This is a genomic window from Streptomyces sulfonofaciens (assembly GCF_014656295.1).
GTDB lineage: Bacteria > Actinomycetota > Actinomycetes > Streptomycetales > Streptomycetaceae > Streptomyces > Streptomyces sulfonofaciens.
This window is the reverse complement of sequence record NZ_BNCD01000013.1, coordinates 1-115,343: the sequence shown is the minus strand read 5'-3', so window position 1 is coordinate 115,343 and position 115,343 is coordinate 1. Positions and strand designations below refer to the sequence as shown.

79 protein-coding genes and 2 pseudogenes (1 of these 81 running past the window's edge) are annotated in these 115,343 nt (G+C 71.2%); 32 read left to right on the top strand and 49 right to left on the bottom strand.

What is annotated here, in order from left to right; genetic code table 11:
- On the bottom strand, window positions 1-3,730 hold the 5' portion of the coding sequence (locus IE313_RS21340; protein ID WP_229924831.1) for an RHS repeat-associated core domain-containing protein. Its footprint begins 2,903 nt before the window's first position; only the first 3,730 of its 6,633 coding nucleotides appear in the window; its start codon is at window positions 3,728-3,730; its stop codon lies off the left edge, out of view.
- A gap of 867 nt (window positions 3,731-4,597) precedes the next feature.
- Between IE313_RS21340 and IE313_RS21335 the strand changes: the two genes are divergently transcribed.
- Complete coding sequence (locus tag IE313_RS21335; RefSeq protein ID WP_229924830.1) at window positions 4,598-8,683, top strand: beta-sandwich domain-containing protein; 4,086 nt, start codon at window positions 4,598-4,600, stop codon at window positions 8,681-8,683.
- Between the two features lie 1,456 nt (window positions 8,684-10,139).
- Here the strand turns inward: IE313_RS21335 and IE313_RS21330 are convergent.
- Genes IE313_RS21330 through IE313_RS21310 form a run of 5 tightly spaced genes read right to left on the bottom strand, consistent with a single transcriptional unit; the run spans window position 10,140 to window position 15,529 of the window.
- Window positions 10,140-11,399, bottom strand: coding sequence for an ATP-grasp domain-containing protein (locus IE313_RS21330; protein ID WP_189934642.1), 1,260 nt, complete (start codon window positions 11,397-11,399; stop codon window positions 10,140-10,142).
- Window positions 11,400-11,428: 29 nt separating this feature from the next.
- Window positions 11,429-12,574 (bottom strand): GNAT family N-acetyltransferase, encoded by a 1,146-nt coding sequence (locus IE313_RS21325; protein WP_189934640.1) that lies wholly within the window; start codon window positions 12,572-12,574, stop codon window positions 11,429-11,431.
- Window positions 12,574-13,242, bottom strand: a complete 669-nt coding sequence (locus tag IE313_RS21320) for a cysteine peptidase family C39 domain-containing protein (RefSeq protein ID WP_189934638.1) — start codon at window positions 13,240-13,242, stop codon at window positions 12,574-12,576. Before IE313_RS21320 ends, IE313_RS21325 begins: the two co-directional genes overlap by 1 nt.
- Window positions 13,239-14,519 (bottom strand): MFS transporter, encoded by a 1,281-nt coding sequence (locus IE313_RS21315; RefSeq protein WP_189934636.1) that lies wholly within the window; start codon window positions 14,517-14,519, stop codon window positions 13,239-13,241. Before IE313_RS21315 ends, IE313_RS21320 begins: the two co-directional genes overlap by 4 nt.
- Entirely contained in the window at window positions 14,516-15,529 is a 1,014-nt protein-coding gene (locus tag IE313_RS21310) for a D-alanine--D-alanine ligase family protein (RefSeq protein WP_189934634.1), read from the bottom strand. Before IE313_RS21310 ends, IE313_RS21315 begins: the two co-directional genes overlap by 4 nt.
- A 2,216-nt stretch (window positions 15,530-17,745) precedes the next feature.
- Here IE313_RS21310 and IE313_RS21305 point away from each other — a divergent pair.
- Window positions 17,746-20,139 carry an SdrD B-like domain-containing protein gene (locus IE313_RS21305; protein WP_229924829.1) on the top strand — a complete coding sequence of 798 codons (2,394 nt, stop codon included), beginning with the start codon at window positions 17,746-17,748 and terminating at the stop codon, window positions 20,137-20,139.
- A gap of 319 nt (window positions 20,140-20,458) precedes the next feature.
- Window positions 20,459-21,139: a hypothetical protein gene (locus IE313_RS21300; RefSeq protein WP_189934850.1), complete on the top strand. Its 681-nt coding sequence runs from the start codon at window positions 20,459-20,461 to the stop codon at window positions 21,137-21,139.
- Window positions 21,140-21,146: 7 nt separating this feature from the next.
- Here IE313_RS21300 and IE313_RS21295 read toward each other — a convergent pair whose 3' ends face one another.
- Complete coding sequence (locus IE313_RS21295) at window positions 21,147-22,358, bottom strand: right-handed parallel beta-helix repeat-containing protein (protein ID WP_229924841.1); 1,212 nt, start codon at window positions 22,356-22,358, stop codon at window positions 21,147-21,149.
- Window positions 22,359-22,583: 225 nt separating this feature from the next.
- On the opposite strand from IE313_RS21295, the gene IE313_RS21290 reads away from it, so the two are divergent.
- Window positions 22,584-23,741: a Dyp-type peroxidase gene (locus tag IE313_RS21290; protein WP_189934628.1), complete on the top strand. Its 1,158-nt coding sequence runs from the start codon at window positions 22,584-22,586 to the stop codon at window positions 23,739-23,741.
- 435 nt (window positions 23,742-24,176) lie between these two features.
- Here the strand turns inward: IE313_RS21290 and IE313_RS21285 are convergent, their stop codons facing one another.
- The gene (locus IE313_RS21285; RefSeq protein ID WP_189934626.1) at window positions 24,177-24,707 is read right to left on the bottom strand and encodes a MarR family winged helix-turn-helix transcriptional regulator; all 531 of its coding nucleotides are present in this window, start codon (window positions 24,705-24,707) and stop codon (window positions 24,177-24,179) included.
- A 189-nt stretch (window positions 24,708-24,896) separates the two neighbouring features.
- On the opposite strand from IE313_RS21285, the gene IE313_RS21280 reads away from it, so the two are divergent.
- Both IE313_RS21280 and IE313_RS21275 read left to right on the top strand, forming a co-directional pair.
- The gene (locus tag IE313_RS21280) at window positions 24,897-25,481 is read left to right on the top strand and encodes a flavin reductase family protein (RefSeq protein ID WP_189934624.1); all 585 of its coding nucleotides are present in this window, start codon (window positions 24,897-24,899) and stop codon (window positions 25,479-25,481) included.
- Window positions 25,478-26,947 carry a 4-hydroxyphenylacetate 3-hydroxylase family protein gene (locus IE313_RS21275; RefSeq protein ID WP_229924828.1) on the top strand — a complete coding sequence of 490 codons (1,470 nt, stop codon included), beginning with the start codon at window positions 25,478-25,480 and terminating at the stop codon, window positions 26,945-26,947. The genes IE313_RS21280 and IE313_RS21275 overlap by 4 nt, the downstream gene beginning before the upstream one ends.
- Before the next feature lie 198 nt (window positions 26,948-27,145).
- On the opposite strand, the gene IE313_RS21270 is transcribed toward IE313_RS21275, so the two are convergent.
- From IE313_RS21270 to IE313_RS21240, 7 genes are all read right to left on the bottom strand, one after another.
- On the bottom strand, window positions 27,146-27,490 hold the full coding sequence (locus IE313_RS21270) for a cupin domain-containing protein (protein WP_189934622.1): 345 nt from the start codon (window positions 27,488-27,490) through the stop codon (window positions 27,146-27,148).
- A 42-nt stretch (window positions 27,491-27,532) separates the two neighbouring features.
- A complete protein-coding gene (locus IE313_RS21265; protein WP_189934620.1) occupies window positions 27,533-28,210 on the bottom strand; it encodes a DUF2848 family protein in 678 nt (225 codons plus the stop codon).
- Window positions 28,211-28,212: 2 nt separating this feature from the next.
- Window positions 28,213-29,037, bottom strand: coding sequence for a carbon-nitrogen family hydrolase (locus IE313_RS21260; RefSeq protein ID WP_189934618.1), 825 nt, complete (start codon window positions 29,035-29,037; stop codon window positions 28,213-28,215).
- A 37-nt stretch (window positions 29,038-29,074) separates the two neighbouring features.
- A complete protein-coding gene (locus IE313_RS21255; RefSeq protein ID WP_189934615.1) occupies window positions 29,075-29,998 on the bottom strand; it encodes an ABC transporter substrate-binding protein in 924 nt (307 codons plus the stop codon).
- 84 nt (window positions 29,999-30,082) lie between these two features.
- Window positions 30,083-30,838, bottom strand: coding sequence for an isochorismatase family protein (locus IE313_RS21250; RefSeq protein WP_189934613.1), 756 nt, complete (start codon window positions 30,836-30,838; stop codon window positions 30,083-30,085).
- Window positions 30,839-30,974: 136 nt separating this feature from the next.
- Entirely contained in the window at window positions 30,975-31,586 is a 612-nt protein-coding gene (locus IE313_RS21245; RefSeq protein ID WP_189934611.1) for a UbiX family flavin prenyltransferase, read from the bottom strand.
- Between the two features lie 194 nt (window positions 31,587-31,780).
- Window positions 31,781-33,328, bottom strand: coding sequence for a UbiD family decarboxylase (locus IE313_RS21240; RefSeq protein WP_189934609.1), 1,548 nt, complete (start codon window positions 33,326-33,328; stop codon window positions 31,781-31,783).
- A gap of 236 nt (window positions 33,329-33,564) precedes the next feature.
- Between IE313_RS21240 and IE313_RS21235 the strand changes: the two genes are divergently transcribed.
- Together IE313_RS21235 and IE313_RS21230 are read left to right on the top strand one after the other, a co-directional pair.
- Window positions 33,565-34,920, top strand: coding sequence for an MFS transporter (locus IE313_RS21235; RefSeq protein WP_189934607.1), 1,356 nt, complete (start codon window positions 33,565-33,567; stop codon window positions 34,918-34,920).
- Between the two features lie 315 nt (window positions 34,921-35,235).
- Window positions 35,236-35,499: a hypothetical protein gene (locus IE313_RS21230; RefSeq protein ID WP_189934605.1), complete on the top strand. Its 264-nt coding sequence runs from the start codon at window positions 35,236-35,238 to the stop codon at window positions 35,497-35,499.
- 148 nt (window positions 35,500-35,647) lie between these two features.
- Here the strand turns inward: IE313_RS21230 and IE313_RS21225 are convergent, their stop codons facing one another.
- The 3 genes from IE313_RS21225 to IE313_RS21215 all read right to left on the bottom strand — a co-directional run bounded on the left by IE313_RS21225 (window position 35,648) and on the right by IE313_RS21215 (window position 40,408).
- Window positions 35,648-37,717: a glycoside hydrolase family 36 protein gene (locus IE313_RS21225; protein ID WP_189934603.1), complete on the bottom strand. Its 2,070-nt coding sequence runs from the start codon at window positions 37,715-37,717 to the stop codon at window positions 35,648-35,650.
- Between the two features lie 748 nt (window positions 37,718-38,465).
- On the bottom strand, window positions 38,466-39,362 hold the full coding sequence (locus IE313_RS21220) for an alpha/beta fold hydrolase (protein WP_189934601.1): 897 nt from the start codon (window positions 39,360-39,362) through the stop codon (window positions 38,466-38,468).
- A gap of 83 nt (window positions 39,363-39,445) precedes the next feature.
- Window positions 39,446-40,408: an RNA polymerase sigma factor gene (locus IE313_RS21215; protein WP_229924827.1), complete on the bottom strand. Its 963-nt coding sequence runs from the start codon at window positions 40,406-40,408 to the stop codon at window positions 39,446-39,448.
- A gap of 350 nt (window positions 40,409-40,758) precedes the next feature.
- Here IE313_RS21215 and IE313_RS21210 point away from each other — a divergent pair, with 350 nt between their 5' ends.
- Window positions 40,759-40,896 carry a hypothetical protein gene (locus IE313_RS21210; RefSeq protein ID WP_189934599.1) on the top strand — a complete coding sequence of 46 codons (138 nt, stop codon included), beginning with the start codon at window positions 40,759-40,761 and terminating at the stop codon, window positions 40,894-40,896.
- Between the two features lie 48 nt (window positions 40,897-40,944).
- Here IE313_RS21210 and IE313_RS21205 read toward each other — a convergent pair whose 3' ends face one another.
- Window positions 40,945-41,835, bottom strand: coding sequence for an AraC family transcriptional regulator (locus tag IE313_RS21205; RefSeq protein ID WP_373317033.1), 891 nt, complete (start codon window positions 41,833-41,835; stop codon window positions 40,945-40,947).
- Window positions 41,836-42,015: 180 nt separating this feature from the next.
- On the opposite strand from IE313_RS21205, the gene IE313_RS21200 reads away from it, so the two are divergent.
- From IE313_RS21200 to IE313_RS21185, 4 genes are all read left to right on the top strand, one after another.
- Window positions 42,016-43,098 (top strand): aldo/keto reductase, encoded by a 1,083-nt coding sequence (locus tag IE313_RS21200; RefSeq protein WP_189934597.1) that lies wholly within the window; start codon window positions 42,016-42,018, stop codon window positions 43,096-43,098.
- Window positions 43,099-43,119: 21 nt separating this feature from the next.
- Window positions 43,120-43,560, top strand: coding sequence for a nitroreductase family deazaflavin-dependent oxidoreductase (locus IE313_RS21195; protein ID WP_189934595.1), 441 nt, complete (start codon window positions 43,120-43,122; stop codon window positions 43,558-43,560).
- A 612-nt stretch (window positions 43,561-44,172) separates the two neighbouring features.
- Complete coding sequence (locus IE313_RS21190) at window positions 44,173-46,203, top strand: ABC transporter ATP-binding protein (RefSeq protein ID WP_189934842.1); 2,031 nt, start codon at window positions 44,173-44,175, stop codon at window positions 46,201-46,203.
- Window positions 46,204-46,600: 397 nt separating this feature from the next.
- Entirely contained in the window at window positions 46,601-47,125 is a 525-nt protein-coding gene (locus tag IE313_RS21185) for a DUF2231 domain-containing protein (RefSeq protein WP_189934593.1), read from the top strand.
- A gap of 20 nt (window positions 47,126-47,145) precedes the next feature.
- Here IE313_RS21185 and IE313_RS21180 read toward each other — a convergent pair whose 3' ends face one another.
- From IE313_RS21180 to IE313_RS21145, 8 genes are all read right to left on the bottom strand, one after another.
- Window positions 47,146-48,612: a sensor histidine kinase gene (locus IE313_RS21180; RefSeq protein ID WP_189934591.1), complete on the bottom strand. Its 1,467-nt coding sequence runs from the start codon at window positions 48,610-48,612 to the stop codon at window positions 47,146-47,148.
- Complete coding sequence (locus IE313_RS21175; protein WP_189934588.1) at window positions 48,609-49,367, bottom strand: response regulator transcription factor; 759 nt, start codon at window positions 49,365-49,367, stop codon at window positions 48,609-48,611. Before IE313_RS21175 ends, IE313_RS21180 begins: the two co-directional genes overlap by 4 nt.
- Window positions 49,368-49,747: 380 nt before the next feature.
- Window positions 49,748-49,900, bottom strand: coding sequence for a hypothetical protein (locus tag IE313_RS21170; RefSeq protein ID WP_189934586.1), 153 nt, complete (start codon window positions 49,898-49,900; stop codon window positions 49,748-49,750).
- 101 nt (window positions 49,901-50,001) lie between these two features.
- The gene (locus IE313_RS21165) at window positions 50,002-51,369 is read right to left on the bottom strand and encodes a Ni/Fe hydrogenase subunit alpha (RefSeq protein WP_189934585.1); all 1,368 of its coding nucleotides are present in this window, start codon (window positions 51,367-51,369) and stop codon (window positions 50,002-50,004) included.
- Entirely contained in the window at window positions 51,366-52,178 is an 813-nt protein-coding gene (locus IE313_RS21160) for an NADH-quinone oxidoreductase subunit B family protein (RefSeq protein ID WP_189934583.1), read from the bottom strand. The genes IE313_RS21165 and IE313_RS21160 overlap by 4 nt, the downstream gene beginning before the upstream one ends.
- A gap of 1 nt (window position 52,179) precedes the next feature.
- The gene (locus IE313_RS21155) at window positions 52,180-53,028 is read right to left on the bottom strand and encodes an FAD/NAD(P)-binding protein (protein ID WP_189934581.1); all 849 of its coding nucleotides are present in this window, start codon (window positions 53,026-53,028) and stop codon (window positions 52,180-52,182) included.
- On the bottom strand, window positions 53,025-53,504 hold the full coding sequence (locus IE313_RS21150) for a Crp/Fnr family transcriptional regulator (RefSeq protein WP_189934579.1): 480 nt from the start codon (window positions 53,502-53,504) through the stop codon (window positions 53,025-53,027). The genes IE313_RS21155 and IE313_RS21150 overlap by 4 nt, the downstream gene beginning before the upstream one ends.
- A complete protein-coding gene (locus IE313_RS21145; protein ID WP_189934577.1) occupies window positions 53,501-54,649 on the bottom strand; it encodes a 4Fe-4S dicluster domain-containing protein in 1,149 nt (382 codons plus the stop codon). Before IE313_RS21145 ends, IE313_RS21150 begins: the two co-directional genes overlap by 4 nt.
- A 195-nt stretch (window positions 54,650-54,844) precedes the next feature.
- On the opposite strand from IE313_RS21145, the gene IE313_RS21140 reads away from it, so the two are divergent.
- Entirely contained in the window at window positions 54,845-55,354 is a 510-nt protein-coding gene (locus tag IE313_RS21140) for a hydrogenase maturation protease (RefSeq protein ID WP_189934575.1), read from the top strand.
- A gap of 74 nt (window positions 55,355-55,428) precedes the next feature.
- Here the strand turns inward: IE313_RS21140 and IE313_RS21135 are convergent, their stop codons facing one another.
- Window positions 55,429-56,295 carry a universal stress protein gene (locus IE313_RS21135; RefSeq protein ID WP_189934573.1) on the bottom strand — a complete coding sequence of 289 codons (867 nt, stop codon included), beginning with the start codon at window positions 56,293-56,295 and terminating at the stop codon, window positions 55,429-55,431.
- A gap of 328 nt (window positions 56,296-56,623) precedes the next feature.
- On the opposite strand from IE313_RS21135, the gene IE313_RS21130 reads away from it, so the two are divergent.
- Window positions 56,624-57,334, top strand: a complete 711-nt coding sequence (locus IE313_RS21130) for a CBS domain-containing protein (RefSeq protein ID WP_189934571.1) — start codon at window positions 56,624-56,626, stop codon at window positions 57,332-57,334.
- A gap of 8 nt (window positions 57,335-57,342) precedes the next feature.
- Here the strand turns inward: IE313_RS21130 and ppk2 are convergent, their stop codons facing one another.
- Window positions 57,343-58,179 (bottom strand): polyphosphate kinase 2, encoded by an 837-nt coding sequence (ppk2, locus tag IE313_RS21125; RefSeq protein ID WP_189934569.1) that lies wholly within the window; start codon window positions 58,177-58,179, stop codon window positions 57,343-57,345.
- Between the two features lie 281 nt (window positions 58,180-58,460).
- Between ppk2 and IE313_RS21120 the strand changes: the two genes are divergently transcribed.
- Window positions 58,461-59,978, top strand: coding sequence for a bifunctional aminoglycoside phosphotransferase/ATP-binding protein (locus tag IE313_RS21120; protein WP_229924826.1), 1,518 nt, complete (start codon window positions 58,461-58,463; stop codon window positions 59,976-59,978).
- Window positions 59,979-60,031: 53 nt separating this feature from the next.
- Window positions 60,032-61,108, top strand: coding sequence for an alcohol dehydrogenase catalytic domain-containing protein (locus tag IE313_RS21115; protein WP_189934567.1), 1,077 nt, complete (start codon window positions 60,032-60,034; stop codon window positions 61,106-61,108).
- Between the two features lie 49 nt (window positions 61,109-61,157).
- Here IE313_RS21115 and IE313_RS21110 read toward each other — a convergent pair whose 3' ends face one another.
- From IE313_RS21110 to IE313_RS21095, 4 genes are all read right to left on the bottom strand, one after another.
- On the bottom strand, window positions 61,158-62,129 hold the full coding sequence (locus IE313_RS21110) for an Acg family FMN-binding oxidoreductase (RefSeq protein WP_373317032.1): 972 nt from the start codon (window positions 62,127-62,129) through the stop codon (window positions 61,158-61,160).
- Window positions 62,130-62,316: 187 nt separating this feature from the next.
- Window positions 62,317-62,472 (bottom strand): hypothetical protein, encoded by a 156-nt coding sequence (locus tag IE313_RS21105; RefSeq protein ID WP_189934565.1) that lies wholly within the window; start codon window positions 62,470-62,472, stop codon window positions 62,317-62,319.
- Window positions 62,473-63,307: 835 nt separating this feature from the next.
- Window positions 63,308-64,771 (bottom strand): amidase family protein, encoded by a 1,464-nt coding sequence (locus tag IE313_RS21100; RefSeq protein WP_229924825.1) that lies wholly within the window; start codon window positions 64,769-64,771, stop codon window positions 63,308-63,310.
- A 233-nt stretch (window positions 64,772-65,004) separates the two neighbouring features.
- Entirely contained in the window at window positions 65,005-65,550 is a 546-nt protein-coding gene (locus IE313_RS21095) for a DUF302 domain-containing protein (protein WP_189934563.1), read from the bottom strand.
- A gap of 357 nt (window positions 65,551-65,907) precedes the next feature.
- Between IE313_RS21095 and IE313_RS21090 the strand changes: the two genes are divergently transcribed.
- Window positions 65,908-66,522, top strand: coding sequence for a TetR/AcrR family transcriptional regulator (locus IE313_RS21090; protein ID WP_189934561.1), 615 nt, complete (start codon window positions 65,908-65,910; stop codon window positions 66,520-66,522).
- A 58-nt stretch (window positions 66,523-66,580) separates the two neighbouring features.
- Here the strand turns inward: IE313_RS21090 and IE313_RS21085 are convergent, their stop codons facing one another.
- Window positions 66,581-67,585 carry an ArsR/SmtB family transcription factor gene (locus IE313_RS21085; protein ID WP_189934559.1) on the bottom strand — a complete coding sequence of 335 codons (1,005 nt, stop codon included), beginning with the start codon at window positions 67,583-67,585 and terminating at the stop codon, window positions 66,581-66,583.
- A 156-nt stretch (window positions 67,586-67,741) separates the two neighbouring features.
- Between IE313_RS21085 and IE313_RS21080 the strand changes: the two are divergent.
- Window positions 67,742-68,726 (top strand): annotated as a pseudogene (locus IE313_RS21080) (aldo/keto reductase).
- Window positions 68,727-68,987: 261 nt separating this feature from the next.
- Here IE313_RS21080 and IE313_RS21075 read toward each other — a convergent pair.
- Window positions 68,988-69,584, bottom strand: coding sequence for a TetR family transcriptional regulator (locus tag IE313_RS21075; protein WP_189934557.1), 597 nt, complete (start codon window positions 69,582-69,584; stop codon window positions 68,988-68,990).
- Between the two features lie 778 nt (window positions 69,585-70,362).
- On the opposite strand from IE313_RS21075, the gene IE313_RS21070 reads away from it, so the two are divergent.
- Together IE313_RS21070 and IE313_RS21065 are read left to right on the top strand one after the other, a co-directional pair.
- Window positions 70,363-71,244, top strand: coding sequence for an alpha/beta fold hydrolase (locus IE313_RS21070; RefSeq protein WP_189934555.1), 882 nt, complete (start codon window positions 70,363-70,365; stop codon window positions 71,242-71,244).
- Between the two features lie 175 nt (window positions 71,245-71,419).
- On the top strand, window positions 71,420-72,139 hold the full coding sequence (locus tag IE313_RS21065; RefSeq protein ID WP_189934553.1) for an SDR family oxidoreductase: 720 nt from the start codon (window positions 71,420-71,422) through the stop codon (window positions 72,137-72,139).
- 593 nt (window positions 72,140-72,732) lie between these two features.
- On the opposite strand, the gene IE313_RS21060 is transcribed toward IE313_RS21065, so the two are convergent.
- A complete protein-coding gene (locus IE313_RS21060; protein WP_189934550.1) occupies window positions 72,733-73,599 on the bottom strand; it encodes an alpha/beta fold hydrolase in 867 nt (288 codons plus the stop codon).
- 267 nt (window positions 73,600-73,866) lie between these two features.
- Between IE313_RS21060 and IE313_RS21055 the strand changes: the two genes are divergently transcribed.
- Window positions 73,867-74,451, top strand: a complete 585-nt coding sequence (locus tag IE313_RS21055; RefSeq protein ID WP_189934548.1) for a CGNR zinc finger domain-containing protein — start codon at window positions 73,867-73,869, stop codon at window positions 74,449-74,451.
- A 48-nt stretch (window positions 74,452-74,499) separates the two neighbouring features.
- On the opposite strand, the gene IE313_RS21050 is transcribed toward IE313_RS21055, so the two are convergent.
- The 3 genes from IE313_RS21050 to IE313_RS21040 form a co-directional block, all read right to left on the bottom strand.
- Window positions 74,500-74,958, bottom strand: a complete 459-nt coding sequence (locus tag IE313_RS21050; protein ID WP_189934546.1) for a zinc-binding dehydrogenase — start codon at window positions 74,956-74,958, stop codon at window positions 74,500-74,502.
- A gap of 44 nt (window positions 74,959-75,002) precedes the next feature.
- Window positions 75,003-76,004: a zinc-binding dehydrogenase gene (locus IE313_RS21045; protein ID WP_189934544.1), complete on the bottom strand. Its 1,002-nt coding sequence runs from the start codon at window positions 76,002-76,004 to the stop codon at window positions 75,003-75,005.
- A 1,046-nt stretch (window positions 76,005-77,050) separates the two neighbouring features.
- On the bottom strand, window positions 77,051-78,271 hold the full coding sequence (locus IE313_RS21040) for an ROK family transcriptional regulator (RefSeq protein ID WP_189934542.1): 1,221 nt from the start codon (window positions 78,269-78,271) through the stop codon (window positions 77,051-77,053).
- An 871-nt stretch (window positions 78,272-79,142) separates the two neighbouring features.
- Between IE313_RS21040 and IE313_RS21035 the strand changes: the two genes are divergently transcribed.
- On the top strand, window positions 79,143-80,378 hold the full coding sequence (locus IE313_RS21035) for a sialidase family protein (protein ID WP_229924824.1): 1,236 nt from the start codon (window positions 79,143-79,145) through the stop codon (window positions 80,376-80,378).
- A 248-nt stretch (window positions 80,379-80,626) separates the two neighbouring features.
- Here IE313_RS21035 and IE313_RS21030 read toward each other — a convergent pair whose 3' ends face one another.
- On the bottom strand, window positions 80,627-81,016 hold the full coding sequence (locus IE313_RS21030) for an alpha/beta fold hydrolase (protein WP_189934540.1): 390 nt from the start codon (window positions 81,014-81,016) through the stop codon (window positions 80,627-80,629).
- Between the two features lie 695 nt (window positions 81,017-81,711).
- Here IE313_RS21030 and IE313_RS21025 point away from each other — a divergent pair.
- On the top strand, window positions 81,712-82,650 hold the full coding sequence (locus IE313_RS21025; protein WP_189934538.1) for an oxidoreductase: 939 nt from the start codon (window positions 81,712-81,714) through the stop codon (window positions 82,648-82,650).
- Window positions 82,651-82,684: 34 nt separating this feature from the next.
- Complete coding sequence (locus IE313_RS21020) at window positions 82,685-82,861, top strand: hypothetical protein (protein WP_189934536.1); 177 nt, start codon at window positions 82,685-82,687, stop codon at window positions 82,859-82,861.
- Between the two features lie 157 nt (window positions 82,862-83,018).
- Here the strand turns inward: IE313_RS21020 and IE313_RS21015 are convergent, their stop codons facing one another.
- The 6 genes from IE313_RS21015 to IE313_RS20990 all read right to left on the bottom strand — a co-directional run bounded on the left by IE313_RS21015 (window position 83,019) and on the right by IE313_RS20990 (window position 105,632).
- Window positions 83,019-84,215: a Kelch repeat-containing protein gene (locus tag IE313_RS21015; protein ID WP_189934534.1), complete on the bottom strand. Its 1,197-nt coding sequence runs from the start codon at window positions 84,213-84,215 to the stop codon at window positions 83,019-83,021.
- A gap of 81 nt (window positions 84,216-84,296) precedes the next feature.
- Window positions 84,297-85,520 (bottom strand): Kelch repeat-containing protein, encoded by a 1,224-nt coding sequence (locus tag IE313_RS21010; RefSeq protein WP_189934533.1) that lies wholly within the window; start codon window positions 85,518-85,520, stop codon window positions 84,297-84,299.
- A 90-nt stretch (window positions 85,521-85,610) separates the two neighbouring features.
- Window positions 85,611-95,045: a Tc toxin subunit A-related protein gene (locus tag IE313_RS21005; protein WP_189934530.1), complete on the bottom strand. Its 9,435-nt coding sequence runs from the start codon at window positions 95,043-95,045 to the stop codon at window positions 85,611-85,613.
- Window positions 95,046-95,205: 160 nt separating this feature from the next.
- The gene (locus IE313_RS21000; protein WP_229924823.1) at window positions 95,206-102,294 is read right to left on the bottom strand and encodes a SpvB/TcaC N-terminal domain-containing protein; all 7,089 of its coding nucleotides are present in this window, start codon (window positions 102,292-102,294) and stop codon (window positions 95,206-95,208) included.
- 559 nt (window positions 102,295-102,853) lie between these two features.
- Entirely contained in the window at window positions 102,854-105,118 is a 2,265-nt protein-coding gene (locus tag IE313_RS20995; RefSeq protein ID WP_189934529.1) for a xanthine dehydrogenase family protein molybdopterin-binding subunit, read from the bottom strand.
- A 10-nt stretch (window positions 105,119-105,128) separates the two neighbouring features.
- Entirely contained in the window at window positions 105,129-105,632 is a 504-nt protein-coding gene (locus tag IE313_RS20990) for a (2Fe-2S)-binding protein (RefSeq protein ID WP_189934527.1), read from the bottom strand.
- A 1,507-nt stretch (window positions 105,633-107,139) separates the two neighbouring features.
- Here IE313_RS20990 and IE313_RS20985 point away from each other — a divergent pair.
- The 3 genes from IE313_RS20985 to IE313_RS20975 all read left to right on the top strand — a co-directional run bounded on the left by IE313_RS20985 (window position 107,140) and on the right by IE313_RS20975 (window position 110,198).
- Window positions 107,140-107,601 carry a hypothetical protein gene (locus IE313_RS20985; RefSeq protein WP_189934525.1) on the top strand — a complete coding sequence of 154 codons (462 nt, stop codon included), beginning with the start codon at window positions 107,140-107,142 and terminating at the stop codon, window positions 107,599-107,601.
- A 372-nt stretch (window positions 107,602-107,973) separates the two neighbouring features.
- On the top strand, window positions 107,974-108,960 hold the full coding sequence (locus IE313_RS20980; protein ID WP_189934523.1) for a hypothetical protein: 987 nt from the start codon (window positions 107,974-107,976) through the stop codon (window positions 108,958-108,960).
- Complete coding sequence (locus IE313_RS20975) at window positions 108,957-110,198, top strand: hypothetical protein (protein ID WP_189934521.1); 1,242 nt, start codon at window positions 108,957-108,959, stop codon at window positions 110,196-110,198. The genes IE313_RS20980 and IE313_RS20975 overlap by 4 nt, the downstream gene beginning before the upstream one ends.
- Before the next feature lie 282 nt (window positions 110,199-110,480).
- Here the strand turns inward: IE313_RS20975 and IE313_RS20970 are convergent, their stop codons facing one another.
- The gene (locus IE313_RS20970; RefSeq protein ID WP_189934519.1) at window positions 110,481-111,023 is read right to left on the bottom strand and encodes a PadR family transcriptional regulator; all 543 of its coding nucleotides are present in this window, start codon (window positions 111,021-111,023) and stop codon (window positions 110,481-110,483) included.
- Between the two features lie 99 nt (window positions 111,024-111,122).
- Here IE313_RS20970 and IE313_RS20965 point away from each other — a divergent pair, with 99 nt between their 5' ends.
- Window positions 111,123-111,296 (top strand): hypothetical protein, encoded by a 174-nt coding sequence (locus tag IE313_RS20965; RefSeq protein WP_189934517.1) that lies wholly within the window; start codon window positions 111,123-111,125, stop codon window positions 111,294-111,296.
- Window positions 111,297-111,450: 154 nt separating this feature from the next.
- Here IE313_RS20965 and IE313_RS20960 read toward each other — a convergent pair whose 3' ends face one another.
- Window positions 111,451-112,371, bottom strand: coding sequence for an NADP-dependent oxidoreductase (locus IE313_RS20960; protein WP_189934514.1), 921 nt, complete (start codon window positions 112,369-112,371; stop codon window positions 111,451-111,453).
- A gap of 233 nt (window positions 112,372-112,604) precedes the next feature.
- Entirely contained in the window at window positions 112,605-113,243 is a 639-nt protein-coding gene (locus IE313_RS20955) for an HD domain-containing protein (RefSeq protein WP_189934512.1), read from the bottom strand.
- Between the two features lie 133 nt (window positions 113,244-113,376).
- Here IE313_RS20955 and IE313_RS20950 point away from each other — a divergent pair, with 133 nt between their 5' ends.
- From IE313_RS20950 to IE313_RS20940, 3 genes and pseudogenes are all read left to right on the top strand, one after another.
- Window positions 113,377-114,336: a GlxA family transcriptional regulator gene (locus tag IE313_RS20950; RefSeq protein WP_189934510.1), complete on the top strand. Its 960-nt coding sequence runs from the start codon at window positions 113,377-113,379 to the stop codon at window positions 114,334-114,336.
- 197 nt (window positions 114,337-114,533) lie between these two features.
- Window positions 114,534-114,857: a putative quinol monooxygenase gene (locus tag IE313_RS20945; protein ID WP_189934508.1), complete on the top strand. Its 324-nt coding sequence runs from the start codon at window positions 114,534-114,536 to the stop codon at window positions 114,855-114,857.
- Between the two features lie 321 nt (window positions 114,858-115,178).
- Window positions 115,179-115,343, top strand: a pseudogene (locus IE313_RS20940) (clavaminate synthase Cs1); the annotation flags it as partial.

Below are 115,343 nucleotides of genomic sequence, written 5' to 3'. Positions count from 1 at the left end.
TCGGCGAGGGGTCGACACCGCCTGTGGTGTCGTACTCGGCGGTCTTGCGCCCCATCTCGTCGTAGGCGTAGCTGATGGTCTTGTTGCGTGCGTCGGTGGTGCTCAGCACCTGGCCGGCGTTGTCATAGGTGGAGGAGGAGGTGCCGGTGTCCGGGTCACTCTGGGAAGTCCGGCGGCCCAGCAGGTCGTAGTGGCTGGTCCAGGTGTGGCCCTGTCCGTCGTCCTGACCTATCTGGTGACCGGCCGGGTCGTAGTTGTAGGTGGCCGTGTCGGCGTCGCCGGTGGGTGTACTGCCGTGGTAGCGCAGCAGCTTGACCATCTGGCCGCGGGCGTCGGTGTACGTGCTGGTGGGGGTGGCACCACCAGGCTGCGCACCGACAAACGGAGTGACATCGACTCGGTCGGAGCCGGGATAGGCCGTGGTGGTGCGCCAGGTCTCCGAGGCGAAGTGGTAGGCGATCTGGGCGGTCACCCTCCCCGCGCCGTCGTAGACCGTGCCGGTCTGCGAGGGAGTCTCGTTGTCCGCCGCGTCCACCAGCGTCCCCGAGGGCGTGCCGCCGCTGCTGTAGGGATCGGAGGTGCTGACCACCCAGCCGTGGCTGTCGTAGTGGCTGTCGGTGATGACCCGGTTGCCGTTCGCGGTTACTGTCTGCGTCTCCCGCGGGCGCAGCATCGCGTCGTAGATGGCGATGGAGGTGCGGTAGCTCATGTCGTGGTTGAGGGTCTTGGTGGTGACCGTCGACGGCACGCTGCGACTGAGGTTGTAGGTGTAGGTGGTATTGGCCGGGGCGCTCGTGGAGAAGCCCGGGTTCCACACGGCGGTGAGACGTCCCAGCGGGTCGTAGCTGCTGTTGGTGGAGTACCCGGCCGCGTCGGTGGTCTTCACGTCCAGGCCGCGGGCGGGGTCGAGTGTGGTCGTGGTGGCGAAGCCGACCGTCTGGCCGGTGACCTTCGGCTGGATCACCTTGATGGATGTCGGGGCCGCGCCGGTCGCCGGGGTGTAGGCGGTGGTCGTGGTCCGGTTGTCGGCGTCGGTCTCGGTGAGTTCGCGACCGTAGGAGTCGTAGGTGTTCTGCAACGCCGTGATGTAGTGGACGGTGCCGTCGCCGCTGACCGAGTCGGCCTTCTGCACCATCGTGACATCGCCCTTGGTGGGCGTGGCGGTGTTGTCGGTGGAGGAGTCGAAGAAACTCAGGTCGTCGCTGACGAGGTCCTGCGGGTAGGTGGGCGTGGCGGAGCAGGAGACGGCGACCGACTGGACCCGGCGCGGGGTGGGAAGAAGATGGCCGGCGGCGTCCTGGGCGTACCAGGTGCGGGTGCACTGGTCGTCGTCCGCGGTCGAGGTGTCGCCCTTGTCGTCGACCGCGGTGGGCAGGCCGGTGGCATCGTCGAGGGCGTAGTCGGTCTCGGTGGTCTGCTTGGTGCCGTCGGCCTTGGTGGTGGTGGTGCGCGTCCGCTTGGTATTGGTGCGGTGCGCGAGAAGCGCGTCCAGGCCGGCCTTCGTGCGGGATTGGGTGGCGCTGGCCGCCGAACTCCACGGGTCGGTGACGGTGTCGGAGAGCAGGGCACCGCCGTCGCCGTTGAAGGTCTGTGATTCGTAGACCTGTCCGGCGAGCCAGTCGGAGTCCTTCTGCGTGTCCCCGCCTGTGCTGTCCTTCAGCTCGATACCGCGCGTGCCGGAGGAGGTCTTGTCGCCGTCCATGCCGCGGAAGTAGGTCTGCCTGGTGAGGGTGACCTTGTCGGGGGAGGTGCCCGTGCGAGTGTCGACCTGGCCGTAGCCGCGCCACTGGTTCCAGGTGCGGTATTTGGCCTGGGTCAGCGGGTCGTCGTTGAAGTGCCAGGCAGGATCGTCGTAGTCGTATGAGGTCTGGATCGGGAGGGCCTTGGTGGTGGGGTCCTCTGCCGTGACCGAGTTGACGATGTACTTGTTGAACCAGTCCAGTTGCGGCGACGTCTGTCCCGGCGGCGTCCAGTACTGCGGATAGCAGCGGTGGGTGTTGTCGTCCTGGCTGGCGGGCAGTTCAGTGGTACCGGCGCGGTGGCAGTCGGGACCCTTGTAATTGGCCGTGATCGATTCGCCGGACTCGGTGATGATCTTGGTCAGCCGACGGCGAGTGATCGGCTGGTACCCGTCCAGGCCGTCGACACGGTTCGCCAGCGCCTGCCCGTCGAACGTCACCGGCGGTAGGGACGCGCTGCCGCCGTCCTTGCCGGTGCGGGTGATCTGGCTCAGCCAAAGGGCCGGGGTGGTGGTGTCCCCTGTTGCCGGAAAGGCGTGGTCCAGCGACCAGGCGTCCACATCCTTGTAACCGGCGCCAACCAGGATCTGCGTACGGATACCCGTCAGACGCTGGGTGGTGAAGAACGACGGACCATGGTTGTTGCACGCGCCCGACGAAGCACAGATCTGGTCAACGGGGATGTCCGGAAAGTGCGAGGCGTTCGAGGCCGTCGGCTTCGACTGGCAGTCGAAACTGGAATCGGGCAGGCAACGCTCTTCGGTGTCGAAGAACACCTGACCCGCCGCGGGCGCCGCGGTGTCGTAGACCTTCTCCGCCAGTTGCCCGTACTGGATCTTCGAGAGGTAGCCACCACTCGTATATGAGGTCGGGGTGGTGGAGTTGTCCTTGCCGTAGTAGTTGGTCTCCGGCGTGTACCAGTAGCTGATCGCGTTGCCATGGGGGTCGACGGTGTAGTCGAGGTTCCACCGGTAGGCCCGCAGGCAGGAGGAGTCGGCGAACGTCGCGGCATGGCACGGCTCGTCCGCATCATTGCCGTACACCGGCGTGGAGAGCACCGAGTCGGTGGTCGCGTCACCCGACGACCAACCCGGCAGCCGGTTCAGCCCGAAGTAGTACTTCGTGCCGTCGGCGGTCGTGACGACAACGTACTCGTGGAACGTGTCGTCGTTGACCGTGTCGGTCTTGATCTCGACCTTCTCGCCGTTGTCGCCCTGCGGGTGCCAGGTGTCGGTCGCGTCGTCATGGACGAGCGTGTTCGACGAGCCGTTCAGCGACAGCGTCATCGTGTCGACCGCGTCCGACCAGCACTCGTCCGACGTCTTCGGTGTGCCGCCCGCGGCATCATCCGCACAGGAGGGGTAGCTGCGCTCCACGAAGCCGGGCGAGTAGTCCCAGCCGTCGCCGATCCACGAGGACTGCGCGTTCGTCGAGGAGGTGCGCCCGTCCACACTCTGCGAGTTGTAGTCCAACGACACGTTCGGGACCAGGCTGCCGGGCACATCGGGCACCGAGATGGGATACGAGTACGTGAAGGCACCGCTGGACCCACCCGCCGACCACTGGCCTGAGGCGGACAGCGACGTGGCAGCGTAGGTGCCGCCGCCGCCCGACGCGTCGGCCACCGCCGCCAACACCATCGCGGAGGTCGCCGGGGGTGAAGTCGTCTTCGCATCCGCCGCGGGTGAGCCTGACGTCGCTTCCGACGCGTGCGGCACCTGGACGGTGGCGCTCACCCGCTGCGCCTTGGCATCGTTGGTGGAGACGAGCGGCGTCTGCCGGTGGCAGCGAGCGGCATGCGGGGTGGTCAGGGCGCAGGGCGGTAGTTGGACCAGGCGCAGGCGGGAGGCCCAGTCACCGCCGTAGGCGTCACGGAACCCGGCGTAATCCAGGCCGACTTGGGCACCGCCACCTGGCGTGGCACCTTCCGGCCGCACCGTGAAGACGACCCCGTGTATGCCGAGTTTCTCGGCGGCCGTCTGCCCCGGCATGGAGACGTGCAGCTTCGTTCCGGCTGAGGCACCGTGCCGGCTCTTTGTCGCAGTGGCGACGGTGACGGGCAGGTTTCCAGCTCGCGCAGATCGGCTCCGCACCGCGTTGGGCTTCTTGGAGTCGACGGCCGGCAGGGCCACGTCTGCATCGCCTGTTTTGGGCCACGTTTTCTTGGCGTCCTTGGGATTCCAGGACTTCATGTGCAGGCGTTCGGCGGGATGGCCCTGGACCCGAGTGACGAGGACCAGGTGTTCCTTCTGGGGTTTGACTAGGAAATCAGGCGCGGCCGTGCCGTCCGCGAGCGCGGGATCCGTGAAGGAAAGAGGCGCAAGAACCGCTAGAAGAGTAGCGAGAATCAGCCATATTCGCGCGGAGGATCTCCCCCGTCGAAACCTTTCGAACCCTCGCATGGATCTTGCCCATTCACCCACTGAAATCCCCATCCCCTAGTGAAGGCATCGGGGAACTTAGCAGTCACCGCGAGCGGGGTGATATGGGCCAAGTAAAGCTCGCGTATATAAATATTAAAGACGGCAAACTTCCACCCAAAGCAGCTCTGCATCGAATTACATCCGCTAAGCGAAACCCGTGACTGCCAGGCGGCCCGCAATACCCACTTGCTGAAGACTCGAAACGAGAATTACCTTACTGGCGATCTGCACCAAGCCGCTCTCAGAGGAAGCAATTACTTGTCCACCCGTGGATGCACGGGTAACGTCCTTCCGCTCTGGTCGCTACAGCCAGGACTCGTTCCTCTGGGGGGAAATCGCATGCCCGAACAGTTCCGACGCCATAGAATGCTCAGAACGCGAAGAGACCGGCGAATACGTCCACGGCTTCCCACTGCCGCCATCGCCCTCGCGCTCTTGCTTCCACCGGCTGCTGTCGGCCTGGCCACAGCGGCATCCGCCGCGGCGGTCGGCGACGGAACTCCACCGGTCTCCAAACCGGCACCTGCCCTGCCTGAATCCCAACCGGACGGGCCGCTGGGCACCACACGTCCGGCCGACGACTCAGGTCTTACGAAGGAGCAACAGGAGGCCCTCGCCGCAGCCCAGAACAGAGCAGTCACCACCGGCAGCGCGGTCCAGGTCGACGCGCTGACGACTGAGACTGCCACGGCCCAGGCCAACCCGTCCGGCACCGTCACATGGACCACCAGTCTGCTGCCCCAACGGATCCACAGGGACGGCGCCTGGGTGCCCGTCGACACCACACTCGCGCAGAACACTGACGGCACCTACAGCCCCAAGGCCTCGGCCGAACCCCTGGCCTTCTCCGGCGGCGGCACCACACCCCTGGCGTCCATGACCAGCGGCAAGGCTGAACTCTCGTTCTCCTGGCCCTCAGCGCTGCCCACGCCCACCGTGTCAGGCGCCACCATCACCTACCCTGACGTGCTCAAGGACGTCGACCTGCGGCTGACCGCCAATACCCTCGGCGGCTTCTCGGAGATCATCGTCGTCAAGACTGCGGACGCTGCCACCGATCCCGCACTGTCCGTTCTGAAGCTGACCACCCACACCACCGGTGTAACGGTCTCCGACGACGGCCACGACAACCTTCAGGCGACCACGCCGGCGGGTCAGGTGATGTTCAGCGCGCCGCAGACGCTGATGTGGGACTCCTCCACCAGCAGCACCGCCACCGAGGCGCTCAGCGCCGAAGCCACGACCGCGGACTCGGAGACCGCCGGCCCCGGCACGGGCGCACAGACAGCCAGGGTCAGCGGCGATGTCAGCGGCTCCACCCTCACCTTGACGCCGGACCACGAGCTGCTCACCGGCTCCGCCACCCACTACCCGGTCTACATCGACCCCACCTGGAACCCCCACTACGCCACCGGCAGCAAGCAGCACTACGTCGAGGTTCAGCAGGGCTGCCCGTCCGCGAAGAACTACGACTCCACCCAGTACGGCGACCCCGGCGTCGGCTACAACAGCTTCTCCGGATGCATCGGCCAAGAGCGCGCCTACTACCAGCTCGGCATCCCCTCCAGTGTGTGGGGCACACACATCGTCTCCGCGACGGTCAACGTCAGAGAGAACTACTCGGCCAGTTGCAGCCTCTCCTCCGACGTCAACCTCTACCTCTCCGGGTCCATCAGCTCCTCCACCACCTGGAACAACAGACCCTCGCTCCCCAGCCATCTGGCCACCAAGGGCTTCGGCCCCGCCTGCGACAGCTTGCCCTCCGGCGGCTTCTCGGTGACCTCCACCATCGCCAAGAAAGCCGCTTCGAAGAGCTCGAGCTGGACCTTCGCGCTGGTCAACAGCCACACCGGCAGTGGCGACGGAAACTATTTCAAGCGCTTCGCCAACAACCCCTCGATGTCGATCGAGTACAACCACGTGCCCAGCAAACCCAGCAGTCTGGCCGCCAAGTTCGGCACTCACTCGGCCGGCTGTGGCACCTCGACGCCGTACCCGGTCATTGGCAAGACCCTGTCCACCACGCCGCCCACGCTCAACGCCACGATCAGCGACGGCGACAAGGACGCCCTGGCAGCCACCTACAAGTACTGGGTCAACGGCGGCACCTCCACCACGACCACCAGCGCCACGGTCGCCAGCGGCAACAACGCCCCGAAGTCGCTGTCCTCGACGTTCATGAGCGGCCTCAAGACCGGTGACGTGGTCGGATGGAACGTCGTCTCCAAAGACGGCAAGGACACCAGCCCCACATCGTCCACCTGCCACTTCACCGTCGACCTCACCGCGCCGGACGCACCGACCGTCAAGAACACCGACGGCCTCTACCCCGAGGACACCCCCGGCACCACCGTCGCAGGCACCCCGGGCAAGTTCACCCTCACCACCGACAGCGCCACCAAGTTCCTCTACAACCTGGACGCCAGCCCACCCACGTCCAACACACCCAGCTCGCAAGTCGCCACGGCCTCCGCCAACACCGCCACGATCACCCTCGCTCCCACCGCCCCAGGAACACACACCCTGTACGTGTACGCCGTGGACACCGCCGGCAACATCTCAGTACAGCAGCAGTACCAGTTCACGGCGGTTGGCCACACCGGCAAGACCTATGCCAGTCTGAAGGACGCCTTCAACAACACCGCCGTCACCGACGACAACAACAAGGACGCTGCCGACGCGGACGGAGTCGGCGCCACCATCTCCCTGCAGGACCTCAAGGCCGCCGGCTGGCAGCCCGGCAGCAAGATCACGGTCGACGGCGCCGCCTTCACTCTGCCCGCCTTCGGCTCCTCCTCGGGTGACAACGTGATGGCCGCCAACCAGACCATCCAGATGAACGACGCACGCGGCCAGGCCCTGGTCTTCCTCGGCTTCTCCGCCTACGGCCTCGTCAGCTCCCAGCGTGCCGACGACGACACCTCCAGTCCGGTCATCCCCGACGGCACCTCCGTCAGCGGCACTCAGTGCACTCTCGGCAACGGCGAGTACGAGGACTGCCTGGCAGGCGGCCCCCAAGGCTCCATCACCTACAGCGATGACACAACCGCACAGGGCTATCATCTGACGGTCCCGGACTGGGTCTACGGCTCCAACGCCCTGGCCGCCGTCACCCTGCCCCACCGCAACCTCGCCAAGGGCACCCAGGAGACCCGCAGCACCAACATCTACGCCTTCGCCGTGCCCCTCAAACGCGGAGCTCCTATCGGTTCCGTCACCCTGCCGGACCTGACCGACGCCGCCCGCCAGTACGTACCCGGACTGCACATCTTCGGCATGGCCATCCGCGACACCACCACGGCACCCGACGGTGCCCGGTGGACCGGTGCATGGAGCTCCCCCAACGAGGCGGCCTTCAACTTCGAAGGAACCGACTACCGGGACCAGACCTTCCGCATCGCCGCCAACCCGAGCACCGCCGGATCCAGCGTCCGCATCCGCCTGTCCAACGCGCTCGGCCGCACCCCACTGACCATCGACCACACCACCATCGCCACTCAGTCCTCCGGAGCCGCTCCCACCGGCACCCCCACCGACATGACATTCAACTCGGGCAGCAGAACCGTCAGCATCCCAGCCGGAGGCGAGGTCTACAGCGACCCGATCAGCTATGCCGCGGTACCCGGCAAACACGTCATGATCAGCCTGCATCTCGCCAACGACGTGCCCTATCTCGTCCAACATAGCTGGACCAGCGCCACCACCACCCAGTACGTCAGCCCTGTCGGCTCCGGCGACCACACCACCGACACCGGCACCACCGCCTTCACCGGCACCGGCGTCTACTGGGGCTGGTTCACCGACATCCTCACCGGCATCGACGTCACCGCCAACACCAACCAACCCACCGTCGCCGTACTCGGCGACAACCTCGTCAACCCGACAGCCAGCGACACCCTGGTCCCCACGGTCAACCGCATCTCGGACGACCTCGCCACCGCACTCCAGAACAACAGCCAGAGCATCCCGAACTACGGCATCGTCGCCGTCGGCGTCGAGAACAACCGCCTCGCCACCAATCAGGTCACCGGCGGTCCAGCCGTGCTCACCCGACTGGACCGCGACGTCCTCGACCTGCCCGGGATCAGCACAGTCATTGTCGACGAAGGGCTACAGGACATCGTGGCCGGCACCGACGAGACAACCGTGGAGCAGGCATACGACGTCCTCATGAGACAACTCAAGAGATGGGGTATCAGGGTGGTCTTCACCACGCTCACGCCTTGCCACGGCTATTCTCCCTGCACCAACGAAGTCGACGCCGTCCGCATGGGTACCAACACCTGGATCAGCGACCAAGTCGACGTCACGGCCCCCACCGTCAGCTATGTCGACGCCGAAAGCACCGTCGCCGTACAAGATCCGACAAGCACCACCGACCCGCCTCAACTGCAACTCAGCAACGCCGCGGCACCCGACGATTACGACACCGGCGACCACGTCAACCTCACCTCCGACGGCTACGCAGCCATCACGGCGCAGTTCGACCTGACGCGACTCGGGCCTGACCCCGTTCCATAGGAAGGACGAGGTCAGGTAAAGGGCGTACGGCCTGCGCAGCCCCCACCTCACGGATTCATGACCACACGCCTATGGGTCCGTGACGGGGGGCGGGACGCCAAGTAACACGTAGGCACACCGCGACACCGTCGGGATGCGCCACCTGGCCACAACCTGTACGTTGCGACGGAGTCCGATATCCGTCACCACTCCCTGGCACTCCCCGAACCAGGCACCAGCCGACTCTTGATCAGCGGGTCCGAGAGCTCGAGTCCCTGGCGGCGCACGATGCAGTAGGTCGCTGACCCGGTCTCGGCGCTCATGGTGTGAGGACCGCCCGTTCACTCGGCACAAGCGCCCCCGCCGCACATATCTCCCGAACGCGGAAGGCATGTGCGGCGGGGCACGGCGCCCAGTTGAGAGGGCGTGGGTGGCGGCGCCGTGGCATAGGTCATGCAGCCGGATCGGTGGCAGCTCAGACTGCGCGGACGAGTTGCTTGAACTGTCCGGTTACCCGGCCCGGGTGCATCGGGGTTCCATCGTCACTGGTGAAGACGAGGCCGGTCTCCACCCACCGCGGCCTGTGAGCCCCTTTGCCGCCGACGGTGCACGGTCAGGACAGTGACGGTCAGCGTGCCGAGGGCGATGATCCGTTCACCTGCATCTGATCGCTCAGGTACGAGCCGTACCGGGGCCGGTGCCCGGGGCGGTCGGCCGCGTTCCCGAACCGATGGGCGAGACAGTCACACTCAGGAGTGGACGGACTGCACGGGACCCGGCGGCCGTGACCCCGCGACACTTCGGCTACAGGGCCTCTTGCTCCCTGCTGGACTCGGCATCCGCGAGCTACCAAGAGACCCTTCTTCCGTCCATCCGCACCACCAGATTCACCCAGACCATGCCCCTGCCCGAACCGCACGGTCCACCCGAACAAATAGAGAACAGCCAGGTACGCCTCCTCAGCAACGCCCTCCGCGAGCCCGCCCAACCCACCATCCGAGCCCACGACGGCGATGAACCACCACTTGGTGCAGCACCCATCCGATGAAGTTACCCGACACGGAGACCGAACTACTCCGCATCAAGGCCATATACATTCAGCCGCTTCATGACACCTGCATCGCAATGCTGTCAATAGCGACGACCAGCGGTCCTGACCCATGCGTTGGACAGTCATGTTCCGGTAAATAGTCCGTGAAGGTGGTCGCCTTGATCCGCTTCCAAAGCGAAGCCTTAGATGTTCTCGACAAGGAGAGTAAGGAATTACTTTCGCAGGTCGAGTGCGGTCTGCTGATCCGGTGACGTGCGGAAACCGCGAGGGCTGCACCCCACGGGGCGCCCCCAGCCCCCGCGTCGACGGGCTCGCCGCCACGTTGGTGAGCCCGGCCGGTGCCGTGGACCCCGCCGCCGTCGTTCAGGCCCTCTCGACGCGGACCGGTCCGTCACCGGTAGGGCGCAGGCGCCGTGCCGTGATGCCTCATCGGATCTCGTAGGAGATGCGCGACGCCGCCTCCAGCGCGATCTCGTGCGACTCCGCGCGGGTGTCTCCCACGGCGTGTACGTAGCCGATGTACTGGCTGTTGGACTCGATCTCGCTGCTGACCTCGTCCCCCAGGGCGACATAGAGCCCGGCGGCACGGCAGCCCTCCACGGCCACGGCTTCTTCGAGGCCCCGCGTACCCTGAAGTCGGCCGGAGGACGGAGCCGTCAGATACAGCTCTGTGACCGCTCCCTCATGGGGGAACGCGGGCACCGGGCTGCCCGTGAGCTTCGCCATCAGCAGTTCGGCAGGTGTCACACCGGTCAGCTCGCCGATGGCGTGTTGCACACCGGCGCCGACGAATCGCGGATTGAGTTCGACCAGCCGGGGCCCTTCCGACGTCAGGATGAACTCCAGGTGGAAGGCGCCGAAGTCGTAATCCAGGGCCTTCAGGGTCTCGGCCACGTAGTCGTCCGCGCCGTCGAAGGGGCGCTCGGCCGCGAAGCGGACGGCGAGCTCCACGAATCGCGGAGGGGCGGACAGCACACGGTCCGAGTAGCCGATGATGCGCACCTCGTCGGAGTCGACGAAGCCCTCCGCGCTCAGCAGCGGGCCGACGAGCACCTCCTCGAACAGGAGCCTGCGCTGCGGGCGCACACGTCTGCCGTACGCGCGCGTCAGGTGCCGGGCCGCCACGTCGCGTACCGCCTGGACGTCGTCCGCGAGCACCACGTCCCAACTGGACGCGCCGTCGACGGGCTTGACGATGCAGGGGTAGCCGATGGGTGAGTCCAGGTCGTCGGCGTACGCGGACTTGACGCCCCATCGGATGTCGGGGACGCCGGCGGATGCCAGGGCCGCGCGGGCGACGGCCTTGTCCCGTGCGATACCGGCCCCCAGCGGCTGGGGTCCGGCGAGGCCGAGCTTGGCGGCGACCGCGGCCGCGACCCTGACAAAGCTGTCCACGGCGCTGAACACGGCGACGACCTCGCCGTTCAGCACCTTCACGACATGCGCGAGGCCGGCGGCATCCGTCGTGTTCGTGAGCAGCCACGTGTCGACGACGTCGTCGAACCGGTCGCCGTAGGTGGCGCGATCGGACACGGCCACCGCCGTCCGGAACCCCAGGCGCCTGGCGGCCTCCAACTGGGCACGACAAGGTGCCGCCAGGGCCCTGCCGGCAGACAACCGACCGCGGCCGCCGCCGGGCAGTGTGTGCAACTCCACGAAGACGACCCAACCGTTCTGCCCAGGCATGCTTTCCCCATGTTCGTGATCGTCGGAAGTCATAGTGCGGCTGCGAGGAGTCGCGATTCGGTCCTCTTCGCCGCTGCGCCCATTTCGTCGGCGAACTGCCGCCAGCGGGCGCTGTTGTAGGTGCGTGCCGCGTGGGCATCGTCACCGCCGGCCGTTCCGGTGAGTACGCCCCACAGGAGGCAGACGTCCGCACCGCGCCGGATCTTCGGTTGGACGGTGCCGATTCCCAGGTGGAGGCGAGAGGCGCCGGCTCGGTAGGCCGCTTCCATGGGGCGGTAGTAGAGGAGCTCGAAGTACTCCGCCGCGACCGCGGGACGGCTGTGGTCGAATCCATAGGCCCTGGAGGTGACTTCGCTGTGCGTCGCGTAGGTGAGCGTGCAGCCCACCATCCGGCCGTCCTTGTGGCACGCGTGCACGACCCCGACGTCTCCGGTCGTCTCGGCCTGGTCCCGCAGGAGGGCACGGATGTACTCGGGATCGGAGGGTTCGCCGTGGTGCCCCTGGTGCGAGGCGATCAGCGAGCTGACGTCGTCCCAGCAGGCGGTCAGAGGCTCCTCGGAGCAGGTGTACCCAGCGGCACGGAACGAGTCGCGATCCTTGCGGATCTGCCGTCTCATGTTGCTCGAACCGGACTGGAGGTAGTCCTCGAAACCCGTGCCGGGCAGCGCGATGGCGCAGTCCGCGGCAAGCAGCCTGGGCACCGATCCCGTTCCGAACGGCAACAGGGACTCCGCGTCCGACTCTCCCAGATAGAGCCACCACGCGCGGCCGTCGGCCTCTTCCGCCGCGATGTGGTTGACGGTGTCGACGACCAGCCCGATGAGTCGCCGGCGCTGCTCGGGGTCGGTGTCGGGGGCCATCGGCATACGATTCGCGTAACCGCGCCGGTTTCCCGCCAGTACCGTGCGTCCCATGGACCGGCCCTGCCGCGGTATGTCCGGAAAGAGCCTCTCCGGGTCGTACATACCGCTTGTTTCGGTGTCCACGAGATACACCGGAAGCCCTGCGACGAGCCTCCCCTCGGCATCGCGGACCAGAACGTAGCGTACCGACGATCCCGGGTCCCGCTCCTGGTACCTCATCCAGGCATGACTCGCGTAGAACGAGCCGCCTGCCAGCGTCTGCCAGGCATCGCTGTCGACACCGTCGATGCTCTTCACCACGTCGACGTGCATCAAGGCTCCCTCACCGCCACGGCGTCGGGCCCGGGTGGGACCCCGAGCAGACTCGCGACATCGGGCCCGACGCCTTCCTCGATGCGTGCGACGGGCCAGTCGCTCGGCCACAGGGCCACGGCACGGCCAGGCCAGCTCGCCCAGAACCGTTCGGCCGGCAGCTCAGCGTGGTGGGCTCCCCACCGGGAGGGATCCGCGAACGCGGCGTACCGCTCGCCGTCCTTCACGACCTCGCCGCGGAACACCACGAGGTGTCCGCCCTTGCGACCGTCCTCGGGGAAGCGGAAGGTGCACGACACGATGCACGGAACGCCGGCCCTGGCGAAGCTCTGCAACTGGGTGGGGGAGCCGAAGGGCGCTGCCGCTCCGGAGAGCCCGTGCCCGGCGGCGATGTCGACCAGGCCCTGGTGGCGCCACCCGCTGGGGCTGTAGGCGCCCTGTTCCAGTCCTTGCCTCAGGAGCTGACGCTGAGAGGGGACCGGCAGTCCGTAGTGATCAAGGATCATGCGGAGGCAGGCCAGCCCGCAGCACTTCTCACCCCAGGCTTCAGGACCGCCGGCGGGCCAGGTGAAGCCGCTGTCGGACCGCTCCTCCGCGGTGAAGTGCTGGGCGTAGCGGCGCATGGCGATGGGCGTGGTCAGCTCGGTACTCGACTTCCGGGACTTCATGAGGACGCTGCACTCCGCTCCGCAGACGGCACCGTGAAGGTCTCGGCGGGCCGCCGGAACGTGCCCCGGTCACGGTTGGCCGACCGGGCCGCCGCGGACACCAGCAGCCCGGACACCAGGAAGAAACCCGCGAGCGCGAGCCATCCCGTGCTTCCGTTTCCGAGGACCAGTGTGGCGAGCAGGGTCGGGGCGAGGGCGCGCATCACGCCCGGCCCCAGTGCGAAGACGCTCTGGTAGGCGCCCTGTGCGTGGTCGGGCGCCAGCTCGAAGCCGAGGCAGAACTCGGCGGACGTCTGTGCCAGTTCGCCGGCGGTGTAGATCACGGCCCACAGCAGGAGGACGCCGACGCTGAGAGCCGGTCCCAGTGACCGGGTGGCCGCCATCGTCAGGCAGGCCATGGCGAAGACGACTCCGGTCAGCCGGGCCATCCGCGCGGCTTGGGGGACCGTACCCGTCCGGCGGCTGACCCGGACCTGCAGCAGGACGACGAGTACCGTATTCACGATCATGACCATGGCGATGGACCACTTGGGCGCTTCGGTGTGGCCGGCCACCCAGAGCGGCAGGGCGAAACTCAGCACACTCGCGTGCAGCGCCAGCAACCCGTTCGCGGCGGTCACGGCCAGATAGCGACGGTCGCGCAAGGGAGCCGCGGTGCGGGCCGTCGCCGCCCCGGCGGTGCCCGGCGCCCTGCGGTGCCCGGCGTCCACGCCGAGCAGCATCGCCGCGGCGGTACCGAAGAGGACGGCATTGCCGGCCACGACGCAGGTGTACGCGGCGGCGGTGTCCACCAGCAGCGAGGTCCCGGCGATCAGAGTCCCGAGGCCCAGACCCACATTGGTGGAGGTCCTGAGCTGAGCTCTGGCGGTGATCCGATTCTCTGCGTCGCTCATGGCGTGGATCAGGGCACCGGCCGTGCCGGCGATCCCGCGATCGGCGATGCCGCTGACGACGGCCACCACGAGGAACCAGGAGAAGCTTCGCACCTGGGTGAAGGCCGCCATCATCAGCGCCTGGGCGACCAGCAGCGAGACATAGACCGGTTTGGGCCCGAACCGGTCGGAGAGCCGGCCGAACACCATCATCAGCGCGAGCCCGACCCCGGTTCCCACGGTCATGCCCAGGGCTGTCTCCTCGACCGTCAGACCGACGGCTCTCGTGAAGAACAACGTTCCGCTCGTGATGTACAAACCGCTACCGACGGTGTTGATGAGGTTGGCGACGGCGAACCGGCGCAGACCACCGGGCGGCGGGAGCAGGTGGAGCTTGGCAGTCATCGGACCGCCCAAGGAGCGGGTTCGGCGGATTCGATGGCATCGAGCAGCAGAGTGGCTATCAGTTCCTGATAGGTGATCCCCTCGAACCCGCAGGAGACAGGGAGATTGCTGTGCTCCTGAAGGCCCGGGATGGTGTTCACCTCCAGGGCGTAGCCAGTGCCGTTCTCATCGATCATGTAGTCGACTCGAACGGCGCCACGGCAGCCCAGGAACTCGTAGACGGATGCGGTCCTGTCGGACAGTTCCTTGAACACGTGCGGGAGCAGGTCGTCCGGTACGCGGTACTCGACGCGTGGCGCCCCGGAGCCACCGAGCTTCGTGGACTCGTCGTAGTAGTCGGACTCGGTGATGAACTCAAGAGGAGGAAGTACGGTGAGGCCCTCTGCTGATTCGAAGGCGCTGACGGTGACGGAGCGGCCGCGGATGAACTCCTCAAGGAAAAGCCTTCTGAACCCCCGCTCCCGCAGGGCGCGGATCTCATGCGCCAGATCCGCTGGGTCGTTGATCAGCGCCATACCAACGCTGCTGCCGCCGTCCACGGCTTTGAGCATCGCCGGATACGAGAAGTCCGCAGGGATTTGGGCAGCCCCAGGGCGTATGATGGGAACCCCGCGTGGCACAGGTATCCCCAGGTAGGCGAACACCGCCTTGCTTGCGAGTTTGTCCATGCCGATGCTGCTGGCCAGGACCCCGGACGACGTGTACGGGACCGAGAGGTAATCGAGAAGACCCTGGATCCTGCCATCCTCGCCGTACGGCCCGTGCACGTTGAGGAACGCCACGTCGAAGAGTTGGATGCGCTCGGTGAAATCGCCGCGCGTGGGGTCCACATGCTCCGCGTGCAGACCCAGGCCAGAAAGGGCGTCCAGGATTGCGACGAGGGACCATTCCTCGCGCGGTACATGGCGAATATATAAACCATCCTCCTCGGATACGGCGCCGTACACCACGGCAATCTTCTTCTGGCGAAGTCTTTCGACCCGCGCCCCGTCGAGTCCTGTCGGTCTCACTTCACTCCGTCCTGGTTCTTTCGCATCGAGAATGCCCAGCCGGACAACTGGAACCCGCGCCCATGCCTCTTCAGTGCCGCAGTCAGCCGCCCGGCTCCCAGGCCGGCGGCTGTCGCCCCAGGACAGTTTCCGTCCGGCGAAAGGGAAATGGTTCACACCCGGCAGGCGGCGCAGCAAAAGGACCAGCCGCTGACCGAGATGTCGCCCTACGCAACCGCGTTCGAGCCACGTCACAGCCGGTCGGCTGATCCGAACGAGACGCTAAATTCATCAACCTCAGCCTGTCAAGCACCCCCCTGGGCGCCCAACATTGCCTACGTGTTGACGTGAATCAGATCGGTCATCTCCAGTGGCTTGAGTGCTGGTGACAGAAGCGCAGGAAGACAGTGCGACACAGGTGTCCACGGGAAAGTTCCGGGCACATGGTAGCCGAAAATCCCCATAGATAAGTGGAGGGACTCCCTGGGCCGCCCCGGGTTCGGCAGAGATCTGAGACTGCGGTTGTGACCTGGGGTTTCATGGATTCCATGCAGTGCTTTACCTCGTACTCGACCGGCGGAACGTGGCCTATCTCACTGCGAAGGCGCCGGTGGTTGCACCAGTCAACCCACTCGGTGTGGCCAACTCGGCCTGGAAGGACCTCTCCGGGAGCGCCGGATTTGATCAAATCGGTCCTGTACAGGAAGTGCCGCGGAGTTAACGGCCCCCCGACCAGGCCGAGTCGATCCCGGTGGGGTCCAGCCCTCCGGCCATTCGGTTGGAGATCTTGAGCGTACTCATGAAACTCCCTTCTGAACTGGGAGAACGAGGTTTGTCCGACGAGCTGGTACACGGTTTGGCGGGAGACGTCGTGAACTCTCCCCTCCCGTATCCGTGTCGAGCACGGCACCGCATGGGCCGACGGTGTGGTGGTCTCCACCCGGCCGCCGGTGTGGGCGCCCGGTTCCCGGTGGCCGGCGTCGGCGAGGATCCCGGCTGCGGGCCCGTGGGCCAGGAGCTCGACCAGTCCTGACCGGCGGGCACGGCTGATGCCCGCGCGGCCTGCGGGGCGGGCCGGGCCGCACCGCGGCACGCCGCCTCCGCCGCCCAAGGCCGCCGTGGAGTCGACGGCGTTCGGCTCGTTTTCGCCGCAGAGGAACCCGTCCCGGCCCTCGCGGCCACCGTGCCACCGGGCCGCCGTGCCGCGCCGCCGCGCCGCCGTGCCGCCGTGCCCGGATCTCAGTGCCGTCGATGATGCCGGTCGCCCCGCTCGCGCCAGGACGGTCGGCGACCTCGGCCGGGCCCCCGCCGCCCGGCCGTGATCACCCGTCAAGAGCCCGACGTCTTGGCGCCGACCGTGCACCCGTGTGCGGAGGGCGCGTCGGTGACGGCACCCGTCGGTCGAAAGTGCCTGGCACCCCAGCGCCGGGCGAGTGCCGATCCGCCCGTTCTGCTCTGCACGTCGGCGCGGAAAGGCGCGGATCTCCCGGGACGGGTACGCCCGGTCGGCCGGGACGCGGGCGGGCCGGTGCGCGGGCGCTGTCCACATCCGCATACCAGGTGTCACGCCACGTCAACCGTGCAGCAGGCGAACCGGACCGATCCCGGCTGCGCAACGCCCCGGGGTGGGAGGCAGTCCCGGACGCGTCATCCGGACGGCACTCGCACGACGGGACCAGATTCGGCCATCACTTCACTCTCGCACATTCTTCCGGTCGCCATTCTCCGAGCGTCCGGCGAGGGGCGCGCATCCCCGTGGATGCGACGGGTTCTGCTGTGACGGCAAGACTCCAGGGGATAAGATATCGCGCGCTGCCCGCGCTGGCGGTCGGTGAGGTCGGGGGGTGGGGGCGAAGGCACCGTGATTGAGCTGCAAACACACGCAACCCAGGGCAGTCCTGCCCGAGGTGGTGAACGTGCGTTTGCTTTTTCCTGGCCTGCGGCGCTTACAACTCACCCACAACATCCTCAGTGATCAACACAAAGCGGTCCACGCAACAGCAGTGGACCCTTTTTTTCTTCCGTGACGTTCGCGACCGGCGTCCGCGCCCGGGGTCACGAAGTGGACGTGCAGCGAGAAGCGAGTGCTTCGTTTTCACGACAAGAGACACGACAAGAGAAGTGTGGAGTGTGATGCCATGAACCGACTCGGCAGAGACTCGCGCCGGTTAGCCCGGAGGCTCGCGGAGCCGCCGGCGCGCATCGCGTTGTCCGTTCTCCTGCTGGCAGGCGGCGCCGTGGGGGTGACGGCTGGAGCGGCCACCGCTTCGACCGCCGACGGCACACTGACGGTTGAGGTGCTGCGCGACTTCTTCGGCACCGGCGTGATCAACACGACGATGGACGTGCCGCAGCGGGGCATGAAGGTGGAGGTCTCCGACCCGGCCGGGCACGTGGCCACCGGCGTCACGGATGCCACCGGAAAGGTCGTGGTGTCGCAGTCGACCCTGCTGAGCGGCGGCCAGTACCGCGTCGACGTCAGCATCCCGGCGCCGTACAACGGCTATCTGCGGGCGGCGCCCGCCTCGACGGAGGAGAACCACTTCGACAGCTTCACGTCGTTCGTGGACGTGTCGGGCGGAGAGAACGCCTCCGTGGTGACGGGAGTGTGGGATCCGGCCGACTACGCACTGCCGGACTCGCGGTACTTCGTGCCGGTGCACAACGGCGCCAACGGGACCGACAAGCGGGCCTTGGTGGCGTTCGGGACGAAGTCCCGGGGCACGTGCCCCACCGATGTGGCGTGCCCGACCACGCTGGCCACGCAGGACCAGGTCGGCACGACGTTCGGGTTGGCGTACGACCAGTACCGGACCCGGCTGTTCCAGAGCGCGTTCGCCCGCCGGTACACCGCGTACGGGCCGCAGGGCGGAGGCGCGATCTACACGACGCCGGTCAACGGCTCGGGTGCGCCGGAGCTGTTCGCACAGGTGCCGGACGCCGCGGTGACGGAGCACGACAGCGCCAACATGATCAAGGACTCCGGGTTCACCGACGCGCCGGGCAAGGAGAGCATCGGCGGCCTGGCCCTGTCGGAGGACGGCTCCACGCTGTACGCGGTGAACCTGCGGACCCGCAGCCTCGTGAGCTTCGACGCGACGGGGACCACCGCCAAGGCACCCAAGTCGACGGTCGCGATCCCGGACCCGGGGTGCGCGAGCGCCGACGACTGGCGGCCGTTCGGTCTCCAGGTGCACAACAACACGCTGTACGTCGGCGGTGTGTGCAGCGCGGAGAGCACGCAGCAGCGCGCGGACCTGAAGGCCTTCGTCTCCACCTACGACGGCAAGCGGTTCACCACGGTGCTGAGCCACCCGCTCACGGACAAACGCGGCACCGTCTACGGCGCCGGCGACAAGGCCACCCACTGGAACCCGTGGAACACCCGCCTGGACACGTGGGACGACCGGACCTCGGGCAGCGTCTTCATCGATCCGCAGCCGGAGCTGGCCTCCCTCGCCTTCGCCCGCGACGGCTCGATGATCCTGGGCTTCCGCGACCGGTTCATGGACGTGCTCAGTTGGGGAGGGCTGGACCCCCGGCCGGGGAACAACACGGCGGAGAACGGCATGTCCGGTGGTGACATCACCATGGTCTGCGCCACTCCCACCGGGGAGTACCAGTGGGAGGGCACCGGAAGCTGCTCCAACCACGCCACCCCCGCCAACAACGGCGGCCAGCCCGCCGACGTGGTCGAGTACTTCCCGGGCGACTTCTACGCCAACGCGCACCAGGAGACCGCGCTGGGGTCGGTGGCCTACATCCCGCAGCAGCAGTGGGTCGTCAGCACGGAGTTCGACCCGGTCGTCAACGTCGCGACCTCGGGAACCGGCTACCACGACATCACGACCGGTCAGGGCCCGGGCAACAACCCGACCGCCAACGGGTTCCAGTTCGTCAGCGCGGACCAGGGCGGGTTCGGCAAGGCCGGCGGGCTCGGCGACATCGCGTACGCCGCGGCGAACGCGCCGATCCAGATCGGCAACGTCGTGTGGTTCGACGGCGACCACAACGGGATCCAGGACCCGGGGCACGTGCTGCTGCCGGGGGCGACGATCAACCTGCTGGACGCGGACGGCAAACAGGTCGCCACAACGACGACCAATGCCGCCGGCGAGTACTACTTCGGTGGCGTCGGCGCCCGGTACGAGCTCACGCCGGGCGCGAAGTACACGGTGCAGTTCGACGTGTGCACCGCGGACACCAGCCAGGTGCCCGAGCAGCCCCCGGCGAGCGAGCTGAGGTTCACGCTCCCGCGGGCCGGTGCCGACCGTGCGCACGACTCCAATGTGACCCCGCCGACCACCGGACCGCTGTGCAACGGCTACGCGCCCGTCACAGCGCCGGACAAGCCGGGCGGCGTCGATCACACGATCGACGCCGGGGTGTACATCCCGAAGGAGACGCCGACCCCGACTCCGACTCCGACCCCGACGCCGCCCGCGGCCTCCACGCCGCCCTCGCCCGCGCCGCCTGCCAACCACCCGGCCCCGGCCGGTGGAGGCGGGGGTGCGCTGGCCAGCACCGGTACGCCCGGGCTGGCGGAGATGATCGGCATCGTCGGTCTGCTGTTGGGCTCGGGCCTGGTCATCGTGTTCGTGACCCGGAATCGTCACGCCCGGCAGCACTGAACCATCCGCACAACGGTGATCTGCCCGTCAGCGGTCCGTATCGGCGCTGACGGGCAGCGCACGTCTCGGCCGGTCCACGAGGGCCGGCCTTTGCGTCGTCTGCCACCGGACCGCCAGTGCCGCCGCGAGCCCGCGGCGGCCGGACGGTGTGGTGATCGAAAGGATGAATCGGAGAGTGTCAGCGTCGAACCGCGTGCGGAGCGCGAGACTCCGGCAGGCCCCACCAGGTCGTCCGGCCGGCCGGCGCCGATGGCCGCGGTCGCGGCGGACCGCGGCCGTCATCGTCGTCGCGGCCCTCGCGGTGGCCGCGGTGGCCGCGGTGGCCGCGTTCCTGGCCGCCGACGGCGGCTCGGACACCGGTGGTCCGCGCCCGCTGACGACGGATGAGGCGAGCCGGCTGGCGATCACGCGGTTCCGCAACTACCAGGCGCGGGGCCGGGCGGTGACGATCACCGTGCCGGGCGCTGCCGGCGGACTGACCGTCACCGGGTCCGTCGACTACCGGCGCAAGGTCGGCTACGGCGTGGTGCACGGCACCGGGCGCGACAGGTCCAGCGACGGGCTGATCCAGTGGACGCCCACCGCGGTGCACGTCCGCCCGATGGCGGACGCCCCGGCGCACGCACCCGCGGCACCGCCCGGCTCGGGCTGGTACGACCGTCCGCTGCTGTCGTCCGGCAGTGCGCTGGACACCTCCCTGTCCATCGCGCTCGGTCTCGGCGGCGACCGGCCGGACAACGCCGAACTGCTGCCCCAGAACGGCGCCGCCTGGTGGGGGCGGGAGCAGGTGGCCGGGCACCGGGTGGACGTCATGACGGGACCGTCCTCCCCCGACCACTCCGGTACGGCGGGCAGGGTGCGCTACTGGATCGGATCCGACGGCACCATGTACCGGGTCCGCGTCAGCGTGGGTTCGCAGCCGGAGCCGGTGGTCATCGATTTCGACACCCACGAGTACGTTCCGGTCAGGCCGCTACCGGGAACCACCCCGGCCAGGTAGCCGCTGTTCAGGAGGTCCGCACCCGTGCGTGCGCGGCGAGCAGCGACGCCGGCGGCACCCGGACGTCCTTTGTCCTCGGCAGGGCCGGGACGGGCGGGACGGCGGTGGCTCCCGCGGTGGCGGCGTCGGGGAACTGCGGCTGCGGGGCAGGCGGGGCGACCTCGGTGAACGGGATGCCGCCGGGTGCCGTCGGCGCCGCCCACGTGCCGGCCGGCGAGGACGACCCGGCCGCAAGGGGGCAGGCCGCGGTCGTCGCGAGCCGGGCGGGCACGGTGGTGCGCAGATCGTTGCCCCGCAGGCAGTTGCCCCGTCCCCGCGTGGCGGTCGGGAAGGTCCAGCCGACGTCGACACCGTTGCCGGTGAACGTGTTGTCCACGATCTGGTTGCCGACCGGAGGGATGTCGGCGGTCGCGGTGATCACCAGCCCGGCGTTGCGGTTGCCGGCGATGCGGTTGCGGACGAACCGGTTGTCGTTGCCGCCGTCGATGCCGGCGCCGATGCCCCACCCGCCGTCGGCCTGCTCCGGGGTGGCCGTCTGCTGGTTGGCGGCGATCAGGTTGCCCGCGATGACGGCGCCGCGCTGCGGGAGCAGTTTCTCCTGGTGGTCGGAGTTGGTGGTCAGGCCGACCCGGTTGCCGACCAGGCGGTTTCCGACCACGTACATGTCCTCGCTGGCGTTGGTGCCTTCGTAACCGACCGCGTTGAGCTCGGCGACGTTGTCGCGCACCACGATGTTGCAGGGCTTGCACTGGCCGACGTAGATCCCCGAGTCGGCGCCGCCCGACGCGTACGAGTGCTCGATGGCACCGTTGCGGGCGGAGAACGCGTAGATGCCGTACAGACCGTTGCGGGTCGCGGTCACGTGGGAGACCAGGAACGACTTCAGGAAGGTGGCGGGCTCGTCGCCGGTGTCGTAGCCGCCGTCTCCCCCCGGCAGGCCGGCGGCCGCCTTCGCGGAACCGGTGACCAGGACCCCGTTCTGCGTGTTGTTCCGCACCGTCAGGTTCTCCACGGCCACGCCGGGCGCCGAGACGACGACGCCGTTCGGCTGCCGCAACCGCCCGTCGATGACGACCTTGTCCCGGGACGAGCCACGGAGGGTGACGCCCGCCGTGTCGATGCGCACCGACTCGTGGTAGACGCCCGGCGCGACCAGCACCAGGTCACCGGGCCGGGCCAGGGACACCGCAGCCGAGATCGTCGGGGCATCGGCAGGCACTCCGATCGTCACATGCGCACCGGACGGACGCCGGCCCTTGCCCGATCCGCCATCGCCGCCATCGCCGCCGCCGCAGCCTGCCACCAGTGTCAGCGTGCCCACTACCGCCGCCAACACGCGAAGAGCTAATCGAGGCATGATCCCAGTCTGGCATGCCGCCCAATTCCACGCCAGAATCGTCGGGTTGACCGGCACGCGCCTTTCGGGTGTGGCACTCTGCACCCCATGCGCCGAGCCGATCACCACCCGTCACGCCGCACGTTCCTCGATGTCACCGGCGCCATGGCGGCCGCCGGTCTGACCGCCGGGTGCACATCGGACTCCGCCCAGCCAGGCCGGCACGCCCCTGCCGCAGCGGCCACGCCCAGGCCGGTGCCGGCGACGGGCCGCCATCAGAGGGGCATCACGCTCCCCCAGCCGGCCCAGCCCAACCTGCTCGCCGTGGTGGCCGACCTCGGTGCCACCGTGGCTCCGGGCCCGTTGCTGGCCGAACTCGGCCAGGCCATCCGGGCACTCACGGCGGGGACCGACACCCGGCTGCTGGGCCTGCCGCCGGGCGACCTCACCGTGACCGTCGGCGTGGGCCCCCGGCTGGTGCGCACGGCCGGTGCCTCGCTGCCCGGCGCGGCCGACCTCCCGCGGTTCTCCCGCGAGCGGATCGCCCCGCGAGCACGCGGCGGTGATCTGCTGATACAGATCTGCGCCAGCGACGCGCTGCTCCTGCCGGTGGTCGCCGCCGCGCTTCTGGACCAGGCCGGTGACCGCGTCCGCGAACGCTGGCGCCAGTCCGCACGCCGCGGTGCGAACGTGTCAGTCGGCGAGGGCCTCACCGCGCCGCGCAACCCGCTCGGTTTCATCGATGGCATCGTGGGCCCGCACACGACCGCCGAACAGCAACGCGACCTGTGGCTGGCGGGGCCCCCCGCGGTCGCCGGCGGCACCCTTGCCGTACTGCGGCGCATGGAACTCGACCTGCCGCGGTTCGCCGCCCTGTCCGTAGCCGAACAGGAAGCCGTCTTCGGGCGGCACCGGGCCAGCGGCGTGCCCCTCTCCGGCGGTACCGCCGCCTCGGGCCCGGAGCTCGGAGCCAAGACACCGGACGGGCGCTATCTCGTCCCCGCGGACTCCCACGCCCGCAGAGCGCACGCCACCGTGGTCGGGGTCGGGCTCATGCTCCGCCGCTCCTACAGCACCGACCAGCCCGCCCCCGGCCTGCTCTTCATCAGCTTCCAGAACGATCTGCGGACCTTCACCGCCACCCTCACCCACATGGACACCTCGGACGCACTGCTGCGGTTCACCACCACAACCGCCAGCGCGACATTCCTGATCCTCCCCGGCTTCGACCGGCGACACCCGCTCGGCTCCAAGCTGTTCGGCTGATCACGATCGGCTTGGGGGCGGGGAGGATCGCGATGGCCCCGCCCCGCCTGTCGATCCGCGTACGCCGGTGCACGGCTCCGTCCTGGCGATCGCCGGTCACGGGGCCCGCCCGCCGGCAGGACCTATGCGCGGCCCTGGTGGCCAGGACCGCGGGCCCATTCCCGTGTCGAACCCCGCCCCGGACACCGCGCGCCAGGTAGCGCGCACCGCACCCGCGGACACCGTGGTGATCGGCAGCCGCGAAGTGGACCCGAGTCCCCGCTCGGCTGACGGCCCGGACCGCCCCGCCCGGCCCCGCGTCCGCCGTCCGCCGCACCGCGCCCGCACTCTCGGCCGCATGGCGTGCGCTCTCGTGCGGTCCGGTGTCAGGCCCGCGGCCCGGGCCCCTTGTGTGGGGCCCCCTCTCGTCGGACGTCAGCCTCGGCCGGAAGTGTCTCAGCGATCGATTCCGGCGCGGATGAGGCGCGCGGCCGGGCTGTTGGCTTCGAGGCCCACGTAGAAGGCGAAGATCAAGAGGGCCATGTGTTTCTCGTCGGCGCTGAGTTCATGCTGGAGTAAGGCGATGTGGCGGTGGACGTCGTCGTCGATGGCCGAAAGCTTCTCGATACCGTCCTTGGTCGCGGTCACGATGATCACGCGTTTGTCGATCTCGGACGGCGTGCGAGTGACGAAGCCCGACTCCTCCAGGCGCCGCACGAGGCGTGAGGCGAAGGCGGCCGCGATGTCGAGGCGTGCGGCCAGGCGGCTGACGGTTATGCCACCGTCGGCTCCGTAGACCTGGAGCAGCGCTTGGTGGCTGAGGGGTTCCAGGTCGTGTTCCTTGGCGCGGTCCTCGACGATGCGCAGGACCCGGCGCATGACGTAGCGGGCTTCGGCGACGTTGCGTACGTACGACTGGAACTCGCGCTTGCGCTGCCCCTCACCGGGGTCGGCCCATTCCAGGTAGGCGCGCATGGCGTCGCTCATCGGTGCACCCTGCTCTCATCGGTGTTCCTCACGGAAACACGCACAAAAATAACATACCTGAAACAAGCACTTCCCTCCGGTGCAGGACCCCTCGCTTCCAGCGGCCGGGCACACGCACGCCATATTTCCTCTACTCAAGTACTTGACCTAAGTACCGCATTGCTCTTCACTGATGGCGAGGAGGTTTCCATGAGTCTTCAACCAGCCACCACGGACGCCGGCGGCTTCCGAGCCGCTCTCGGCTCCTTCGCGGCCGGCGTCAACGTCATCACGCTCCGGGAGGCTGACGGCACGCCCCTGGGGATGACCGCCACGGCTTTCTCGTCGGTCTCCGCCGATCCGCTGCTCGTTCTGATCTGTGTCAACCGCGCCAACCGCAGCTACGCACGCATCGTGGAGACCGGCCGGTTCGGGGTGAACATCCTGGGCACCGCGGCTCGCGAGATCTCCGACCACTGCGCACGCCCCGGCTCGGACAAGACCCTCGCCGACGAGTGGCTGGTCGACCGGCCCGAGTGGCATGCGCCTGCCCTCGCGAAGGCCCTCGCCTTCCTCGACTGCGAGGTCGACCAGGACGTGGAGGCCGGCACCCACGCCGTGCTGATCGCCCGGGTCAGCAGCATCGGGATCCCCGCCGACGACTGCCCCGGCCACGACCCCCTGATCCACTTCCGCGGCGCCTACCGAGAGCTCGTGGACGCCGCGCCCCCCGCATCCGGGCCGCGCACCGCTGACCGGAGTTCGTCGTCCCACGTTGTGAAGGAGTACGCGTGACCCGCTCGGGCAAGGAGTACATGGATGGACTGCGCGACGGGCGCCGCGTGTTCATCAACGGCGAGTTCGTCGACGACATCACGTCCCACCCCGCCTTCCGCGGTGCCGTCCGGTCCATCGCCGGTGTCTACGACCACGCCGACGACCCGGCCAACGCCGAGGTGATGACGTATCCGTCGCCCGCCACCGGTGAACGGGTCAACAAGTCCTTCCTCATCCCCCGCAGCGAGGAGGACCTGCGCTCACGCCGCGTCGCCCTGCGCAAGCAGGCCGAGATGACCCTGGGCCTGATGGGGCGCGGCCCCGAGCACGTCGCCGGATTCCTCGCCGGCTGGGCCGCCCGCCCCGATGTCTTCGCCGAGGGTGGCCAGCGGTACGCGGACAACATCGTGCGCTTCTACGAGTACGTCCGGGACAACGACCTGTACTGCTCGTACGCGATCGTCCCGCCCCAGATCGACCGCTCCAAGCCCGCCCACCAGCAGGCGGACCCGCACCTGTACGCGGGAGTGAAGGAGGAGCGCGAGGACGGCATCGTCCTGGCCGGCGCGCAGATGCTCGGCACCGGTGCCGCCATCTCCGACTACCTCATCCTCAGTTGCATCGTCCCGCTGCGGCCCGGTGACGAGGACCAGGCCGTCAACGTCGCCATCCCGATCGGCGCCGAGGGGCTGAAGGTCTACTCGCGGCGCGGCTACGCCGAGGCCGCCTCCAGCCTCTACGACTACCCGCTCGCCTCCCGCTTCGACGAGACCGACGCGCTGATCGTCCTCGACGACGTGTTCGTGCCCTGGGAGCACGTCTTCGTCTACCGCGACCTGGACATCACCCGGGACCAGTGGAGCCGTACGCCGGCGCACCTGCTCGGCAACAACCAGGCCCAGACGCGCTTCTCCGTCAAGCTCGATCTGCTGGCGGGGATGGCCAAGCGGGTCGCGGAGATGAACGGCTCGGCCTCCTTCCCGCCGGTCCGCGGCACCCTGGGGGAGATCGCCGCCCACGCCGCCATGGTGGGCGGCCTGGTGGCGGCCCAGGAGCAGAACTGCGAGATCGACGAGCACGGCGTCGCCTGGCCCGGCAAGGCCGAGGCGTACGCGGTGATGACGCTCCAGTCGGATTTCTACCCCAAGCTGCTGAACATCGTCCGCGATCTGTGCGGTGGTGGCGTCATTCAGCTTCCCTCCTCCGCCGCCGACTACGCTCACCCGGAGGCGCGCGCCGACCTGGAGCGGTACGTCCAGTCGCCGGGCTTCCCGAGCGAGGAGCGCGTCAAGCTGCTCAAGCTGGTGTGGGACCTGGTCGGCTCCGAGTTCGCGAGCCGGCACCAGCAGTACGAGATGTTCTACGCGGGCGCACCGTTCCTGGTCCGCACCCGCATGAGCGAGATGTACGACTTCGACCGCGCCACCGCCCTGGTGGACAGGGCCCTTGCGGGGTACGGGGTCGAGGGGCCGCAGGCTTCCTGACCCCACCCGCCTCGCCGTCGAACGGCCGGTCCCCCCTTCGGGGACCGGCCGTTCGGCATGCCGGGAGGGCCCTGGCCCGGGCGTGCGCCCCCGCCCTCCGCGCGGATGACGCACTCGCGCACGGCGAGCACGCACGCGCGCACGGCAAAGGGGTGGGGAACCCCGCTGGGCTCCCCACCCCGGTGGCGCAGCCCGGCCTCAGGCCGGGTAGCGGACCTCGAAGGTCGTGACCCCCTCCTCGGTGGTCCAGGGGCCGTGCTCCATGCCCGGCGGGCGGCAGGCGAAGTCGCCGGCGGAGAAGGTCCTGCCGAGGCGGGTGTCGGTGAAGGACCCCTCGATGATGTAGACCTCCTCCCAGAAGTCGTGGACCTGCACGCCGTTGGGTGTGGTGTCGGTGCCCGGCGGCATGTGGAGGATGCGGGTGGCGACCCCCGTCCCGGGGTCGCGGGCCAGGATGCGCTCGACCAGGCTGTCGACCGTCCCTTCGCAGCGGGTGAACTCGACGGTCCTGGCGGGGAAGAACTCGTGCTCGGGCTTGGCCACGGCACAGCTCCTTTCCGGATCGGGTGGTGGGGTTGGGGCGGGTCAGGCCGCGACGCGCGTCCCGGCCGTGTACGCGTGGCGGAGCTCGGTGCCGTCGGGCGTCCGCAGGGTGAGGCTCCAGGAGGTGCCGGCGACAAAGGTGCCGTCGAGCAGGGGAAGTGTCCCGCAGAGCATCACCAGGCTCCGCTCGGCCGGCACGGCGGCGTCACGCAGGGCGAGGACCTCGGTGGGGACGCGGAGGGCCTCAAGGGTGCCGCGCTGGTAGACGACGCCGTCCACCGTGCACTCGAGGCGCACCGTGTCCCAGTCGAAGCCGGAACCGTCGTCGGGGAGTTCGACGACCGCGGCGGAGACCGGCTTGGGGCAGACCTCCTTGGACCTGGCGACACTGTCGCGTTCCAGGTCGCGGTCGGTGTGGTCCGAGCCGACACCGAGGAAGAGCCGGCCGCCGTGCCGGACGAGGACGGGCTCGACCTCGCCGGAAGTGTAGGTGCCCGACACGGTGATCTCGCCGCTCTGGGTGGCGAGTTCCGGGCCCATCGGGTAGAAGGCGGGCACCGACTCCGGCTCGGGGACCCCGATGGCCGCGAGCTCTTCGATGTGTGCGCGCACCGAGGCTTCGTCGCGGCCCGTGTAGCCGGCGACCACCAGGTCGAAGTCGTCGATGCGCAGTTCCTCACCGGTGCCGGTGACGGTAAAGGCGAGCGTCGTGGCGGTCATGCTCAACTCCTCGTGGGATCGGGGTTCTCGCGCGCGAGGTGCGCGTAGGACGGGAGCCGGTCGCGGAGCACCGGGAACTCCCTGCGCACGGTGGTGACGACCTCGGGGGCCACGTCGCAGTACGTGATGCCCTCGTCCTGGTCCGCTTCGGCGAGGACCTCGCCCCACGGGTCGACGACGCGGCTGTGGCCGCCCAGTCGGACGCCGTCCTGCTCGCCGACCGCGTTGCAGGCGATCAGCAGCACCTGCTCCTCGACGGCGCGTACGGAGGTGAACAGCCGCCAGTGGGCGAGCCGTGCGGCGGGCCAGGCGGCCGGGACGATCACGATGCGGGCGCCGATGTCGACCAGGCCGCGCCAGAGCTCGGGGAAGCGCAGGTCGTAGCAGGTGGTCGAGGCAATGGGCCCGAACGGGGTCTCGGCCGTGGAGATCCGGTCGCCGGGGCTCAGCAGTCGGGCCTCCTTCGACCGGTAGCCGAAGACGTGCACCTTGCTGTACCGGTGCAGGACTTCGCCGTCCGGGCCGAGGAGCACCGCGGTGTTGCGCAGCCCGCCGTCGGCCACCCGCTCCACATGGCTTCCCGCGTGCAGGTACAAGCCCAGTTCCCTGGCGAGTGCGCCGAGTTCGGTCACCGTGGCACCGTCCGCGTCCTCCGCCTCGGCCTCGTAGGCATCGAAGGCGAAGTAGCCCGCGGCCCACAGTTCGGGCAGCACCACGAGATCACTCCCGCCGTGTGCCGCCTTGCGGATCAGCGACTCGGCACGCGCGCGCCGATCGGTGGACGACTCGGCGGCCGGGCTGGCGATCTGGATCAGGGCGACTCTCATTCGTGCTCCAGTCTCCGGGTGGCTCCGCAGCGCCGGTTCAGCCCTGCTGCCAGGCGGTGCGGGCTGCCTCCGGTACCACTGCCGCCAGATCGACCGCGCCGGTGCTCAGTCCCGACCGGCGGGCGAATTCCGCGAGCCCTTCCAGCACCTCGGTGTCGAGTTCGGGCCGGTAGTAGGGAAGGTCGTGCTCGATCAGTTCGGCGATGAGTTCGGCTTCCATGGCGGGGAAGAGGGCACGGCCGACAGCCGTGGCGCGCCCGGTGTCCGCACGCAGCGCCTCCTGGGCCCGCATGATGGCCCGGGTGGCGGCCGCGGCGTCCTCGGGCCGCTCTTCTGCCAGGCGGCGAGAGGTCATGAGGGCCGGGAAGGTGAACCCGGCGGGCCTGCCACCGTCGCGGCGCGCGTCGACGACGACCCTGCCGACGCCTTCCCGCACGGCCACCTTGGTGCCCATGCCGTTGGCCCAGAACGCGTCGATCCTGCCCTCGGCCAGCGCCCGGGCAGCGGTGACACCGAACGAGACGTCGCCCGCGGCGCCGGGCACGGGCGCGATCTCGATGCCGGCGGCCTCAGGGGCGACCCCCGCGTCGGCGAGCAGCCCCCGCAGTCCGAGATCGGGACCGGGCGCCGCGCCGATGCGCAGTCCCTTCAGCAGGTCGAGCCGGTCCTTGGCGGGGAACGGATCGAGATCGGCGCGCACCACGAGGAACCAGTACATGTTGCGCGCGAGCGCCGCGAGCAGCCGGGTCTTTCGCCACTCGGGATCGACGTGGAAAGGGGCGTGGGCCGCACCCGCCAGAAAGTCGAGTTCCCCGTCACGCAGCGCGGCGGCCGCGTCGGTGACGGGGAACTTCAGTTCAAGGTCGACATCGAGGCCCTCGTCGCGGAAGTACCCGAGCTCCGCGGCCGCGATCGCGGGGAAGTACGAGTTGGACACGAGGTCGGGCACAGCCAGGCGCATAGCGGACTCCCTACGGAGGACCTTGGGAACCTGATTAAAGTAACATACGTAAGTCAATTACTTAAGGGTATATTCGGCGCCTGCCTATGAGACTCGGCAGGTCAGACCGCCGAGGTGGGCGACCGCCTCGTCGATGCCGATCACATCGCCGTATTTCATGTCGATGTCGAGGAGACTTGCCCAGTGCGGGGTCTCGACGCGGTCGAAACAGGCGTCGCGGACAACGGTGACCTTGAGGTTGTGCGAGAAGCCGTCGACGGCACTCGCGTACACGCAGCCGCTGCTGGTGCCGCCGCAGATGATCAGGGAGTCGACGCCGCGGGCGATGAGGTGGTCGAGGAGGTTCGTGCCGTGGAAGATGCTCGGCTTGCCCTTCGCCACCACCAGATCGCCCGGCGCGGGTCGGATGTCGTCGACGACGTCGTTGTCCCGCCGGGGCCCGGCAGCCGGGGCAGGGCTGTCCTCCTTGCCGCGCGCGTTCTTCGCCCCCCACAGGCCGGGCTCGTAAGCAGCGTCGCCCGGGTCGAGCATCGTGCTGTACACGACCGGCAGTTGCGCCGTGCGGGCCGCATCGATGAGCCGGCGCATGGAGCCGACCGCTTCCCAGGCCCAGGCCCCGCAGGAGCGGCGGTTCGCACGGACGGCGTCGAGGACCGGCATGGGCGAGGTGCCGCAGAAGCTGTAGGTGACATCGACGACGAGCAGGGCGGGGCGCTCACCGAAGCCCATGCGGGCGCCGTAGCCGGCGGCGGCGAGGACTTCCAGTTCGGCCGCGGGGAAGTGCGCGCCCCACTTGTCGGCGAGCTTCTCCGTGTGCTGCGTCATTGCCCTTGCGGTCATCTGCGACTCCTTCTCTTGAGGTGGCCGAAAAGAGGCACCGGCTCGGGACATCCGCTCCGCACTCCCACGGGTTTCGGCCGCGCGGTACCCCCGGCACCCGGCGCCGTGGGCTTCACGGCAGGCCGTCCCGGCCGCATCACCAGGTGCCGGTCCCTGTGTCGGCGCGGGGAGGCTCGGCCGGGGGGCCGGCCGGGTCCTCCCCCCAGCGCCGGAAGCCGGGAAACTCAAGACCGAACTGGTCGAGGACACGGGCGACGATGTGGTCGACGATGTCACCGACCGTCTCGGGCCGGTGGTAGAAGGCGGGCATGGGCGGCACGAGTTGTACGCCCATGCGGGCCAGGGCGAGCATGTTCTCCAGATGGATCTCGCTGAGCGGTGTCTCGCGGGGGACGAGGACGAGGCGGCGGCGTTCCTTGAGGACGACGTCGGCGGCCCGGCCGATGAGGCCCTCGCTGTAACCGGTGCGGATGCCCGCGACCGTCTTCATGCTGCACGGAGCGACGACCATGCCGTCGGTACGGAAGGAGCCGCTGGAGATCGGGGCCGCCTGGTCGCGGGGGCCGTGCACACGGGTGGCGAGCGCGCGTACGTCGGCGATGGCCCAGTCGGTCTCGGTCTCGATGGTGACGCGGGTCCAATGGCTGAGGATCAGATGGGTCTCGACGCCGAGTTCGGCGAGGATTTCGAGGAGGCGGATGCCGATGGGTGCGCCGGTGGCGCCTGTCATGCCGACGATCAGCCGCATGTCGTGTCCTTACGGGCTTGTGGTGGCCTGGCCGGAAGTCGGGCGCCGAGGACCCCGCAGTGCCACGGCGGGAGGCACGGTGTTCGAGGAGGGGAAGGGGGAGGGGCGTTTCGGCGGGGCGCGCGGCTGCCCACCGCGGGTGGGCGCGGGGCGCGCCCGGGCCCCCGTTCGCCGCCGGTGCCCGACCGCCGGTCCTACTCCCGTCGTCCGCCCCGGGCCGCGGCGTCGGCGTTACGGCGGTCCTCCTCGCTCCAGTCCCCCAGCTCATAGCCGTGCCAGGGTTCGGTGAGCTGCAGTTCCGGCAGGCCGAGGTCGTCCCAGAGGGCGCGAGCGCGCTCCATGTAGGGACGCGCCGGCAGGGAGGTCGGCGGATACGGCATCTTGCGGGTGGCGTCGATGAGGAGGGCCGACGAGGAGGCTTCGGAGCCGTCCGTCGCCGCGGACGGGTCGAGGCGGGGAAGCTTGCCCGGCAGGACGGTGACATCGCGGGCGGGCTGCATGCGGAAGCTCATGGCCCAGATGACGGCGTCCATGTCCTCGGGGTCGATGTCGTCGTCGACGGCGATGATGGTCTTGCCCATGGATGCCTCGTATCCGGACGCGGCGTAGAGGGCCTGGCGTGCCTGGCCTGCCGTGGGATTGCTGAGCTGGATGACGAAGAACATGTTGCAGGTGCCGCTCTCGTAGGTGACGACACGGCGCACGGCCCCGATGTTGCACCCCTGCTTGAGGAAGCGCAGGTAGACGTTCTCGAAGGCGATCTTCCGCATCAGCGTGGACTCGCTGGGCGGGAATTCGCTGATGAATGCCTGGACGACGGGCTTCGTGCGGTGGGTGATGGCCGTGACCTCCAGGACCGGTGACATGGTGCGCGGTCCCATGTACCCGGAGGCTTCGCCGAAGGGGCCCTCGGATTCCAGGTGTTCGGGGTCGATCTCCCCCTCGATGACGATCTCGGCGTGTGCGGGCACCACGAGATCGACCGTTTCGCACGCGACGACGTCGAGGGGGCGGCCCATGAGACCGCCGGCAACGGCGTACTCGCTGACGCCGTAGGGAATCTTCTGGACGCTGGCGAAGCCGACCGCGGGCACGGCACCGAGCACGACCGCCACCTGGAGTTTCCGCCCTGCGCGGCGCGCCTTCGCGAGGTGGATGGCGATGTGCTGGGTGGGCGTGTCCATCTGGAGGCCGATGCGGTCGGGGCCCTTGATCATGCCTCGATAGGTCCCGACGTTGTACGTGCCGTCCTCGGGGTCCCTGGTGATCCAGTAGGGGGCGGTGAGGAAGGGCGCCGGGTCGAAGCCGGGGGTGGAGACGGGGTGGGGGAACGCTTCGACACCGGCGGCGTCGAGGAGGTCCTGGCCGGTGAGGACGTTCTCCTTGCAGGGCCCCGTGGCGAGGAGTTCGGGTTCGACGGGGTGGTCGAGGGCGGCGGCCCAGCGGGCGGCGACCTCTGCGGGTGCGGCGCCGAGAGCGGTGGCGTAGACCTCACGTGATGCGGCGAAGCCGCCGATGAGGACGGAGCCCTCATAGGTGCGCCCGCGTGCGTCCTTGACACGGGTGAAGTGGAAGGCGCGACGGCGGCTCTCCGGCAGTCCGCGGAACTGGAGGCGGACGAGGGGCACCAGCTCGGCGTCCTTGTCGACGGGTTCGTCGATGCTGTGGAGCAGCCCCTCGCTGTCGAGCGTGTGCAGGTAGTCGCGGAGGTCTCGATAAGGGTATGCACCTGCGTCGGCCACGTGTGGGCTCCTCGTCGGACGGGCCGGTGGCGGCCTGCGGAAGGGGGTGCGGGGGCGACTGCGGTGTACCGGCGCCCGAAGCGATCTGTTGACAGCGTGGTTCTGGCCACTTAGCCTCACCCCACCATTTCGCGTTGTCAAGTCAGGTACTTGAGTGCTTTACGCAGTTCGAGGGTCACTCAACGGCGATCCCTCTCGGCTGCCGCCCGCGTCAGGCTTCTGCCCTGGAGTTGCGCATGGAAGCAACAACCTTCGATCAGGCCCTCTCACAGACCTCCGTACCGCGACGCGTCTACGCGATCGCCGCGATTGCCGGGGTGGCCGTCGTCTTCGACGGCTTTGACCTGCAGGCTCTCTCCTACACCCTGCCCAAACTCGTTGCCGAGTGGCACATCTCCTCGGTGGAGGCAGGGCTGCTCGCCTCCTATACGTTCATCGGACTGTTCGCCGGCGCGGTCGGGCTCGGCGCGATGGGCGACCGGCTGGGTCGCAAACGCATACTGGTCAGCGGAATCGTTATTTTTGCCCTTTTTATGGGTTCAGCAGGATTCGCCCAGAGTTATGAGCAGTTTGTGGTCTTGCGGTTCTGTGCCGCACTCGGTATGGGCGGTGTGCTGCCCGGTGCGATCACGATGCTGGGCGAGTACACGCCCTCGAAGTTCCGTGGCCGGATCGTGGCCCTCGGCGGCGGCTGCTTCACACTCGGGTTCTCGGCGGCCGCGGTGCTGGCCATGGTCATCGTGCCGGATCACGGGTGGCGTCCGATGTTCCATGTGTCGTACTTTGCGCTGATCGCGGCGGCGCTGGTGGCGTGGATCATTCCGGAGACGCCCCAGTACCTGGCCTCCAGAGGCCGTTACGACGAGGCGTTCGCCACCGTGCGGCGCGTCTTCCCGGCCCTGGGCGCCGCGCCCGCCACGGTGGCTCCGGGTGCCTATTTCGCCGTCGAGGACGAGGCGGCGGGGCACAAGGCGTTCCGTACGCTGTGGACGCCGCGGTATCTGCAGTCGACGGTGCTGCTCACGCTGCTGTACCTGTTCCTCCAGTTCGTGGTGTACGCGCTGGACTTCTGGATGGTCAGCCTGCTGGTCAAGCACGGCATGTCGCTGGTGGGCAGCTACTCGTACGCGATCGAGCAGGCGCTTGCGGCGACCGCGGGCGGTTTCGCGATCGGCTGGGTCCTGGACCGCGTGGACAAGCGCGTGGCGCTGGCGATCGCCTTCGCGGCCGGCGGGGTGTGCCTGTTCCTGTTCGGGCTGACGGACTCGGTCTGGGCGCTCTATGTGCTCAATGCGCTGGCGGGCGCACTGATCATCGGTGGCCAGAACGTGGTGCACTCCCTGGTGATGGGCACGTACGCGACCGAGGTACGGGCGACGGGGCTCGGCTGGGCACTCGGCGTGGGGCGGCTGGGCGGCGTGCTGGGCCCGCTGGTGGGTGGGTTCCTGCTCGATCTGGACCTGCCGTACCCGGTCTACTTCATCGTGTTCGCGGTTCCTGCGCTGCTGACCTCCGTGACGACGCTGGCGCTGTGGGCGACGCAGGTCCGCCAGGTGCGCGAGGGGCACGTGTTGCTGCCGGTCGAGTCCTGACCCTGGACCGGTCCGGTGCCGCCGCAGCACCGGACGAGCCCCCGCAGCCGCATGGGCAGCATCCCTGGGAAGGCGTCGTACCGGGGACCCGGCCAAGAGCGCACGTCAGGAAGCGCCCTCCCGCGGTCAGGCCGGCCCGGGCGGAGGCCGTAGCGGCCGCCGCAGATGCCGCGCCAGTCTTTATCGGACCGGTCGGGGCCCGGTCCGCCCCTCCCCTTCCTCCTGTCCCTCCCGTGTGCCCGGCCATGCATGCATGGCACAGGAGCGAGCATCAGGAGAACACGCAGGGACAGGCCCGGACACACGGAGGCGAACATGAGCGGCAGCACGAGGCACGAATGGGGACGCCCCGCGGAGGGACCGTGGTGGCGCTTCGTACCGCGCAACCGGGCGTCCGGTGTGCTGTCCCTGGTAGCCGGTGTCCTGCTGGTGGGCCAGAGCGTTCTCTACCTGGCCCTCGGCGGCGACTCGGCCGGCCGGACCGTGCTGGAAGTCGTCGTGGGCGTTCTCGGTGTGCTCCTGGTCCTCCGGTCCGTCGACGGCCTGAGGGTGCTGGACCGGGGCCCCGGTCCCGAATGACATGAGCTGAGCTCGTGCGCGCCGGCCCGAACCCCGCCCAGGGTGTCCGGGCCGGCGGGGCGTTCCCGGGGCCGACCGCGTCGGTCCCCCGGAGGTGTCGCGGTCGGCACGGCGGGAGCACTCTTCACGTCCGCCGCGCCGGACCGGCTCAGCCGATGGGCTCGGCCACGATGAGCTGGAACCGCTCGAAGCCCAGCTTCACGGTGTTGTGCTGGGCGTCGGCAGTTCCGAGGGATGCGCCGGTGAACGGGTCGGTCAAGCGGTACCTGCCGCCGCTCAGACCGCGCAACTCGACCGTCCCTTCCCACCGAGGGGCGTAGAAGGCGTAGTGCAGGGTCGGCCCCTTGGCCACGACGTGCGTCTCGGGCTTGTCGAAACCGATGTCGTACAGCTCACCCCGGTACTCACCGGTGGACAGCATGTTCTCCTCGTACAGGTTCACCCACTTGCGCCAGAGCGCTTCCCTCTCGGGGGTGAGCACGATCGAGTCGTCCGGGCCCCCCGGGTTGGTGAACTTGGTCGACAGGACGGCGCCGACGCCGTAGCTGGAGGCGAAGTCGTCGCCGTTGTCGCTCAGTTCCACGTGGTCGCCGGCGTAGCTGCTGCCCACGCCCATCAGTGCCTTCATCGTCTTGCCCTTGCTGCGGACCTGGTAGGACGACTCCGGGTCCGAGCCGGGGTACTGGTCGACGTAGGGCAGGTTGTGGAAGGCGAAGGCGGTGCCGCACGGGCAGAGCTCGACGAGAGCGCCCCGTCGCGCCTCGGTCGCGGCCCCGTGCACCGCCTTCCAGAACTGCGCCAGGCCCTCGGTCGACTCCTCGGGGCGGGTGTGCCCGTGCGCCGGGTTGTAGCAGGGCGCGACGGCGTTGAGGTGCTGGCCGTCGGTCTTGAGCCCCTCGTAGCCCCAGTCTCCGATGAACTTCTTCACCAGATTGACGAAGTAGTCCACCGTCGGCTGGTAGGCCGGGCACAGGGTCCAGGAGTCCCACCAGGTCACCTGCTGCTTGTTGCCGTCCTGGTCCAGCAGGACCATGTCGGGGTGGTCCCTGAACAGGTTGCTGTCGGGATCCGCCGCCAGCGGAGCCCACCACAGGCGCGGCAGCATACCGGCGTCCCGGATCTTGCGGGTGAGGGCGCGCATGTCCGCGTCGCCCTGCGGGAACTTTCGCGGGTTGAGGTCCCAGTCGCCCTCGTTGGTCTGCCAGCCGTCGTCGAGCCCGGCCCATCTGAGACCGACGGAACGCGCCTTGGGCAGCGTTCCGACGACCTGGTCGACGGTGAAGTCGCGCTCGTAACCCCAGGCACACCAGATGGGGTCGAAGGCGGACTTCGGGGCCTTGGAGGCGCTCAGTCCGATGTCGCCCATGTAGTCCCGATAGCGCTGGAGCGGCACGAAGTGGTCGCCGGGCAGGGCCGTCAGGAACGTGGTCCGCGTGGTCAGCTTCCGGCCCGGCCCGAGGGTGACCCGGGTGTCGCCCTGGACGGCGAGGCTCGCTCCGCCGGATGTCCTGCGCACCGGCAGGCTCAGTATCGTCGCCACGGGTTCGACGTGCCCGACGGAAAGGCCCGCGCCCGGCCGCCACACGGACGCCATCGGGGTGCCACCGCCGTAGTCGGAGGAGTCCATCCCCAGCGAGTTCTCCTGGTAGTACCCGTCCGTCACCGGCTGCACCCAGTCGCGACGGTCCGTGTACGTGGTGCCCGAGAACGTGTAGAAGCCGGCGGGGTTCTCCAGCAGCTCATGCGCTCCGTTGCGCCACCCGGTGACCCTCAGCTCACCACCGGACATGTTGGTGTAGGTCACCTTCATCACGAGCATCCCGGTCAGCCGCCGGAAGGAGGTGAGCTCCACCGTCTTGCGCACACCGGTCGCGGAGTCGCCCCAGACGGTCACCCGGACGCCTGCGCCGTGCCGGGAATCCGCGATGCTGCGGCTCTCCCGTCCGCGGTAGGCGAACTCGTCGATCGTCGCACCGTCCAGCAGCAGGACCTCGCTGGCGTCGAAGCGCGTCACGTCGACGCCCTTCAGGGCCACCCGGCTGCGCAGTCCGTCGTCGAACTCCAGGGTCACGGAGGTGTCACCGACCCCGACGGTGTCGGGCTCGCGGTTCGGTGCGGCGGATGCGGGTGTGGCGCCCATGACCACGGCGGGGAGGGCGGCCAGGCCGGCGCCCCCCAGCGCGACCCTCAGTACGGTGCGCCGGTTCATTTCGCCCATGTCAACTCCCTTACGCCCACGTCGAACTGTCTTCGGGCTCGCCGTGCGTGCCTGCCGACGAGGTCGCGCCTTTCCGTGCGCCGGCCCCCTCCTGCCGTTGCCCGGGCGCCGATCGCCCGCGGCGGCTCAGCGCAGCCAGGGGTGGTGACGCCGTGCGTAACACGATCGGCCTCCTGCGGGGGAAGGAGTCGCCAGTTGATGTCATGGACCTGACAGATACGGATGAGGGGAAGCGCGCAGTGAATTCGTCTGCGCGAAGAGGTCGGGACGGGGCCGCCGGCCGTGCCCCGTCGAATCCGTCGAGTCCGGGAGGACGCCGAAGTTCCGCCGCCGTCCCGCCGCCGTGGGCGGACACCGCGGGGGCCGCCCGCCGGCGTGACGGGCCGGCACAGTCCCTTCAACGGATCGTGGTCATGGCGCCGGGTGTACTCGTCGTCGGACAGGTGGACGACCCATGGATCACTCCTTAAGCACCCGCGCAGCCTGCGTCGAGAACGTAGGTGGTATGCGAGTGGCATGTCAATGGCCCCCACGCGGCATTACGGTTCGTCAGCTCCCTTGTCCGGGTTGCCGCCACGACGGCCCGATCGGCCTTGGGAGCCCCTTCGGGGCGGGGTGGAGCACGGCGATCTCCTGGGCCGGGGCCCCGTCGGCGTCCGTGCGGGCGGTCCCGGTCCGTGCCGCGCTCCCCCGTCCTGCCCGGGTCCTCCCCGCCCCTTGGCGTGGAGGACCCGGGCAGGGAAGACTTCTACTCGGACAGCGATTCGGCAAAGGCGCGCACGGCGCCCGCGAAGGCCCCGGGTTCCTCGACGTGGCCCAGGTGCCCGCTGTCCTCCAGCACGACCAGCCGGGACCGGGGGATCAGGGCGTGGAGTTCCTCCGCCCATCGCGGTCCGCAGATCACGTCGTGCCGGCCGACCACGACCAGGGTGGGCACGGTGAGCTTCGGGAGGGCCGCCCGGTCGTCGATGATCTCGGGTTCGCCGTTCTCGTCGAGGGACGAGACATAGGTGCAGGTGATCGTCTCGCGAAGCCCGCGGAACTCGTCCTCGCGGTCCCAGTAGTGCGCGACGTAGATCGGCAGCAGACCGCGCAGTGCCTCCGTGATCTTCTCGTCATCGGTGATGGCCCCGACACTCTGGAGCGCGGCGAGCGCCGCAGGCAGCTCAGGTCGGCCCTGGTTGCGGTGGACGAACTCCTCGACCCTGGTGGCGGCCTCGGCCATGTGCTCGGGGCCGGTGACCGGAGCGCTTTCGTACAGCACAAGGCCGCGGAGCCGGTCGGGGTGGTGCAGCGCGACGTACTGGGCCACGAAACCGCCGTGCGAGTGCCCCAGGAGGAACACGCGGGGCAGCGACAGCCGGTCGAGCAGACCTGTCAGGCTTCGTGTGTGGCGCTCACGGGTGTAGCCGTCGGGGTGCGAGGGCAGACGCCGTGAGCCGCCGGTGCCCAGCGGCTCGACGTACACCATGGTCAGGAACTCTTCCAGGGCCGGTGCCCGCAGGGACTCCCAGCTCACGCCGGGACCGCCGGGCACGGCCAGGCACACCGGCCCCGAACCGTGGACGTGGTACCGCTGCTCCAGGCCGTCCACCGCGACCTCGTGGGCTCCGTGGGACAGGAGGTCGGGCGTTTCGTTCTGCATCGGTTCTCCGTGTGGGTGGTTTGTGGAACACCCACAAGACGCAGCGCGCCCCAAGAAGTTCGATCACAGAAATGTTGCACAGCTCACATTTTTGCGTGTGGTGTCCCTCCACCCCGGACACCGGCGGCGTGGAAGAGCCGTAGCTGGTTCATCCTGCCGTCCTCCATGGTCATCAGCCAGGCGACGGCCGGCGGGCAGTGGTGCGGCGCGTCCGGTGGATTGATCATGTCCATTTCCCAGATGGTCGTGTCCCGGCTGGTGACAGCGCTCACGAAGCGCTGGCGCACCCCCGCTTCAAGATCACCAGCCATGCCGCGGACCAGGAAGTCCCGGTCGCCCACCCGCTGCCGTCCCGCGTAGTAGGCGGCATCCGGCGTCCAGCGCTGCGCCGTCAGCTCCGCGAAACGCCCCTGCTCGGCCGCGGCCAGCGTCTCCACCGCGTCCCGGGCGCTTTCCCGAGCCGCGGCGACGGAGTCGGCGTGCACCGAGTCCGCAGTCACGGCCATCGCCCCGACGAGCTTCCTCCTGGCCTCGGCGAGCCTGCTGCGCACCGTGCCGACAGGTACGCCGCACAGTGCGGCCATCTGGTCGTAGGAAGGGGTCCGCGGGCTGAAGTGCCGCAACATCACGGCCATGCGCAGCGTGGGGGAGAGTTCGTTGACCGACTGCCAGATCCAGTCGCGCATGGCGTGCCGGTCGACGACCTTCTCGGGGTCGGTCTCCGCCGCGAGCAGGGACAGGTCCGGGACAGGCGTCGCGGGGGGCGTCGAGCGCAGTCGGGAGCGGCAGACGTTGCGCACGATCATGCGCAGCCACGCGCTCACGGATTCCGGTTGCCGCACGTCACCGACGTGCCGGAAGGCGATCAGCGACGCGTCCTGCACGGCGTCCTCCGCGTCGGGCAGGTTGCCCAGCAGGCTCAGCGCCACGGCCCGCATACCGGCCCCGTGCCGTTCGAGCAGCGCGCCGACCGCGGCCACGTCACCGTCGCGCGCGCTGCGCAGCAGTTCCGCATCCGACGGATCGTCGTACAGGGCACGTCCCACGCGCCCCAGGGTACGCACAGCGGCATCGGATCCATCGATGCCGGTGGTGCACGGCGGCGGCCGCGTACCGGATGCCGGGAAAGAGCACCGAAAAGGGCTGAGCCGCAGGCACAGACCGAGGCACAGCCCCGGATCAGCCCCAGACCCGGCCCCGGAGCTCCGGCGCCCCGGCCTGGTCCTCCGCGCCTTCCCCGCGGCACTGGTACAGCTCTCCGCGCCGTTCGAGACACGCCACCTGCAACCGCGGAGCCGCGACCCAGGGCAGTGGAGGGTCCGACGCCGGCGACGACCGGGCCTGCACCATCGTCGACCAGCGTGTCTCCGACGGGCTGGGAGCCGCGACGCTCGACGTGACCTTGCAGGCCAACGGCTGCTACGACGTCCAGTCGCCACCGGGCGCGGTCGGCGCGCTCCGGGTGACCGACGAGTCAGGGCGGCTCTTCACCAGTCCGCTGTACGCCTTCGACGGCTGTCTGGGCACTCCATGAGATCGGGCGGCGACCCGGACGGGAGGGACCGGGGCGCCGCCCGGACCGCTACTCCCGGACGATCGCCGCGGTCTGGAGGCGTACCGCGTCCCGGCCCGGCGGGACTCCGAACATACGCCGGTACTCGCGGCTGAACTGCGAGGGACTGTCGTACCCGACGGCATGTCCGATCCCGGCCACGTCGTGCGGTGCGGCGATGAGCCGCAGACGGGCCCTTTGGAGCCGGAGCTGCTTCTGGTACTGGAGCGGGCTCATGGCGGTCACCGCACGGAAGTGCCGGTTGAGTGAGGAGACGCTCATGCCGACTTCGCCGGCGAGGTCGTCGACGCGCATCACCTGGTCGTAATGTGCCTTGATCCACTCGATCGCGCGTGCGACGAGTGTGATGCGGCTGTCGGCCATACCGATCTGCCGGACCAGGGCCGCCTGGGGGCCGTTCAGCAGTCGCCAGTGGATCTCGCGCCGGACGCCGGGCGCCAGTACCGGGAAGTCACGCGGCTCGTCCAGCAGGCGCAGCAGCCTGAGGACGGCGTCGAGCAGCTTGTCATCGGCGTCGCTGGTCGCGATACCTGGTCCGTCGTGCGGGCGGACGGCGGTGGGGCCGGATTCCGCCAGCAACTGCGCGATGATCGCGGGTTGCAGCGGAAGCCCGAACGCCAGAAACGGCTCGGTGGGCGTGGCCCGGGTGATCTGCGAGGTCAGGGGGAGGTCGACCGTCGCGACGAGGTACTGGCCCGCGTGGTAGTCGAAGATCCGGTCATTGAGGACCGTGCGCTTCGCCCCCTGGACCGTGAGGGCGATCATGGGCTCGGTGGCCGTGCCCAGGGGTTCGCTCACACGCTCGGTCGAGAACACCGACATGCCCTCGACCCACACCGGGCGCGCACTGCCGGCCGCCAGCCGCGCGATCCGGTGACGCAGTTCGTCGAGCTGATCCATCCCGCCAGTGGACCACGCAATCGTGTGCCGGGCAAGCATGATCCGGGCAGCGTTGAGCGGATCATGCAACGATCCGCGCGCATCGGTCTAGGAGGCCGGCGCGCGCCGGGGTCGAATGGAGGAGCACGGGGGGACGCCGCCACGGCGCCCCGCACCACCTCCAGCCGGGAGCTGCCCACCATGTCGCTCGATTCCTATGTCACGCTCGGCCGCTCGGGTCTGCGAGTCAGCCCGTTCACGCTGGGCACCATGACCTTCGGTGAGGACCACGGTTGGGGGTGCAGCCCAGCGGAGTCCAGGGACATTCTCGCGGCCTACCTGGACCGGGGCGGCAACTCGATCGACACGGCCAACATCTACACCAACGGCCACTCCGAGAAGATCATCGGCGACTACTTCGCCGGCAGGTCCGAGCTGCGTGATCGGGTCGTGCTCGGCACGAAGTTCTTCGGCAACCTGTACGAGAACGACCCCAACGGCGGCGGACCCAGCCGGAAGGCGATCGTGCAACAGCTAGAGAACTCGCTGCGACGTCTGCGGACCGACTACGTCGACATCTACTGGCTGCACAACTTCGACCCGTCCACGCCGGCCGAGGAGACCCTGCGCGCCCTGGACGACCTGGTCGGCGACGGCAAGATCCGCTACATCGGGTTCTCCGACGTGCCGGCGTGGGCGACGGCCGAGGCGGCCACCATCGCGCGCCTGCGCGGATGGTCCCCGATCATCGCGCTGCAGTTGGAGTACTCCCTGCTCGAACGCACCTCGGAAGGGGAACTGATCCCGATGGCCCAGGCCCTGGGCATGGGGGTGATGCCCTGGGGGCCGCTGAGGAGCGGATTCCTGTCGGGCAAGTACTCCAGCGCCGCCACCGGCCCCGTCGACACCGCACGCACGCAACTGGTCGGCGCCCCGAGCGAGGCCGACTACGTGGTGATCGACACGCTCAACGCCGTCGCCGGCGACGTGGGCGCCAGCCCCGCCTCGGTCGCCCTGGCCTGGGTGCACGGTCGTCCGGGGATCACCTCCACCCTGATCGGCGCGCGCCGCATGGACCAGTTCGAGGCCAACCTGCGTGCCCTGGACGTGACCCTCACCGAGGCCCAGCGCGGTGTGCTGGACGACGTGTCCGCACCCAGGTTGAACTTCCCGGCCGACAACAACAGGACCCTGGCGCCGATGCTCCAGTTCGGCGGAGCCACCGTGGACGGACGCCCGTCGGCGGTGTCCCCGCTGCTGTCGGCCAACAGCACCCGCTACTGACCACGGGCACGGGGAGACCACATGCCGCTGAACGGCGCATACGAACCCAGTGCCCTGGACGTGGCACGGGAGCAGGTCGCGCTCTACGAGAGCAGCAACGGTAGCGAGGGACGCACGATAGCCGGCCGTCCCGTGGTCGTACTGACGATGCGGGGAAAGAGGACCGGGAAGATACGCAAGACCCCGGTGATGCGCGTGGAGAACGCGGGGCGCTATGCCCTCGTCGCCTCCCAGGGCGGCTCACCCCGGCATCCTGCCTGGTACCACAACGTCATGGGCGACCCGCGGGTGGAGCTCCAGGACGGGCCGGAGCGGCGGGAGTACCTCGCCCACGAGGCCGCGGGACGGGAACGGGAGGAGTGGTGGAAGCGCGCGGTCGAGGCATTTCCCGACTACGCGGAGTACCAGCGCGGCACGGAACGGGTGATACCGGTGCTCGTTCTCGAACCGGTGGCGACCTGATCGCCAAGGGCCTGCCGCCCACCGGGGCGCAAGGCGACCTCGTGGGCCTGCGCTGCACCGTCACGCACTACGGGCCCGACCGGCTCCTCGCCCTGCGGGACGCCCGGCCCCGGGACCTGTACGGCGCCGTGTCGGTCCTCGGCGCCGTCGGCACGCAGGCCGCCCGGCAGCACGGCGACGGATGGCGGAAGGACCTTTCTTCGCCGCCCGGTCCGTGTCCGATGGCGCCGCCCGGTCCGCAGCTCATGGCCGCGCGCCTGACGGGTTTCACCGTCGGGCACGCACACACTCACCTTCGCAACGGCCCCGAACGCCCCTGACGACCTCCTCAGGGGCGTCGTCAGGGCCCTGAGCACGGCTCCGGCCCAGTGACCGGCGTGCGCCGAAGGGTTGCTCGCGCACGCACCGGTAGGACGCACGCCGGTGCATGCCGGGGCGTGCGGAGCACGCCTTCGGTGCAGACGCCGGCCGGCGGCACCGTGCGCACGGTGCCGCCGGCCGGGCCCGTCCACGCTCCGGTTGCACGGCGACCGGGCCCTCGCCGCGGGCCGGTTCACCCGACGGGGCATTGACCTCAAGGCCACTTCACGTTCTACGGTCTGCTGCATGAACATGGAGACCACGGCCTGGACACAACTGCACAGCGTCATGACCGCCCAGCAGAAGCGCCGTCCCCTGAACCGCACGACACTGCGCCGCATCGGCGCCTTCGCCCGTCCGCACCGCCGCCGCATCGCGCTCTACGTCGTGCTCGGGGTGGTCACCGCACTGCTCGCCGTCGCGACCCCCGTACTGTCCGGACGCGTCGTCGACGCGATCGTGTCGGGCGGCGACGCGGGCACGGTCGTACGCCTGGCCCTGCTCATCGCCCTCATCGCGGTGGTGGAGGCGGCGCTGGGCATCCTGGGGAGGCGGCTGTCGGCGACGCTCGGCGAAGGGCTCATCTTCGATCTGCGGACGACCGTGTTCGACCACGTGCAGCGGATGCCTGTCGCGTTCTTCACCCGCACCCGAACGGGAGCGCTCGTCTCCCGTCTCAACAACGACGTCATCGGCGCCCAGCGCGCCTTCAGCAACACCCTGTCAGGACTGGTGACCAACCTGGTCACACTGGTGCTGACCTTCGCTGTGATGCTCACCCTGTCCTGGCAGATCACCCTGCTCGCGCTGGCGCTGCTCCCGCTGTTCGTGGTCCCGGCCCGCCGCATGGGGAGCCGCATGGCCCGCATGCAGCGGGAGGCGGCCCACCTCAACGCCGCCATGAGCACCCGTATGACCGAGCGGTTCTCCGCGCCCGGCGCCACCCTGGTCAAGCTGTTCGGACGCCCCCGGGAGGAGTCGGCGCAGTTCGCGGTCCGCGCCGGTCAGGTACGGGACATCGGCGTGCGCACGGCGACCATGCAGTCGGCGTTCATCACCTTCCTGACCCTCGTCTCCGCGCTGGCCCTCGCCCTCGTCTACGGCCTCGGTGGCTGGTTCGCGCTGCGCGGCACACTGGAGCCGGGCTCCGTCGTGGCGCTTGCCCTGCTCCTGACCCGCCTCTACGCCCCGCTGACCGCGCTCGCCGGGGCGCGCGTGGAGGTGATGAGCGCACTGGTCAGCTTCGAGCGGGTCTTCGAAGTGCTCGATCTCAAGCCCCTCATCGAGCAGAGACCGGACGCGCGCCCCGTCCCCGACGGCCCTGTCTCCGTCGAGTTCGCCGACGTCCGCTTCGGCTACCCGTCCGCCGACAAGGTCTCCCTCGCCTCCCTGGAGGAGGTGGCGTCCCTGGACGACCGGGGTGACGCCCAGGTGCTGCACGGCGTCTCCTTCCGCATCGAACCCGGGCAGACGGTCGCCCTCGTCGGCTCCTCCGGTGCCGGAAAGTCGACCATCGCGCAACTGCTGCCGCGCCTGTACGACGTCGACGAGGGCGCCGTGCGCATCGGCGGCGTCGACGTCCGGGACCTCGGTGCCGACAGCCTGCGCGCCACCGTCGGCATGGTCACCCAGGACGGCCACCTCTTCCACGACACCGTCCGCGCCAACCTGCTCCTCGCCGTCCCCGACCCCCGGCTCCGCCCGAGCGGAGGGGCACCCGCCGACGCGACCGAGGACGACCTGTGGGACGCCCTGCGCCGCGCCCGCCTCGACCACCTCGTACGCGCGCTGCCCGACGGCCTCGACACCGTGGTGGGCGAGCGCGGCTACCGCCTCTCCGGAGGCGAGCGCCAGCGCCTGACCATCGCCCGGCTGCTGCTGGCCCGCCAACGCGTCGTGATCCTCGACGAGGCCACCGCCCACCTCGACAACACCTCCGAGGCGGCCGTCCAGGACGCGCTCACCGAGGCGCTCCAGGGGCGCACCGCGGTCGTCATCGCCCACCGGCTGTCCACCGTGCGGGCGGCGGACCTGATCCTGGTGGTCGAGAGCGGACGGATCGTGGAGCGCGGCACGCACGAGGAACTGCTGGCGGCGGGAGGCCGGTACGCGGAGCTGTACCGCACGCAGTTCGACATGCGGGACGCGGCAGCCGCCGAGCCGGTCGGGCAGACCACGCGTCCCCGGGCGGCCGCCCCGGACCCCGCGGACGCGCCGCCGGCCGGGAAGGCGTCCGTCTCCGGCCCCGTCACGGAGCCACCGGCGCAGGTCGTGGGCCCGTGACGGGGCCGGACGCGAAGAGCCGGACCGGGCCTTCGCCCTCGGCGGGGGCGCCAACGACCGTCCGGTGAAGCCCGTCGGACTCGCGCCGCCGCGCTGTTCGGCACACGGGGCGGCTCCCGGGGAGCCACCCCGCACTTCCCTCGGTGGCCGAGCCGGTGGGCCGCGGCCGCCGGGCCCACGGCGACCGCCGAAGACCGACCCGGCGATGCGGCACGGGCGCCGCCCGCCCCGCCTTGGTACGCCGGGCGGTGGGCGCGTGGGCGCTGGAACGGCCCCCGCCGTGATTCAGAAGGTTCTAAGAGGTTGCTGTGCCAGGCTGGCCGCGCTGCCACGGCGGACGATCACCGCCGCCCGGCCCCGTGCGCGTCGCACGGCACACCCCCTGGAGACACGTCCCATGAGCCTGACCGTGTTCAACGGCCTCCCCGCCCACGTCCTGTTCGTGCACTTCGTGATCGTGCTGGTGCCGCTGAGCGCGCTCGCGCTCGTGGTGTGCGCCCTGTGGCCCGAGGGAGCCCGCAGGCTCGGCGTGGTCCTGCCGGTGCTGGCCCTGCTGACGCTGCTGAGCGTGCCGGTCACCACGCATGCCGGGGAGTGGCTGGAGGACCACGTCGGCAGCGATCCCCTGATACGCAGGCACGCGGAGCTCGGCGACGGCTTGCTGCCGTGGGCCGGCGGTCTGTTCGTGCTCGCACTCGCCGTCTGGTGGACGGCGGGACGCCGGGGTTCCGGCCGGATGCGTCCCTCCGGCTCCGCGGCGTGGACGGCCTCGGTGCCGGTGCGGGTGGTCGCCGCGGTCCTCGCGCTGGTGGTGGCGGCGGGCTCCGTCGTGGAGGTCTACCGCATAGGGGACTCGGGCGCGAAGGCCGCCTGGCACGACGGCTTCTCCAGGACCGCCGTGCACCACGGGGACGACGACTGACCGTCCGACGGCCCCGCTGTTCAGAGAGCCGGCCGGCGCCCCGGGCCGGGGATCACCACCCGGAACTCCGTCGCCCCCGGGCTGCTGTCCAGCGCGACACTGCCGCCGTGCCCGGCGACCACCGCCCGCACGATGGAGAGTCCCAGGCCGCTGCCGCCACCGGACGCACGGGAGCGGCTGTGGTCGGCTCGGGCGAAGCGTTCGAACACATCGTCCCGCAGCTCCGCCGGCACTCCCGGGCCGTTGTCCGAAACGGTCAGCTCCGCGCCTCCGTCGGCAGCTCCCGTCAGCCGGACGACGACCTCGGTGCCGGGTGGGGTGTGGACACGGGCGTTGGCGAGCAGGTTGCCGATCACCTGGTGCAGCCGGTGGGCGTCACCCGTGACCGTGACCGGCTCCTCGGGCAGGTCCAGCATCCAGCGGTGACCGGGCGCCGCAGCCCGGGCGTCGTCGCCGGCATCCAGCACCAGCCGGGTGAGGTCGACGCTCCGGTGTTCCAGGGGCCGGCCGGCATCGAGCCGGGCCAGCAGCAACAGGTCGTCGACCAGGGTGCTCATCCGCTCCGATTCGGCCTGGATGCGCTCCAGCGCGCGCCGCACGCCCGCGGGGACGGGGCCCGGGTGGCGCAGCGCCAGTTCCGCGTGCCCGCGCACGGTGGCAACCGGTGTGCGCAGCTCGTGACTGGCGTCGGCAGCGAAGTGCCGCAGCCGCTCCTCGCCGGCCTGCCGCCGGCTCAACGCGTCGCCGACATGGCCGAGCATCCGGTTGAGGGCGGCGCCGACCCGGCCCACCTCGGTGCGCGGGTCGATGTCCGGCACGGGGGCGGGCATGGCCACCTCGCCGCTGGCGAGCGGCAGCTCGGCCACGCTCGCGGCGGTCGCAGTGACCCGGTGCAGGGGTCGCAGCGACAACCGCACCCACAGGGCGCCGGCCACACCGGTGACGGTGAGCGCCGAGCCGAACACCACGGCCTCCACCGTCTCCAGACGGTGCACGGTCTCCGCCACCGGGCGCAGCGGCAGCCCCGTGATCAGAACGTCCCCGTCGTCGCCCCGGGCGGCGACGACGCGGTAGTCACCGAGCGAGGAGAGCGTGACGCTGCGGCCCCGCCCCGTCAGCGGCAGATGCGCCAGCAGGTGCCGGTCGGCGCCGTCCAGCGGCACGGCACGGTCGGTCTCGTCGTCCACGACCGAGGCACGGGTGGGCTCGCCGGGCACCAACCTCGCGCCGAAGGTGTGATCGGCCTGGCCCCGGGTGTCGGGCGCGTTGTCGGCGTCCGGGGGCTCACCCTGTTCGAGGCTCGCGGGAAACCGCCCGTCGGTGGCGACCAACTGCTGGTCCAGGCGGTGCTCAAGGAAGCTCCGCAGGGCGAGGACCGTGGTCAGGCCCACGGCCAGGCTCGCCGCGGCGAGGAGTACCACGAGTCCGGTGGTGAGCCTCGCCCGCAGGGTGCGGGGCAGCCTGGGCCGGGGCGGCAGGACCCTCATCGTGGCTCCGCCCTGAGCACGTACCCCACGCCGCGCACGGTGTGGATCATCGGAGTCCGGCCCGCGTCGATCTTCTTCCGCAGATAGCTGACGTACAGCTCGACGACATGGGCCCGGCCGCCGAAGTCGTAGGACCACACCGAGTCCAGGATCTGCGCCTTGGACAGCACCCGGCGGGGGTTGCGCATCAGGAACCTGAGGAGTTCGAACTCGGTCCTGGAGAGCTCCACCACCTGGCCGCCGCGGGTGACCTCGCGGGCCTCCTCGTGCATCACCAGATCGCCCACGACGATCGGCTCCCCGTCGTCGGGCTGCCGCGCCATCCCGGCCCTGCGCAGCAGACCGCGCAGCCGGGCCAGCACCTCCTGGAGGCTGAACGGCTTCGTCACGTAGTCGTCCGCGCCCGCGGTGATGCCCGCGATGCGGTCCTCGACGGCGTCGCGTGCCGTGAGGAAGAGCACACAGACCGCCGCACGCTCGGCACGCAGCCCGCGCAGCACCTGAAGGCCGTCGGCGTCCGGCAGCATCCAGTCGAGCACCACCGCGTCGGGGCGGAACTCCCGCGCGAGGGCCAGCGCCGTCGCGGCGTCGCCCGCGGTGCGGACCTGAAAGCCCTCGTAGCGCAGGGCGCCGGACAGCACCTCCGCCAGGTCGGGCTCGTCCTCGACCACGAGCACCCTGACAGGGCGGACGGGGCAGGAGGCGGGGGCGGACCCGGACCGGTCCCGGGGGTGGTCCGTGCTGTGCGTATCCATGATGCGTCCAGCATCCCTCCCACTCGCGGAGTTTCCTCGGCCCCTTCCTGTGAGTTCCCTCTGAATCCGAACGCTCGTCCTGTCGTTCAGAAGGTGCTCAGAGGGTGGTTCGTGAGGCTTGCCGGGCCGCCACCGAGAGGAACACGCCGTGACCACGCCGACGGCGGAGCCCGTCACGCCCCGCGCCCGAAGGCCGGCCGGGCGCCTGCCGGACTGGTCCCGGCGCTGGCCCGGTTGCTGATCGCAGTGGGCGCCGGGGCGGTCCTCGCACGGTGGTGCGGCACACCCCCTCGGTGGCCGGGGCAGTGGACTGGCTGACCGGGAAGCCGGCCGTGTCACCGGGTTGCCGACCGGTTACGCCTGCGCGCTTGTCCTCCTGCTCATGGCGCGCGTACCGCTGCCGGACGCAGGAACACGTATTCGCCACCGTGCCGGGGGAAGTCGGCGGTCAGAACGGCGACGTCGTCATCTGAGCCTCGGGCCACGATGACGGAGGCGTCGCGCCGCGGGCCCCGGTCGGTTGCGTCGGTCATGGCCCCAGAGCGTAGTCGCCTACCGTGACAACAGGCCGCGTCCGGCAGACCACGGGGTTCCCCGGCCGCCCTGGGGGGGCATGAGGCCGGGCCCGGTCTTCTCACATCCGTTCGACGGCCAGCTCCAGGAAGTGGGCCGAGCAGGAGATGCAGGGGTCGTGGTTGCGGATGGCCCTCTCGCACAAGGCGGCCAGTTCGGCGTCGCCGACGGTGCCGCGGTCGAGGCGGTCCTGGACCTGGCGGCTCAGGTCCTCCTCGATCGCCCCCTGGTTCTGCGACGTCGGCGGGACGAGACCCGCCTCGGTGATCGTGCCGTCGGCGGTGAGTGCGTAGCGGTGGTACAGCAGGCCGCGCGGTGCCTCCGTGGCACCGTGGCCGGTGCCCGCCCGGGGCGGCACCTCGACGTGCGGCCGCGGTGGTGGCCGGTAGCCGTCGATGAGGCGCAGTGCCTCCTCGACGGCGTGGAGGACCTCCACCGCCCGGACGATGATGCTGCGGTACGGGTTGCGGCAGACGACGCCCTCGCCGGGGTCGCCGAGCCCGGCCTCCCGGGCGGCGGCGCGGGCCGGAGGGGAGAGCCAGCGGCCGCTGACGGCGTACCGTGCGAGCGGTCCCGTGAGGTGGCGACCGCCGTCGAGCAGGGCGTGCAGGGCGGTGGAGTGCGGCTCCTGCCTCTCCACCACGTGGTCGTCGAACTCGCTCACGGGGAAGGTGCGTGTGGGCAGCGCGCGGTCGCAGTCGTCGGGAAGTCCCACGGCACCGGGCGCGGTCATGACGGTCGGGGTGCCCGACTCGATGGCGTAGCTGCCGGGTTGGGCCAGGGCGAGCAGTTCGTTGCCGCAGCCGGCCTCGGGGAAGTCGAAGCCGGCCACCCAGCGCACGGTCTCGTGGGCGTCCTCGCGCGCCCCGTGCAGCCGCTCGGCGAGCGGCCGGAGTTCCGCTGCCGTCGGCACGCGGTGGAAGCCGCCGAGGCGGACGTTGACGGGGTGGATGGCACGTCCGCCGAGGAGTTCCACGATGGCGTTGCCGACCTGTTTGAGGCGCAGGCCGCGCTCGACGTCGGCGCGGCGGGTGCGGGCCACGTCGATCACGTTGTCGCCGCCGAGGAAGTCCGGCGCGTGCAGCAGATAGATGTGCAGGGTCTGGCTCTCGATCCACTCGCCGCAGTACAGCAGGCGGCGCAGGGCGGCGAGTTGCCCGTCGACGGCGACGCCGCAGGCGTCCTCCACCGCGCGGCAGGCGGTGAGCTGGTAGGCGACCGGGCAGATTCCGCACACCCGTGAGGTGATGTCGGGTGGTTCGGTGTGGGCGCGGCCGCGCAGGAACGCCTCGAAGAAGCGCGGCGGCTCGTAGATCCGCAGCCGGGTGTGCTCGACCCGGCCGTCCCGCAGGCTCAGGTGCAGTGCGCCCTCGCCTTCGACGCGGGCGAGGGCTGCGACGCGCACCACCCTTGAGCTGCGATCGGTCATCCCCGATCCTCCCGTCCGGCTTCCTGGAGCCCGACGGCCTCCTCGAACTCGGGGGCGGCGGTGTTGAAGGTCCGCAGCTCCCGCACGATGTCGAGGGTGTCCATGCCGTCACGGCGCAGCAGCGGCAGGAAGGTGGGGAACCTCGTGGAGTTCGACGGGCCGAAGCAGCCGTAGCAGCCGCGGCCGTAGGCGGGGCACAGCGCGCCGCACCCCGCGTGGGTGACGGGGCCGAGGCAGGGGGTGCCGCGGGCGACGACGACACACGTGGTGCCCCGCCGCTTGCACTCGAAGCACACACTGTGGCCGGGCAGGTCGGGTTTCCGGCCGGTCAGGTGTGCGGCGATGACCTCCAGGAGCTGGCCGCGGTCGATGGGGCAGCCGCGCAGTTCGAGGTCGACGGGGACGTGCGCGCTGATCGGGGTGGAGGTGGCCAGGGTCTCGATGTACTCGGGCCGGGCGTAGACGGCCGCCCGGAACTCGGCCGCATCGGCGTAGTTGCGCAGTGCCTGGATGCCGCCGGCGGTCGCGCAGGCGCCGATGGCCACCACGTGCCGGGACACCTCGCGGATGTGCCGCACACGCGCCTCGTCCTCGGGCGTGGTGACGGAGCCGTCGACGAGCGACAGGTCGTAGGGGCCCGTTCCCAGGGCACTGGACGCCTCCAGGAAGTAGCTGACCTCCACCTGTTCGGCGAGGGTGAGCAGGTCGTCCTCGCAGTCGAGCAGGGTGAGCTGGCAGCCGTCGCAGGAGGCGAACTTCCAGACCGCGAGCCGCGGACGATCGGTGCGCTCAGCGGCGCGGGCCGTCATGTCACAGCTCCGGTACCGACACGAGGCGTTCGGCGCGGGCCCAGTCGAGGACGGGGCCGTCCCGGCAGAGCAGTACGGGCCCGAGCTGGCAGTGGCCGCAGTGGCCGGTGCCGCAGTGCATGGTGCGCTCCAGGGAGACCTCGATCCGGTCGGGGCCGAGTCCGCGGTGGGTCAGCTCCCTGGCGGCGGCGCGGATCATCACCTCGGGTCCGCAGACGAAGGCCGTCGTGTGCGGTGGGTCGAAGACGGCACGATCCAGCAGGGTGGTGACGACGCCCACGTCGCCGGTCCATCCGCCGTCCGGCCGGTCGACGGTGGTCAGCACACGGGCGCCGGCCTCCCGCCAGTTGTTCGTCTCATGGGCGTAGAGGCGGTCGCCGGGCGTGCGGGCACCGATGAGCACGTTCAGGCGGCCGTACCGACCGGGTGCGGCCAGGGCGCCCCGCACCACCGGCCGCAGCGGCGCGAGACCGATGCCGCCCGCCACCACGAGAAGGTCCCGCCCGACGGACGCACCCAGGCCCCAGCCGGTGCCGAACGGTCCGCGCACGCCTACGGTCCGGCCGGTCCGCGTGCCGTGCAACGCACGGGAGATCGCACCCACCGCACGGACCGTGTGCGTCAGGCGATCCCCTTCGATCGAGCTGACCGACAGCGGGATGTCCCCGGCACCGAAGGCGTACACCATCGCGAACTGGCCCGGCGCGAAGCGCGGCAGCGCCTCGCCCGCCGGCTCCAGCACGATCGTCGCCACGTCCGGCGCGTCCACCGTGCGCGCCTCCACCCGGTACGGCAGGGGCGGCCCCGCCGGACGTGCGGACGGGCCGGCGGCCACCGCGGGGGCGTTCATCTTGGACCACCTCCCGGTGCGGCACGCGCGCCCGGCGGCCCGTACAGGTCCAGCAGCCTCATACGGGACGCCTTCAGCCGCCGCCCGATCGCCACCGACGCCACGCAGCGGGTGACCGCGAGGCCGAACGCCGGGTCCTCCTCGATGGCGGCACGCACCTCGTGCGCGTCGAACTCGTAGGCTCGCGTGGCATGCAGGACCTGCGCGCCCAGATGCCAGCGGTACGGCTCGAACAGCCAGGACCAGCCGAGGAGTTCGCCAGAACCGAGGGTTTCCACGACGTCCGTGCCACGGCCCGGGGTGTGGACGTCGAGGGCGACGCGGCCGGTGCGCAGGATCCAGAACCGGTGTGCTTCTCCGTCCTCCTCGAAGATGCGGGTTCCGGCCGGGAGGGCGGTCTCGTGGGAGAAGGTGAGCAGCCGCGTGCGGTGATCGGGCGCCAGTGCGCCGAGGAAGCCGTGGCACTCGTCCGTCACGATGCCGCCTGCCGTGCCTCCGCGCGTTCCTGGTTCAGGGCGTGGGCCTCCTCGGTGATGTCGATACCGGTGGGGCACCACACGATGCACCGTCCGCAGCCGACGCATCCTGAGCTGCCGAACTGGTCGTACCAGGTGCCGAGCTTGTGGGTGGCCCACTGGCGGTAGCGGCTCAGCGCGGAGGCCCGGACGGGTCCGTTCTGCAGGTGGGTGAACTCCAGGTCGTAGCAGGACTCCCAGCGCCGCCACCGCTCGGTGTGCTCGCCGGTGAGGTCCGTGACGTCCTCGGCCGTGGTACAGAAGCAGGTGGGGCAGACCATGGTGCAGTTGCCGCAGGTCAGGCAGCGTGCCGTGACGTCGTTCCAGCGGTCGGCGGTCAGGGTCTCGTGCATCAGCACCCGCAGGTCGACGTCCGGCATGGCGCGGCCCATGCGACCGGCGGCCTGTGCCACCCCCTCGCGCGCCGCGGCCCGCAGGCCGTCGTCGGCGGGACGGGTCGGCAGCTCGGCCAGCACGGCGGAGCCCTCGTCGCTTGCGGAGCGGGCCAGGAAGCGGTGCCCCCCGTCGTCGACCACCTCGGTCAGGGCCAGGTCGTAACCCCGGTCCGCGGCGGGTCCGGTGCCCATGGAGACGCAGAAGCAGGTGGCTCCCGGCTCCGTGCACTCCACGACGACCAGGAAGGCCCGTTCGCGCCGCCGGCGGTAGCGCGGGTCGGTGTGCGGGCCGTCGGTGAGCACGCGGTCCTGGACCTGGATGGCCCGCAGATCGCAGGGGCGCACGCCGAGGAACGCGTAGCTGGGCGGCGGGGTGTCGTCCTCGGTCACCAGGGGCACGCCGTCGGGGCCGGTCCGCGCGGTCCACTGGCGCTCGCGCTGCGGGTGCAGGAAGGTCTTCCACGACTGGGGGCCGGCGCTGTGCGCGAACGCGGCGCCGTCGGTGCGCGGCCGCAGACGGTAGCGTCCCGCTTCCAGGTCGACGCCCCAGCCGTACGGCAGGTCCCCGCCGGCGGAGATCTCCGCCAGCACGATGGCGCCGTCGCGCACGGTCGGCCCGATCACGGTGCGGCCGCGCGCGGCCAGCAGGACGATCAGTCCGTCCAGGCCGTCCCTGTCGAGTACCACGGCGTCACGCCCGCCGGTCCGCACCGTGAGCCACCTCCAAAGGCGCCGGCCAGCGCGCCCGCCCGTCCCGTTCCACCGCGGCCAGTATGTGTGCCTGCCGGGCGCCCGGCCCGCCGCGCCACCCGCGCCGTGGGCCAGGCGGCTGGACGGGATGGCCCGGGTGGCGCAATCCGGCGGGGCCGGCCGGGGTCAGGGCGCCGCAGGGGGAAGGCACCGGAGGTGGAAGCGTCCGCCCGGCCACCGCGCATCGTCGTCATCGGCGTCGGCAACGCCTTCAGGCGCGATGACGGCGTCGGCCCGGTGGTGGTGGACGCCCTGGCGCGTCACGGCGAGCACAGCCCGCTGCCGCCGGGCACCGGGCTGTTCGTCTGCGACGGCGAACCGGTGCGGCTGCTCACCCTGTGGCAGGGTGCGGACCTCGCCGTCGTCGTCGACGCGGCCCTGGCGCGTCCGCCACGACCGGGCAGGATCCACCGCATCGGTACCGAGCGCGTCCTACGGGCCGCGGCACACGCCACCGCCGGCTCACACGGGCTGGGCCTGCGCACCGCCGTCGAACTGGCCCGGGCGCTGGGTCGTCTGCCGGCCCACCTGATCGTCTACGCGGTGGAGGCGGCCGACACCCGCGCCGGTCCCGGCATGACGTCCCCGGTGCGCGCCGCGGTGGCGCCCCTGGTCCGCCGGATCGCTGCGGACGTCGCCCGCCACGCGCGGCCCGCCGCTCCGTAGCGCCCGGGCGCCGCCACCCGGCCCTGTCCGCCCACCCGGCAGCGGCAGCGCACACGCCCGCCGGGCGTACGCGGTCAGAGTGGCTGCGGCACCACCGCCACGGGGCACAGGGAGTGGTGCAGGAGGCGGTGCGCCACCCTGCCGATCTGCATGCCGAACTGGCTCTGCCGCCGCCGCGCGCCCACCACCAGCAGGTCCGCGGCGGCGCTGCGGGCCACAAGCACCTCGGACGGCGGACCCTCGATCACGGCTCGCCGCAGCCGGACGCCCGGGTGGTCCCGCGATGCCGCCCCGATGCTCTCCTCCAACAGGGCGGACGCCTGCTCCTCGTGCGTCCGTGCGGGCTCGCCCGCCCCGCCGTGCCCCTCGAAGGCGGGCGTGCGCCACGTGCGGACGACGTCGAGCGTGCAGTCACGCACCGACGCCTCCTGGAAGGCGAACCGGACGGCCGGAGAATCGGCGTCCGCGTCCCCGACACCCAGCAGGATGCGGCCGTGCGCGCCCTCGATGCCCGGCTCGTCGCCGCGGACGACGACGACGGGCGACTGCGCCCGCGCGGCCACCGACAGGCTGACGGAGCCCAGCAGCAGGCCGGCGAGTTCGCCGCGGCCCCGCGCCCCCGTCACCACCGCCGAGGCGTTCCGGCTCTCACTGAGCAGCGCCACCACCGTGTCCTTGGGCACCACATCGGTGATCACCTTGACGTCGGGTGCCCGGGACGCGACCCGTTGCGCCGCGGCACCCACGATGTTCTCGGCGAAGACCTGCCCCGGTGGCCGGTCCGTGCTGAACGCGCGGCTCATGCCGTCGTAGTACTGCCACATGGAGGCGTACACCAGCCGCAGGGAGTGCCCGTGGCGCGCCGCCTCGTCCGCGGCCCAGTCCGTGGCACGGAGGCTGGACTCCGACCCGTCGACGCCCACGATCAGGGGAAGCTCCATGACGTCCACCGCCTTCCGGAGCGGTTGCGCCTTCATGGCTGATCCACGTCCACCGTCACGCCTCCCGACCCCGGTCGGATAGGGCCCACCGGCCCCGCTCGGGCATGCCGTGCGCCCCGGCGACCGTCCCAAGGCGCGCGGCGGGACGGGGGCGGGGCGGGCGGGGATTTCGGGCCACCGGGCAGGCTCGGCGACCGTTCGCCGGAGCCCGGGCCGTTCGGCCCGCGAAGCGGGACGAACGTACCCGTCGGGGCCCGGCCGGGCACGGGAAGCACATCAGTGGTGGACGACCGTTCCCCGCCCCGCCCACGAGGGGAGAGACGGACACATGCAGCAGCGACTGGTCAGCGACCTGATGACCCACGACGCCGTGGACGTCGGTCCGGACGCCGCCTTCAAGGACATCGTCAAGCTCCTCGCCGACCACGACATCACGGCGGTGCCCGTCGTCGACGACGACGGGCACCCCCTCGGTGTGGTCTCCGAAGCCGACCTCATGCGCTCCGAGGCGCGCCAGCCCGATCCGTCGGGACGCATGCCGGAGGTCCTCCAGCTCTACGCACCGCCACCGGACGCCGGCGGCGAGCCCGTCTCCGGGCCGCTGACGGCCAGGACGCTCATGACCTCACCGGCGCTCGTCGCACACCCGGAGTGGTCGGTCGTGGAGGCGGCCCGGCTCATGGACCGGTGCAAGGTCAAACGACTGCCCGTGGTCGACAGGACCGACCACCTCGTCGGCATCCTCAGCCGGTCCGACCTGCTGCGCGTCTTCCTGCGCCAGGACCGGGCCATCCGCGAGGAGATCACCTCCGATGTGCTCTCCCGGACCTTCCGCCTTTCGCCGGCCGAGATCGCCGTGCACGTGGTGGACGGAGTGGTGACGCTCAAGGGCACCGTGCAGCGCTCCAGCACCGTCCCGGTGCTGGAGCGGCTGTGCCGGGCCGTCGACGGTGTGGTCGGGGTCTCCTGCGAGATCACCGCCGAGGTCGACGACACCGCCGGGGACGCAACGCGGGGGGCCGGCGCGGCCGGGGCGTGACAGGGGCCCTACCCCGTCGCGCGCCTCAGCCCGGCGGCGTGGTCGGGTACGTACGTCTGGGTGTCACGCGGTGGCCGACGGTACCCGGTGGGGGGCGGCCGGGACGGCACCGCGAGGTCCGGCGGTGCGACCTCGTGGTACGGGACGGTCGAGAGCAGGTGCGCGATCATGTTGAGGCGCGCCGCCCGCTTGTCGTCGCTCTCCACCACGTACCACGGGGCGTCGGCGATGTCGGTGTGCGCGAACATGACGTCCTTGGCCCGGGAGTACGCCTCCCAGCGCGTGATGGACTCCAGGTCCATCGAGGACAGCTTCCAGCGCCGCACGGGATCCTCCAGACGGCTGCGCAGCCGCTGCTCCTGGACCGCGTCACTGACCGAGAACCAGTACTTGCGCAGCAGGATGCCGTCCTCGACGAGCATCCGCTCGAACACCGGGCACTGCCGCAGGAACCGCTCGTACTCCTGAGGGGTGCAGAAGCCCATCACGTGCTCCACACCGGCCCGGTTGTACCAGCTCCGATCGAACAGCACGATCTCCCCGGCAGTGGGCAACTGCGCCGCGTACCGCTGGAAGTACCACTGGCCCCGCTCCCGCTCGGTCGGCTTGGGCAGGGCCACGATCCGGGCGAGGCGGGGGTTGAGGCGCTCGGTGACCCTCTTGATCACGCTCCCCTTGCCCGCGGCGTCCCGGCCCTCGAAGACGACCACGAGCCGTGCGCCCTCCGCCCGCACCCACTCCTGCATCCGCACCAGCTCCACCTGGAGCCGCCGCAGCTCCGCCTCGTAGTCGGCACGGCGCACCCGCCGACCGCGCCGCTCCCCGTCCGGGCCCCTCACCGGCATGATCGTCCGCCTTCCGACGCCCGCCCGCGTGTCGACCCGGCCACCGCCGGGCACCCGGCCGGTGCCGTGGCCCGCGGCGTGCGACACCACCATCGAACGGGCCGCTGCGGGGCGCATCCCGGAGCGGGTGTCCGGCTGACGGCGGCGGCCCGGCGAACCGGGCGCGCACGCCATGCGCGGTTCGGGCACGACGGGCGCGACGAACGCGACGGGCGTGACGGGCGTGACGGGCGTGACGGGCGTGACGGGCGTGAACCGCAGGCGACGCGAAACGAGGCACCGTGAGCAGGAACCCCCCGGACGGCCGGCGGCTCCGGGCGGACGTGGCCGAGACGCACACGGCCGTCGTCTTCTTCACCGCCGACCGCGCCTACAAGGTGAAGAAGCCCCTCGACCTGGCCTTCGTCGACTACACGACCCGAGCGGCCCGGCGAACGGCGTGCGAGCGCGAACTGGAACTCAACCGGCGCTTCGCACCCGACGCCTACCTGGGCCTCGCCGAGCTGCACGGCCCCGGCGACGAGGGCCCCGAGCCGGTCGTCGTCATGCGCAGGATGCCGCCGGAACGGCGACTGAGCCACCTCGTCACCGTCGGCACACCCGTGGACGACGCCGTGCGCCAGGTCGCCCGCCTGCTCGCCGCCTGCCACGCCGGTGCACGGCACGACGCCGAGGTGGCGGCCGAGGGCACCCGGGACGCGCTGCTGGGCCGCTGGGAAGCCGGCTTCACGGAACTGGAGCGGCTCGACGAGCGCACCGGCCTCCACGCTCCCGTCCGCACGGAGGTCCAGCACGCCGTCCACCGCTACCTGGCGGGACGAAAGCCGCTCTTCGACTCCCGGATCGAGGACGGCCGCATCGTCGACGGACACGGAGACCTGCTCGCACAGGACATCTTCTGCCTGGACGACGGGCCGCGCGTACTGGACTGCCTGGAGTTCGACGACCGCCTGAGGTACGTCGACGGCCTCGACGACGCCGCCTTCCTCGCCATGGACCTCGAACAGCTCGGCGCCCGCGAGACGGCCGGCGCGTTCCTGGCCGGCTACCGCGAGTACTCCGGCGACCCCGCACCGCCCTCGCTGTGGCACCACTACGTGGCCTACCGCGCCTTCGTCCGTGCCAAGGTCTCCCTCATCCAGGCCGCGCAGGGAGCACACGGCGCGGCCGGCGCCGCGGGCAAGCTGGCCGGGCTCGCCCTGCGCCACCTGCGCGAGTCCGCCGTCCGTCTCGTCCTGGTGGGCGGGCTGCCGGGGAGCGGCAAGACCACCGTCTCCGGGGCGCTGGCAGACCGCCTCGGCGCCACCCTGCTCAGCACCGACCGGCTCCGCAAGGAACTCGCCGGCATCCCGCCCGACCGGTCCGCCCGCGCCGCCTACGGCACCGGTCTCTACACCGCGGAGGCACGCCACCGCACCTACGAGGAACTGCTCGCACACGCGGAGACCCTGCTGGCCAGGGGCGAATCGGTCGTACTTGACGCCAGTTGGACCTCGGCCGCGGAACGGGCCGCGGCGGCCGGGGCCGCCGAACGAACCACCTCCGACCTGGTCGCGCTGTGCTGCCGTGCCCCGCGGGGCGTGGCGCGGACGCGACTGGCCCACCGCCCGGCCGGGCCCTCCGACGCCGACCAGGCGACAGCGGACGCCATGGCCGAGCGCATGGACCCGTGGCCGGGAGCCGTCGTCCTGGACACCACGGGTCCGGTCCGCTCCGCCGTGGACCAGGCCGTCCACGCCGTACGCCCGGACACGCAGACCGCCCGTGTGTACCGGCGCCCCTACATGGAACCCGGCTGACCAGCGCCCTGCCCCGTACACCGTCGACACTCCAGAGCTGCCGGGAGCCGCACATGCATGCGCTCGTCTACCACGAACCCGGCCGGATCTCCTGGGACACCGTGCCCGATCCGGCGATCGAGGCCCCCACCGACGCGATCGTGCGCATCGACACCGCCACCGTCTGCGGCAGCGACCTGCACATCCTGAACGGGGAGGTACCCGAGGTGAGACCCGGCACCGTCCTCGGCCACGAGGCCGTCGGCGTGGTCACCGACATCGGCCCCGAGGTGCACAGGACGCAGCCGGGCGACCACGTCGTCGTCTCCTGCGTGTCGGCCTGCGGCAACTGCGTCTACTGCCGTGAGCGGATGTACGGCCAGTGCCGCGGCGGCGGCGGCTGGATCCTCGGCAACCAGATCCACGGCACCCAGGCCGAGTACGTCCGCGTCCCCTTCAGCGACCACTCCACCCACCGGATCCACGACGGCATGCACCACGAGGACGCCGTCCTCCTCTCGGAGGTGCTGCCGACCGCCTACGAGGTGGGCGTGCGCAACGGCCACGTCAGCCCGGGCGACCACGTGGTCGTCGTCGGAGCCGGCCCCGTGGGCCTCGCCACGGTCATCACCGCGCAGATCTACTCACCCCGTCGCACCGTCGCCGTGGACCTGTCCTCCGCACGTCTTGAGAGGGCGGCGCGCCTGGGAGCGGACGCCGCCCAGCTCCCCGGAGAGCTGCTGGCCGAACTGGCGGAGGGACGGGGCGCCGACGTCGCCGTCGAGGCCGCGGGAAACCCGGACAGCTTCGTCCTGTGCACCCGGGCCGTCCGGCCCGGCGGGCAGATCGCCAACATCGGCATGCACGGCAGGCCCGCCGTCCTACACCTGGAAGCGATGTGGCGCAAGAACCTGACCATCAGCACCGGCCAGGTCGACACCTTCTCCACACCACTGCTGATGAACCTGCTGACCGCGGGCCGCCTGCACGTGACGGACCTCGTCACCCACCAGCTCGCGCTCGACCAGGCGGAAGAGGCCTACGACATGTTCGCCCACGGCCCGGAGACCGGCACGCTCAAGGTCGTCCTGCGCGCCGAGCGGAACGGCACGCACGGCACCGGCGGCGACGCGCGCGCCACGCTCGGGTGAGCCGCACGGTCCGGTCCCGTTTCCGGGGGGACGGCTCCCACCGGAGTCCTCACACGATCGTCAGGACCTCGTCCACGGGCCTGCGCGGGGTGGCCGGTGCCTCAGGCCCGTAACCCAACCGGAGCAGCATCTGGACGTGGCCCATCGCGCTCTGCGGATCACGCAGCGCCCACCGCAGCTCCGGCCACTCCAGCGCCTGCGAATCGAGGGAGACGGCCAGCCCGTCAAGCGTGGCGCGCAGCAGGACGCGCTCAAGCCCCTGACCCGCGCGGAGCCAGTCGACGGGACGATCCTCGCGGGTGCCGAGCAGTGCCAGGCACGGCGCCTTTTCGAAGGCGGCCGTGGAGCCGCTCGGCGACCGCGGCCCGGCGAAGTCGCGCACCGCCGCCCGACCGTCCCGGGGCCGCGGCCCGTACGCGGAGACCGGCACCCCTTCTCCCCGCCCGGCCCCGGACGTCCAGCGGGCGACCTCCGCCAGCACCTCGTCCGAGGCCGCCTCCAACGTGCCGGCGTCCCGCAGGAGGTCCAGCAGCGTCTCTACGTGCCAGCGGTCCGGAAAGACCAGCCGGACCCCCTCGGCCACAGCCGCACCGGACAGTTCGTCCAGGACCTCCGCGGGTATCCGCTCCCCCGTGAACGGGTGACGACTGCTGTGGCGCCTGTGCAGCGCCGGATAGAGCCCGGCGAGGTCGCCTGCGGCCGGCCCGCCCGCCGCCAGGACCACCGATGCGAGCAGTTCGGGCTCCCCGGGTTCCGGCAGCAGCGTTACGCTCGGCTCCCAGCCGCGGCGCTCGGCGGCGACGCGCAGGTTCAGCAGCGCCGCACCGCATCCCAGGCGCAGCTCGCGGCCGGACGGATCCTCGACGGGCAGTGCCCGCGCCGGGTCCGCGTACAGCAGCAGCTCCCCGCTGTCCCGCAGGTACCGGAACCGCCACGGCTGGGCGTTGTGCACGCTGGGCGCGGCCACGGCATCGTCCACCAGCGCCTTCACATCCCTGGTGTCGGGCATCGCTGCGGGCACGACGGCCTCCTTCCGCTCGGGGCTCGTCGCCGCGCCCGGCCAGGCCCGGGACCGCCCTCACCGCCGGTTGCGAACGGCCTGCGCGCGGCCCGCACCGACTTCTGTGCCACAGGCGCGCCACCACGCGCCCGCGACCCGGCGAGCCGCACGTCTCCATGTGCAGTGTCCGTGACGGGGGGCGGGGCCGTCAGGGCCAAGCGGCCCAGACACCTGGCCGTACGCCTGCCGGGTCGGGCATCTGGGCGATCGGGATCGCGGTCTCGTCGCGCCGTGCGGCCGCTGCCGCCGAGCGCTTCTCGACCTCCACCCTGACGTCGCCGAGGTCGATTGTTGCGACGTCCACCGTCGAAGCGCCTGCTTCCGTGCGGTGCACCAGTTCCACGCGGGCGGGAAGCGCAGCGCAGACGCCCGGCGAGCCCGACCGGCTCCCCGGTCGCATCGGCGTCACCTCAGGGCGTGGCAGGGCGCTGACCGATGCGTTTCCATGGAAGCGATCAGCCAGGACGCCTTACCGCTTGGGCGGCTGAGGAGTGCGCCGGGGATCCGCGTCGCCGCTCGCCCCTCCCCCGGCTGCCGCGGTGCCGGTGGCCCGCACCACCCCTCTTGCGGGCCGGCCGACGAGCGACCGGCGGCCCCCCTGCTGTGCCGAGCCGTCACCGGCGCGGTGCGGGTCCGCCGGGACACGCCCGAGGCCACGGCCGGGGTGCTCGCCGCCGGAGGTCCCGGAGGCCACCGACGGCAGGCCGGATGGTCCGCCTGCTCCCCGCCTGCCCGGCGCACACCGCCCGGATCTCCTTCAGCAGCTCCGGGTAGTGCTCGCCGTACGTGCACACCGCTGCCCACACCGCGTCCAGCGCCGCCTTCAGCGGGTCGGGCTCGGCGGCGGCGAGCACGGCGGGAAGAGCGAAGTGCGGCTGCGAGATCCGCTCGGGGCAGCGCGGAACGCCGGTGGTGTACTGCCCCGCTGCGGCGCCCCGCCCCACCTCCGTGGTCGGCGTCGGGCTCCCGCCGGGCCGCACCGCCGGTGGCGCCGCGCCCCGTGCAGGGCCGACGAGCACGGTGCCCGGACGCGGGGTGCGGGCACGCCGGGGCCATGGCCGCCCGCGCCCTTCCCGGCGGCCTCGCAGCGGCCGTGTGCGCCGCCGGCGCCCCGTCCGCCCCACCGCACAGGACACCCTCTACGCGGGCGCGGGCAGCGTGCCGAAGACGGACTCCACCCGGCGGGCCAGGTCGAGCAGCTTCCTGTCCTGACCGTGCGCGGCGTCGATCTCCAGTCCGATGGGCAGGCCGTGTCCGGTCAGGCCGATGGGGATGCTGATGCCCGGAATTCCTGCTCCGCTGGTGGGAACGGTGTTCTTCGCGAGAGACCGTTCACCGACCTCTTCGCCCGCGATCGTGAACCTCGACTGGTGTTCGATCAACGGTGCGGCGCGGGGCGTCGTCGGAAAGACCAGCGCATCGAACCCGCTGTGCGTGAAAACCTCTGCCAGCCGGCGCTGGAGTTCAGGGCGGTCGACGGACAGTGTCGCCTCGTAGGCCTCCTGGGAGACATAGCCCTGCCCGCCCGGCAGGACGACCTTGCCCCAGGTTTCCCTGAGCTCGGGCTTCAGCTCGTTGTAGATGTCGTGGAATGAGACCGGGAAGTTGTTCCGGCGCAGGAATTCAGAGACCCCTTCCATCGTCTCGCGGAAGAAGAGGTTCCACGTCAACCGATCCGCCAGCCGGGAAAAGTCGTCACCGAGGTCGATTTCAACGACTTCGGCGCCGGCGTCCCGTAGGCGACGCAGCGCGTTCCTGAAATGCGCTTCGGTCTCGGGATCGATCAGCTCCATGTACTGCCTGGGGGCATGGGCGAACTTCGTCCCGTGCAGATCGGTGCGATCGGAAGGGGGAGCGGCTGCGTCCTTCGTGACGATACGGTCGATCAGCGCGCAGTCCTCGACGCTGCGCGCCAGGACGCCTGTCGTGTCGAGCGTGTGGGAGACCGGGGCGACGCCGCCCTTCGGCCACCGCCCCGTGGTCGGCTTGAAGCCCACCACTCCGCACAGCGACGCGGGCACCCTGATCGATCCGACCGAGTCGCCGCCCAATGCCGCGGGAACGAGCCGAGCCGCCACGGCTGCCGCGGAGCCACTCGAGGATCCGCCCGTCACGTGGTCGTGGCCATAGGGGTTCTTCACCTGTCCATAGCGGCTGTTGTTCCCGGTCAGCCCGAAGGACATCTCAACGAGATTGGTCTTGCCGAAGACGATGCCACCGGCATCCTTGATCGCGCCGACGACATCGGAGTCTTCTGCCGGCACGAAACTCCCCAGGACTTCCACGCCGAGGGTCGTACGAAGACCACGCGTTGCATAGCTGTCCTTCACCCCGATCGGGACGCCGAGGAAAGGAGCGCCGGAACCGGCAGCGCGCGCCTTGTCCGCATCCCCGGCCGCGGCCAGCACGGCTGATTCGTCCACCGTGATGAAGGAATGCAGATCGGAATACGTACGCGCGCGCCGCAGAAGTGCGGCAGAGTACGACTCGGACGTGATGTCGCCGTTGCGGATCGCGGCGGCGGCGGCCGCCACACCGAGTTCGGCCAGCTCACCGTCCCCCGACACCGGCACCGCATCGACGGGGATTTTCCTGTCCATCATGAATACCTCTCCTGAATAGGAAGCGGCGGTCGGCAAGTGACCGGCAGGCCGTTCCGGGAGCCGACTGAAATCCGCTTCACATGACGATCACGGTATGGAATTGCCTGACCCGGCACCCGCTGCGCAACACCGTGGCCCTCGCGATCCGCCGTCCGTCCCCAGACGGTCGGAACAGTGCCTCCGGGCCGATGTACGCCGACCTCCACCGGGCCCCGATCAGCCCTCGCCCGCCCTTACCGGCCGTCCGCCGCGCCTGCGGAGAACGCGGACGGCACGGGAACGTCCAGAACCCTCAGGAGGTCGGCGACCTTGCGGTCCAGTTCCAGCCCGACGGAGGCGATGTCCGGGATGTCGAAGCTGGCGAACCGGGTGCTGGGCTGGTCGATGGAGAACCGTGTGACGCCCTGCCGGTCCTGGTGGATCGTCGTGCGCAGCGGGGCGTAGAGCATCACGGCCGGGTCGTGCCGGTACATGCGTTCGGCGATCGTGTGATTTCCCATCAGGTAGGCAACACAGGATCCCGCGCCACCGGCGAGCTGCATGAGAGCCCCGACGTCCGTGCCCCAGAACCGCATGAACCCGTGCGGTGCGTTCTCCGCCGCAACGGCGAGCACGGTGTCCCAGCTCGCCCGCTCGGCGCGGAGCCGCGCCATTCGGTCAGTGTCCAGTACCGGGACAGCCGCCTCGTAACGAGCCCGGAAATCGTCAAAGGACGTCCTGGTGTCGATCGACCACCGGACCACCTCATGGGGAACCGCGACGTATTTCTGAGTGGACATCTCCTGCCGTTCCTTTCTTGTTCGCATATGTGCACAGGCGCTTACTCCCCGGCCACAGGCCGGCGACGATCAGGCGGAAAGCGATGCCAGGGCCACCGGACAGGGCCTGCCCCGTGGCCACGGCATCGGGGAGGCGGCCGACGGAACCCGGCCGGCCCCGCACCACCCGCCACCGGCCTTGTTCCACCCGCCGGCAGGGGGCCCCACCGCGACGCGGATGCTGTGCCGCCATGCGATGCGCCGGGCGGGCCGACGACGTGCGGGTAGGGCATGGAGCCCCCACGAAGTAAAGCGATCGTTGTACTTGAACGTAGCGGACGCCTCCCGGGAAAGTAAACCGATCGCTATACTTCCGGTATGGAGACGAGCGAGACGACGGCCGGTGCACGCAGAGGCGGGCGCGGGGCGCGGGAGCGGATCCTGCGCGCCGCTGTCGAGTTGTTCGCGCGCGACGGCATACACGCCACCGGTATCGCAAAGCTGACGGAAGTGGCGCACGTGTCGACTCGCACGCTCTACCAGCACTTCCCGAGCAAGGAGGCACTGGTCAGCGCCTATCTGCAACAGGTCGAGTCGGACCTGCAAGGGCCCGTGGCCGTCGAGACCGCCCTGGAGCGCGGCGACCTGAGCGCACGCGAGCGTCTGCTGGAACTGTTCGCCGAAGACCCCGCCGGCTCACCACGGGCAGAGGTCGTGCGCGGCTGCCCCTTCCACAACGCCGCCGTCGAAACGGCCGGGACGATGCCAGAAGCCGCGGCACTGGTCGAGCGTCACAAGAAGGAGCTCACCGCGCGCCTGATCAGCACCAGCGCCGAGGCGGGCGCGCACGAGCCCGAAACCCTCGGGCGGCAGCTCGCCGTGCTCTTCGAGGGCGCCCGCGCGCTGTCCACCTCGCTCAACGACGCGCGACCGTTCAGGGACGCCCGGGAGCTGGCCAGAACGCTGATCAACCAGGCGACGGGACCAACCTGACGGCACCACGCACCCGCCACCGCCGACCCACCGCACAGGCCGGCAGGCACGGCCGACCTCAGAACACCGGTGGTCCGGCGGAAGGCGCTTCGCTGCCGGCGGTGAGCTGCTCGCCCAGCGGTGTCCGCAGGTAGCGCAGCCGTCGGCCGATCCGCTCGGCGGCGACCAGGCCGGCGTTGCGCAGGATGGTCAGGTGGTGCGAGGCGGTCGCGGGGGCCAGTTCGAGTGCGGCGGCGACCTCCCCGGTGGTGCCGGGCGCGGCCAGCAGGGTGAGCACCGCCGCCCGGGTGGGGCCGAGCAGGGCGGCCAGGGCGGACCCGGGTTCGCCCTGCCTGCCCGGGCCCAAGAGGCGGCCGTATCCGCGCGGCGGGTACCAGAGCGCCCGGCCTGTCGGTGCTTCGGTCATGGTGTGCACCAGCGGGCCGGCGAACCCGGCCGGCAGCAGGGCGAGCGGATGCCCGTCCAGTTCCCAGTCCCGGCTCTTGGCATGCGCCAACCGCAGCGCCGCACCGTCCCAGTCCAGTTGCGGATGCAGGTCCTCCAGCAGGGCGCGCGGGCCCAGCTCGGCAGCGGTCCGGGCGCGCTGTGCGATCTCCGCCTCGGCCACCGCGCGCACCCGGGGCCAGATGGGGGCGATCGCCAGCCGGAAGTACCGGCGGATCTGCTGGATCAGCTCGGCCAGCCCGCCGGCCGGGTCGGTGGCGAACCGAGCGATCTGCGGGGGTGCCGGGTGGCCGGCCCACGCGGTGGCGACTTCCGCGGCGACCTGATCCAGCGGGGTGGCGGCCAGTACCCGCACCTCCTCCTCCAGGCTCGGCCGTGCGGTGGCCGGGACCGGGGTGAGGAAGTCCGGCACGTAGCAGGCCGGGCCGCAGACCACCGCCAGCATCGTCTCCAGGCCGGCCCGGGCCACCAGCGGTCGCACCCTGGTCCGCCAGGAGCCGTACATCCGGAACCTGTCCGGCTGGTTCAGCGCGAAACTGCTGGTCACCACCTCGACCATGGGCGAGTGGGCGAGCCTGACCCTGGTCAGGTCGGCCGCGGTGAAGGCGATCCGGAGCACGGTGGTATTCGAGCACAGTCGAATGGTTGGCCGACAGCGGGCCGTCGACCCTACGGTCGGCACCCGGCCGGGCCCGGAGCGGCGTTTCCGCGCTCGACCGCATCCAGCACTCAGGCTCTGGTCCGGGCCCGCACCGGGCAGACAGAACGGATTCCCATGAAATACCGCACCATCGGCACCAGCTCGCACACGCGCCGCGATGTCAGCGTCCTGAGTCTGGGGGCCATGCTCTTCGGCACCGCGACCGACGAGGCCACCTCGTTCGCGATTCTCGACCGTTACGTCGAGGCCGGCGGCACGTTCATCGACACCGCGAACAACTACGCGTTCTGGGTCGACGGGACCCAGGGCGGTGAGAGCGAGGCGCTGGTCGGACGGTGGCGTCGCAGCCGCGGCATCGGCCGGGAGGTGGTGATCGCCAGCAAGGTCGGCGCCAGGCCGCTGCACCCGGCCACCACGTTCACCGACGACCTGGAGGGCCTGTCGGCGGAGGTGATCAAGGAGCAGGCGGAGCGGAGCAGAGAACGACTCGGCGTGGAGAGCATCGACCTCTACTACGCGCACCTGGAGGACCCGAGGACGCCTGTACGAGACCGTGGAGGCGTTCGCCGAACTGGTCGCGGAGGGCACCGTGGGCATCGTCGGCGCCAGCAACCACTGGATATGGCGCGTCGAACGGGCCAGGAGGCTGGCCACGGCGGCCGGGCTCCCCGGCTACGAGGTCCTCCAGTACCACCACAGTTACCTGCGGATGCGCACCGACATGCCCAGCCTGCGCTCGGTCGACGGCAACCTCGGCGTCGTGTCCGGCGATCACCTCAGCTATCTGCGGGAGACCCCGGACCTCGCACTCGTGGCGTACTCACCACTGCTCGGCGGCGCCTACGTGCGGTCCGACAAGCCGCTCGACCCCGAGCACGACCACCCCGGTACCCCGGCCAGGCTCGCGGCGCTGCGCGAGGTGGCCGCGGACACGGGAGCGACCCTCAACCAGGTCGTGCTCGCGTGGCTGATCGGCGCCGAGGTACCGGTGATACCGCTTGTCGGTGCCTCGTCGGTGGCGCAGCTCAACGAGAGCCTGGCAGCCGTCGACCTGGAACTCACCGTCGAGCAGCGGACGAAACTGGACGCGGCGACCTGACCGACCGGGGCCCGTGACCGCGGCGGGCGCGGGCACCGGGAAGCGCCCGCACGGTCGGCCGGTTTCGAGTCGGCTCACGAACCGCGCCGTCCCCGGTCTCCGGCTCACGAACCGCACCGTCCCCGGGGTCCGCGGGCGGTTCGGGGGGAGGGTCCGGCCGGGTCCAGCGCACGGAGGCCGGCCGCGCGGACCGGGTGGGGTCGAGCTGTTCCGACCACCGGCAGGACTGCGCCCCGGGCGGCTGCCCAGGCGCCGGCGCCGCTATGCGCGCAGGTCGTCGTGGACGACCTGGAGAATCATGTCCGACAGCTTGCTGCCACCCGTCGCCCGCGCCAAGGTGAGCGCTCCGACCATGGCGGTCAGATCGAGGATGGCCCCCCGAAGGGCCTCGTCCGTCTCCTCCCCCTCCCCCTGCGCGGCACCGGTGCGCAGGGAGGCAAGGGCCCGGAGCGTCTCCGCGGCTCCCCTCTCGTACTCCTTGCGCAGTGGGCTCGCGTCACCGGCCCGGGCGGCGTCACTGGCCAGCGCCGTGTTCGCGCATCCGGTGCCCGGTGAGTCGCGGTGCTCCACCGACAGGTACTCCCTCAGCAGGGCGTCGCGCGCCTGCGCGGCCTCGGGGAATTCCTCCGCCAGTCGGCGCATGCGCTCCAGCAGCTCGCCGAACGCGACCCCGGCGGCGATGCCGAGTAGTTCGTCCTTCGACGCGAAGTGTTTGTAGAACCCGCCCGGCGTGAGTCCGACGGTGGACATGATGTCGCTGAGGCTTGCCCCCGAGCCACGCTCGCGCAGCAGCCTGGCCGTGGCGTGCACCACTTCCTCGCGGTGTCGCGCGGCGTCGGCCCGTGACGCTCTGCTCATAGGTGCTCCGTTTGCCGTTTCCACTGACACGAGTGTAAAGATTATTCTAGTACTCTAACGCGGACGCCGACCCCCGGCGCCGGGGATGCCGACCCGGCACCATGGTGCCCACCCCGCACCTCGCCACCGTGATCGCCGAGGGTGTGGGTCGGATCACCCGCGACAGCGACTCGGGTCCGCCACCTCTGCTTGACACATGCCCCTCCTGCGCATACGCACCATGCGCCCCCGCCTGACGCGCGGCGCCCCGGGGCCCGTGCCGTACCGCCGACGGACGTTCCCGCAGGCCGGGCACACGGCGATCCGCTCCGGGCCCGCCCGAGTCCGGCCCACCGAGTGGCGCCAGGTCGTTCCGTTCCTCCGTCGCATCCACCCGCGGCCGTTCTTCCGTCCCGCCCGCCTGCAACCACCCTTCCACCGCGCTCTCCTGCGGCCGCCCCGGTACAGGCGAAAGGCAGGAGGAAGGAGCCAGGGGCACCACTCTTCCCGATCACCCGTCGACACCCACGCCCCTGGGCTGGTCGAGGTCAGCGCGGGTTGCGGGTCGGCACATCGGGCCGCAGAAGCTTCGCAGCCATACCCGTTTAGAGTATCGGTATCATATAGAGTATGGTTGCCTTCTAATCGGGACCGCCGACCGCACTCCCGCGTCGGGTCAGGCCCGTGGTCGCGAAGGCGCGCCCGCGCGCCACTCCCACCCGGCGTCCACCGACCGCCGCCCCAAGGACAGCGCGTGCCGGCGCACCCGCCCAGCACTCGAAACGGACGGATCCTCTCCATGCCCTCAACAGAGACCGGTGACGGCCAGCACACAGCCGTGACGGCACCCACACTGCACCTGGAGGTCGAAGGCATCAGCTACGCCTACCGGAAACTCGGTCCCGCGACACCCGAAGACGCCACCCCTCTCGTTTTCCTCCAGCGGTTCCGCGGCACTCTGGACGACTGGGATCCGGCGTTCGTCGACGCGATGGCCTCGACGCGGACCGTCGTCCTCTTCAGCGACGCCGCCGTCGGGTCGTCGGGAGGCAGGCCCGCACGGACCGTGGACGAGAAGTCGGACAACGCGGCGGCCTTTATCCGGGCTCTCGGGTTCTCCCGGGCCGATGTCCTGGGATTCTCCATGGGCGGGTTCGTCGCGCAGGCAATCGCGATACGCGAGCCCGACCTGGTGCGGAAGGTCGTTCTTGTCGGTACCGGACCCGGGGGAAACCCGGAGACGGAACCGCACACCGACATCGTCTTCGAGATCGCCGCCCATCAGGTCTACGACTTCGAAGACACCCGATACCTGTTCTTCTCCGAGGGACGAGACGTGGAGACCCGGGAATCCATGGAGCGTATTGCTTCCCGCGTCTCCCGTGAGCCGGCCGTGCGCGCGGAGTCCGACGTCACGCAGGCGATGGTGGATCTGATCTTCGCTTTCATGTCAGGTGAGAGCGGCCACCACAAGCTGCTCGGGCGACTGCGACAGCCCACGCTGATCATCTCCGGCGACAACGACCCTTTCTTCCCGGTCAAGAACCAGTGGCTGCTCCACCGCGAGATCAGTGACGCACGGCTGGCCGTCTACCCCCTCGCCGGCCACGCACCGCACCACCAGCATCCACAGGCGGTAGCCGAGCAGGTCAGGAGCTTCCTGGACGCGGCACACGGTTAGCACCCGGAACGCGCCCGCCCGACCGCCGGCTTTCCGCACACTCGCCGCGGGGACGCCGCATCGCGAACCCCGGCGAGAACCGGATCCCCCTTCCTCCCCTCGTCGACCTGATGTGCACCCCACCCCTCGTCGACCTCACGTGCATTCCGCCCCTTCTCATCAAGGTTGAAGAATCATGGAAATCAAGAACGCAGTCGCCGTAGTAACAGGAGCAAATCGCGGGCTCGGCCGCCATCTTGCCGCCCAGCTTGTCGAGAGGGGGGCCGCCAAGGTCTATGCCGCTGTCCGCAATCCGGCCTCCGTTGACCTGCCGGGCGTCGAGGCACTCCGTATGGACATCACGGACCCGGACTCGGTGGCGCACGCGGCGGCCATCGCGGCCGACGCCAACCTCCTCATCAACAACGCGGGCATCAGCACCCATGTCGACCTCGTGCAGTCGGACATCGGAGACATTCGACACGAGATCGAAACGAACTTCTACGGTTCCCTGCACGTCACAAGGGCGTTCGCGCCCGTACTTCAGGCCCGGGGCGGCGGCGCCATACTGAACGTGCTGTCCATCCTTTCCTGGGCGCATTATCCCGGTTACGGCTCGTACAGCGTCGCCAAGGCCGCCGCATGGGCCATGACCAATGTGGTGCGCCAGGAACTCGCACCGGCCGGTATCGACGTCACTGCGCTGCACGTGGGCTACATGGACACCGACATGGCCGACTACGTCGACCCGTCGAGCAAGACGGACCCCGCCGCGGTCGCACGGCTGGCCCTCGACGGTATCGAGGCCCGGGCCCTGGAGGTCGTCGCCGATGACCGGACCCGAACCGTGAAGTCGGCTCTCGGGGGTGACCCGAGCCTGCTGTACCCGGGGCTGCCGGCGGAAAAGGGAGAGTGACGGCCCGCCCGGAACGTGCGGACGACGGGTCGGCACCGGATTCGATCACGGCCCGCTCGCCACGTCCGCGGATCCGGTCGACCAGTGCGTCGCCGATCGCCACGACCGCGGAGACGGCCGTGCAGCGCTCTCCCGCCGAACCGTGGGCAGTGGGGACGGCGGCAGTTCGCCGCATCGTCAAGGGCGGCTTCGGGACACCAGCGTGCGGCCCCGACGCCGCCCAGCGCCTGCACCCGCGCTCCTTGTGCGGACGGCCAACGACGAGACGCTCCACGAGCCGGGCACGGCCGACGGCGGCCGAGCCCGAGCCCGCGGCCGTGGCCTCGGGGTCGGGCTCGGGCTCGGCCGCCGTCGGACCCGCAGTGATCGGAGGCGCCGGGCCGGTGGCCACGGCGGACGCCCCGCCCTCGCCGATGCCGGCGCCCGCCGCTCCCGGAGCCGCCGGTAGGACCGCTCCCGGAATCGCAGGTGGTGCCGGCGGCTCCGCCGTGCCCACCGGCATGCCGGCGCTCGCACGAACGCGTGCATGCGTCCGCGCGAGTGGCAGCGGGGCCGGATCAACCGAATGAGCCGGACCAGCCGGACCAGCCGGATCAGCCAAGGAAGGCGTTGACCTCGGCAGCGAACTCCGTCGGGTACTGACTGATGAAAGCGTGGCCCGCATTGGCATAGACCGAGACCCGCGCATGGGGAATGTGCTCCCCCAGCAGGTACGTGTTCTTGGTGGGAACCATCCGGTCGTTGTCCCCGCCCGCGACCAGGGTGGGCTGCTTGATGCCGGCGAGGCGGTTGAGCAGGGTGGCGTTGGGGATGCCCCACTCGATGATGGCGTCCAGTTGGGCGGTTCGGCAGGCCACACTGATCGGCTCGTCATGGTTCTCAGTGCGGGAGAAGATCCGCTGGAGTGCTTCCCAGCCCTTGGCGACGCTGGTCGGGGTCTTCTCGAAGAACAGCTCGATGACGTCGTTGCCGTCCTGCTCAGGACGGGTGGCGGCTGCGTGGATCGCCGGGTCCGCGTATCCGTGCATCCCCTCGCCGCCCTGCGGTCCGGTGCCGGCGAGGACGAGCCTGCGGATGAGGTGCGGACGGAGCAGGGCGACCTCCTGGGCGACGAAGCCACCCATGGAGAACCCGAAGAGATCGATCGTGTCCAGCTCCAGCGCCTCGGTGAAGGCAAGAACGTGGCGTGCCATCTCGGTGATCGAACGAGGCGTCGTTCCCGTCGAACCGCCGACCCCGGCATTGTCGAACAGGATGACCTCACGCTCGACGGCGACGGCGTCGACGAGCGCGGGGTCCCAGAAGTCCAGGTTGCCGCGGTAGTGCATGAGGAACAGGAGGGGCTTGGTGCCGGGCCGCGGAGTCCCGAACCTCCGATAGGTGTACCTCACGCCGTTGGCCGCCTCGGCCACCAGGTTCGGTGCGGACAACTGGCCGATCTCGACCGTGCTCACGGACATGGCGGGACCCTTCTTTAGATGATGGCCATCATTTAGATGATGACCGTACTCTAACACTCGGATATCCCTCCGCCAACCGGCCGGGAGGAGGAGCGGGGGCGCAGGCGAATGGCCTCGGGCAGCGAGGTGCTCGGGCCGCGGGGGGTCGGAACGGTCACCGACGCAGGCGCCGACGCAGACTCCGGGGCGGCGACGGCCGGGCCAGAGCCGCACCCCGGACATGTAAGTGTTTTCCTTCTTTAGGCCATGTTGGCTACACTGCCGCACATGGCTGCAGACCCCACCCCGAGCGCACTGCGGTCCGAGGTTCCGGCCGCCGCGCTGGCGGTCGTCGAGCTGCTCAACTCACGGCCTCATGCGACGCCGCTGTCCGCCGACGCTCTCGACGACCCGCAGGCGGCGAAGAGGATCACCGGGCTCTTCACCCCCGCCGCCGAGGAGCACTCGTCGGGGCGAAGGCTGACGCGGGTCAGGGAACTGCGGTCCGATCTGATGGCGGCCGTCACGGCCGCGGACGCGGACGAGGCCGCGGCGGCTTGGGCGGCCTTCACGGAACACGTCGCAGCGGCCCGGTTCCGGCAGGTGTTCACCGCGGACTCGGTCGAGCAGCGCCAGGAGGCGGGGAATCCGGTCGTCGGCGGGATCGCCCTCGCCGTGGCGGAGCTGGTCGTCTCGGGCGCCTGGCGCCGCATCCGGCTGTGCGCGAACAAGGACTGCACCCACGCCTTCTACGACCTCACGCGCAGTCGCACCCAGCGGTGGCACTCCTACGAGGTCTGTGGGAACCGGTCCAATGTCGCCGCCTACCGCGCACGCAAGTCGAAAGCCGCCCCGCTTTCGGCGGGGCGTTGACGTGCCGGGTCCGCCCGAGCGGACCCGGCACGCGATACAGAGTGGGGCTCAGGCCGCCATGTCCAGCACGATGCGGAACCGGGCCGCCCCGGCCATCATGCGCGTGAACGCCCGCGGCGCCTCGGACAACGACATGGCCTCGGTGTACGCGCGGATGCCCCGGCGCTGGACGAAGGCCAGGTCGTCCTCGTTCTCGATCGCCGAGCCGACCATGCCGCCGACGACGGTCCGCGTCGGGAACAGCAGGTCGGCACCGTCGACCGTGAGCGGTTCACCACCACCCCCGAGGACGATCAGCCGCCCGTGCGGTGCCGGCCCGGGAACCAGCGGCGACATCGACGCCGAGTCGGCGGCGGTTGCGATGACGGCGGCCGCACGGCCGAGTTCCTGAAGCACCGCGGCCGGGTCCTCGTCGGTGCTGTCGATGTGGAGCTCCGCCCCCAGCTCCTCGGGGAACCGCGCTCGACCTCGGCGAACCGTCCCGAGGCGACCTCGACCGCACGACATGAAGACACGCGTCTCCTGCACGGAGCTCGATGACGGCGAAGGGACTACGACGCCGCGCCGGAAAGGCGGATCAGGACCTTGCCGGAACGCTCGGGTGAGGCGTCGCGGGACAACGCGTCCTCGAACCGCTCCAGCCCGTGGACGGAGTCGACCGGTACGGCGACGGCCCCGCGGGCGATGAGGTCGACGAACCCACCGACGGCCTTCTCGATCTCGGCGCGGGGAGCCTGGCGGAACCAGTTCACAACCCAGACCCCGCGAAGAGCCAGCTCGGCGAAGACGAGATCACCGAGCGGGAGCACGGGTGCCGCACCGTCGACGGACGAATAGCTGACGACCGTTCCGCCGGCCTCCAGCACGGTCGCCAGCCTTCCAGTGGTGTCGCCGCCGCCCAGTCCGTCGAGCAGCAGGCGCAACCGCTTGTCGCCGAGTGCCGCGGCGACCCGCTCGCCGACGTCGTCACCGTCGACGAACACCAGGTCGGCGCCGGCCGCCTTCGCTTCGGCCGCCGCCCGCTCACTGCGCACGACGCTGACCGTCCTGACGCCCGCCTCCCTGGCCAGCGCCACGACCCACCGGGCCACGGCGGAGTTGCCCAGGGTCTGCCCGATCCAGTCCCCGGGCCTGAGCCGGACGTACTTGGTGAGCATGAGGTGGGCCGTGGCCGGGTTGATCGTGGCCATCGCGAGCTGCAGGCCGTCGACGTGCTCCGGTACGACCACGACGTTGCGGGCGGGCACGACCACCTCCTCCGCCCACAGCCCCTGCTCGTAGGTGCCCAGCACGACGACGCGCTTTCCCTCCAGCGACGTGTCGGCACCGTGTCCGACCTCGACCACCCGGCCAACGCCCTCCGACCCGATGGGGCTGGGCAACTGCGGCTGCACCGGGTACCAGCCGTTGGCGAACAGGTAGTCGACGGGGTTGACCGGCGCCGCCTCCATCCGCAGCCGCACCTCTTTGGCGCCGACCGGCGGAACCGGGGTTCGGGTGAGCCGGGCGTTCGCACCGGGGTCGCCTATGCCGGTCAGGATGACCTTGTTCATCGGAATCCCTTCCACACCAATCCTGAAGTATGTGCCATGCCTTAAACGACCCTTACTCGCGCCGGCTGCGAGCACCACGCGAAGTAAGAGTCTTTAGCAAGTAGAGCATGTCAATCGAGGTTAGATGGTAACGGACATATATCGGTCCACCGGTGCCCGGCCCGCGTGCGTGCCGCCGGGGTCGCCCCTCGAGAGGCGCGCCGGCGGCCTCGCCCCCGGCCACCGCGTCCGACGGGACCCGCTCCGGCCGGACAAGATCGCCGCAGGGCTCCCGGCAGGCCGCGAGGTGATCGGCGAACAGGGGCAGTCGGACGGTTCGCGGCTCTTCCGACCGGTCGTCCGTGACCGTTACGGCGACGAACCGGCCCGCCGAGCAGGCGTGGCGGTGTGCCTTGTTCAGGGACTCGGGTTCGCGTTCACCCTGGTGGCGCCGGTGTACTCCCGGGTCACGGCCTCCGGGTACGCGACGGTGAGTGCCCTGTGGAATGCCGCCTACGACGCGGGCATGGGCATCGGCGCGGGTCGGCTTCGGCGTGGTTGCCGACTCGACCGGCTGCCCCTGGGCGTTCGCCCTGACCGCGCTCCTGCTGCTCGCGGCCCTCGTCCCGGGCCGGGGGGAACGGACGGCGGCGCGCACACCACGTGCGACGGCCGGGGAGGGCCCGGCACGCGCTCTGGCTGCTGCTCCGACGGGGAGGGTTCGCCGGGTCGGTGATGGCGGCGGTCGGATGTGCGGTGACGTCCGCCCGGTCGTCGGGCGTGCGGTGGCAGCGCCCGTCCGTGGGCGCAGGTTGACCGGGCAGGAGCGGCAGGAGCGGCAGGAGATCGCGGGCCGGGACAGCACCGGTTCGGTGCGCCACCGGCGCACGACGGCGCTGCCGGCCTCGGCCGGGGGGAACCGTGCGCCGGTGGTCGCGCCGCTGGTGCGGGCCACCCACCACCGCGCCCACGGCGTCCGCTACTTCCACGGCTGCCGACTTCCGCCGCCGTCACCCCGCCGCCGCCCGCGAGCAGGAATGGTCCGCCAACCCGTCGAACGTTGCCGGTCAGAGCACCAGGGCGCGCATGCGTTCGGCGAGTGCGGCGGGCGACCGGGCCAGGATCAGCGCCGCGGCGCCGAGGACCTCGGCGCGATCGCCGAGTACTCCGGTGATGACCTCTGCCGTGGTGGCCGCGCCGACCAGACTGTGCCGGTGGATGGTGGCGCGGATCGGGTCCAGTAACACCTCGCCCGCCGCGGCCAGCTCACCCCCGACGACCACCAGTTCGGGGTTGAGGAGGTTCACGACCGCTGACAGGGCGAACCCGACAGCCTCACCGGCGTCGGCCACGGCCCGAAGCACCCGCCGGTCGCCGGCCGCGATCAGGCTGAGCAACTGGTCGCCGGTCGGCCGATCGATGACATGTTCGAGCTGCCGTGCCACCGCGACGGGGCTCGCAACCGTCTCCAGACACCCTCGGTTGCCGCACCGGCAGATCATGCCGTCGGGCTTGACGCAGACGTGGCCGATCTCACCGGCGATGCCGCGAGCGCCGCGGTAGGGCTGGCCGGCGAGGATGAGCCCCGCGCCCACACCGGCCGAGAGCCGGATGTAGGTCATCTCGTTGACGCCCTGACCAGCGCCGAAGACGTTCTCGCCCAGGGCGCCGACGTCGGCGTCGTTGGCCAGTTGTATGGACACGCCGAGCCGCTTGCGCATCTCGGTCGCCGGGACGATGCCCTGCCAACCCGGGAGGACGCCGTCCGCCCTGATCTCGCCGGTACCCGGATCGATCGGCGCGGCCAACCCGATGCCGGCGCCGAGCACCCGCTGCGGGGCGACGGCCGCGTCCCGCAACGCCTGCTGGACCAGGTCGTGCGCGAGGTCCAGCGTTGCCGACGGCGCCTCGTCGACCTGCGCCAAAGACCACTGCTCGGCGACCGGTTCACCGGCGAGATCACAGATGATCACGCGGACGTGTTGGTGGCCGATGTCGATGCCGATCGCGAATGCCGCGCTCGGCACGAGTGAGAGCAGCGTGGGCCGTCGTCCGGTGCCGCGGCGGCGTTGCTCCTCGTCGGGAGCCTCGCGCTCGCGGATCAGCTCGGCGCGAACGAGTGCCTCGGCCACGCTCGACACGGTGCCGCGCGACAGTCCGGTGCGTCTGGCGATGTCGGTCCGGCTGCAGCCCGGATGGAGGTAGATCGACTCGATCACTCGCAGCCGGTTGAGGTCGCGCACGCCGAGCGACGACGGTGGAGGTGGCACGCCTGCTGGCTGGTTCACGGGGAGAAGGTTAGTTCAACGCCGATGCCGTTGAGATCGACACGGCCCGAAGTCGGCTGCCGCCCCAACGGCGGGGCTCGATCAGGTTCCGTGAGTGTCCTGGACACAGGTGACGCCCAGGATGGCGCGTGCTCGTCGTGGTTCGTCGCGGATGGCCCGGGTGGTTTCGGCGATGTTCTCTGCGCCGAGGGCCATGAGCACGCCGAAGGTCTGGTTGCCGAGGGGCCATGGCTCGCGGCGCGGCCCCGTTGGACGGTGGAGGTGTCCCCGGCGAAGGCGGCGTCCGTGATGTGGTGGAGGTCCGCGGGCTGGTCCGGTGGGCTTCTGGGCTGCTCGCGCCGACGACGGTTGCACACCGCCACCGCTGCGGATGACGGCGGCGCGTATGCCGAGGGCCGCCAGCAGCCCCCCGTGGCCCGCGCCCCCCATTCGGTCAGCTCGTCGATGCTCCTGGCGACCGAGACGACCGCACAGGCGCACCGGCAGGGTCGCCGTCACCGCTACCACCGGCCCAGTCGGGAGCGCGGGTTGAGGAGCGAGTCGAAGCTGGGGTGCGGGCCGGCGACCCGACAGGTGTCAGCGGACCCGGCTTCACCAGCCCGGCAGGGCTCGGGGAGGGCGCGGCGGCAGGCACCGGACCTGCTCGTGATCCAAGGGTGCGGACACCGCGGTGGTCACCAGACCGCGTCCGCACCGCCACCCGCCCATTCCGGCAAGGATTCGCACAACCACTCAAGATGATGGCGCCCTGGGCGTGACCTTCTTTCAGGTTTTGCCTAAAGAACCCACTTTCTAGGCGCAGTTACCGTTGACTCGGCACAAAGTTGCACCTAACGTTCCGAGCCGCCGATCAGGAGAGCGAAGGAGAACCATGCAGAATGCTCGTGACTCGCGGTGGATCGCGTCCACCGATGGACGGCAGGCGGATGGTGCGGCCGACCGGGCAGGGCGCCTGAGGCGCCGGGCGCTGCTCGGGACAGGGGGAGCCGCGGTCGCGGCGCTGACCCTGGGCAGGGCGGGATCGGCGGTCGCGGCGCCGATGGGTTCCGGCACGTCGCGGGGCGAGGCTGCCTTCGGTCCGGTCACGGTGGCCGACCCGCCATCAGGCGCCTCGTACGCGCGAGCCGTGCGGCTCAGCGAGCAGAGACCGGGCGGATCGCAGACTCTGCTGGCGACGTTCCAGCAGCGCGGCTCCGGGCAGCCTGGCGGGTTCGCGATCTTCCGGAGCGACGACGACGGCCGTACCTGGCGTCAGCAGAGCAACGTACCCGGCAACGGCGAGTCCGGGAGGAGGTGGTTGCAGCCGTTCCTGTACGAGTTGCCGCGCGCCTTCGCCGGCCTCCCGAAGGGCGCGGTGTTGTGTGCCGCCAACTCAGTGGATTCCTCCAGCACACGAATTGTGCTGTACGCGAGCACCGACCGCGGCCTGACCTGGCAGTTCCTGAGCACGGTGGCGGAGGGCGGCGCACCGGTCGCGCAAAACGGCTACACACCCGTGTGGGAGCCGTTCCTGCTGCTGCACCGCGACCGGCTCGTCTGCTACTACTCCGACCAGCGAGACCCGGGGTACGGGCAGAAGCTGGCGCACCAGACCAGCGGGGACCTGCGGCACTGGGGCGCGGTGGTCGACGATGCCGTGGGCACGGACTACAGCCAGCGACCGGGCATGACCACCGTCGCGCAAGTGCACAGCAGTCTGTGGATCATGACCTACGAGTTCGGTGTCACAGACACCTACTACCCCGTGCGCTACAAGCTCGCTCGGGATCCGGAGTCGTTCGGCCCGTCCCCGGCGCAGGAACTCCTCGACCAGGACGGGTACGCCCCGTCGGCCGCCCCGACCGTGGCGTGGTCGGACTCCGGCGGCCCCCTGGGCACCATCGTCGTCAGCGCCAACAGCGACCAGGACTTCTTCGTCAACCGGGCCCTCGGTGATCCCGGCAAGTGGACGCGGTTGTCCTCGGCCATGCCGGCGGGCTACAGCCGATTCACCATCCCGCTGGCCGGCCCGGGATCGTGGCGCCGGCCAGGGCTCGCCTTCGTCGTGACCGGCGCACCCTACGGCGAACAGGCTCCGATCCAGGCCGGCGTCATACAGCTCGACTGACGGCGCACCGGCCTCGTTGGACCGCGGATCCAAGCGGTCCACGCCTGCTCCCGCGGCGCCCACGGCGCCCGCGGGAGCAGGCCGTGCCCGCCGCTACGGCTCATCCGGCCGGCGCCGGTCGTCGCCGGGGCGGTGAACACCGGGGTCCGCCGGGTGCGGTGACACGCCGTGCGGGGTCGCGGGTGCCGGGGTCGGCCGGCTGCACGCCCGGGGAGCGGGAGGTCGCCCCGCCGTACCAGCAGCGACGGTCAGCGGCTCCGAGGCAGGAACGCATCGAGGTGTTCGACGAGGGCCTCCGGGGCCTCCTCGGGGATGAAATGACCGCATGCGGGGATCTGGAACCCCCTGACGTGCTCCGGATGCGCGGCATAGGTCTTCCACATGTCGAGCGTCGGCATACGGGCCGGCAGCCCGACCGATCCCCACAGGGCCAGGACGGGCATGTCGAGGCGCCGTCCGGCTTCGAAGTCCGCGTCGTCCAGGGCGAGGTCCGTCTCCTGCGCCCGGTAGTCGTCGAGGCTGGCTCGCAGGGCACCCGGACGGCTGAACGCGCGCACGTACGCGTCGACGGCATCGTCCTCCAGGCGGTCGCGGCGGAAGGCCCAGCGCTCGAAGAAGAACTCGAGATAGCCGCGCACGTCGCGGGAGACCAAAGCCGGTGCCGGCCCGGGTGCAGTGCAGCCGCACACCGTCGATGTGCTCGACGGTCCGCTGTGCGGCGGGGGGAAAGGGTTTCACGTGATCCTCCGCTCTGCGTGTCGGGCAGTGGCCGCGCCGGGCGAGTCCGGTGCCGATACGGCGTCGCGAGGACAGACGGTTCCTGCCTGCGTCGACATGGAACGTCACCGCGGGCGGGTGCCGCATCGGACAACCGTATGCATCCGGCAGCGCCGTGGCCCGATCAGCGGCCCCGTCCCCGGCCAAGCGCCCCGCCCTTCGCCCATGGGCGACTCACAGATACAGGGCCCGTACATCGCCGGGTGCGCAGCCGGTGGGCAGCGGCCTCGCCGAGCATGCCGCCGCCGCGCACGCGCGCGCTCCGCCCCGGGCCGGGTACGGCTTCACCCCCGGCACCGAGGAGGCGTTCACCGACCGCGTCGGGCGGGGCGTCGCCGCCCGGGAGTGGTTCGTCATCGCCCGGACACCCTGGCCCGTCCGGACGCCCTGTAACTGGGCAACGACGCCGTCGAGGAACTCGGCGCGCTGATCAACACCAACGGCCTTGCGCCCTTGCCCCCGGTCCGGAGGTGACTTGGCGCCGCCGCCCTACCGTGGTTAATATCATTCACTACAAGGTAAATGGCATTCACCACGACTGAGCCCTGGAGCCACCATGCCCCGTGCGCACTGGACCGCCGCCGACGTGCCCGACCAGCGGGGGCGCACCGCCGTCATCACCGGCGCGGCCTCCGGCATCGGATTCGAGGCGGCCCGCGTCCTGGCTGCCCGCGGGGCGGCCGTGGTGCTGGCGGTGCGGGACGTGGACAAGGGCGCCCGGGCGCGGGCCGGCATCCTCCGCGAGGCACCGGACGCGCACGTGGCGGTGCAGCACCTGGATCTGGCCTCGCTGGACTCGGTGCGGGCGGCGGCCGAGGAGCTGCGGGCCGCCCACCCCCGTGTCGACCTGCTCGTCAACAACGCCGGGGTCATGCGCGCCGACCGGCAGACCACCGCCGACGGCTTCGAGTTGCACTTCGGCACCAACCACCTCGGGCACTTCGCCCTGACGGGGCTGCTGCTGGAGGGGATGCTCGACCTGCCGGGCTCGCGGGTGGTCACCGTCAGCAGCGCGGACCACCGCCGGGGCGGCCCCCTGGACCTGGACGACGTCCACGGGAGGGCACGGGAGTACGACAGGACCGTCGCGTACGCCCGTTCCAAGCTGGCGAACCTCATGTTCACCTATGAGCTCCAGCGCCGTCTGACGGCCCGCAACGGCAGCACCGTCGCGGTTGCCGCGCATCCCGGCGGCGCGGACACCGAGGGGTCCCGTGAGGCCGTCGAGAACTTCAGGCCCTGGGCCCGGGTGGCGTTCCGACTGATCGTCCGGCCGCTGCTGGTGCAGCCCTCCGAGCGGGGTGCGTGGCCGACCCTGCGCGCGGCCACGGACCCGCAGGCCCGAGGGGGCGAGTACTACGGTCCCGGCGGGTTCCTGGAGAGCAAGGGCTTTCCCACGGTCGTCCGATCGAGCGGGCCGTCGCACGACCCGGAGGCACAGCACCGGCTGTGGGCGCTCTCCGAGGAGCTCACCGAGGTGGGGTTCCCGGTCTGAAGGCCGCACGCTGCCCGGGCACGACGAGGTCGCCGTGGTCGACGGTGACCTCGGCGCGCGCCGTTTCGTCGCCACCTACCGCAGGGGCCCGGTGCTGACCGGTGTGGTCGCGGTCAACACCCCGCCCAGGGCACTGCGCGCATGGCGTGCCGCGATCGCCTCACGCCGGCCGTGGAACGCGGTGGCGGACGGCGTCCCTGCCGCGGTGTGAGACGGTCGCGTACGTGCCCGGTGCCGCGCGCGGCCGACCGCGCGCGGCACGCGGCGAAGGGTTGGTGCGCCGGGTCCGGGGCGGTGCGGTTCCGCTGCCCGCGCCGTCCCGCGCGGGCACAGGGGGACACGACGACGGGCGGGCGGCCGGGACGCGCTCATTCGGCGAAGATCTCGCTGGAGGCGGTCAGCAGGTCCTTGGCGTAAGACGGATCCGCCATCGACGAGCGCACCGTGCCGCCGGCGGCCAGCACTCTGCCGTCCTTCAGGCGTGTGGCGGAGCAGTAGAACCGGCCGGTGCGCATGCCCGTCGCCGGGGTCCAGGCGCGGGACCGCGGGTCGTAGACGGCGGCTGCGGCGTACCCGGCGTCGTAGGTCGCCGAGTGCGCACCGCCGAGCACCAGCACGCGTCCGGACGGCAACGCCAGCGCCCGGTGGTGGGCCCGGCCGATCGGCATGTTGCCGGCCGGCGTCCACGTTCCGGCGGCCGGGTTGTACAGCTCGGTGTGCCACGGGCTCTGCGGGTGGAAGGTGCGCGATTTCCGCCCCTCCAGGGCGACTCCGCCGGTCACGAGCACGGTGCCGTCCGCAAGGAGCGTGGCCTGGTGGCCGCTGCGCGGGATCCTCAGGCTCCCGGTGGGCGACCAGGTGCCGGTCACCGGGTCGTAGAGTTCGCAGAACGACTGCCCGGCCCACCGGTAGACGTCCGTGTGGGTGATCCCGCCGACGACGAGCACCCGGCCGTCGGGGAGCCGCACGGCACAGTGGTCCGAACGCACGTCGGTCATCGGCTCGGCCGGGGCCCACCGGCCGGTGGCCGGATCGAACAGCTCGGCCGACCGCAGGCTCCGGAGCACACCGGGGCTGCTCTCCCCCCATCCGCCCGCGACGAGCACCGTGCCGTCCGGGAGCAGCGTCGCGGTGTGCGTGCTGCGGCCGGTTCCCGGCTTCCCGGTCGTCGGGGCCCAGGACTTGCTGGCGGGGTCGTAGACCTCGGCGGTGCCGAGGGGCTGGAACGGCAGGCGGTCGGTCTGCGGCATACCTCCCACGGCAAGGACGCGTCCGTCCTCCAGCTTGGTCAGGGAGTGCAGGAGCCGGGGTTGGGCGAGGCTCCCGGTCGGCTGCCACGTCCGGTCGGCGGGGAGGAAGAGGTGGCACTCCCCCGTGCCGGTCCCGCGGATCACCGCGCCGCCCGCGGCCAGTACGGTCCCGTCCGCAAGCAGCACGGCCGATTCCTCGGCGGCCGGCCACTGCCGCGGCGACGGCAGGTCGCCGGCGGGTGTCCAGCCACCGACGGCAGCCCCGGCCTGTGGGGACGGCAGCCCGCCCGCGATCAGGGCACTGGAACGTGTCATGGTCTCTGCTCCGCTTCCGTGGTCCCCCGTACGGTCCCTCGCCGTGCGGTCCTGCGTGGTGCGGGCCTTGCCGCCCGGTCCTCAGACCGCGAAGAGTTCCGACGCGCCCGTCGCGACGTCCGTGCTGTCCGGGGCCGCGGCCCCGGACAGCACGAGCCCGCCGGCCGCCAGGACCCGGCCGTCCTTGAGTTCGGCGGCGGCGCAGGCCCACCGGCCGGTGACCATGCCGCCGGTCGGGGTCCAGGTGTTCGCGGCCGGGTCGTAGACCTCGGCGTTCTGGTAGCCGACGTCGAAGGAGGCGTCGTCGGTGCCGCCGATCACCAGCACCTTGCCGGAGCGCAGCGCCAGGGCGCGGTGGTGGCTGCGGCCCACCGTCATCGGCTCCATCTCGCTCCACCGCCCGTTCGACGGGGTGTAGCGCTCGGTGACCCACTGGCTGTACACGCTGAAGCTCCAGTCGTCCTGCCTGCCGGCGCCGTCTCCGCCCGTGACGAGCACCGAGCCGTCGGCGAGCAGCGTGGCCTGGTGCGACTTGCGGGCCACCCTGAGGCTCCCGGTGGGGGTCCATGTGCCGCCCGGGCCGGTCGTCGGGTCGTACACCTCGCAGAAGCTCAGGCCGGTGTAGAGCCCGCGCCCGACGGGCAGCATGCCGCCGACCACGATGAACCGGTTCGCCCCGATCCGGAGCATCGGGTGGCCGCCGCGCGCATCGTGCATGGCGGCGGCCGGGGTCCACTCCCCGCTGGCGGGGTCGTAGATCTCGGCCGAGTACAGCGCCGAATGCGTCAGGCTGTCCCGGGGAGCGAGCCCGCCCGTCACCAGGACCCTGCCGTCGTCGAGCCGGACCGCCGCGTGCGCGTACCGGGCCTCGTGCAGGGCTCCGGTGGCCCGCCAGCTCCCGTGCGCGGGATCATAGATCTCGGCGGAGGAAACGGGCGCCACGGGGAGGGTGAACGGCCCGGTGAGCCCGCCCGTGACCAGCACCTCGCCGTTCGCGAGCTTGGTCGTGGTGTGCAGGCGCCGGGGCACGGACAGCGGTCCGGTGCCTTCCCAGGTCCTCTCGACGGGGTCGAAGAGGACGGCACCGCCCAGCGCGTTGCGGGCGCCGTCCTCACCGCCGGCGATCAGCACCTTGTTGCCGTGGGCGTCGTCGAGCACGATCGCCGAGGGGGAGGGCGGCGCGAAGTAGGCGGGCGCCGGCAGATCGCCGGCGGGCTGCCAGCCTCCGACGGCAGCCGCAGCGGCTCGGGCGTCAGTCGCGGTGGGCGGGGTGGCCGGGGCGGTGAGGGGATCGGTTCGTGGCATCGCTGTCCTCTGCGGTGTCGGGGACGGATGGGGCGGAGGTGCTGCGCCGGGGGGCGGGTGCGCGCCCCGGCGGTCCTCCCGGTCGGCGGTTCATCCCGGGTCCGGGGCTCCCTCCCCGTCGCTTCGGACCGCCGGCTCCGCCTCGACCGTGTACTCCCAGACGAGCAGCAGGTCCACGACGGCGTCGGGATTCAGCGCGCCGCCCCGGACGAGGGCCGCGGGCAGGTTCAGGATGTGCGCGCGGGACAGCGAGACGGTCCACGCCGCCTCGGTGCCGTGCACCGGCCCGCCCGGCCCGGTGAAGGCGCCGCGCGGCTGGCCCTCCAGGAGCGCGTCGGCGACCAGCGGCACCGTGGCCCGCCGGCCGTCGGGGGCACCGAGCGTGACCGGTACGGGCTCGGCGCCCGCGTACGCGGACACGTACCGCGTCCCTCCCGCGGGGGTCGGCTCCCGGGAGAGCACCAGGACGACCTCGGGTTTGGCGATCTTCAGTGGGAAGCCGGCCAAGGCGTACGGGAAGCGGGAGGCGGCCAGGGAGAACGTGAGCGACGGGTCCTCGGTTCCGGTGGGTGCCAGGAACCGGTGCCACTGGTCGGAGAACTCCCTGCGCGCGCTGAACACCCGGTACAGGCCCTTGCCGCCGCCCGCGTGCACCCAGTCGCGGAGGGCCTTGCTCAGTTCGCCGGCCACGTGCCCGGCGAGCGCGTCACCTCCGTCGCGGGCGGTGTACCTCACGTCCAGGACCACGTCGCTGATCGACTCGTAGTCGAACGGGCGGAAGGCCGAGGGCAGGGACAACTGCCATTCGCCGACGACGCCGGCACCCTCGAACGGCAGGAACCGCTCGTCCCGCAGGCTGGTCTCGAACAGGCCGCTGTCGTCCTGCCCCGTGCTGGTGACGATGGACTGGACCGGCCCGGTGTGGTCGCGGAACCGGCTGTCCGCCCGGCCGCGCGCGTACGCGCCGCCGGCGGGCACGCCGGGGTCCACGCGCACGGTGCTGCTCAGCAGCCTGGCGGTGAGGTTGACCGGCGTGTACGGGCCCGCCACGCACGGCACCGTGATGGCGACGCTCTTGATCCGCCGGAAGTAGTGGCCCGGTGTGTCCAGGTCGAAGAGCGCCTCGGGCAGGGACACGAAGCAGGCGCCTGTCTCCTTCAGCCGCAGCAGCGCGACGGGGTCGAGCTGCGCCAGCGAGATCCTCTTGGTGAGTTCGAGTTCGCGTGCGTTGTTCTCCAGGTACGAGGCGTCCATCCGGTGCAGGTCGGCCGACAGCCGCTCCCCCGCGAGCAGCCCCTTGCGGAGGCTGTCCCAGTAGCCGAAGTTCACGAACGACGAGTCGTCGGCGCCCAGCTCGTACCGGTAGCAGCGCTCGGCCCGTTTGGCCACGTCGTAGGCGAGCTGGTACGTCTGGAAGTAGGTCGTGGCCAACTGGCCGGCCATCCAGTCGTAGAGTTCGGTGCTGCTGAACTTGCCGCGCATGAAGCGGTCCGCCTCCAGCGCGTTCGCCCGCGCCAGGTCGTGGTTGTCCAGCTCCTTGGCGGCGATCGTCTGGCGGATCCGGGCCGCGGCCATCTGCTTGTCGAACTGCGCGGCCTCTCCTCGTGCCTGGCCCGCCTGGAAGGCCCATTCCTTGGCGCGCCGCTCGTAGCCGGCGAGGACGAGTTGCTGGGAGCCCTCGTTGCTCGTGCGGGAGGCGTCGGCGGAGATCGACTCTGCGACGCCCCGCAGCATCGACATGATGTTGCTGCTGCCCCAGGTCCCGCCCATGGTGGTCGGCGAACCGACCTTGAGGTCGGGCATGTAGCCGACCATGGCGGCGCTCATGTTGATGTCCCTGGCCTGGTCCTGGTACCGCAGCGCCGACTCGTGCAGCCGGGTCTGCGACTGCTCGAAGGCGTTCAGCGGCTCCCGCGCCAGCTCCGTGTAGTAGCGCTCCTTGTCCTCGGCGACGGACTTGGCCCGGGCCAGCGCCGCGAGCGCCTCGTCGGCCTCCTTCAGTTGCTGCTGCCGCACCTGGCGCGCCGCGTCCAGCACCGCCAGCTCATGTCCGGACCGCAGCCGGGCCAGCGCCTCGGCGTCGCGCTTCTCCAGCGCGGCGAGCAGCTCGGACCCGAACGACCTGACCTCCTGGGCGAGTTCCCGCGCCTTGGCCGCCATCGCCCCGTAGCGGTAGTACGGCAGCGGGGCACTGATGTCGTCCAGCACGGTGCCCAGGTCGACCCCCGCCGCCGCGGCCCGCACCAGCAGTGCCGGATCGACGGGGGCGCCGAACAGCGCGGTCCGGCGCTGCACCCCCTCGATGTCCTGGCAGTGCCGGATCTTGAACAGCCGGTCCTCGACGAGGTCCCAGTAGCGGACCAGTTTCTCGTTGCGCGGCACGCAGAAGTAGTTCAGCCAGCGCAGGTTGACGCCGGGGCGGATGGTGGGCGCGACGGGTCCGCGCGGGCCGGCGACGAGATTCTCCGCCGCGACGACCGGGTCCGCGGCCGTCGGGGTCTCCAGCAGTTGCCGGTAGCTCTGCGGCGCGGGCACGCCCCGGTCGGTGATCTCCTCGGGCCGCCTGCCCAGCAGTTCGTGCGCGAGGACGTAGAGCTGTGTGGCCTGGTTGATCGACTCCAGGGTGTCCTGCCGGAACAACTGGTCGCCCCAGGCGATGATGTTGTCCAGGTACTTCATGACGACGGACTTCTGGTAGGCCGTGGTGCGCAGCCGGGCCACGGCGTCCGGCTGGAACGGGCGGTCGAGCCAGTACGTCACCCGGTCCACGGTCTGGGGGTCCCCGTCGGCGAGGGCCGCGAGGATCTCCTCGATGCGCTGCTGGACGTAGGCCGGGTCCGTGGTCTCGAAGAACGGCTTGGTGATCCAGAACCGCTGGGGCCGGCTCCAGGCGTCCGTCTCCCGGTTGGCGGGATCGAAGATGTAGTGGAACCAGCGCTGCGCCTCCTCGAAGCGCTGGTTGGCCGACAGCCGTCCGGCGATCAGAAGCGGCACATGGAAGAACAACTCCCAGTTGTAGTCGCCGTACGCGTCGGTGAGGGAGAAGTCGACGGACTCGTCCGGGTAGGGGCCGAGGACGTTGTCGGGGTTCGGGTCGTAGGTGCCGGCGAAGTCGAAGCCCCCGGGGGCGGTCTGGAGCACCCGGCGGTACAGCCCGGCCGGTCCGCGCTGCGCCAGTTCCCGCACGAACTCACGTGAGCGCGGGTGGTAGAACCGCCGGAACGACACCGCCCCGGAGGGCGCGAGCGCCGGGTCCGCGGATGCACCGGGCACGCTGCTGACCCGGCCGCCGCCGTCCGGCAGCAGCAGCTCCGGGCCCGGCCCGGCGGTCCGCTCGGGCGCACCGCGGGGCAGGAGCGAGGTCCGGGTGCGGCCCTCGATCAGGTAGCAGCGCAGCCCGTCGGAGAAGAAGACGGCGAACTGCGCCCAGGTCAGCGGGATCTGGCTCGGGTTGAGCACCCGGTAGAGCTGCTCCCCGGGGGTCCCCCGGAGGGTCTGGATGGAGCTCTCCTCGTCCGTGACCCTGCGGTCGGGGTCGAGGACGAACACCTGGCCCTTGTGCACGGTGGTGTCGGTGGGGTCCTCCACCTTCTCGTTGTTGTGGAAGTCGGTGGGGGTCCTGTTGTAGACGACCGGGAGGACGGCCTGCTCGTAGGGGGTCTCACGGAAGACGATCTGGTCGATGACGACGTCACCGACGCCGGGGCTCAGCCTGAAGAAGCCCGAGAGCGTCCTGATGTTCCCCTCGCTGGGCACGTGCCAGTTCCAGTACACGCACCAGATCATGAGATCGCCGCTGCCCGGATCGACGACCGGCCTGAAGGCGAAGTTCCGGTGCCAGGGGAACTGGTTGCCGTAGACCTCGGGATCGTCGTTGTAGAAGGGCGCCTCGATCTTGAGGAAGTTCTTCGTGGTCTTCTTGGCCTCCCACCTGCCGCCCACGCGGCGGCTCCAGTTGAGCTGTGCCTTCCAGTACTTGAGCGGCTCCGGCATCGGATCCACGCCCTGCGGCATCTTCACCTGGCCGGGCTCGGAGGCGATCGAGTAGGTGGGCCAGAAGAGGTGCAGCCGGCCGTTCCACACCACCGGCAGCAGCACGTCCGACTCGATGTCCAGGTCGATCCGGCTCCAGGGGGTCCACTCCTTCTTGCCGGGCCACGAGCGGACGTAGTACTCACGCGGGGTGGACACCGTGTGGGCGCAGACGTACACGGTGGGGCCGCCCGGCGATTCGGTGTCCGTGTACACGGCGCAGGGCCGCATCCGGGACACCTTGTCCAGCCGCGCCAGGTAGTTCTCCAGCGCGGTGGCGGCGTTCTCGGAGGTCACCTCCTTCTGCAGGAGCTCGTTCTCCAGGTCGGCGAAGAACGGGGACTTCGTCGCGCGCAGGTCCGGCTCGACGTAGTTCTCCGGGTACAGGAAGATCTTCTGGTTGGCCTCCCACAGCCGGTAGGAGCCCATCCAGTCCCAGTCCCGCCAGAGGTTCTCCTCGTACGGGTTCGCCGGAGCCGACTCCAGGTTGAGCCTCACCCGCTGGACGAAGAGCTGGACGGTGAAGACGGCCTGGGCGATCCGGGTCGTCAACTGGCAGGCGCCCATCTCCACGTCGAGCAGGAAGTAGTCGAACATCGTGTCGGGGTCGTGCCACAGGGGCTCGTCCCGCTCGTCCAGGAACGGGTGCGCGGCGAGGTGGGCCACCAGGCAGGCGCGGCGCCGCTCGCGCAGCCGGTCCTGGAGCAGGCCGCCGGCCGTGGGCCAGTCGCGCAGCGGGTGGTGCGCCTTCGCGGCACCCCAGGCGGCCTGTGCGGCCTCGGCCGTCGGAACGGCCGTCAGCCAGCCCGTCGCGCGCCCGGCCGACACACCGGTCCTGCGCAGCACACCGACCGCGGAGTGCAGATCCAGCAGGGCCCGCTCGGCTCGGAACGCGGCCGGTTCGGTGAGGTTCAGCAGTCCGGCACCGCACAGTACTCCGAGGTCGGCGCGGTCCCACCCGGTCTGTGCGGCCGTCTCGTCGAGGACCGTGTCGAGGGTCGCCCCGGGATCATGCGCCGCACCGAACACGGCGCGCAGGGTGCGGGCCGCACCGGGGACGCGGTCGCGGAGCCGGGCCAGGTCCAGCAGCCTCACGAAGCGGGCGAACAGCGGGGCGGCGCCGGGGAACGGCCTGAGGGGGAGCAGGTTGAGGTCGAGCCAGCCGGAGCCGGCCGCGGAGCCGAACACCCAGGGGATCTGCTCCGCGGTGATCCGCAGCCGCCGCAGCACGAGCGCGACCCGGTGCAGCAGCGTCAGCGTGGTGAACTGCTCGGGGAAGCCGGTCCGGACGATGACCACGGACGGGTCGCTGCCCACGAACCGGGGGGCGAGGAAGTCCTGGAGGGCCAGCGGTTTCGACGGGGAGCGCAGCCAGGAGCCGAGCAGCACGTCGGCGGTCGCCTGATCCAGCCCGGCGGCCGCGCCGAGTTGCTGCTTCACCGTCGTCTCGCTCAGCGTGCGCCGCAGATACGGGTTGAGCTTCGTCAGCACGTGGGCGAACCGTGCGGCGGGCGTGACACCGTCGGGGTCGAACACGGCCGCCGCGTCCCCGGGGCCGAGGAAGGCGTTGTCGTCCTCGGGGCGGGCCTCCTGGGCCCTGCCCAACTGGTCGACCGCGCTCTGGAAGGCGCCGTCCCCGGAGGCGCGCCGCAGCTCCTCGACCTCCTCGGCGGACAGATAGGCCCTGGAACGCAGGGCACGGGCGCTGACGTCGTAGAACACCTTGCCGACCAGGACGGACGGGAGCTTCAGGTCGACGGGCTGGGTCTCCAGGGGCGCCGAGTAGATGGGCAGCCGCAGGGCCTTCATCCGCGTCGCGACGTAGGTCCTGGGCGCCTGGTGGAGCGCGCGGACGGCGGCCGCGAACTCCGGTTCGGCGTGCGCGACGAGCCGGTCGTGCACGGACTTGGTCATCGGGCCGGTGTACAGCAGCCTGCCCGGCTCCGCGGTGCCCTCGGGGGGCGGTTCGAACTTCATCCCGGGCGGCAGGACGACACCCTGCGGCACGGCGCGGAGCCCGGCCGCGTACACGGCGGTACCAAGGAGCGTGCTCATCACCTCGGCGACCAGGACGGCGTCCCAGCCGAGCAGCGCGAGCCCCTTGCGGGTCAGCTCCCCCTTGTCGTCGGCGGTCCGCGCGGTCTGCTCGTAGACGGCCTGCAGGGCCGAGCGCAGCCCGGTGAGGGTCGCCGCGAGCGCGGTGTCGTCGGGCAGCGGGCCGTCGTGCGCCGGGGCGGCCGACGTCAGGACGGCGTCCACCTCCGGCACGGTGAGGCCCCGGGCCGCCAGCTCCGCCACGGCGTCCAGGAAGCGCTCGGTGGCCGGCACGAGGACGTCGAAGGGTGCGGCCTGCGCGGCGGGCGCGTCCGGGTGCCCGGGCCGGGTCAGGGGGGCGCCGGCGAGGAGTTCCGGCTCCGGGCCGCCGTACGGGACCGGCCCCACGACCGGGTGCCGCATGGGCCGCCCGGAGTGCAGGTCGGGCTCGCCGCCGTCGTAGTCGTCGAAGCCCCCGGGGAACGGGCCCCCGTCGCCGTACAGCTCGATCAGCCGCAGCAGGTCGGCCACGGGCAGGTCCAGCGCCCGGGCCAGGAGGACCGTGCGGTACAGGGCCGTGAGGTTGGCCAGGGTGAGGATCCGGTTGGGGGCCACCGAGCGCCGGCCGGTCACGAGTTCGGCGAGTTCCTCGTCCGTCACCTCCAGTACGGCAAGCAGGGCCGCCGTGACGGCCGGATCGACCAGGCTGCCGATCACCTTCAGCTCGTTGCGGGCACCGTTCAGCTCGAAGGGGCTGCTGCGGCCCGGCTCCACCGTCACGACGGACGGATCGTCGAAGAGCCGGTCGTACAGCGGCGGCTGCGCGGACGACCGGTAGCGGTACGTGGGCAGGGGGCCGTAGCAGCACAGCACCTGCTCCTCGGTGAGGCCGAGACGGGCGGCCAGCCGCCGGACGCCGACGAGCCCGCGCAGGAAGGCACCGTCCAGCCGGCCCGGTCTGGGCCCGGTGAACAGCATCCCGTCCAGTGTCGCCGCGGGGACGTCCAGGGCGCGCCGCAGCCGGGTGAAGCGGTGCAGGCGGTCGAGCGCGTAGACGGTCAGGCCCTGCAAGGTCATCGCGGTCGTGTCGCACGGCTTCCTCGGGTCCGTGCCGACCACGGTGATCGCGGCACCGGGGTTGACGAACCGGGTGTCCAGGGCCTCGACCAGCTCGGCGTAGTGCATCCCGGTGGCGTCGAGGAGGTTGCGTACCGTCGCCAGGTCGTTGATCAGGGCGCCGGATGCGGTGTCAGCGGGCCTGCCGAAGAACTCGGGGAGGGTGCGGCCCGGTGCCAGCGGTTCGCCGGTGATGATCGCGCCCGCCACGGGGGACAGGCCGAGCGCCTCGACGGCGACCGCGGTGCTCGCCCCGGATGCCGGTGAGAGGGCGGCCATCAGCTCCGCGCGGCGCACGCCCAGGTGGTCGAGGCAGATCCGGATCTGTTCGCCCCACAGGTCGAAGGGCAGGCTCCAGGGGTGGACGGCGGTGCGCAACCGGTCGTAGGCGGCGGGGTCGAGGTGCTGCGGCTGGACGCGCAGCCGGGCCGGGTCCCCGCTGGTCTGCCGGGCGGTGGCGCCGGTCTGGGTGTCACCGGAGACGACGGCGGCCTCCAGCACCTCGCAGACCAGGTCGACGTACGGCAACTGGAGGTTGGTGTTGTCGCAGGAGAGCTGGATGTCCCACAGGTCGCCGCGCCGGGCCCGCAGCGCCTTGGCCAGCTCGCCCTCGGTGTAGGACAGGCGGCGCAGGTACATCATCAGGTCGACGAAGTAGGCCGCCTGGCCGTGCACCGAACGGCATTCCGAGCAGGCACAGTAGTCGGCCGGTCCGAACAGCTCCTCCCAGTCGGGCACCTCTTCGGCGAACGCCCGCCCGGACGGGGGCTCCGCCAGCCACGGCACCCGGAACTGGCCGCCCGTGCGCAGGTCGGCGATCAGGTTCACCGTCGCCGCGTGCACGTATCCGGCGCGGGCGTGCAGCGCGGACGCACGGTCCGCGTCCAGGGTGCCCTCCAGCCGGGCGACGAACCCCGCCGCGGGCAGTTCGGCGATGGCGGCCGCCGAGTCGAACCCGGCGGTGCGGGCGGCCTGCACGGCGTCGAAGCGGGGCGTGAGCTTCATCAGCCGCTGGATGCCGGCGAGTTCGGCGCGGGCGGGCCCGTCGGGCACGGTGACGGCGGTGACCGGGGTACCGACGAGGTCGAAGTCCGGGTGCCCGGCGAGGAAGCGGGCGGCGGGTGCGTCGGGGTCCGCGGCGGCCAGCCCGTGGGCGACGTGGGCGCTCGGGTGGGCGTCGGCCACCAGGGCGGCCACCATCCGGGCGTAGCCTGCCGCGGTGCCCGGTGCCCCGCCGGGCAGGGTGGCGAGGTGCGCCGGCACTCCCCCGGCGGCCTCGGTCAGCCGCGTCCAGTCGGCCGCGTCCAGGCGGGCCAGGTCGCGGGGACGGGCCAGTTCGCCGCGGTCGAAACGGGCCAGGAGCTCCCGCACGAGGGGGACGTTGTTCCCGGTCAGCGCTCCGAGCCGGAGGGTGAGCCGCAGGCGGTCCGCGCCCCCCGCGGTCCGCTCGTCGGCGTCCGGCCTCGCTCGCGGGCGTGCCGGAGCGGCCTTCCGGTCGAGCCAGCTACGCAGGACCTGTGCGCGTGCCTGCGGGTCCGGCACGGCAAGGGCGAACAGGGCCGTGACGGGCGAGGCGCCCCCGGTGCGGTCGGTCAGGGCCGCGACTTCCCGGTCCCGCAGGGCCCGCGCGAATTCCTCCGGGGCGTCGGGGGCGGCGATGATCCCGGTGCCGGCCGCCGCCCGCAGCCCGGCGACGACATCGGTCACCGGGTGCGCGGCGAGGGCCGCCAGGCCGGGGCCGAAGCCCATGCGGAGCAGCCCGTAGAACGCCTCGCCGGACAGTCCCGTCGCTTCGGCGTGCCGGGCGGCCACCGCGAGCTGGGCGCATTGCAGAGCCGCGCGTCCCGTCACCCGGGCGAGATGGCTGAAGTCCCCGCGGTCGCCGCACTCGCTCAGCTCGGTGAGGCCCGCCCCGTCCAGGTGCGGTTCGATGTCGGCGAGCACGAGGGCGTACTCGGCCCGCCCGTCGAACGGCAGCGAGAGATCGCAGAGCGCCTGCGGAGCGGGGTCCTCAAGGGTGCCCGCCGCTGTGGCCCCGCTCCCGGCCGCGGCCTCGACGACGAGAGCCGTCCGGTGCGCGGGCGGGTGGTAGCGGACGCGGTACCGGCCCGCCGGGTCCGTGACCGCCTCGCCGAGCGGCTGCCTGGACCGCAGCAGCCGGGCGGACACGGTGACCGCGACACCGGCCGCCGCCGATCCGTCGTGCCTGCTCACCACGCCGTGCACGGCGGCGACGGCGGCCTGCTCGGTTTCGGCCCCGGACCCGGGCCCGGCGTCCGGCGGCACCGGGCGGGGGTTTCGCGGCACGGGACGGGGGCCCTGGCCGGGAGCGCGGTCGGTCATGCGCACCGTCCGCGGTACGTGCTGTCACCCGGCTGGGCCGGCCGGCCGGCGCCGTTGCCCTTGGCAGGCATGTGATCCCCTTCTTCTGCTCCGTACTCGGCGGACGGAAGCGGTGGCGCAGAGGGTCGTGCGGTCGCGCGCGGGTGCTCCGTGCGGCGGGTCACGGCATCGCCTTCCAGCGCCACGGGTTGTTCGTGATCTCGGGGGAGACACCCAGCCGGGCCTCCTCCTCCTTGATCTCGTGGATCGCCTTGCCCGCGTCCAGTCCGAGCCGTACCGCCCCGATCGGAGGGATCAGGCTCGCGGTGTCCCACGCGGCCGCCTTGTAGTCGCCGCGGTAGAGGTCCAGCGCGACCACTCCGAGACCGAGGGCCAGGCCGGCGGCGCGGAACAGGGTGCCGACCGTGGCGAACCCCCGCGAACCGGCTCGCGCCGCGGACCCCGCTTCCCCACCGGCCCGTGCGGCGGCGCTCTCGGCGCCCGCGGCCGCGCCGGCCTCCGTGCCGGCCGAGGTCGCCGCGCCCGCCTCCGCCCCGGTGGCCGCCTCCGTGGCCGTCTGCGCCTTCGGCGCCTGCGGTGCGGGACTCGGGCCGGGAGCCGGTTTCGCGGCGGCGTTGCGCGTGGCGGCCGAGGCCCGCCGGGCCATGCGCGCGTTGACGGCGGCTTCCAGGTCCTCACCCTGCTTGACCCTGACGTAGGGCGCGCCGGTCAGGTTCTCCATTTCCGCCACGCCCTGCATACGGGCGTTCGCCGTCTTGTAGTCGAGCCCGATCTCGATGACGTCCCTTGCCTTCTGGCTGATGAGGTTGCTCGATCCCTTCTTGCCGAACACGTGGAAGAAGCCCCGCTTGAGCACCGCGATGTCCACCGACCGCCAGTTCCGCGCCTCGGCGCCGAACGTCCCGGGGTTCACGCCGACGCCCCGGATGACCCCCTGCTCGTCGATGAGGACCTCGGGGGCGATGCGCTGCAGGTTGACCCCTTCGGACTCCCAGCCCATCGTCATGGCCGATTCCATCGTGAGGTGCGCGTTCGTGCCCTGCTCGGCCTTGCCGAGTGCGGCGAACTCGTCCTGTGGAATGTCCCTGGCCACCTTCTCCACGTACTTCAGGATCGTTCTCGCCTCGTCGTCGATCCGCCCGTCGGCGTCGCGCAGCACCGACGGTCTGTTCCTGACGTAGGCGTAGGGATTGGGCCCCGCGGACAGCCCGGCCGGGTCGGAGCTCGTCCAGCGCCCCAGCCACGGCGCGTAGTAGCGGGCACCGTGGTAGGTGAAGCCCGTCTCCGCGTCCCGTTCCTTTCCCGTGAACCGGTACCTCTTGCGGCCGACCGCACCCGTCTGCGCGTGGAAGGACGTCGTCCCCCAGGGGTGGTACTCCTCGTGGGACAGCACCACCCCGTCCTGGTCCACCTCCAGCGCCGAACTGCCGAGGTGGTCGGAGAGCTGGTAGCGGACCACGGGCTGCGGCTGCGGCACCGGGCGGCCGTCGCGCACCGTGCAGGTCTCCACCAGTGCCACCCTCGCCGTGCCGTCCGTGACGTGCAGCGTTGCGTACTCCTCGACGGTGCGCCCGGCCACCGCCTTGCGGTAGTGCTCGCTCAGGCCCAGATACGTCCGGGTCTCGGTGGTGCCGGCCCGCCGCGTCGTCGCCCGTACCCGCCGGCCGTTCACGTCGTACTGGTAGTGGGTGTCGCCGCCGCCGGCGAGGTCCACGTGGGCGAGCCGCATCTCCACGTCCCAGTCGAGCGCGGGCAGGTGCGGCATGGCGGTGATGGCGCCGTTGGCGTCGTACGCGTAGCGTGCGCTGTGGGTGCCCTCGGGGTCGCCGGGCAGGCTGCTGCCGAGCAGGCGGTTGCCGCCCGCCGCGGTCTCGTGGCGGCGGGTCCAGGCGCCGCCGCTCGCCGTGTGCGTGACGGTGCGGATGTTGCCGGCGTCGTCGTAGGCGTACGTCTCGGTGTACGGGCGCAGTGCGGAGCTGTCGTTGGCGTGCGGCAGGGGCGCGAACGGCGCGTCCTCAGGGCCGGGTTGGGCCGTCTGCCCGATGTGTTCGCGCCCGGTGGCCGCCACCAGCCGGTACACCGGGTCGTAGGTGTACGTGCGGCGGGCGCCGACCGCCGTGTTGCGGAAGAACACCGTGTCCTTGGCCGGGTCGTCGAGGACCACCACGTTGCCCACGGGGTCGTAGGCGTACTCCAGCCACTGCCAGGCGGCGCCGCCCTCCGCCGTGGTGCGCGCGGTGGCCAGGCGGAACGTGTCACGCTCGTAGCCCAGGACGGTGCGCGCCCCGCAGCCGAACTCGACCAGGGTGCGCTGGCCGCGTTCGTTGTAGTCGATGTCGCGCACGATCCCGGTCCATGTGTCGGAGTCCCGCACGGCCACCTCGACCCGCTCCAGGAGGCCGGCCACGTTGTACGCGGGCCGGGTGCGGCTGCCGTCCGGACCGGTGGCCAGCGTCGGCCGGTTGAGGGCGTCGTACGCGGTCTCGTCGCGGTGGACGGTGGTCTCCAGCAGCGGGGCCGCCAGCGTCAGAACCGCCTCGGGGTCGTCCGCGCCGGCCGTCGGGGACCAGTCGGGCTCGCCCTGCGGGTCGGCGGGCAGCCTGCGCTCGGTGGCCAGCACGTTGCCCTTGAAGTCGACGTCCGCCGTGCGCAGCACCCCGGCTCCGTCGAACACCAGGTAGGGGCGGGTGAGCAGGTTGCGGGCCCGGCCGTCGGCCAGTGCCTCGCCGTAGCAGTAGCGCACGCGCAGCCGCTCGGTCCGCTCGCCCGGCGCGGTGGCGAGGCACGAGGCGGGGCGCCGCAGCGCGTCGTAGCGCCACCGCAGCGCGCTGCCCCGGCCGTCCCAGCCGCGCACCGGCTTGCCCGCCACGTCGACCAGGCTCCACCGCTCGCCCGCGTCCGGGCTGACGGTGTGCGCGGGGTGGCCCAGCATGTCGAAGTCCTGGGTGAGGGCGGTGACCCCGCGGGCGTCGACGACGGCCCGCTCCCGGCCCTGGACGTCGCGCCGCACCTCGGTGGTGAGCCGTCGCCCCGCGCCGTTGTCCTGGACGGTGAGGTGCGGGTTGCCGAGCGTGTCGAAGCGGGTCCCGGTGTACGTGCCCGCGTGTTCCAGCGCCTGCCGTGCGGCCCGCCCCTGCGGGTCGGTGTCGGGCAGCCCGGCCCGCTCGGCGTACCAGCGGCTGTCCCGCACGGTGTCGTTGCGGTCCCACTCCTCGAGCTGCCAGGCGGTGAACACCACGCCGGACCAGGTGCCGTCCGGGAAGTCGGTGCGGACCAGCCGGCCGAGCGGGTCGTAGCGCAGCACGGCGGTGACGCCGCGCCGCACCAGTTCGTCCTCGGTGTCGAAACCGCTGTCCGGCGCGGAGTACGGCTCGTACTGGCGCACGGGGTTGCCCTTGTTGTCGTACACCGTGCGCCCGGTGCCGATCCAGCGCTCCGCGCTCTGCCCCTCCGCGGGCTCCGCCCGGACCTTCGTCAGCATGACGCGGCCGCTGCCGTCCAGGTACGTCCGGGTCTCCTGACGGGGCGAGCCGGGCTCGTGGTGCCGCTCGCGGGCCGAGGTGTGGAACCACACGGGCGCCTGCCCCAGCTCGTACGTCACCGTGGTGGTCGGGTCGTCGGCGCCGGACGCCTCCGCCGTGGCGGTGTCGAGGACGTCGCCGTCGGCGCTGCCCTCCTTGCCCAGCACGGCGGTCGCGACGATCATGCCGAGCGCGTCGAACCGCACGCCTTTGCGGTTGCCGTTGGGATCGGTCAGCAGCCACGGCTTGACCACGCGGTAGTGCGGGCGGGCCTCGGCCTCGTTGCGCAGCGGGTCGTACACCCGGACCGGCAGCAGGTGGTGGTCGTCGTACTCGGTCTCCCACTCGGCGCCGAACGGGTCGACGTACCGCACGGGCAGGTAGAACTCCTCGGGGGACACCACCTGCCGGCCCGACGGCGCCCACCAGCCGGGTCCCTCGGGCCGCTCGACGTAGCCCGCCTCGCGCAGGTCGGCCCCGGTGACGCGGTCGCCGTACACGTCCGCCACCTGCCCCGGCGCGAAGGCGAGTCGGTAGGTGCGCCAGGGCAGGGCGCGCGACCCCGCGGCGCCCGGGGGGAGTTCCGCGGACAGGTCGTCGCCGGTGTACGTGGTGAGGGTGTGCTCGATCAGGCGGCGCTGCGGTTCGGGGCCGGACGGCTCCTCATGGTACGGGACGTCGTGCTGGGCGGCCGCCGTGAGGTGGGCGACGAGCCGGTCCACGGCGAGCGGTTCACCGGGGACCGCCTGGGTGAGCCCGCCGATCTCGTACCTGCGGCTCTCGACGGGCACGCCGATCCGCCAGCGCTCCGGTGCGGCCGTGTCGTTGGTGACGACGTGCTCGGCCAGGGTGAGCCGCAGCCGGTCCTGCTCCGGGTCGGCAGGTGACTTCCGCGGGTAGGCGATCTGTGCCGTCCGCAGGACGTTGCCCCACGTGTCGACTTCGAGGGTGACGTGGTGCACGGTGCGCGGGTCGTCGGCCTGGCGCTCGCCGTGCACGATCAGCGTCTCGCCCGGGTGGACGAACACGACGGCGTGCGCGGCCGTGCCCCCGGGCTGGACGAGCCGCACCCGCGGGCTCGACTCGACGACGCTGTAGGGGCGCTGCTGCTCGGGTGTGCCGTCCTCGGCGTACGTCTCCTCGCGCAGCACCTGCCCGCGCAGTGCCCGGGCCGCCTCGCGCTCCTCGGCGGGGCCGAGCCCGGCGGGCGCGGGGGCGGCGGGCAGCAGGGGGCTGCCGTACTCCTCCGCGTACGGCGTGCCCAGGCGGTCCCGGCTCGGGTACCAACCGGTGTGCTGCCAGCGTCGCACCACCGCGGGCGGCTGGTGGAGGCCGCCACCGGCGCCGGTGAGGGCGTCGCGCTGCTCCACGTACCCGAAACCGCGGAACTCGCGTTCCGCGCCGTCGAAGTATCCGTGCCGGTAGCGGTAGGCGGCGGTCAGGGTGGTGCCGGCGATGCGGTCGTGGGTCACGGTCTCGCCGACCACCTGGACGGGGAACGGCAGCCGGGTCAGCCAGGGGTCGCCCGCCGCCTCGTCGGCCAGGTAGTAACTGGTGGAGGAGGCGTACCGGATGGTGGTGGCCCCGCCCGCCCCGTTCTCCGTACGTGCCATCAGGTGCGGTTTGCCGTCGGCCATCAGGTCCACGTACCGGACCTGCGCCTCGCCGTCCGGTCGGGGTTCGGCGATGACGAGGCAGGCCGTGCCGCGGCCGAGCACGTCGGCGACGGAGATCCGCGCGAGGGCGCCGGTGTGCGGTAGGCCGTCGAGGTGTTCCGGCGGGCTGAAGGAGTTGCCCGCCTGGTTGAACCACAGGCGCACCCCGTCCGGGCCGAGGTAGAGGACATCGGTCGGTGCGCTGCCGTCGACGTCCGCCAGCCGGATCCGCCCCTGGTCGAAGCGGTCCGGGTGGTCGAACACGGGGGCGCCCGACATGGCGACCTTGGGGCCGAAGCGGCCGTGGCCGAGGTTCGGCCAGTAGGCGATCTCGCCGTTGCCGATCCGCACCAGGTCGGTCAGCCCGTCACCGGTCATGTCGGCGAGGTGGACGCTCCGCTCGGCGTCGGCGAACAGCAGCCGCGGGCCGCGCTCCTCGTCGCGCTCCGCCGTGACCGACTCGCTCTCCCCGAAGCCGTCGGCGCCGGCGGACGGGTACCAGGTGAGGCCGTCGTCGGCGGTGACGAGGACGTCGGCGAGTCCGTCCCCGGTCAGATCGGCGAACCGCGTGTTGGGGTCCTGCCAGTCCAGCGACGGCAGGCGGTGAAAGGGCGTGAAGTCGCTCCAGCCGCGGTCCGGCGTGCGCTCGTGGTAGCCGGGGTGCGCGCCCCCGAGATCGGCGATCGCGGGCCGCCCGTCACCGTCCAGGTCGAGCAGCGTGCGTCCGACCGCGCCGCCGGGCAGCGGATCGACCGCGCGCGGGGCGGCGAGGCGGCCGTCACCGAGGTTGCGCCGGTAGTACCAGGCGCCCCCCTGCTCGGCGAGGACGCCCGCGATCCCCTCGCCGTCGAGGTCCACCCACTGGTGGGCCCCGTCGAGCCGTACGGTGCCCGTGTCGGACGCCAGTGTCCCGCTCGCCTCGGACACGACCCGCTCGGTGTAGCCGAAAGAAAGGGCGGGCAGGTCGTCGTGCCGGTACCCCTGCCCGGCGGGGACGTAGCCGCGGTGCGTCAGGGAGACCAGCTTGGTGGCGGCCGGGTCCTCCTCGTGCCCGAGCAGCAGGGCGCTCACGAGCTGCGGCCGGGGCCCGAGCTCGGGGATCCGGTGGAACACCAGTACACGGCGGCAGAGCCGGTAGGTACGGATGTCGAAGCCGCAGCGGCGGGTGGAGAACGGGTCCCTGCGCACCGGCCACGGCCGCACCTCTTCCGGGGTGGGCGCGTGCTCGTCGTGCTCGCCGTAGTCGAGTACGACCTCGAAGCAGAAGCCTGCGGCGACACCGGGTGCGGTGTTGCCGTACCGGATCCGCTTCAGGTGGCGGCCGGCGACGTGCGTGCGGTTGCGCTCCTCGGGGGCCGCGGTGTCGACCGAGGCACGGTCCTCGCTCTTGTACTCGTACACGGTGATGTTGCCGCGGTCGTCCGCCCTCTCCTGGAGCAGCCACCGGAAGACCCGCCGCGCGGGGTCGGCGGGATCGGCGACCCGGGCCTCGGGGTCGCGCCCGTACAGGCTGGTGACGTTGTCCCGCGAGGTGACCCGCCAGTGCACGTCGCCGCTGTCGCGGTGCCGCCACTGCTCGATCCGGACGAAGGCGGCCTCGGTGCGCGGCCGGTACGCGGTGACGTCGTACGCGCCGTCGGGGCGGGGCGCGGGCACGGCGGCCGGGACGAGGTCCTCCGCGCCCGAGAGCTGGAAGACGTCGGAGTCGAGGTACCTCGGCAGTCCCCTGTCGGTGCCCCGCGAGATGGACGGCACGTCGAGCGACCAGCCGAGGCCGAAGGGCGAGTTGCCCGCCCCCGAGTCGTAGCCGAGGGTGAGCGCGGGCTCGGCGCCGCGAGCCGGTGTCACGGCGACGGGTACGGCGTAGGTGGCGGTGCCCGTCACCGGGCTGGTGGCGAACTTCTCCCCCATCGAGCGGATGGCGCCACCGGCTTTGGGCAGGGAGAGCGAGGGTCGGCCCGGTGCCGCCTCGTCACGTGCCCCCGGCCCTGAGGACGCGGCGGTGAAGGGGGCGGGTCGGACGCCGGGCCCTCCGGTGGGCCCCGCCGTACGGTCGTCGGCAGCTCTGGACATGACCATCCGCCTCCCGCCTGCCCGTCGGCCCTGAGGCCGGACACCACAGTCATCAGGAATGGCCGGGTTGTCGAGTGGCGTTCCGGTCAGAAGGGCATGATTCCTCCTTTGGAGTGAAGACAGGGGCGATGAGGTGACTCTTTCGCGATTTCGCCCGCCGGCGCAGGAGCCGATATGCGCCGGCGCGCGGCGCGCGTCCCCGCGGAAGCGGGGGCGTACGGGAGGCAGGAAGCGCGCGGGCGGGCGCGGGCGCGGACGACACGGACGACGCCGGGTCGCCGCCCGCCGGTGCCATGGCCGACGGCGGCCGCGCCACGGCCGGGAGGCGGCTCGGGACAGGAGGTCCTGACGGTCCGCTGACCCGTCGCCCTCGCCCGAACCGCCCCCGACCGGGCAGACGCCGCACGCCGGCAGCCGGCGCAAGCCCGGCGCGGCACCCCTCGGCCGTCAGCAGCCGCGGTTCACGGCCGGCGGCCTGCGCCCCGGCGCGGCGGCGGTGTGCAGGACGCCGTGGTGACAGGCGCCCGGTGAGGGGCGCCCGCCTGCCTCGACCGGGTGACTACCCCATGGCCGCCTTGACCACCTCCGCGGTGAAGGGCATCGTGCGGAGCCGCACGCCGGTGGCGTCGAAGATGGCGCTGGAGATGGCGGACGGCATCACGTTGACGGCCGGCTCGCCGACTCCGGTCGGCGGTATCTCCGGGTTGGGGACGAGGACCGTCTTGATCGTCGGTGTCTCGTCCATCCGGAGCATCGGATAGCTCTTCCAGTCGGCGGTGGTGACGTTGGAGGTGTCGAACTTCACCTCCTCGTGGAAGACCCGGCTCGCGGTCTGGATCACACAACTGGTGATCTGGTGCTCGATGGCACGCGGGTTGATGATCTGGCCCTGGTCCTGTGCCACGGTCACCTCCGTGAGCAGGACCTTGCCCGTTGCGGGGGTCACCTCCAGCTTGACCACCCCGGCGGCGTAGGTGCCGTCGCGCAGGACGAACGCGATGCCCTGCCCCGTGACGGTGCCGCTGCCGGTGCCCGCGTCCTTCCTGGGCGAGGGCCGCGACTCCCAGCCGGCCGCCTTCGCCGCCGCCTCCAGGACGGCGATCGCCCGTGTGTCGGTGAGGTGCTTCAGGCGGAACGCGAGCGGGTCCTGTCCGGTCCTGGCTGCGATCTCGTCGACGAATGCCTCCTGCGCGAAGGTGATCTGGTACTGGCCGGGTGAGCGCAGGAAGGTGGTGCGGAGCCCGAACCCGTAGGGCGAGGTGTCGGCGCCGAACTCGGGCATCTGGTGGGCGAGTTCCAGCAGGTTCGGGAACTGGTAGAGGTCGGGACCGGTCCAGTTCCCGACCGGACGGCGCCCACCCGGCGCCTGGGCGCCGACCAGGAGCGGACCGAGCATGGTGCTGTCGTTGTTGGGTGCCATGAACGCGTCGTGCTTCCAGGCGGTGACGTTGCCGGACTCGTCGAGCCCTGCCGCCATGTCGTGGAGCGTGCCGGGGCCGTGCGGCTCCCAGATGTGCTCGTCCTCCCGGCTCCACTGCACGCGCACCGGCCTGCCCAGCTTCTGGGAGAGGAACACCGCCTCCGAGGCCGCGTCGTCGTAGTTGGCGCTGAGGCGCCCGTAGCTGCCGGATCCGTCCAGCCAGACCACCTCGACCTGCTCGGGGGCGATGTCCAGCATCTGCGCGATGCCCTTCCTGAGCCCCTGCGGGTACTGGGTGGCCGACCAGACGGTCACGCTGCCGTCCCGGCGCACGTCGGCGACGGCGCAGCTCGGGCCGATCATGCCGTGGTTCTCGAACGGGGTCTGGTACGTGGTCTCAAGGGTGGTGGCGGCGGCGGCGAAGGCGCTCTCGAAGTCGCCCTGGCTGGCGTGCGTCATGGTCTTCGCCGGCAGGGCGCGCATGGCGGCCGGCCAGTCCTCGCTCCCGGGCAGGCCGTTCCAGTCCGACCAGGTGACGGGCAGCTCTGCCGCTCCCTTGACCGCGTCCCACTCCTGCTCCGCGGCCACCGCGACCAGATTGCCCAACTGGACCACCTGCGCCTTGCTGCCGGAGGGGAGCCGGCCCACGGAGACCACGGTGGAGCCGATCCCCTTGGGGTGGACGACCCTGGCGTGGAGCATGTGCGGGACCCTGACGTCGTGGACGAACATGGTCTTCTGGCGGACCTTGTCCACGATGTCGACCCGGGGGACGGACCGGCCGACCAGGGTGTACTCGGTGACCGGCTTGGGCGTGGCCCCGACGTGCGTGCCCTTGTCGTCGATCACGATCGGCGTCACCGCGGTGAGCGCCCTGCCGTGGACCAGCCGGCCGTAACTGACCTTCTTGGACCCGTGGCTGACCACACCGTTCTCGACCGTGAGCTCGTCCACCGGGACGTGCAGCCGCTTGGCGGCGAGGGCGAGCAGCGTCGCCCTGGCCTCGGCGGCGATGAGCCGGGCTTGGGTACCCGCTCGGGCGATCGTGGTGCTGCCGGCCGTGACGCCCTGGTCCGGGGTGACGTCGGTGTTGCCCATCACCACGGTGACGCTCTCGAACGCGGCGTCGAGCTCCTCGGCCACCATCTGCGCGAGGGCGGTCCGGTTGCCCTGGCCCAGCTCGACGTGCCCGGTGCGCCAGGTGATGGTGCCGTCGGCGTGCACCGTCAGCCAGGTGGCGAGGTCGGTCAGGTCGGGGGTGGGAAAGGGCACGCCCGCCGCCGCCGCTTCCGCCACCGAGGTCCGCAGGGCCATCGGCACCGCGGCCGACATCACGACCAGGGCGCCGCCTGCCTTGAGGAGGCCGCGCCGGCTGAGCGTCCCGGATTCCTTGTCGATGCTCATCTTCGACTCCTCAGGCCATCAGCTCGGCGGCCCGCTGCACCGCTTTGATGATCTGGTCGTAGGTGCCGCACCGGCACAGGTGGGCCGAAGGACCCGAGGTGCTGAACGCCGTCATGATCTCGCTCACCGAGGGGTTGGGGTTGTTGGCGAGCAGGTTGGCGGTCGTGATCATCATCCCGTTCTGGCAGTAGCCGCACTGCGGGACCTGCTCCTCGATCCATGCCTGTTGGATGGGGTGGAGGTCCGCGTGCGGTACGTCCTTGTCCTTCTCCCAGAGCGCGGGCAGGCCCTCCACCGTCGTGATGTTCTGCCCCTCGAACTCCGAGACGGGCTTCACGCAGGTTCGCCTCGCGCCGTCGTCCGTCAGTACCGAGCAGGAGCCGCACTGTTCCAGGCCGCAGCCGAATTTCGGTCCCGACAGGCCGAGCTCTCCGCGCAGCACGTAGAGCAGCGGTGTGTCGGGGGACGAGGTGACCTGTTCTTCCTTGCCGTTGACGACCAGTTCGATTGCCATGCGGAACCTCCGTCGGGAGTAAGTGGCCAGACCTGTCAGCCCTCTTCGCCCCTCGGTGACCCGGCGGTGGAAGAGGCTGACTGATGCGTTACCGGAGTGCGGTCGAGGGCGCAGTCGTCCGATTGCCGCCCATCACTTCGGTTTCCTTGCAGACACTTCGGCTTTCCTGCAGATATTGGTGCGAGCCGATCCGCCGCGGCCGGGATTCCCCGTCGCGGCCGGCGGCTCGGCGGGTGGGGACACCGCCGGGGTCGAACACGCGGGAGGTGCGTGGCCGCGGCTCACCGAGCCGGTGTACCGGCACGTCCCGGTGATGTCCACGCCCCGCCGAGGCGGGAGTCGGCCTTCCCCTTGAGGCGGCGGACCCGCGGCAGGACGGTGACGGTCGCGCCGGCGGGCCTCACCGGGCTTCTTCGCTGGTCACTCGTTCTCCTTCGCACTGTCCCATGACGGCATACCGCCGGCCCGGAACGCCGGGCCCGGACGTCCTTGGCACCCAGGACGCCTGACACCCCGTTCGAGCACCCCAACGCTGGCCAGCGGAGGGCGTTGTCGTCAATGGATCGGAACAAGACTGGCCGGAATTTGCTACCGTTGAGTCGGACGGCCTCTTTTTACGTAGTAGTTCGGGGCCTCTCATGTCGATAACGGCCCCGAAGCGCACTGAGACCGCCTTCCGTACTCTTTCGGAGAAATGTGCGGTAGCATTCGCGAGCGGCGAGCACACCTGCGACCAGGTCCCCTCGGCGGGATTGACCGGGGGGTGTCGCCGGCCGGTGGTGCCCATCCTGTATCGGCGGAGTCCGTATCGAATCCTGCGGTAGCGATACCCGCGGTATCGAGGCATGCGGTATCGAGGCATGCGGTATCGAGGCATGCGGTATCGAGGCATGCGGTATCGGTACATCCGACAGGGGGCACCCGGTAGCGATGCAGTCGGCATTGACGCATTCGGCCCGCGCCTTTCCCAGCCATTGCCCAGTGCGCTATTGCTCGGTGCGATCCGTTCTCCTGCGGCATTCGCGGTGCGATCGATACCGCCCAGCGCCTCCCTCGCGACGCGGAAAGGGGCCCGATCCGAGCAGTTCTCCGGGACGGCCGCGGATGCAGCGGTCGCTGATCCGCTCCTTGATCGGGGACGACCGGATGCCCCGGGCCGTCCACCACGCCCCCGGCCACGTCGAGGAGGCCGCCGAGACCGCCGCCTCGGCCCCTTTGCGCACCCGGGTTTTCGGCCGGTGCGGCGGGAGTGCGTGCCGGGCGACGGGGCGGACGTTGCCTGCCGGGGCACCGGCGACGGGACCGTGACCTCCACCGGACGCATCGCGGCACAGGGGTCGCACCGCGCGTACAAGCACAAGCACGAGCCCGAACCACAGAACGGAGAGCACACCGCGGTACGGGGTGAACGCGCAGGTCGTCGCCGTCTCGGACGGGGGCTGCCGTGGTCCGCCGGTGAGGTCGAGCGGGCTGACGGGGGCTCACCCGTGCCGTTACCCTCCCTGCCATGACATCCCAAGGGCGCAGCGCCGGATCCGTCGTCTGCATCGTGTTCGCCGTCCTCAGCCTGGTCACGGCGGTGATCGTGGCGGTGACGGCGCTGACCGCGACCTCCCACGTCTCCGACGAGCCGCAGCGCCCCAACAGCGCCCAGCCGGAACTCTTCCAGGACCCCGCGTGCGGCACCCGCCCGGACACGGCGCCCGACCAGGTGTTCTTGGCCTGTCTCTCCGATTCCGAGTCGCAGGCGCAGGAGGACGCGGCCTTCTGGGGGGCCGAGACCGCGGCACGGCAGGCGGACGCCCGGGCGAAGGGCGACCTGGCGATCATCTTCGGCCTGATCGGGCTGGCGTTCGCGGTCTGCGCCGGCGTGTTCCGCGCGAGCGGCAGGTCGGTGCCGCGAACCGCCGCCCCGGCGGGGGCGGCGCCCGGCCCCGGCGCGGCACAGGGCACCGTACCCCTCCAGTGACGCTCCGGGGCGGGAGCACGAGGGCAGGGGCGGCACCCGTCGGCACCACGTCCGGTGGCCGAGCCGCACCTGTCGGAATAAGGACTGTCAGTGGCTCCCGCTGTCTGGTGTCGTGTCAGGTACACCGCGCTGTGCGCCCGGATCGCAAGGGGATGGCCGAGCCCGGCCCGGGAGGGCGGGGCCAAGGGCTGTCCCGCAATCCCCGGTGGATCGGCGAGCGGCGTCAGATGCGGTCGATCGCAAGGCGGAAAGTCGCCCTCGTACCGGGTCGTGCGTGGGCGATCCCGACGACGCGGCGAGTGGCCGTAGCCGGCTGACGTCGGGAGCCCGCTGGGGATCACGGGACAGCCCTTGGGGGTCGTGGAGATGGCAGTGGGCTCACCCGCCGCTGGAGGACAGGACGACGAGCGCTCCGAGACGGTACCCGCAAGCGGGGAGGGCGGGAGCGCGCTGCCCGCGCGCAGTGCCACGAGCGGCCGCCCGGGCGCGGCCGGGGGCGGGGCCGCGGGGACCGACCCGGCGCCCGCCTCGGACCCGGGCGGTGGCGGCGCTCCCCGGACCGCACCCGGTCAGGAGGCGGCCGCGCCGGCAACGGCCGGCGCACGCCTCGCCCGATGGCTGCGGACCGTTCCGGGACTGGCCGCGTCCACCGTCGTCACCACGCTGTGTGCCGCAGCGGCGACAGCCCTGTTCACCGGAGCGCTGCACCTGTGGCCCGAGTCGTCGAAGGTCTCCCTCTCCGTGGAGACCGACCCGCTGCGCATCGACGCCGAGGACGAGTCCGTCCAACTCGTCCCTGCCGGGCGGTTCGACGGCAGCGAACCCGAGGACGGGTGCGCCGGCTTCTGGGACTGGGCGCGGGCCCGGGGAGGCGTGGACGAGGACCGCACCAGGATGCAGTTGACGGTGAGCAACCGCGGATCGAACACGCTCCTGATCACCGGTATGCGGGCCGAGGTGGTCTCCCGCAGGTCCGTCGGCCGCGTCGTCGAGGCCGGTTGCCGCTCACAGGGGGAGGCGAACGTGTATTCCGTGACCATCGACCTCGACAGGTCCCGGCCCTACGCCGTGTACGTCAAGAACGGTGTGAGCCGACCGCCCGACTTCACCGTGGCCGCCGGCGGCCTTGAGACCTTCCTCGTCACGGCCGGGATCACCCACGGTGCCGCCGAGTGGAAGCTCGCCGTCGACCTCGTCGAGGACGGGCGCAAACGCACGGTCGTCGTGGACGACGGCGGCGGACGGCCCTTCACGACCGTGACCGCCCCCGCCGCCGTGCCCCGGTGGGAACTGGACCCGGACGGCGGAGGCTGGCACGACCGGGGCAGGTCCGCGAGCCGATCGAGCGGTGCGTCGTGAAAAGCCCGGACGCGGGCTCCGAGCGGTCCCCGGGGCGCGTGCTCGGCACCCGCGCGGTCACGGCCGTACTGGCCACGGCGTTGACAGCCGGAGTGCTCGTCCCCCTGATCGTCCTGTGGCTCGGGCACGGAGCAGCCGGTGGCCGTCCCGGTCCTTCCGGAGCACCGCAGGTGACCGTCCCGCGTCCGCGTCCGCTGCCGCAGTCAGTGGGAGGGGCACGGGTCACCACGATCGCCGCGGGCAACGGCGTCATCGCCTACGGAACCGAGGACGGCGGCCTCTACGCCTCCCCGGTGGGCGCCGACCCGCGACGCATCGCCCGTCTGAACGAGCGGGTGGTGAAACTGGCCTTCGACTCGGGCGGACGGTGGCTCGCGGCCGTCGACCTCGGCAGCCGGCTCGCCGTCGTCGACACCGCCCGCCCGAACTCCCCGGTCGCCGTCCGCAGCATCCGGGCGCAGTCCCCCCTGTACCGCTTTCCCGTACCCAGCGCGCTCGCCATCGACTCCACGGGCAGCCGCGTCGCCGCGCAGACGGACGCGATCGGCATCTACGACCTGCGCGGCGGTCCCTCCGCCCCGCACGACGACCCGCCACGTTGGCTGGACGAAGTCGGCGACAACGACCTGGCGTTCGTCGACGGCGACCTCGTCACGGCATCCACGGACCCCGGTGTGTGCGAGGGCGACTACACGTGCGTGCACGTCTACGACGTGTCCACGCTGCGCATGGAGCGCCAGATCCGCTTTCCCGTGGCGGTCAACGCCCTGATCGACCACGGTCGTCTGCTCTCCACCACGTTGAGCCACGCCTTCGTGCTGGACTACCGCACAACCAGCCCGCAGCCGGGCGCCACGGCGGCCCCCGGGCGGCCTCGTCCGGCGCTCGGCAGCACCGTCGCGGAGAAGACCATCAGCACCCGGCGCAGTCCCTCCCTCCGGCCGGTGGCCTACGACGGCCACCTCGTGGCCGTCATGCTGGACGCACGTCTCGTCTTCTTCGAGCCCGCCTCCCGCCGCACCCTGGCCACCGTCCGCCTGTCCTTCGCCACCTGCCCGTCAACGGCCGGGCCTGCGCCACTCGCGGAGTTCAGCACCTCGTTCTCCCCGGATCACAAGACCCTGGCCGTAGCCGGTTTCTGTCCACCGGCGAACGACGTGGACGATGACACCGAGGAGGGCAGACGCCTGTCGACCTACCGGTACTGGGTGCTCGCCTATCCATCCCTGTCGCGGTGAGCCGGTGTGCCGGTGTGCCGGTCCACCTGTGGACGGCCCGCCGGCCGTGGCGGCCCGCCATTGAGCGTGACCGCGGTGCCGTGAGAACTCCGCACATGAGCGGGCCCGCTACCGCCCCCGGCCCCACCGGCCGACCCCGTCCCGTTCCGGATCCTCACCGCATGGCGGCGCGGCGGAACGGCGAAGCGCACAGTGGCACCGTCGGCCCCCGCCCGCCGAGCGCCCCGTACCGTGCCGCCCACACGCCCCTCCCCTGCGGACACGCTCCAGAGGCAGGTGGTGTCAGGTCGAACGGATGGTGTGGCGCCGGTCCAGGCGCTCCAGTGCCCACTCGGCCCAGTCGTGCATCGCCTGGTACTGCCGCAGCCCGAACTCGGCCGCCAACTGCCCCAGGGCGTCACGGCCCTCGGGCGGCTCCACCTCCCGTCCGGCCCGGTGCTCCCGGAGCACGGACAGGTTGCGCTCGGCGAACTCGACGACGCCGCGCAGCGCGGTGGCCGCTTCCTCCGGCTCCAGCGCCTCCAGGAGGAACATGCGCAGGACCTGCTCGTTGCGCACCACCCCCCGCCCCCAGGGCGCCTGCAACCACGAGCGCAGCTCTTCGCGCCCCTTGTCCGTCACGGCGTACGTCCGTCGGCCGCGCGGACCTTCCTGCGTGACCTCCACAAGGCCCCGCTCCGCCATCCGGACGAGCTGCGGGTACACACTCGTGTGCCCGGCCTTCCAGGCCCACCGCCCCAGATCCCCCTCGAACTCCTTCGTCAGGTCGTATCCACTGGCCGGTTCCACGGCCAGCAGACCCAGTAGTGCCTCCGTAAGTGACATGTCAGCACCTTGGATGTCACCTGACGACCGCCGCCTTTGGTGCGGCGGTCAACCTGGGCCTCACCACCCGGCAGGCGCGGGCCGTGCAGCGCGTTCGGGGTGTACAGCGGCCCGGACGACGGGATCGTCGAGGCCGACACCGTCTCTGCGCCGCAGCAGATGCCGACCGTCATCGTCGGCTGCCGGGGCCCGATCGACGCAATCGCCGCCCCGCAGACCGAGGCCGCGTTCGCGCGCCACGCCGAGGTGCTCGTCGAGGACGACGGCGTGTGACGGCCGGTCGGGCTGTCGCGGGGGGCCACGCGACAGCCCGACCGGGCGCGTGAGCGCCCCGCGTCACGCCCCCGGCATCGCCCTCGGAAGCGGAGGGCATCCGCCCCCGCCGGCGTGCCGCCTGGTCGTGGGCTGCCGCCCGCGGACGTGGCCGTCAGACCTGGGCGACCTGGATGATCGTCCGGCCCAGTACGCGCTGACGCGGGGCGAAGGCGGCCGGCGCCTCCGAGAGGGGCCGCACGGAACCGATGATCGGGCGCAGCCGTCCGTCCCGCAGCCGCTGGGCGAGGCCGGCGAGCTGGGCACGGTCGGGTTCCACGACGAAGAACACCGCACGCCCGTCCTTCGGCCGGACCGTGGGCGGGGCGGCGATGGTGACGAGTGTGCCGCCGGAGCGCACCAGCGCGGCCGAGCGGTCGAGGATGTCGCCGCCGATCACGTCGAGCACCACGTCGACCTCACCGGCGTCCTCCAGGCGGTCGGCTCCGAGGTCCAGGAATGCCTCCGCGCCGAGACCGAGTACCGCGTCCCTGTCGTCGGCCCGCCCGGTTCCGATCACTCGGGCACCCGCCTCGCGGCCGAGTTGGACGGCCATCGACCCGACACCGCCCGCGGCACCGTGCACCAGAAGGGTCCGGCCCGCCGCGAGACGGGCGTGGTCGAACAGCGCCTGCCACGCCGTCAACCCCGAGATGGGCAGCGCGGCGGCCGTCGTGTGGTCGATGTCCGCCGGAAGCGGTGCGAGATTGCGGGCCTCCACCGCGGTGTACTCGGCCAGCGAGCCGTCACGGCACCAGTCGGCGAACCCGAAGACCCGCTGGCCGACGCTGAGGCCGGTGGTGCCGTAGCCCAACTCGACGACCACGCCGGACAGTTCGTGCCCGGGTACGCTGGGCGTCCGGTCGCGGCCGGCGCGGTCCGACCACGTTCCCGGCCAGTCGAGCTCTCCGCGGGTGAAGCCTGCGGCGCTCACGCGCACGATGACGTCGTTCTCGGCGGCGTGCGGACGGGGCATGTCCGTCAGGAAGACTCCCTCGACCCCGGCCTCTCGGTCTCGAACTGCTACGGCCTGCATAGAAGATATGTCCTTGCTCTGCGATGTGAATGAGTTCGCGGTCCTCGCGCGCCGCAGGAGACGTTCACTGTGGCACATTCCGCCGATTACTCCGTACCGACGTGCGGGGAATTCCGGGAGGGAATCGATACAGGCGTATTCGGTGCGAGGAAAACAGAAACCGGTGTCGTGCGGTCGCGATCGGGTTCGACCAGGCGGCCGGGCCCCGTGCCCGGCCGGGGCCCGCGGTCGGCTCAGCTCGGCCAGGGCGCCCGGGTGATGCGCTCCACCGTCGTCGTGCGGTGGAATCCGGGGACGAAGTGCTCCAGCACGTCCGCGTTCACGGTGCCGTTCGTGGTTTCCGGCCGGTGCTTGAGGCCCTCGACGTAGGCCCGGAGGAACCCGTTCTTGAAGTCGCCCCGCGGATGGACGGCGACGACCTCGTCGACACGGCTGCTGTCCAGCTCGTCCAGGGCGAAGCCGAGCACGTCGGTCAGTACGCCGAAATAGGTCACGGCCGTCTCCGGCCCCATACGGCTCGGAATCCCCGGGGTGGTGTGCAGCGCGATCGCCGTCCAGACCACGTCGGCGGCCGAGGCCGGGAAGCCGCGATTGAGCAGGAAGGCGCGCGCATGGTCGGCGCCATCCACCTCGAAACGCTGTTCCACGTCCGAGAAGGGCCTCAGAAGGCCGGTGTCGTGGAACATGGCAGACAGGTAGAGCAGTTCGAGGTCGGGCTCAAGACCGAGTCGGCGGGCGTGCATCGCACCGAAGAGGAAAACCCGCCGGGAGTGGTGGTAGAGGAGGGGGCCGGTCGTTTCCTGGACGAGCCGGGTGGAATCGGCGACCGCCGCTGTCTCGGGAATCTCCACCCCCGCGATGATCTCACTCATGATCTGCGCACTTCCTGCTTTCGGTGTGTTACGAATAATGGTGCCTGCGTTTCCAGACTTGCACTGCCGGGCGTTTCGCGCCGCCTCGGTCCGGCCATGAACCACCCGAATCCGGACAGCAGGGGAAGGGATCATGAGCTCAGCCACGCACCAGGTCGCCATGCTCGTCTTCGACGGCGTCACCCTCCTGGACGTCGCGGGCCCGACCGAGGTCTTCGCGGAGGCGAACAGGTTCGGCGCCGACTACCGCATGGTGCTGCTGTCGCCGACGGGCGCGGACGTCACCTCCTCCCTCGGCATCCGTATCGGGGTCGACGACGCCGCGGGCTCGCAGTCCGCGGTCCACACGCTCGTGGTGGCCGGCACGGACCTCTACCCACGCGCGCCCGTCGCACGGGACGTGCTCGACGCCGCACGGACGCTGGCGCCCCGCGCCGACCGGGTCGTGTCCATCTGCACCGGCGCGTTCGTCCTCGCCGCCGCCGGCCTGCTGGACGGCAAGCGCGCGACCACGCACTGGAAGGCCGCGCACAAACTGGCCGCCCGGACCCGCGGCAGCCGCGTCGACCCCGACGCGATCTACGTCCGCGACGGCGCCACGTACACCTCGGCGGGTGTGACCGCGGGCATCGACCTGGCGCTGGCCCTCGTCGAGGAGGACCACGGCCCCGCCCTGGCCCGCGACGTCGCCCGCGCCCTGGTGGTCTACCTGCAGCGTGCCGGCGGCCAGTCGCAGTTCTCCGCCCCGTTGCAGGGGCCGCCGCCCCGATCCCCCGCGCTGCGCAGCATCACCGACCTGGTACAGGCGGATCCCAAGGGCGACTACTCACTCGCCAGGCTCGCCCGGCACCTGAGCGTGAGCCCCCGGCACCTCACCCGGCTCTTCCGCGAGGAACTGTCCACCACACCCGCGCGCCATGTCGAGATGATCCGCTTCGACATGGCGAAGGCACTGCTCGACCAGGGCCATGCCACGGCGCAGGCGGCAGACCTCGCCGGCTTCCCCAGCTACGAGAGCATGCGGCGGGTCTTCGCTAGAGAGCTGGCCATGAGCCCGGCCGCCTTTCAGCGGCGCTTCGGTACGGCCCGGTGAACCGGTCCGGACGCCCCCGGCCCAGGAGGCGACGCCCTCCGTGTCCTCGCCCTCGCTCCTCCCCCTCCCTCGCGCTCGCCCGCCCTCGGCCTCGCCCCCTCCACCCCGCGCGGGCCGCCGTGCTCCCGCCGCGACGCCCGCCTCCCGCCTCCGGCACACGGCCCGTCCCGCACAGGACGGAGGCGTAGGGTGTCGCAATGATCTTTATCGTCGTCAAGTTCGCCGTGAAGCCGGAGCACGCCGAGGAGTGGCCCCGGCACGTCGAGGCATTCACCACCGCGACCCGGCAGGAACCGGGCAACCTGTGGTTCGAGTGGTCCCGCAGCCTGGAGGACCCCGACACCTACGTCCTGGTCGAGGCGTTCCAGGACGACGCCGCGGAGGCGCACGTCACCTCCGACCACTTCCGCGCCGGACTGGAGACCATGCGCCCCCTGCTGCGCCGCACTCCCGACATCATCAGCACCACGATCCCCGGCGCTCAGGGATGGAGCACCATGGGAGAGATCACGATCGACTGAACCCCGCCGGGGGCGGGGTGCCGCGCGGCACCCCGCCCCCGGTGACGAGCGTCCTGGCGCCCCCCTCCGCGGGCAGGCAGGGCAGACGATGTCGCAGGCTGCGGCACAGGGCCCGTCGGCCGCCCGTGCCCGCACCGCGCCGGCGGCGCCCCGGCAGGAGTGGTGCCGCCCTCGGAAGCGGTCCGGTGGCCAGGTCTGGTGGGAGCCGGCCGGCGCGGACGGGAGAAGCCGGTCCGGGGCGGTGGCACCGGCGGTGTGGCTCCAGCGCAGCACGCCGACGCCCACTCATCCCATGGCAGCGCCGAGCAGTTGGACACCCTCCCCGGGGCGCACTTCCTGTCGTCGGAGACCTCGCAGACGCTGCTGGAGTTCCACACGGAGATGGCGTACCACGTCCGGCAGCCCAACCATGTGATGCTCGCCTGTTCCCGGGCGGACCACGAGAGCCGGGCCGCGACGCTGGTCGGCTCGGTGCGCAAGGCGCTC

What these genes read in the sequence shown, in the direction of transcription:
- IE313_RS21330 (WP_189934642.1), bottom strand. Translation starts at nt 11,399, where the DNA reads ATGCCTGGGCAGAACGGTTGGGTCGTCTTCGTGGAGTTGCACACACTG.
- IE313_RS21325 (WP_189934640.1), bottom strand. Translation starts at nt 12,574, where the DNA reads ATGCACGTCGACGTGGTGAAGAGCATCGACGGTGTCGACAGCGATGCC.
- IE313_RS21320 (WP_189934638.1), bottom strand. Translation starts at nt 13,242, where the DNA reads ATGAAGTCCCGGAAGTCGAGTACCGAGCTGACCACGCCCATCGCCATG.
- IE313_RS21315 (WP_189934636.1), bottom strand. Translation starts at nt 14,519, where the DNA reads ATGACTGCCAAGCTCCACCTGCTCCCGCCGCCCGGTGGTCTGCGCCGG.
- IE313_RS21290 (WP_189934628.1), top strand. Translation starts at nt 22,584, where the DNA reads ATGCGCCGAGCCGATCACCACCCGTCACGCCGCACGTTCCTCGATGTC.
- IE313_RS21285 (WP_189934626.1), bottom strand. Translation starts at nt 24,707, where the DNA reads ATGAGCGACGCCATGCGCGCCTACCTGGAATGGGCCGACCCCGGTGAG.
- IE313_RS21280 (WP_189934624.1), top strand. Translation starts at nt 24,897, where the DNA reads ATGAGTCTTCAACCAGCCACCACGGACGCCGGCGGCTTCCGAGCCGCT.
- IE313_RS21265 (WP_189934620.1), bottom strand. Translation starts at nt 28,210, where the DNA reads ATGACCGCCACGACGCTCGCCTTTACCGTCACCGGCACCGGTGAGGAA.
- IE313_RS21260 (WP_189934618.1), bottom strand. Translation starts at nt 29,037, where the DNA reads ATGAGAGTCGCCCTGATCCAGATCGCCAGCCCGGCCGCCGAGTCGTCC.
- IE313_RS21255 (WP_189934615.1), bottom strand. Translation starts at nt 29,998, where the DNA reads ATGCGCCTGGCTGTGCCCGACCTCGTGTCCAACTCGTACTTCCCCGCG.
- IE313_RS21250 (WP_189934613.1), bottom strand. Translation starts at nt 30,838, where the DNA reads ATGACCGCAAGGGCAATGACGCAGCACACGGAGAAGCTCGCCGACAAG.
- IE313_RS21245 (WP_189934611.1), bottom strand. Translation starts at nt 31,586, where the DNA reads ATGCGGCTGATCGTCGGCATGACAGGCGCCACCGGCGCACCCATCGGC.
- IE313_RS21235 (WP_189934607.1), top strand. Translation starts at nt 33,565, where the DNA reads ATGGAAGCAACAACCTTCGATCAGGCCCTCTCACAGACCTCCGTACCG.
- IE313_RS21230 (WP_189934605.1), top strand. Translation starts at nt 35,236, where the DNA reads ATGAGCGGCAGCACGAGGCACGAATGGGGACGCCCCGCGGAGGGACCG.
- IE313_RS21225 (WP_189934603.1), bottom strand. Translation starts at nt 37,717, where the DNA reads ATGGGCGAAATGAACCGGCGCACCGTACTGAGGGTCGCGCTGGGGGGC.
- IE313_RS21220 (WP_189934601.1), bottom strand. Translation starts at nt 39,362, where the DNA reads ATGCAGAACGAAACGCCCGACCTCCTGTCCCACGGAGCCCACGAGGTC.
- IE313_RS21205 (WP_373317033.1), bottom strand. Translation starts at nt 41,835, where the DNA reads ATGGATCAGCTCGACGAACTGCGTCACCGGATCGCGCGGCTGGCGGCC.
- IE313_RS21200 (WP_189934597.1), top strand. Translation starts at nt 42,016, where the DNA reads ATGTCGCTCGATTCCTATGTCACGCTCGGCCGCTCGGGTCTGCGAGTC.
- IE313_RS21195 (WP_189934595.1), top strand. Translation starts at nt 43,120, where the DNA reads ATGCCGCTGAACGGCGCATACGAACCCAGTGCCCTGGACGTGGCACGG.
- IE313_RS21190 (WP_189934842.1), top strand. Translation starts at nt 44,173, where the DNA reads ATGGAGACCACGGCCTGGACACAACTGCACAGCGTCATGACCGCCCAG.
- IE313_RS21185 (WP_189934593.1), top strand. Translation starts at nt 46,601, where the DNA reads ATGAGCCTGACCGTGTTCAACGGCCTCCCCGCCCACGTCCTGTTCGTG.
- IE313_RS21180 (WP_189934591.1), bottom strand. Translation starts at nt 48,612, where the DNA reads ATGAGGGTCCTGCCGCCCCGGCCCAGGCTGCCCCGCACCCTGCGGGCG.
- IE313_RS21175 (WP_189934588.1), bottom strand. Translation starts at nt 49,367, where the DNA reads ATGGATACGCACAGCACGGACCACCCCCGGGACCGGTCCGGGTCCGCC.
- IE313_RS21170 (WP_189934586.1), bottom strand. Translation starts at nt 49,900, where the DNA reads ATGACCGACGCAACCGACCGGGGCCCGCGGCGCGACGCCTCCGTCATC.
- IE313_RS21165 (WP_189934585.1), bottom strand. Translation starts at nt 51,369, where the DNA reads ATGACCGATCGCAGCTCAAGGGTGGTGCGCGTCGCAGCCCTCGCCCGC.
- IE313_RS21160 (WP_189934583.1), bottom strand. Translation starts at nt 52,178, where the DNA reads ATGACGGCCCGCGCCGCTGAGCGCACCGATCGTCCGCGGCTCGCGGTC.
- IE313_RS21155 (WP_189934581.1), bottom strand. Translation starts at nt 53,028, where the DNA reads ATGAACGCCCCCGCGGTGGCCGCCGGCCCGTCCGCACGTCCGGCGGGG.
- IE313_RS21135 (WP_189934573.1), bottom strand. Translation starts at nt 56,295, where the DNA reads ATGGAGCTTCCCCTGATCGTGGGCGTCGACGGGTCGGAGTCCAGCCTC.
- IE313_RS21130 (WP_189934571.1), top strand. Translation starts at nt 56,624, where the DNA reads ATGCAGCAGCGACTGGTCAGCGACCTGATGACCCACGACGCCGTGGAC.
- ppk2 (WP_189934569.1), bottom strand. Translation starts at nt 58,179, where the DNA reads ATGCCGGTGAGGGGCCCGGACGGGGAGCGGCGCGGTCGGCGGGTGCGC.
- IE313_RS21115 (WP_189934567.1), top strand. Translation starts at nt 60,032, where the DNA reads ATGCATGCGCTCGTCTACCACGAACCCGGCCGGATCTCCTGGGACACC.
- IE313_RS21100 (WP_229924825.1), bottom strand. Translation starts at nt 64,771, where the DNA reads ATGATGGACAGGAAAATCCCCGTCGATGCGGTGCCGGTGTCGGGGGAC.
- IE313_RS21095 (WP_189934563.1), bottom strand. Translation starts at nt 65,550, where the DNA reads ATGTCCACTCAGAAATACGTCGCGGTTCCCCATGAGGTGGTCCGGTGG.
- IE313_RS21090 (WP_189934561.1), top strand. Translation starts at nt 65,908, where the DNA reads ATGGAGACGAGCGAGACGACGGCCGGTGCACGCAGAGGCGGGCGCGGG.
- IE313_RS21075 (WP_189934557.1), bottom strand. Translation starts at nt 69,584, where the DNA reads ATGAGCAGAGCGTCACGGGCCGACGCCGCGCGACACCGCGAGGAAGTG.
- IE313_RS21070 (WP_189934555.1), top strand. Translation starts at nt 70,363, where the DNA reads ATGCCCTCAACAGAGACCGGTGACGGCCAGCACACAGCCGTGACGGCA.
- IE313_RS21065 (WP_189934553.1), top strand. Translation starts at nt 71,420, where the DNA reads ATGGAAATCAAGAACGCAGTCGCCGTAGTAACAGGAGCAAATCGCGGG.
- IE313_RS21060 (WP_189934550.1), bottom strand. Translation starts at nt 73,599, where the DNA reads ATGTCCGTGAGCACGGTCGAGATCGGCCAGTTGTCCGCACCGAACCTG.
- IE313_RS21055 (WP_189934548.1), top strand. Translation starts at nt 73,867, where the DNA reads ATGGCTGCAGACCCCACCCCGAGCGCACTGCGGTCCGAGGTTCCGGCC.
- IE313_RS21050 (WP_189934546.1), bottom strand. Translation starts at nt 74,958, where the DNA reads ATGTCGTGCGGTCGAGGTCGCCTCGGGACGGTTCGCCGAGGTCGAGCG.
- IE313_RS21045 (WP_189934544.1), bottom strand. Translation starts at nt 76,004, where the DNA reads ATGAACAAGGTCATCCTGACCGGCATAGGCGACCCCGGTGCGAACGCC.
- IE313_RS21035 (WP_229924824.1), top strand. Translation starts at nt 79,143, where the DNA reads ATGCAGAATGCTCGTGACTCGCGGTGGATCGCGTCCACCGATGGACGG.
- IE313_RS21025 (WP_189934538.1), top strand. Translation starts at nt 81,712, where the DNA reads ATGCCCCGTGCGCACTGGACCGCCGCCGACGTGCCCGACCAGCGGGGG.
- IE313_RS21015 (WP_189934534.1), bottom strand. Translation starts at nt 84,215, where the DNA reads ATGACACGTTCCAGTGCCCTGATCGCGGGCGGGCTGCCGTCCCCACAG.
- IE313_RS21010 (WP_189934533.1), bottom strand. Translation starts at nt 85,520, where the DNA reads ATGCCACGAACCGATCCCCTCACCGCCCCGGCCACCCCGCCCACCGCG.
- IE313_RS21005 (WP_189934530.1), bottom strand. Translation starts at nt 95,045, where the DNA reads ATGACCGACCGCGCTCCCGGCCAGGGCCCCCGTCCCGTGCCGCGAAAC.
- IE313_RS21000 (WP_229924823.1), bottom strand. Translation starts at nt 102,294, where the DNA reads ATGTCCAGAGCTGCCGACGACCGTACGGCGGGGCCCACCGGAGGGCCC.
- IE313_RS20995 (WP_189934529.1), bottom strand. Translation starts at nt 105,118, where the DNA reads ATGAGCATCGACAAGGAATCCGGGACGCTCAGCCGGCGCGGCCTCCTC.
- IE313_RS20990 (WP_189934527.1), bottom strand. Translation starts at nt 105,632, where the DNA reads ATGGCAATCGAACTGGTCGTCAACGGCAAGGAAGAACAGGTCACCTCG.
- IE313_RS20985 (WP_189934525.1), top strand. Translation starts at nt 107,140, where the DNA reads ATGACATCCCAAGGGCGCAGCGCCGGATCCGTCGTCTGCATCGTGTTC.
- IE313_RS20970 (WP_189934519.1), bottom strand. Translation starts at nt 111,023, where the DNA reads ATGTCACTTACGGAGGCACTACTGGGTCTGCTGGCCGTGGAACCGGCC.
- IE313_RS20960 (WP_189934514.1), bottom strand. Translation starts at nt 112,371, where the DNA reads ATGCAGGCCGTAGCAGTTCGAGACCGAGAGGCCGGGGTCGAGGGAGTC.
- IE313_RS20955 (WP_189934512.1), bottom strand. Translation starts at nt 113,243, where the DNA reads ATGAGTGAGATCATCGCGGGGGTGGAGATTCCCGAGACAGCGGCGGTC.
- IE313_RS20950 (WP_189934510.1), top strand. Translation starts at nt 113,377, where the DNA reads ATGAGCTCAGCCACGCACCAGGTCGCCATGCTCGTCTTCGACGGCGTC.
- IE313_RS20945 (WP_189934508.1), top strand. Translation starts at nt 114,534, where the DNA reads ATGATCTTTATCGTCGTCAAGTTCGCCGTGAAGCCGGAGCACGCCGAG.